General features: G+C 36.8%; 78 protein-coding genes, 1 tRNA gene, 1 pseudogene, 1 riboswitch and 2 other annotated features. Of the genes and pseudogenes, 22 read left to right on the top strand and 58 right to left on the bottom strand.

Translation table 11 applies throughout. From position 1 onward, the window contains the following. Both F823_RS11305 and F823_RS0103310 read left to right on the top strand, forming a co-directional pair. Positions 1-1,183: hypothetical protein (locus F823_RS11305; RefSeq protein ID WP_242831487.1), on the top strand; the 1,183-nt coding region annotated here is incomplete at its 5' end. Between the two features lie 217 nt (positions 1,184-1,400). After that, positions 1,401-1,985 carry a hypothetical protein gene (locus tag F823_RS0103310; RefSeq protein WP_242831486.1) on the top strand — a complete coding sequence of 195 codons (585 nt, stop codon included), beginning with the start codon at positions 1,401-1,403 and terminating at the stop codon, positions 1,983-1,985. A gap of 109 nt (positions 1,986-2,094) precedes the next feature. Here the strand turns inward: F823_RS0103310 and rpoC are convergent, their stop codons facing one another. From rpoC to F823_RS0103270, 8 genes are all read right to left on the bottom strand, one after another. Beyond that, entirely contained in the window at positions 2,095-5,667 is a 3,573-nt protein-coding gene (gene rpoC, locus F823_RS0103305; RefSeq protein WP_019595378.1) for a DNA-directed RNA polymerase subunit beta', read from the bottom strand. A 168-nt stretch (positions 5,668-5,835) separates the two neighbouring features. Further along, complete coding sequence (gene rpoB, locus F823_RS0103300) at positions 5,836-9,525, bottom strand: DNA-directed RNA polymerase subunit beta (protein WP_019595377.1); 3,690 nt, start codon at positions 9,523-9,525, stop codon at positions 5,836-5,838. Positions 9,526-9,965: 440 nt separating this feature from the next. Beyond that, on the bottom strand, positions 9,966-10,550 hold the full coding sequence (locus tag F823_RS0103295) for a TetR/AcrR family transcriptional regulator (RefSeq protein WP_002846516.1): 585 nt from the start codon (positions 10,548-10,550) through the stop codon (positions 9,966-9,968). 275 nt (positions 10,551-10,825) lie between these two features. Next, positions 10,826-11,551, bottom strand: a complete 726-nt coding sequence (gene prdB / locus F823_RS0103290; protein ID WP_002846515.1) for a D-proline reductase (dithiol) protein PrdB — start codon at positions 11,549-11,551, stop codon at positions 10,826-10,828. A gap of 83 nt (positions 11,552-11,634) precedes the next feature. Further along, positions 11,635-12,054 (bottom strand): CBO2463/CBO2479 domain-containing protein, encoded by a 420-nt coding sequence (locus tag F823_RS0103285; protein WP_002846514.1) that lies wholly within the window; start codon positions 12,052-12,054, stop codon positions 11,635-11,637. A 1-nt stretch (position 12,055) separates the two neighbouring features. After that, positions 12,056-13,828 carry a D-proline reductase (dithiol) proprotein PrdA gene (gene prdA, locus F823_RS0103280; RefSeq protein ID WP_019595376.1) on the bottom strand — a complete coding sequence of 591 codons (1,773 nt, stop codon included), beginning with the start codon at positions 13,826-13,828 and terminating at the stop codon, positions 12,056-12,058. A gap of 210 nt (positions 13,829-14,038) precedes the next feature. Next, positions 14,039-15,340, bottom strand: coding sequence for a proline reductase-associated electron transfer protein PrdC (gene prdC / locus F823_RS0103275; RefSeq protein ID WP_019595375.1), 1,302 nt, complete (start codon positions 15,338-15,340; stop codon positions 14,039-14,041). A 25-nt stretch (positions 15,341-15,365) separates the two neighbouring features. Continuing rightward, positions 15,366-16,625 carry a glycine/sarcosine/betaine reductase component B subunit gene (locus F823_RS0103270; protein WP_002846510.1) on the bottom strand — a complete coding sequence of 420 codons (1,260 nt, stop codon included), beginning with the start codon at positions 16,623-16,625 and terminating at the stop codon, positions 15,366-15,368. Between the two features lie 452 nt (positions 16,626-17,077). On the opposite strand from F823_RS0103270, the gene F823_RS0103265 reads away from it, so the two are divergent. Then, positions 17,078-18,019 carry an NAD-dependent epimerase/dehydratase family protein gene (locus tag F823_RS0103265; protein WP_002846509.1) on the top strand — a complete coding sequence of 314 codons (942 nt, stop codon included), beginning with the start codon at positions 17,078-17,080 and terminating at the stop codon, positions 18,017-18,019. A 181-nt stretch (positions 18,020-18,200) separates the two neighbouring features. Here the strand turns inward: F823_RS0103265 and F823_RS0103260 are convergent, their stop codons facing one another. After that, complete coding sequence (locus F823_RS0103260) at positions 18,201-18,818, bottom strand: DUF2628 domain-containing protein (protein ID WP_019595373.1); 618 nt, start codon at positions 18,816-18,818, stop codon at positions 18,201-18,203. Between the two features lie 527 nt (positions 18,819-19,345). Between F823_RS0103260 and F823_RS0103255 the strand changes: the two genes are divergently transcribed. Together F823_RS0103255 and F823_RS0103250 are read left to right on the top strand one after the other, a co-directional pair. Next, positions 19,346-20,260, top strand: coding sequence for a ParM/StbA family protein (locus tag F823_RS0103255; RefSeq protein WP_002843046.1), 915 nt, complete (start codon positions 19,346-19,348; stop codon positions 20,258-20,260). After that, complete coding sequence (locus F823_RS0103250) at positions 20,241-20,546, top strand: hypothetical protein (RefSeq protein ID WP_002843012.1); 306 nt, start codon at positions 20,241-20,243, stop codon at positions 20,544-20,546. The genes F823_RS0103255 and F823_RS0103250 overlap by 20 nt, the downstream gene beginning before the upstream one ends. 102 nt (positions 20,547-20,648) lie before the next feature. Here the strand turns inward: F823_RS0103250 and F823_RS0103245 are convergent, their stop codons facing one another. The 13 genes from F823_RS0103245 to pip all read right to left on the bottom strand — a co-directional run bounded on the left by F823_RS0103245 (position 20,649) and on the right by pip (position 31,790). Further along, positions 20,649-22,322, bottom strand: coding sequence for a DHHW family protein (locus F823_RS0103245; protein WP_002846507.1), 1,674 nt, complete (start codon positions 22,320-22,322; stop codon positions 20,649-20,651). A gap of 17 nt (positions 22,323-22,339) precedes the next feature. After that, complete coding sequence (locus F823_RS0103240) at positions 22,340-23,746, bottom strand: MBOAT family O-acyltransferase (protein WP_019595371.1); 1,407 nt, start codon at positions 23,744-23,746, stop codon at positions 22,340-22,342. Between the two features lie 13 nt (positions 23,747-23,759). Next, on the bottom strand, positions 23,760-24,395 hold the full coding sequence (locus F823_RS0103235) for a DUF4358 domain-containing protein (protein WP_002846504.1): 636 nt from the start codon (positions 24,393-24,395) through the stop codon (positions 23,760-23,762). Between the two features lie 11 nt (positions 24,396-24,406). Then, positions 24,407-25,141 (bottom strand): GDSL-type esterase/lipase family protein, encoded by a 735-nt coding sequence (locus F823_RS0103230; RefSeq protein WP_002842996.1) that lies wholly within the window; start codon positions 25,139-25,141, stop codon positions 24,407-24,409. A 289-nt stretch (positions 25,142-25,430) separates the two neighbouring features. Then, positions 25,431-25,796: a 50S ribosomal protein L7/L12 gene (rplL, locus tag F823_RS0103225; protein ID WP_002842856.1), complete on the bottom strand. Its 366-nt coding sequence runs from the start codon at positions 25,794-25,796 to the stop codon at positions 25,431-25,433. Between the two features lie 108 nt (positions 25,797-25,904). Next, positions 25,905-26,423, bottom strand: coding sequence for a 50S ribosomal protein L10 (gene rplJ / locus F823_RS0103220; RefSeq protein WP_002843085.1), 519 nt, complete (start codon positions 26,421-26,423; stop codon positions 25,905-25,907). A gap of 41 nt (positions 26,424-26,464) precedes the next feature. Next, positions 26,465-26,588, bottom strand: a sequence feature (ribosomal protein L10 leader region). 49 nt (positions 26,589-26,637) lie between these two features. After that, positions 26,638-27,336, bottom strand: a complete 699-nt coding sequence (gene rplA / locus F823_RS0103215) for a 50S ribosomal protein L1 (protein WP_002842947.1) — start codon at positions 27,334-27,336, stop codon at positions 26,638-26,640. Between the two features lie 128 nt (positions 27,337-27,464). After that, on the bottom strand, positions 27,465-27,890 hold the full coding sequence (rplK, locus tag F823_RS0103210) for a 50S ribosomal protein L11 (RefSeq protein WP_002843028.1): 426 nt from the start codon (positions 27,888-27,890) through the stop codon (positions 27,465-27,467). Between the two features lie 14 nt (positions 27,891-27,904). Then, positions 27,905-28,447: a transcription termination/antitermination protein NusG gene (gene nusG / locus F823_RS0103205; RefSeq protein WP_002842945.1), complete on the bottom strand. Its 543-nt coding sequence runs from the start codon at positions 28,445-28,447 to the stop codon at positions 27,905-27,907. A 27-nt stretch (positions 28,448-28,474) separates the two neighbouring features. Beyond that, entirely contained in the window at positions 28,475-28,681 is a 207-nt protein-coding gene (secE, locus tag F823_RS0103200) for a preprotein translocase subunit SecE (RefSeq protein ID WP_002842917.1), read from the bottom strand. A 20-nt stretch (positions 28,682-28,701) separates the two neighbouring features. Next, entirely contained in the window at positions 28,702-28,851 is a 150-nt protein-coding gene (gene rpmG, locus F823_RS0103195; protein ID WP_002843084.1) for a 50S ribosomal protein L33, read from the bottom strand. Between the two features lie 172 nt (positions 28,852-29,023). Continuing rightward, positions 29,024-30,814, bottom strand: coding sequence for an aminopeptidase P family N-terminal domain-containing protein (locus F823_RS0103190; protein ID WP_002846500.1), 1,791 nt, complete (start codon positions 30,812-30,814; stop codon positions 29,024-29,026). Positions 30,815-30,827: 13 nt separating this feature from the next. Beyond that, the gene (gene pip / locus F823_RS0103185) at positions 30,828-31,790 is read right to left on the bottom strand and encodes a prolyl aminopeptidase (RefSeq protein ID WP_002843077.1); all 963 of its coding nucleotides are present in this window, start codon (positions 31,788-31,790) and stop codon (positions 30,828-30,830) included. 341 nt (positions 31,791-32,131) lie between these two features. Here pip and F823_RS0103175 point away from each other — a divergent pair, with 341 nt between their 5' ends. Further along, the gene (locus tag F823_RS0103175; RefSeq protein WP_002843014.1) at positions 32,132-33,211 is read left to right on the top strand and encodes a M24 family metallopeptidase; all 1,080 of its coding nucleotides are present in this window, start codon (positions 32,132-32,134) and stop codon (positions 33,209-33,211) included. A 146-nt stretch (positions 33,212-33,357) separates the two neighbouring features. Here F823_RS0103175 and F823_RS0103170 read toward each other — a convergent pair whose 3' ends face one another. Both F823_RS0103170 and F823_RS0103165 read right to left on the bottom strand, forming a co-directional pair. After that, on the bottom strand, positions 33,358-34,758 hold the full coding sequence (locus F823_RS0103170) for a peptide MFS transporter (RefSeq protein ID WP_002846499.1): 1,401 nt from the start codon (positions 34,756-34,758) through the stop codon (positions 33,358-33,360). A gap of 144 nt (positions 34,759-34,902) precedes the next feature. Beyond that, positions 34,903-35,196, bottom strand: a complete 294-nt coding sequence (locus F823_RS0103165; protein WP_227214141.1) for a hypothetical protein — start codon at positions 35,194-35,196, stop codon at positions 34,903-34,905. A gap of 259 nt (positions 35,197-35,455) precedes the next feature. Between F823_RS0103165 and F823_RS0103160 the strand changes: the two genes are divergently transcribed. Together F823_RS0103160 and trhA are read left to right on the top strand one after the other, a co-directional pair. Further along, positions 35,456-36,445: an NADH:flavin oxidoreductase gene (locus tag F823_RS0103160; protein ID WP_019595370.1), complete on the top strand. Its 990-nt coding sequence runs from the start codon at positions 35,456-35,458 to the stop codon at positions 36,443-36,445. Positions 36,446-36,493: 48 nt separating this feature from the next. After that, positions 36,494-37,144, top strand: coding sequence for a PAQR family membrane homeostasis protein TrhA (gene trhA, locus F823_RS0103155; protein WP_002846497.1), 651 nt, complete (start codon positions 36,494-36,496; stop codon positions 37,142-37,144). Positions 37,145-37,270: 126 nt separating this feature from the next. Here trhA and F823_RS11140 read toward each other — a convergent pair whose 3' ends face one another. From F823_RS11140 to F823_RS0103065, 17 genes are all read right to left on the bottom strand, one after another. Then, on the bottom strand, positions 37,271-37,423 hold the full coding sequence (locus tag F823_RS11140) for a hypothetical protein (RefSeq protein WP_169315606.1): 153 nt from the start codon (positions 37,421-37,423) through the stop codon (positions 37,271-37,273). Positions 37,424-37,567: 144 nt separating this feature from the next. Continuing rightward, the gene (gene nadC / locus F823_RS0103145; protein WP_002846495.1) at positions 37,568-38,416 is read right to left on the bottom strand and encodes a carboxylating nicotinate-nucleotide diphosphorylase; all 849 of its coding nucleotides are present in this window, start codon (positions 38,414-38,416) and stop codon (positions 37,568-37,570) included. Then, positions 38,385-39,695 (bottom strand): L-aspartate oxidase, encoded by a 1,311-nt coding sequence (locus tag F823_RS0103140; protein WP_002846494.1) that lies wholly within the window; start codon positions 39,693-39,695, stop codon positions 38,385-38,387. Before F823_RS0103140 ends, nadC begins: the two co-directional genes overlap by 32 nt. 1 nt (position 39,696) lies before the next feature. Beyond that, entirely contained in the window at positions 39,697-40,632 is a 936-nt protein-coding gene (gene nadA / locus F823_RS0103135) for a quinolinate synthase NadA (protein ID WP_002846493.1), read from the bottom strand. A gap of 286 nt (positions 40,633-40,918) precedes the next feature. After that, complete coding sequence (locus F823_RS0103130) at positions 40,919-41,554, bottom strand: V-type ATP synthase subunit D (protein ID WP_002846492.1); 636 nt, start codon at positions 41,552-41,554, stop codon at positions 40,919-40,921. A 1-nt stretch (position 41,555) separates the two neighbouring features. After that, entirely contained in the window at positions 41,556-42,941 is a 1,386-nt protein-coding gene (locus tag F823_RS0103125) for a V-type ATP synthase subunit B (RefSeq protein ID WP_002846491.1), read from the bottom strand. Then, on the bottom strand, positions 42,934-44,709 hold the full coding sequence (locus F823_RS0103120) for a V-type ATP synthase subunit A (RefSeq protein WP_002843065.1): 1,776 nt from the start codon (positions 44,707-44,709) through the stop codon (positions 42,934-42,936). The genes F823_RS0103125 and F823_RS0103120 overlap by 8 nt, the downstream gene beginning before the upstream one ends. Positions 44,710-44,725: 16 nt before the next feature. Further along, positions 44,726-45,049: a V-type ATP synthase subunit F gene (locus F823_RS0103115; RefSeq protein WP_002843068.1), complete on the bottom strand. Its 324-nt coding sequence runs from the start codon at positions 45,047-45,049 to the stop codon at positions 44,726-44,728. Beyond that, positions 45,049-46,050, bottom strand: a complete 1,002-nt coding sequence (locus F823_RS0103110) for a V-type ATP synthase subunit C (protein WP_002846490.1) — start codon at positions 46,048-46,050, stop codon at positions 45,049-45,051. The genes F823_RS0103115 and F823_RS0103110 overlap by 1 nt, the downstream gene beginning before the upstream one ends. Before the next feature lie 10 nt (positions 46,051-46,060). Next, positions 46,061-46,606, bottom strand: coding sequence for a V-type ATP synthase subunit E (locus tag F823_RS0103105; protein ID WP_002846489.1), 546 nt, complete (start codon positions 46,604-46,606; stop codon positions 46,061-46,063). 37 nt (positions 46,607-46,643) lie between these two features. Further along, positions 46,644-47,129, bottom strand: a complete 486-nt coding sequence (locus F823_RS0103100; protein WP_019595369.1) for a V-type ATP synthase subunit K — start codon at positions 47,127-47,129, stop codon at positions 46,644-46,646. Positions 47,130-47,315: 186 nt separating this feature from the next. Next, positions 47,316-49,226 carry a V-type ATP synthase subunit I gene (locus F823_RS0103095; protein ID WP_019595368.1) on the bottom strand — a complete coding sequence of 637 codons (1,911 nt, stop codon included), beginning with the start codon at positions 49,224-49,226 and terminating at the stop codon, positions 47,316-47,318. A gap of 64 nt (positions 49,227-49,290) precedes the next feature. After that, on the bottom strand, positions 49,291-49,602 hold the full coding sequence (locus F823_RS0103090) for a hypothetical protein (protein ID WP_002846485.1): 312 nt from the start codon (positions 49,600-49,602) through the stop codon (positions 49,291-49,293). A 548-nt stretch (positions 49,603-50,150) separates the two neighbouring features. Further along, positions 50,151-51,416 carry an amidohydrolase gene (locus F823_RS0103085; protein ID WP_002846484.1) on the bottom strand — a complete coding sequence of 422 codons (1,266 nt, stop codon included), beginning with the start codon at positions 51,414-51,416 and terminating at the stop codon, positions 50,151-50,153. A gap of 131 nt (positions 51,417-51,547) precedes the next feature. Beyond that, positions 51,548-52,390 (bottom strand): MetQ/NlpA family ABC transporter substrate-binding protein, encoded by an 843-nt coding sequence (locus tag F823_RS0103075; RefSeq protein WP_002846483.1) that lies wholly within the window; start codon positions 52,388-52,390, stop codon positions 51,548-51,550. A gap of 184 nt (positions 52,391-52,574) precedes the next feature. Next, complete coding sequence (locus F823_RS0103070; protein ID WP_002843022.1) at positions 52,575-53,240, bottom strand: methionine ABC transporter permease; 666 nt, start codon at positions 53,238-53,240, stop codon at positions 52,575-52,577. Next, on the bottom strand, positions 53,227-54,291 hold the full coding sequence (locus F823_RS0103065; protein ID WP_002846482.1) for a methionine ABC transporter ATP-binding protein: 1,065 nt from the start codon (positions 54,289-54,291) through the stop codon (positions 53,227-53,229). The genes F823_RS0103070 and F823_RS0103065 overlap by 14 nt, the downstream gene beginning before the upstream one ends. 136 nt (positions 54,292-54,427) lie before the next feature. Further along, positions 54,428-54,687, bottom strand: a binding site (T-box leader). Positions 54,688-54,978: 291 nt separating this feature from the next. Continuing rightward, a riboswitch (Lysine riboswitch) is annotated at positions 54,979-55,155 on the top strand. Between the two features lie 108 nt (positions 55,156-55,263). Here F823_RS0103065 and F823_RS0103060 point away from each other — a divergent pair. The 9 genes from F823_RS0103060 to F823_RS0103020 all read left to right on the top strand — a co-directional run bounded on the left by F823_RS0103060 (position 55,264) and on the right by F823_RS0103020 (position 63,687). Continuing rightward, positions 55,264-56,469: an aspartate kinase gene (locus tag F823_RS0103060; protein ID WP_019595366.1), complete on the top strand. Its 1,206-nt coding sequence runs from the start codon at positions 55,264-55,266 to the stop codon at positions 56,467-56,469. Positions 56,470-56,559: 90 nt separating this feature from the next. Then, entirely contained in the window at positions 56,560-57,543 is a 984-nt protein-coding gene (locus tag F823_RS0103055) for an aspartate-semialdehyde dehydrogenase (RefSeq protein ID WP_002846479.1), read from the top strand. Positions 57,544-57,683: 140 nt separating this feature from the next. Beyond that, positions 57,684-57,884: a dihydrodipicolinate synthase family protein gene (locus tag F823_RS0103050; RefSeq protein WP_002846478.1), complete on the top strand. Its 201-nt coding sequence runs from the start codon at positions 57,684-57,686 to the stop codon at positions 57,882-57,884. A 22-nt stretch (positions 57,885-57,906) separates the two neighbouring features. After that, on the top strand, positions 57,907-58,626 hold the full coding sequence (dapD, locus tag F823_RS0103045) for a 2,3,4,5-tetrahydropyridine-2,6-dicarboxylate N-acetyltransferase (protein WP_002846477.1): 720 nt from the start codon (positions 57,907-57,909) through the stop codon (positions 58,624-58,626). A gap of 168 nt (positions 58,627-58,794) precedes the next feature. Next, entirely contained in the window at positions 58,795-59,952 is a 1,158-nt protein-coding gene (locus F823_RS0103040; protein ID WP_002846476.1) for a M20 metallopeptidase family protein, read from the top strand. A gap of 19 nt (positions 59,953-59,971) precedes the next feature. Beyond that, positions 59,972-61,090, top strand: a complete 1,119-nt coding sequence (alr, locus tag F823_RS0103035; RefSeq protein WP_019595365.1) for an alanine racemase — start codon at positions 59,972-59,974, stop codon at positions 61,088-61,090. A 22-nt stretch (positions 61,091-61,112) separates the two neighbouring features. Further along, complete coding sequence (gene lysA / locus F823_RS0103030) at positions 61,113-62,408, top strand: diaminopimelate decarboxylase (RefSeq protein WP_002846474.1); 1,296 nt, start codon at positions 61,113-61,115, stop codon at positions 62,406-62,408. 167 nt (positions 62,409-62,575) lie between these two features. Beyond that, positions 62,576-63,127, top strand: coding sequence for a hypothetical protein (locus F823_RS0103025; RefSeq protein ID WP_002846473.1), 552 nt, complete (start codon positions 62,576-62,578; stop codon positions 63,125-63,127). 20 nt (positions 63,128-63,147) lie between these two features. Continuing rightward, the gene (locus F823_RS0103020; RefSeq protein ID WP_002842849.1) at positions 63,148-63,687 is read left to right on the top strand and encodes a hypothetical protein; all 540 of its coding nucleotides are present in this window, start codon (positions 63,148-63,150) and stop codon (positions 63,685-63,687) included. An 85-nt stretch (positions 63,688-63,772) separates the two neighbouring features. On the opposite strand, the gene F823_RS0103015 is transcribed toward F823_RS0103020, so the two are convergent. From F823_RS0103015 to F823_RS0102995, 5 genes are all read right to left on the bottom strand, one after another. Beyond that, positions 63,773-64,717 (bottom strand): sensor histidine kinase, encoded by a 945-nt coding sequence (locus tag F823_RS0103015; RefSeq protein ID WP_002842974.1) that lies wholly within the window; start codon positions 64,715-64,717, stop codon positions 63,773-63,775. Positions 64,718-64,755: 38 nt separating this feature from the next. Next, positions 64,756-65,592 (bottom strand): ABC transporter permease, encoded by an 837-nt coding sequence (locus F823_RS0103010; RefSeq protein WP_002846472.1) that lies wholly within the window; start codon positions 65,590-65,592, stop codon positions 64,756-64,758. Next, positions 65,585-65,917 carry a hypothetical protein gene (locus F823_RS11300; RefSeq protein ID WP_021934687.1) on the bottom strand — a complete coding sequence of 111 codons (333 nt, stop codon included), beginning with the start codon at positions 65,915-65,917 and terminating at the stop codon, positions 65,585-65,587. Before F823_RS11300 ends, F823_RS0103010 begins: the two co-directional genes overlap by 8 nt. Positions 65,918-65,940: 23 nt before the next feature. Next, the gene (locus F823_RS11295; RefSeq protein ID WP_002842925.1) at positions 65,941-66,498 is read right to left on the bottom strand and encodes an ATP-binding cassette domain-containing protein; all 558 of its coding nucleotides are present in this window, start codon (positions 66,496-66,498) and stop codon (positions 65,941-65,943) included. A 132-nt stretch (positions 66,499-66,630) separates the two neighbouring features. Next, entirely contained in the window at positions 66,631-67,338 is a 708-nt protein-coding gene (locus F823_RS0102995; RefSeq protein ID WP_002842916.1) for a response regulator transcription factor, read from the bottom strand. Between the two features lie 259 nt (positions 67,339-67,597). On the opposite strand from F823_RS0102995, the gene F823_RS0102990 reads away from it, so the two are divergent. Both F823_RS0102990 and F823_RS0102985 read left to right on the top strand, forming a co-directional pair. Continuing rightward, the gene (locus F823_RS0102990; protein WP_002846471.1) at positions 67,598-67,906 is read left to right on the top strand and encodes a hypothetical protein; all 309 of its coding nucleotides are present in this window, start codon (positions 67,598-67,600) and stop codon (positions 67,904-67,906) included. Positions 67,907-68,035: 129 nt separating this feature from the next. Continuing rightward, on the top strand, positions 68,036-68,476 hold the full coding sequence (locus F823_RS0102985) for a hypothetical protein (RefSeq protein WP_242821656.1): 441 nt from the start codon (positions 68,036-68,038) through the stop codon (positions 68,474-68,476). A gap of 187 nt (positions 68,477-68,663) precedes the next feature. On the opposite strand, the gene F823_RS0102980 is transcribed toward F823_RS0102985, so the two are convergent. From F823_RS0102980 to F823_RS0102965, 4 genes are all read right to left on the bottom strand, one after another. Next, positions 68,664-69,248: an indolepyruvate oxidoreductase subunit beta gene (locus F823_RS0102980; protein WP_002842870.1), complete on the bottom strand. Its 585-nt coding sequence runs from the start codon at positions 69,246-69,248 to the stop codon at positions 68,664-68,666. Positions 69,249-69,267: 19 nt separating this feature from the next. Continuing rightward, complete coding sequence (locus tag F823_RS0102975; protein WP_002846468.1) at positions 69,268-71,055, bottom strand: thiamine pyrophosphate-dependent enzyme; 1,788 nt, start codon at positions 71,053-71,055, stop codon at positions 69,268-69,270. 351 nt (positions 71,056-71,406) lie between these two features. Beyond that, entirely contained in the window at positions 71,407-74,040 is a 2,634-nt protein-coding gene (gene adhE / locus F823_RS0102970; protein ID WP_002846467.1) for a bifunctional acetaldehyde-CoA/alcohol dehydrogenase, read from the bottom strand. A gap of 423 nt (positions 74,041-74,463) precedes the next feature. Further along, positions 74,464-75,786, bottom strand: a complete 1,323-nt coding sequence (locus tag F823_RS0102965; protein ID WP_002846465.1) for a metallophosphoesterase — start codon at positions 75,784-75,786, stop codon at positions 74,464-74,466. Positions 75,787-75,932: 146 nt separating this feature from the next. Here F823_RS0102965 and F823_RS0102960 point away from each other — a divergent pair. Continuing rightward, positions 75,933-76,006, top strand: a tRNA-Arg gene (locus F823_RS0102960). Between the two features lie 158 nt (positions 76,007-76,164). On the opposite strand, the gene sigH is transcribed toward F823_RS0102960, so the two are convergent. From sigH to F823_RS0102920, 8 genes are all read right to left on the bottom strand, one after another. Beyond that, positions 76,165-76,818 (bottom strand): RNA polymerase sporulation sigma factor SigH, encoded by a 654-nt coding sequence (gene sigH / locus F823_RS0102955; RefSeq protein WP_002846464.1) that lies wholly within the window; start codon positions 76,816-76,818, stop codon positions 76,165-76,167. 17 nt (positions 76,819-76,835) lie between these two features. Beyond that, on the bottom strand, positions 76,836-77,396 hold the full coding sequence (locus tag F823_RS0102950) for an NYN domain-containing protein (protein ID WP_002843075.1): 561 nt from the start codon (positions 77,394-77,396) through the stop codon (positions 76,836-76,838). Next, on the bottom strand, positions 77,362-78,096 hold the full coding sequence (gene rlmB, locus F823_RS0102945; RefSeq protein ID WP_002846462.1) for a 23S rRNA (guanosine(2251)-2'-O)-methyltransferase RlmB: 735 nt from the start codon (positions 78,094-78,096) through the stop codon (positions 77,362-77,364). The genes F823_RS0102950 and rlmB overlap by 35 nt, the downstream gene beginning before the upstream one ends. Before the next feature lie 12 nt (positions 78,097-78,108). Beyond that, complete coding sequence (locus F823_RS0102940; RefSeq protein WP_002842866.1) at positions 78,109-78,516, bottom strand: Mini-ribonuclease 3; 408 nt, start codon at positions 78,514-78,516, stop codon at positions 78,109-78,111. Continuing rightward, positions 78,501-79,904, bottom strand: coding sequence for a cysteine--tRNA ligase (cysS, locus tag F823_RS0102935; RefSeq protein ID WP_002842983.1), 1,404 nt, complete (start codon positions 79,902-79,904; stop codon positions 78,501-78,503). Before cysS ends, F823_RS0102940 begins: the two co-directional genes overlap by 16 nt. 19 nt (positions 79,905-79,923) lie before the next feature. Next, the gene (locus F823_RS0102930; protein ID WP_019595364.1) at positions 79,924-82,389 is read right to left on the bottom strand and encodes a cell wall-binding repeat-containing protein; all 2,466 of its coding nucleotides are present in this window, start codon (positions 82,387-82,389) and stop codon (positions 79,924-79,926) included. Between the two features lie 188 nt (positions 82,390-82,577). After that, on the bottom strand, positions 82,578-83,324 hold the full coding sequence (locus F823_RS0102925; RefSeq protein WP_002842887.1) for a TIGR03943 family putative permease subunit: 747 nt from the start codon (positions 83,322-83,324) through the stop codon (positions 82,578-82,580). Next, positions 83,317-84,966 (bottom strand): permease, encoded by a 1,650-nt coding sequence (locus F823_RS0102920; protein ID WP_002846459.1) that lies wholly within the window; start codon positions 84,964-84,966, stop codon positions 83,317-83,319. Before F823_RS0102920 ends, F823_RS0102925 begins: the two co-directional genes overlap by 8 nt. Positions 84,967-85,120: 154 nt before the next feature. On the opposite strand from F823_RS0102920, the gene F823_RS0102915 reads away from it, so the two are divergent. Together F823_RS0102915 and F823_RS11525 are read left to right on the top strand one after the other, a co-directional pair. Continuing rightward, positions 85,121-86,161 (top strand): CobW family GTP-binding protein, encoded by a 1,041-nt coding sequence (locus F823_RS0102915; RefSeq protein WP_002846458.1) that lies wholly within the window; start codon positions 85,121-85,123, stop codon positions 86,159-86,161. 207 nt (positions 86,162-86,368) lie between these two features. Continuing rightward, positions 86,369-86,481: pseudogene (locus F823_RS11525) on the top strand (IS30 family transposase); the annotation flags it as partial.

The following is an 86,481-nucleotide window of genomic DNA, read 5'->3' as shown; positions in this document are numbered from 1 at the left end:
AGATGCACTTTCATCAATAAATATACTTAATGCCAAAGCGAATACATCAATTATGCTTGTAGGCTCTAGTATGTCAGAAAGCCAGAAAAACTACATCAAGGATATAAAGAGCAGGTTTATAATAGGTGGAATGTTATCTACTCCAGTTGAAAACATTATATATGGTAGAACATCAGTAAATCCAAAGCCAAATCCTGGTCCTGTAACACCTCCAAAGCCAAATCCTGGTCCTGTAACACCTCCAAAGCCAGCAGAAAACAAGTACACATATATAATAAAGTCAGTAGACAACAATAGCAATTTGAAAACTGTTGTTGTAGACAAGTTGAATTACGAATCAGTAGAAAAAAGTATACCATCTGGCTACAGCATATTAAGTACAAGAGAAGAGGTTAATGCTTTTAGGGTTAATGGTACAAGCGTTTTGTATGTTAAGCCTAGTTCAATGAAGTACTTTGCAACACAGCAGGACTATGATAGATATATATTCAATGGATTGAAAAATGAGGGTCTTGATACGGGAAAGGTTTTAGTCGATAGTGCAGTCAATTCAAATGACGCATTTAAAGTGTTAGCAAGGTCTTTAGGTTTCGGTTTAGATCAGGAAGTAGAAAATGTTGGAAACAACAAGTACAAGACTGTTGAGATAATTATGGGAATAACTCAAAGCATGAAGACTAAAGAAGTCTATAATAAGGAAAAATATAAGTCAAATCTATCTAAGATAGATACTATGATAAATGCTTCTGGTGCTAATGAAATGAAAACAGAAAAAGAAAAGGCAATAAGGTTCGCCCAGTATTTAAAAATAAATTATTTTTATAATACTGATATAAATAACTTTAGTGTTGAAAATCAGCTTAAATCAAGAAGTCCTTATTCCATATCAGACTATGGAACTGCTGTATGTGAGGGTTATACATATACATTTAATCAAGCCATGTTAAGAATGGGGATTGTTTCACATGAAGTTCATGACAGCAACCATATGCAGGTGTTAGCTAATCTAGATAATAAATGGACATATTTAGATGTATCTGGTTATGCAAAGGAGGATGTTAAGATAGAATTGACTTATGATACCGTTCCAATTTTTACACAGAAAACTATATCTAATAATGAAATAGTAGGATCTAGACATATAATAACTCCTACTGAAAAGATAAATTATCTTTATAAGTAATATCTTATAAAAAATGGCAAGGGCTTAATGCTCTTGCTATTTTTGTTTAATGGTAAAGCTAATAATCAAACCTAATTAAAGCTTAATTTTTTCTTAATTAAATCACCAAATATATAAGTCAGTAGACAGCAATAGCAACTTAAAAACTATTGTTGTAGACAAGAATGTTAATTCAAACAAGTCATTAATGATGCTTGCAAGATCTTTAGGTTTTGCTATGGATCAAGAAGTTGAAAACATTGACGGAACTAATTTCAAAACTATAGAAATAATAATGGGAATGACACACAGTAATTTAACTAAAGAAGTTTATAATAAAGATAAATACAAATCAAACTTAAATGTAATAGATAGAATGATAGCAGAATCAGGGGCTAATGAATTAACTACACAAGAAGAAAAATCTTTGAGGTTTGCAAGGTATCTTAAAATAACATATCCATATAACGAAAATACAACGGATATGTCTAAAGAAAATATACTAAGGTCACATAGTCCATATTCATTATCAGATTATCAGACAGCAGTTTGTGAGGGATATACATACACTTTCAATCAGGCTATGCTTAGAATGGGAATAAAGGCGTTTGAAATTCATAATGATGAACATATGTTATCATTAGTTAAAACAGACGGTAATTGGCATAAAATGAATGTTGTAGGATATTTTAAAAATAAGATGCCAAAATCATATGGGGCTATATCTAAAAATAGTATCTATGGCTATATACTTAACAATGCAGAGGTTGATTCATCAGACATAATAACTCCAACAGAAAATATAGATTTCTTATATAGATAAAACTATAAATCAAAGAGAGAGATTAACACCTCTCTTTTTGATTGTGTGTAATTTTCTTTCACTTTTTAAAAATTTATAAAAAAAGACCCCACTCGGGGGTCTTTTTAGACTATACCATCATATCGTCTTCAGCTACATCAATTTCTTCAACTTCTTCAATTTCTTCAACTTCTTCAATTTCTTCAACTTCTTCAACTTCTGGTTCGTCTTTTTCTATCGCTATATTTCTATACTTCTTCATACCTGTTCCTGCTGGTATCAGCTTACCAAGGATTACATTCTCCTTTAGACCTATCAAGTGGTCTTCTTTACCCTTGATAGCAGCGTCTGTAAGGACTCTTGTAGTCTCCTGGAATGATGCTGCTGATAGGAATGAGTCTGTAGCAAGTGATGCCTTAGTAATACCTAGTAGGACTCTCTTAGCTACTGCTGGTCTAAGTCCCTTAGCTATTGCTTCTTCATTGCACTTGTTGTATGTAAGAACTTCTTCGTATCCACCTGGTAGTAGGTCTGTATCTCCTGGATCTTCAACCTTTACCTTAGATAGCATCTGTCTTACGATTACTTCTATATGTTTGTCGTTGATATCAACACCCTGCAGTCTGTAGACCCTCTGTACTTCCTTAACGATGTATTCCTGAACTCCACCGATACCATTTACCCTTACTATATCATGAGGGTTGATAGAACCCTGAGTAAGTGGCTCTCCGGCTTCAACATACATATCGTTCTTTACCTTTATTCTTGAACCATAAGGTATTGGATATACTTCAGATTCACCATCTGCAGATGTAACTATAACTTCTTTTCTCTTGCCTGATTCATCTATCTGTACTGTACCAGATATCTCTGTGATGACTGCAAGACCCTTTGGCTTACGAGCCTCGAACAATTCCTCGACTCTTGGAAGACCCTGAGTGATGTCTCCACCGGCAACTCCTCCTGTATGGAAGGTACGCATTGTAAGCTGTGTACCCGGTTCACCGATTGACTGGGCAGCTATTATACCTACTGATTCACCGATGTTTACTGGCTTACCAGTTGCAAGGTTTCTACCGTAACACTTAGCACAAACACCGTGTTCAGTCTTACAATTAAGTACTGTTCTTATCTTTACCTTTTCGATGCCTGCAGCAACTATTCTGTCTGCGTCATCTTCTAGGATCATTGTGTCTGCTGGTACTAATTCCTGACCTGTAGCAGGATCAATGATTGGGTCTATTGTGTATCTACCAACTATTCTATCTCTGATTTCCTCGATTACTTCATTTCCATCCTTGATAGCAAATATTTCAGTAGTTTCAGTAGTACCACAATCTATATCTCTAACTATAACGTCCTGGCTGACGTCAACTAGTCTTCTTGTCAAGTAACCTGAATCGGCTGTACGAAGGGCTGTATCGGCAAGACCCTTTCTGGCACCATGTGAAGATGTAAAGTATTCCATAACTGATAGACCTTCACGGAAGTTAGACTTAACCGGAATTTCCACTGTCTTACCAGATGCATTGGCCATCAGACCACGCATACCAGCCAGCTGTCTTATCTGGTTCTTAGAACCTCTGGCTCCTGAATGGGCCATTATGAATATGTTATTCATTCTGTCTAGTCCATCCATTAGGGCATCAGTAACCTTCTCAGTTGTCTCTGTCCAAGTCTCGATTACCTTTTCGTATCTTTCGTCATTAGATATTAGACCTCTTCTGTAGGCCTTTTCGTACTTGTCTACTAGGGCTTCTGCTTCCTTGATATATGTATACTTAGCCTCTGGTATATCCATGTCTGCAACGGCAACTGTTATACCACCTACTGTTGAGTACTTGTAACCCATTGACTTAACATAGTCAAGTAGCTCTGCAGTCTTAGTATTTCCGTGCTTTCTAAAGCACTTATCTATAATCTTTCCTAGTGACTTCTTGTCAGTAAGGAAGTCTACTTCTAGGCTAAATGGATCCTTTTCTCTATCTACAAATCCAAGGTCCTGAGGTATACCTTCATTGAAGATAAACCTACCTACAGTTGACTCTACTAGAGATTTTCTACCATCTTCTAGAGTAACTCTTAGCTTAACTGCTGCATGTATTTCTACCTTGTGGTTGAAGTATGCAAGTAGTAGTTCGTTGTAGTCCTTGAATACTGAACCTGTTCCCTTAGCACCTTCTTGAGCTTCTATAGTCAAGTAGTATGAACCAAGAACCATATCCTGTGAAGGAGTCGTAATAGGAGATCCATCCTTAGGTGCTAGTATGTTGTTTACTGATAGCATTAGGTATCTTGCTTCTGCCTGGGCTTCTACTGATAGCGGAACGTGAACGGCCATCTGGTCACCGTCGAAGTCGGCATTATAGGCTGTACACACTAGTGGGTGAAGCTTGATAGCCTTACCTTCAACTAGAACTGGCTCAAAGGCCTGAATTCCAAGTCTATGTAGAGTAGGGGCACGGTTAAGTAGGACTGGGTGGCTCTTGATTACTTCTTCAAGCACATCCCAAACTTCTGGTTTTACCTTTTCTACTATAGTCTTTGCAGACTTGATATTGTGGGCATATCCCTTTTCTACTAGCTTGTCCATTACGAATGGCTTGAATAACTCAAGAGCCATCTTCTTTGGAAGACCACACTGGTAGAACTTTAGTTCTGGACCAACTACGATAACAGAACGACCAGAATAGTCAACTCTCTTACCAAGTAGGTTCTGTCTGAAACGTCCCTGTTTACCCTTTAGCATATCTGATAGAGACTTAAGTGGTCTGTTACCAGGTCCTGTAACTGGTCTACCACGTCTACCATTGTCTATTAGGGCATCTACTGCTTCCTGTAGCATTCTTTTTTCATTTCTAACGATGATTTCTGGAGCACCTAGCTCAAGAAGTCTCTTTAGTCTGTTGTTTCTGTTTATAACCCTTCTGTAAAGGTCATTAAGGTCAGATGTCGCAAACCTACCACCATCTAACTGAACCATAGGTCTTAGGTCTGGTGGTATTACTGGTATAGCCTCAAGTATCATCCATTCTGGCTTGTTGCCTGACTTTTTGAAGGCTTCAACAACTTCCAATCTTCTGATTGTTCTTATTCTCTTCTGACCTGTAGCATCTACTAGGTCTTCTCTTAGTTCCTTTGACTGCTGGTCTAGGTCTATTCTCTCAAGAAGCTTCTTGACAGCCTCTGCACCTATACCTACTTCAAAGTCATAACCATACTTTTCTACTGCATTTCTGTACTCTCTCTCAGTTAGGACCTGCTTGTGGGCAAGACCTGTTTCCCCTGGATCGATTACTACATATGATGCAAAATAAAGTACCTTTTCAAGAGATCTTGGTGACATATCAAGTAGTAGTCCCATTCTTGATGGTATACCCTTGAAGTACCAGATATGAGACATAGGAGCAGCTAGCTCTATATGACCCATTCTCTCTCTTCTTACCTTGGCCTTAGTAACTTCGACACCACATCTGTCGCATACTACGCCCTTGTATCTTACCCTTCTATACTTACCACAGTGGCATTCCCAGTCCTTAGTAGGTCCAAATATTCTTTCACAGAATAGACCATCCTTCTCTGGCTTTAGTGTTCTATAGTTAATTGTTTCTGGTTTCTTGACTTCCCCTCTTGACCACTGTCTGATTCTTTCCGGTGAAGCAAGACCTATCTTTATCGACTCAAAATTGTTTAATTCAAACAAGGAGTTCTCTCCCTTCTTTCGATACTAATTTATATTCAGTGGCTCTAATATGCTCTATATCAAAACATACTCCACATTTTTCCTGTTACCCTCTAGCTAGCAAATAATATCAAAACCTCTGATGCATCCATCATTTTGGAAAGGATGCACCAAGGATTTACTTATCTACTAAAACTCTTCATCTTCAAAGTCTTCTTCAAACTCATCATCTTCCATGAAGTCTTCTTCATCTTCTGCATCAGCAGAGAATTCCTCTTCTTCATAGTCATATGAATCTTCTTCAACTTCCTCAATCACATGAGTTTCTTCTATATCTTCTGGCACTATGCTCTCTATCTTAAAATCTTCTGGTATTTCTTCATCAACAGATTCCTTGATGTCTATGATCTTGCCGTCCTGGTCAAGAGCACTCACATCTAGGCAAAGTGACTGTAATTCCTTCATCAATACTCTGAATGATTCTGGCATTCCTGGCTCAGGTATGTTTTCACCCTTTACGATAGCTTCATAAGTCTCAACTCTACCCTTAACGTCGTCTGACTTAACTGTCAAGATTTCCTGAAGGATGTGAGATGCACCGTATGCTTCTAGGGCCCAAACTTCCATTTCCCCGAATCTCTGTCCACCGAACTGAGCCTTACCACCTAGTGGCTGCTGAGTTACTAGTGAGTATGGTCCTGTACTTCTTGCATGTAGCTTGTCATCTACTAGATGGTGTAGCTTTAAGTAGTACATATAACCAACTGTGATTCTATTGTCGAATGTCTCACCTGTACGTCCATCGAATAACTGTAGCTTACCATCTCTTGGGTAGCCTGCCATTTCAAGAGCGTCCATGATATCGTACTCGTTGGCTCCATCAAATACTGATGTAGCAACATGCCAGCCTAGCTTCTTAGCAGCTAGTCCCAAGTGCATTTCTAGGACCTGACCGATGTTCATACGAGAAGGTATACCCTGTGGATTCAGTACTATGTCCATAGGAGTACCATCTGCCATGAATGGCATATCTTCTTCTGGAAGGACTCTTGAGATAACACCCTTGTTACCGTGACGTCCGGCCATCTTATCTCCGACCTTTATCTTTCTCTTCTTAGCTATGTAACATCTTACTAGTTCGTTTACTCCTGGAGATAGGTCGTCTCCATTTTCCCTAGTAAATATCCTGATGTCTACTATAATACCAGATTCACCATGTGGTACCTTTAATGAAGTATCTCTAACCTCTCTAGCCTTTTCACCGAAGATTGCTCTTAGAAGTCTTTCTTCAGCTGTCAGCTCAGTTTCTCCCTTAGGAGTAACCTTACCTACTAGGATGTCTCCTGAGTCTACCTCAGCACCTATTCTGATGATACCTCTTTCGTCTAGGTTCTTGATTGCATTTTCACCTACGTTTGGTATATCTCTAGTGATTTCTTCTGGTCCAAGCTTTGTATCTCTAGCTTCACATTCGTATTCTTCGATGTGGATAGTAGATAATCTGTCTTCCTTTACAAGTCTTTCGTTGATTAAGACGGCATCCTCGTAGTTGTAACCTTCCCATGTCATGAAGGCTATCAGACAGTTTCTACCAAGGGCAATTTCTCCTAGGTCTGTTGCAGGACCGTCAGCTATAACGTCTCCAGCCTTTACTAGTTCTCCCTTTGTTACTATAGGAGTCTGGTTTACACAAGTACCTGAGTTAGATCTCTTGAACTTAAGCAACTTGTATCTATCCTTGTCTCCGTTGTTCTTCTTTATTACTATTTCATCAGCTGATACTCTATCAACAACACCATCGTTCTTTGATACGACAACTGCTCCAGAGTCCTTAGCTGCTCTATACTCTATTCCTGTACCTATGATAGGAGCTTCTCTTCTCACTAGAGGTACCGCCTGACGCTGCATGTTTGATCCCATTAGGGCTCTGTTGGCGTCGTCGTTTTCAAGGAAAGGTATCATGGCTGTGGCAACTGATACAACCTGCTTAGGAGAGATATCCATGTAGTCTACCCTATCCTCTGATACAAGTTCAACAGCACCTAGTACAGTTCTACAGATTACCCTGTTATTTATGAATCCACCATCTTCATTAAGTGGTTCATTGGCCTGGGCTCTAACATATAGGTCTTCTTCATCTGCTGTTAGGTAGTGTATTTCGTCAGTTACAACCTTATTTACCTTGTCGTATTTTCTATATGGAGATTCTATAAATCCATATTCATTTATCTTCGCATATGTAGAAAGTGAGTTTATAAGACCGATATTTGGACCTTCTGGAGTCTCTATCGGACACATTCTACCGTAGTGTGAGTGGTGAACGTCACGCACTTCGAAGCCTGCTCTTTCTCTTGATAGACCACCTGGTCCTAGAGCTGAAAGTCTTCTCTTGTGTGTTAGTTCTGATAGTGGGTTTGTCTGGTCCATGAACTGAGAAAGCTGTGATGATCCAAAGAATTCCTTAATAGCAGCAGACACTGGTCTGATGTTTAAAAGGGCCTGTGGAGTCATAGATTCCATGTCCTGAACTGTCATCTTTTCCTTGATGACTCTTTCCATTCTAGAAAAACCTATACGAACCTGGTTCTGTAGTAGTTCACCTACACATCTGATTCTTCTGTTTCCTAGGTGGTCTATATCGTCTATATTACCAACTCTCTCCTTACCGTCTATTATATAGAATAGGCCAAATTCATATGATATAGATGCTATGATATCATCTAATAATATATGCTTTGGTGATAGGATCTTGTGGTTGGCCTTTATTACTTCCTTAAGTTCTTCATCATCTTCATACTTGTCTAGGATTTCCTTTAAAGTTGGATAATGAACCTCTGGCTTGATACCTAGTTCGTCTATATCAAAGTCAACATGGGCTCTGATATCTACAAAGTTGTTACCTATAACCTTTATTTCCTTGTCTTCAGCAACACTTACCCAAACGGCATTTATTCCTGAATTCTGGATTGCTGTTGCAGTCTCAAAGCTTATATTTTCGCCCTGCTTAACAAATACTTCACCTGTTTCTTCATTTACTACATCTCTAGCAGCTATCTTGTCCATGATCCTGTATCTTAGGGCAAGCTTCTTGTTGAACTTGTAACGTCCAACCTTGGCTAGGTCGTATCTCTTTGGATCGAAGAACAGTGAGTTTAATAGTGAAGAAGCACTCTCTACTGTCGGTGGTTCACCTGGTCTTAACTTCTTGTATATCTCTACTAGACCTTCTTCTACATTAGTAGTATTGTCCTTTTCAAGAGTAAGTCTTAGTCTCTCATCATCTCCTAATAATTCTAGGATTTCTGCATCTGAACCAATTCCTAAGGCTCTTAGAAGAACTGTAACTGGCTGCTTTCTAGTTCTGTCAACTCTTACAGATATTACACCTGTTGAGTCTGTCTCGTATTCCAACCAAGCACCCCTATTTGGTATTACTGTAGAAGATATAAGTCTGTTACCAGCCTTGTCTCTTTCCTCTGCATAGTAAACACCAGGAGATCTTACAAGCTGTGAAACTATAACTCTCTCAGCACCGTTTATTATGAATGTACCCCTGTCTGTCATTAGAGGGAAGTCACCCATAAATACTTCCTGTTCCTTGATTTCTCCTGTCTCCTTGTTGATAAGTCTTACCTTTACCTTCAAAGGAGCACAGTAAGTAGTATCTCTTTCCTTACATTCTTCAATATCGTACTTTGGCTTTTCATCTAAAGAGTAGTCAACGAACTCTAATATTAGATTACCTGTGTAATCTTCAATTGGAGACATATCGATAAATACCTCTTTTAAGCCCTCTGCCAAGAACCATTTATAAGAATCCACCTGGATTTCTATAAGGTTAGGCACGTCAGCTATTTCCTTGATCTTGGAAAAGCTCATTCTTTCTCTTTTTCCAATCGTGACTGGATGTGGTAGCACAATCTTCACCTCACTAAATTAAATTTTGATTGCATTTGTTAATTTATGAGTATACGATTAAAAATCCACCTCGCTCTTTGTAATTAAATGCAGAAATTTACCTTTGCGAGCCCACTTTATTAACCGTAATATACAAAATAAGTGTTTAATGACTTTTATGGCTTGATTTTTTTATAAAATTGTGAACCCTTTGATTTTCAACTACAAGAACTTTTTCTCAATCTTAAAAAACCGAGTTTCAACCTAAAAATCAGCCTAGTCTCTCATATTAAACAGTATTTTATTATACACGTTTTTTGTATTTTTTTCAAGCCCTTTAGAACTTTTTGTTTTTTAAAGCACATAAAAAAAGTCGCCAAATATCAATCTGACGACAGCTAACTATATATATATTTAAACTGTTAATTAGTATTTTTGATACTGCTTGTACAAAACTTCAATATATCTATGCCATATGAAGACAATGGATACATACCTTCTGATATACACCAATCATACAAGACTGCTCTTTCTTGAAGCGCATACAGCCTAACTAGCTCCATCTGAGACTTTTCATCTGTTATGTCTCCCTTAGCCTGACCTTCTTTTATAATAGTTGAAAGAACCTTATAGTATAACCTTGACTGATCAAGTAAAAACTTTTTACCGGACTTTATAACCTGAGTGGAATACACTATAGATAGTATCTCAATAGGTATATTTTCTTCAATATATCTAAATAAAAACTCTGAAAAATATATAAGTTTATCATATGAATTCATCTCTTCTGTTCCAACCTCTTCAAGGGCTATCTCATACTGTGAGTCAAACACATATGCCAAACTCCCCAACAGGTCATCTTTAGAAGAAAAGTGATGGTAAAAACTCCCCTTAGATATTCCGCAAGTTTGAATAATCCTGTCTACAGTTGTATTATCATAACCGTATTCATCAAACAATGACCATGCAACTTTTATTATTTTATCCTTTGTAGACATTTCTTTCATAAACTCACCACCTATCAAACCTAACTACTTTACCAATACCTTTAATTATACTTTTTATAAATATATAGTCAATGCTTTTATTTGATTTCCCTATAGAAAAAAACGATACCAAGTATTTGTAATGCTTATTATAAACTCTATAACTATTAAATCTACAAATACTATAAAAGGCGACACCAAACTAATGACGTCGCCCCTTACTAGTATATGGCACTTTTATTCAAAAAATGATTCACTCAATAAACATGATTTAATCAATAAACAAAAGCTATTTCTTATACGTTATGTCTGTATTCATAAGGAAGTATCTTAGTCTGGTTGAAGCTTGGACAATCTCTTACCCATTCTAAAGATTCCTTAATTATAGCTGTCTGCATTGCTGGGTTGTTTGGCTCTCCTGCATTTGATCCAATTGGTACGTGTGGAGCAGTGATTCTAGGAGCACCCTGCTGTCTTGCTATAGGAGGTAGTGCAGCTATAACGCAGCAGCTCATACCAGCTTCTTCACAGCAACGAGTAACTATTGTAGCTGAACGGTGACAAGTACCACAACCGCCTGTGCAAAGTACTATGTCAACACCCTGTTCTTTTAACTTTTTAGCTATTTCTGGTCCAGTTTCTCCACGGAATTTTTCAACGTTTCCGCCACCACCCATGAATGTATAAGTCTCATGAGAAAGTGATCCTATAAATCCTTCTTCAACTAGTTCATGAAGACGGTCTATTGGAAGCATAGCATTTACGTCCTTATTTATATCTGAGTTGTCAAATCCACCATGTGTAACCATCAATTCTGATGTTGGTGTATCGAATTCTATAGTTCTATATGAGAAATCTCCTGATGTATTGAAAGGTGTCTGAGATTTTTTATGTATACCACCAGCAGTTATAAATGCAACTTTACACTCACTAAGTGGTTTCTTTAATTCAACAAACACTGGCTTAGGTGTTACTGGAACAAATATTTCTGATTGTAATCCTTCTTTACCTGTTAATTTCATGAAATTAACCTCCTTTAAAAATTAGTTTTAACTGCTATCTAATTAACTTGCTATCAGAATAAACATACTTGTCGGTTTCTTATTTAGCTGACTTTTGTCATGCAGCTTAGATAAAATTCACAGTTCTGTCCTTCTTCAAGCTCACAATTCGTAAACATCCAACGACGTGGAACAGCTACAGAGCCCTTGCCGTTCATTATAACTATTTCCGCTGCTGTATCATTTACTTCTCTTAGCTGTCCTCCCATAATCGTAGGGTTCATACCATATTCAACATTCATATCAGAGTCATCGTACTCTATGATTCCATCCGATATTCTTATATAGCTAAAATAGAATTTAAGCTTGTCTCCTGCCTTTAATCCTTCGCTATCTAATACTATATCCTTAGGTACCTTTATAACTCCTAGTCTACCGTTAAGATTTATCTTTACTGTACCATCGCTGAATATCTCTTTGATTTTACCTCCCATTACAACGGGATTTATCTGGTAATCCATCATCTTAGTGAAGTGTTCCACTGTTTACTAGAACAGTTTCTGGTAGACCAAGGATCTTGTTATTAGCATTTATTACATCGTTATTCCATTTCTTTGGAGCTGGCTTTATTTCTACGCCTAACATCTTGTTCTTTAGCATCTGTATAGCACGTGCTGCTACTTCTACAGTTACACAAGAGCATCCAGCTATGTCGTTTTCAAATCCGCCCATATCCATGTTTTCTTCTACCATTGCAGTAGCATATTCGTTACCAACAACTAGCTGTCCCTGATATGCACAGAATGATACTCCAACTACTGGTATTCCTCTCTTACCAGCCTGGCCTATATGTTCTATAAAGTCTATATGGTTGTTTCCGAATCCTTCAGTAGTTATTATACAACCATCAACGTCCATACTTTCAAGCATAGAACCCAATCTTTCTGATACCCAAAGCTTTTCATCATTTACCTGAGGTGATCCTACAAATACAACACCTATTAAGTCTAATTCTTCATCTGCAGATAGTCCTTCTACTAACGGCTCACGGATGTAGTGACGAGTCATTTCCTTAGTTGCAGGTCCTATACAAGTAAGAGCGTGGATTGAACCGTCTCTAACCTGGTTTGGAGTAAGTATCATAGGTACGTTACCGCAGTCAACGTTGTTACGTCCTGACATAACACCACAAGGTTCAGCTGGACATATGATATTGTCGTGCATAGCACCCTGTCCCATTATTTCTTTTATAAGTACAACTCTAGGTCTACCCTTTCTTCTAACGTCTTCACAAATTTCTTCTCTTACAACTTCACCATCATAAGTCTTTAACTGTTCTCTAACCTTCTGAATTATGAAGTCCTGGCACTTATGAGCAGCTAGAGGTCCTGGTCTTGTCATACCAGTAAGTCTCTTAACTACAGCGTGGCAACGAATGATTATATCGTTTTCATCTGCACAACCTGGGTGGCCAAAATACATCTTTTCATCAAGGAAACCTTCTGAAGAACCGAATTCATGTATCTGAACGCCATCTTCGTCTACACCAGTTAGCATGAATACCACACCGTCAGCAACCTTAGTTACACCTTCTCCTAGAACGCCTTCAACCTTTGTAGCTATAGGGCAAACGTCCATTATTGTCTCAGTGTATATGTGACGATCTTCTGGCTTTATAACGTCAAGAGATAAGCTAACACAAAGTTCATCTTCTTTAATAGCCTGTTCTACTAAGCTTCCATCAACAGTGATCTTACCGTCTTTTATAGAAGTTTCTTTTCCTATTTCAGCATCTGTTATCTTAATGTGCTTTTTAACAAGCTTTCTGATAACCTTCTTCTCGCCTGTAGGCATTTCTGGAGCAACAAAATCAGACCCCATACCACCTATAGTAGTTCCGGCTGGCAAATCAAGACTTAATCCTTCAAGTTTATCAATTTTTAAATGAATCATACCATTTCCTCCTACAAAAGTTCCTTTTTTCTCTGGAATTTCAGCTTTAACTTCAGGTTCTTCAACCTTTGAAGCTTCAGCACCTTCTACCTCATTTACACCATCTAAGAATTTTGACTTGATTGGAGTTAGAGCCTCACAATCTTCTAACAAAGTCCTTCCTAGAACCTGTTCGATTGTAAGTCCATCTTCATCAAGTGTTAATAATCCTGCATCTACCATATCTTCAAATAGATTTGGATCTTCTAGATCTGCGGGTCCAACAACAGTTCCTTTGTTTCTACGACAGCAGAAAATCGCTGGATCCTTTAAATGAGCCTGTACAGTTTCCTTTGTAATTGACACTTTAACCACTCCTTTAAAATATATTTCTAAATGCTCATAGCCATAGACTATTCTGCATCCAGTTGACACAATTAACAGTTGACACAATTAAAATTTCACAAAATTTATTGGTTTTACTAACCTAAAGTAAATCCACAACTACATAGCCTTATTTATCTTCAAACTAGTCTACCTTATTTTAAACTCTAGTCTACCTTATTTTAAACTAGCCTACTTTTCCTTTATCCTTCTAATAAGCTTCATATTTACAGCCCTCAAGGCACCATCAGTACAATGGTAAACAGGAAGTTTCATTTGAGGTGCACAAGACATTACGGTGTTTGAACAGTCTGTGCAGTTGCTTATTAAGATAGCTTGTGCTCCATCCTTTTTAAGCTTCATAACCTTGGCAACTTGACCTGGACATATACCAGGATTTTCACATTTTCTGCTTCCATTTTTCATCTCTATAGCTTGTTTACAGTAATCAACTCCTACAACCTGACTTCCCATACTTTCAGCTATTTCTTCTAGTCTTTCTTTATTGGCACCACAAGCACAGACTAGTAGACCTATCTTTTCAGGGCCCTTCCAGAACTCTTCTGCTACAAGTATTCCGCCTGTAGTTTTAACTATCGGCCTGTCCAAATAAGTTCTCTTTCCTGTGTATGGTCCACCCATTATTATTTCACCATAATCCTGAGTTGAGATACCACCTGCCATATCTATTATTTCTTCAACTCTTGTTCCAATAGGTATATCTTCAAAAGTCTTTATGATCTCACCATTTATCTTTCCAGCAACAGTAAGATTCTTGTCTATAAGAGGTTTTTTAAACTCTACAGCGTCCTGAATCCTACATACAGTTTCAAGATTGATAACTATAGAATCAGCTTCAAGAGGTAACTGGTCTACCAAAAGAAGCCTTCCTAAAACTTCTCTTATAAGAGCCCTCTCTTCTCCCATCGGGTAGACATTGGCCAAAGGTTTTACAGATATTTTATCAGTATCTATAGACTTGTTTAAAAGCTCTATGGCTTCTAAGTGAGTCTCCTTGATACCTATGACACCGTTTTCAGCATTTACGATATCCATAACTGTCTTTAGGGCCTTGATAACATATCCAGGATTTTTCTCAATAAAGGCTATATTGTGACCTAGTATAGGTTCACATTCAGCAGCATTGACTATTACAAGACCATCCTTTTCAAACTTCTTACCAAGCTTGACATGAGTAGGGAACCCTGCTCCTCCTAGTCCAACCATGCCTGATTCTTTGACCAAGTCAAGAGGACTATCAGAAGTCAGCTTAACATAATCACTAGGTTGATCTTCAAATGCTTCTATCCTAATCTCCTTGTCATTTATCTCTGAAACCTTGCCAGAAACGCTAGTATGAAGATTAGAACCCAGTTTTTCCTCAGGACATTTAGCTATCAATTGTCCTCTTTTAACCTCTTCCCCCTCTTTTACAACAGGTTGACTAGGTGCCCCAACCCCTTGTGATAGGAGAAAATCATAATACTTTTGCATCTTTCTACCTCCACTCAATATATAATTACAACAATGAATGTATTGCCCCATCCTTACATTGGTTAGGTGAAATAACATATGGTACATTTTGAGAATTCATCATATTCCTCGAACCTAAAAATCCTCCTGGCTCAAATGGGAACATAGATGTATCATACATATTGCCCAGACCTGAAACTATCTTAATCAGTACAACCTTTCTCTTACCAGGTTTGTATAAATCGTAATACTCTTTTCTTTCGTACGGCATATCATCAATATCCTTAATTTTGGACCTTATATCATTTACTATCATATCTCCTATTCTGTGGGCTGCCATCAGACCTTCTGCAGTCCTTCCTTGGCCTTCTTCAAACAAGAAGTCTATGTGCAATAGATAGTCTTGGCTACTCGGTGTACCCTCCCTATCAAATGTAACCTGGTCTCTTAAAAGTCCCTCGGAAGATCCTATATTGGAAGGCTGAAAACCACTCTTATCTTCTACTCCAGTAAGCATTGTAGTTACTCCCTTTAGTAGTCTAGTTATACCTTGCCCTAGCTCCCCTCTTTCCTTGACAGCAATCGGAGAAAAGTCCAAATTAGAATTCACAAAGAAATCATATTCTCCCGGACTTACGATAGATATGTTTACATCCTTAATAAGCTTATCCTTGTATTTATTTTTTAGGTTTCTATCTATAGTAAGAGTCCCCCTAGAAATCTCAGTTTTGTCTCCAAATTCAACATTTTTGACTGGGTATTCTTTGACGGTCAATCTTTTCAAAACTTTCTCTTCATCTAAATTTCTAGTGTTATCAACAGGCTTTCCAACTTTTCTTAATTTACTTTTCAATATAGCAACCGCCTTTTTAGCATCCAAATAAGTAAGGTTGTTGTAACCTACTACACAGTTTTCATAGCCTGACTCGCCCTTATTAAAGTCTATTAGGCAATCAACATACTCGTTTGAACACACCAACCTACCTTGAAGTCCAACAAAACTCAAGGCAACTGAAGGTATATCCTTTAATCCCAATTGTTCTATCACATTCACAAAATCCACATGGTGATTACCCCATCCGTCTATAGCCACAATCGCCGCATCTGCTCTCATAGCCTGGGCTAAATCAGCTGACCTCTTGGCAGTGTATACCTTGTCATCAAAGACCTCAGAAACACCATCAACTACAATTCCACAGAACTCTAAGTCCTTGTCTTCTCTCAATGCCCTAGTCAAAGGACAGTCAAAGTGGTGTAGTGTCGTCATTTTAATACTTGGACCAAGACCCATAATATTACCTCCCATTATGAATAAAAACAAATATGCATATACATATGCCAAATAACCAAAAACCTATAAATATATTAAAGCTATAACGTCTTTTTAGTTTTATCCTAAGTACTAGACTATAGTTTGTTTATCTATCTTGAATTATACTCTTATAAAATTCTATTGTCAACAATTACACTTATCAAAAAAACTTCTATTTCTGGATTAATTAATCGTGAAAATCTATATTAAATAATTTTCCCAAAATGCCTTATTTTTTTGTTTTATATCTAGTTTAACCCAAAATAAACTTAATAAAACTATCTATGCAGGATTTTAAGGGTAGTTTAAAAATCAACTCTAATTTTTAGGGTGATTAATATGCAAAATATATAAAATTCTAATTTATAGATAGCCATTTTAAATTTTTATTTTTTTTCGTATAATATAATTAATAGTATTTAGATTAAAATGAGAGGTGGACACAAATGAAAAAAATCTTAGTTACAGGCGCAACAGGTCAAATAGGCGGAGATTTAATATCCGAATTATCTAGAATATATGGTAAGGACAAGGTCATAGGAAGTGCAAGAAGAAAAGATCCTCTAGACCTAGACTGCAATCGTTATTATTCAATGGACTGCAGAAACCTTGATGATTTCTATAGGATAGCCAAGGAGGAGAAGGTTGATACAATACTCCACCTTGCTGCAATACTGTCAGCCAAGGGCGAGGAAGATCCAAACCTACTTTGGGATATAAATGTAAACGGACTCTACAATGCCCTTGAGGTCTCAAAGGAGATTGGAGCAAGTCTTTTTGTGCCTAGCTCAATTGGTGCATTTGGTCCATCTACACCAAAAGACAAGACTCCTCAAAATACAATCCAAAGACCAACTACAGCTTATGGAGTGAGCAAGGTGACCGGAGAACTCCTATGTGACTATTACCACCAAAAATACGGATTAGATACGAGGGGAGTTAGGTTTCCAGGATTAATATCCCACAAGACACTTCCAGGTGGCGGAACTACAGACTATGCTGTACACATCTACTATGAAGCGATTAAAAATAAGCACTACACTTCTTTTATAGACAAGGGTACCTACATGGACATGATGTATATGCCAGATGCTATAGATTCAATTATCAAACTAATGGAAGCAGACCCCGACAAACTTATAGATAGAAATGCATTTAACGTTTCTTCTATGTCATTCGAGCCAGAAGATATGAAAAGATCAATACAAAAATATATACCAGAATTCACTATGGATTACGATGTAGACCCTATCAGGCAGTCTATAGCAGGTTCTTGGCCTAATTCACTTGATACTAGTCAGGCAAAACTACAATGGGGCTTTAAACCAAGATATGACCTGGACGCCATGACAAGGGATATGTTAGACAATCTTAAAAATAAAATATAGCATTTAATACAAAAATTAAAGGGAGAAAGTATAACCAGTCTATCAAGACCAGAGATACTTCCTCCCTCTTTTTTTAAAAATAAAATCATCTACAAAACCACATATAGTTTTATAGGCTTTGTTTTATTCAAGTACCACTATATCTCAATATAAGGCACTACTACATCTTTCTAAGGCACTACTACATCTTTCCTATAATATTCATAAACTCCTGATTATTCATAAGCTCTACACCAGATATTACTATAGATATAATTAAAAATACAAATACTGCAGCAACAGATGTTCCACCCTTTGCTATAATTTCAGACTTTCTCTCTTCCCCTCTTGAGCTTATAGCCTCTATATCCTTCTTTGCATGCCTAAAATACAACCAATTGGCAGTAGCTGGCACCAAAAATGTAATTATAAGGCTTATCACATGTAAAAATCCTATCTTTTTAGTGAGTAGGCTTAGCGCTGTGGAAACAACCAGTAATATACCTGACTCTATATACATCTTTCTATAGGCCATCCATAATACAGGAACAAATAGGGCAGGCCAATTCCACCCGATTTTAGACTCACTGTCTATTATATCCTCAAATCTTGTTGAGTAATACACCTCTTTTTTGGGACCAACATACAACTCCAACTCTTCAAGAAGGGACATACTATTGTTAGTAGTGTATGTTTCATTTTCAATATCTTTTATTACCTCTTTTACAGTTTCACTTCTCTCTTGACCAAGGTCATTATTTTCCGAGCTCATATTTTCTTGTGCATTTTCTTGCCTAGAGATATTTTTATTGTCTTCCATAATTTTATCCTCCCCAATATTATAAAACTGACTCAAAGTATTTTTTAATTGCTAATTCAATTCATTTAATTATATCATAGGGTATATAAATCCTCAATTAAATTAGTATATTTTAGAGTAATCTTTTTTATTATCAACTTTTTCTAAATCACTCTAAGTAACAAGTTTTTCATCAAATTATTTTTCCAAGATAGGAGGAAATATGCCTCTTACCCACCACAACTTAATAATTACTTTTTAGTTACTTTATAGTTACTTATTAGACACTATATTTTTGTGTTCTATCATTTTAGTCACTTAAAAGGTACTTTTTATTAGTAAATTAACGTTATATAAGTTCCATATTAGTTACTTTTTTATAATATGCTATTATTTATGTAGCTATTTAGGAACTAATATGGTATAATCATACATAGACAATAGAAAGAACAAAACAAATATAATCTAATATAATAAAATAAGACATATATTATTCAAACGATATTTTTGGAAGATAATTAAGAAGATAACTAAGAGGAGGAAGAAAAATGGATACACAAATAATAGGATTAGATATAGGTAGAGGCTATGTAAAGGGCTACTCATTATACAACGAAAACGAGTATTCATGCCTATTTAAGAGCGTTTATGGAGACGGAAGAAACATATCATTGGAAGACTATAAAGACAACCCGATCTATATAGAAATCGAAGGTACAGAATACTTTGTAGGAGCCTTATCTGAAAAAGAGAGTATGAAATGTATAAGAAATGCCGGTGATAGCAAGGTTTCACCTGTTGTAAAAACACTTATAAGTGCTGCCCTATCAGAAATAGCAGTATCTGACAACGTAAGTATTATGCTAGGTGTACCATACAAGATATTCAAGAAATCAACTTTGAAGGAAGTACAAAAGGAATACAAGGACACTACTATATCAGTGAAAAACAAGATAAACAACAGTGTCAAAACAATAAACATAGAGAACATCAACATATTTAGGGAAGCAGATGCAGCCCTAATATACGCCATGGACGGCAAAATAAACGACAAGAACCCAGTAGGCATGGTAAATGTAGGCTTTAGAACTACAGAGCTTAGCTACTTCGACAAGGGCTTTAAGTTCAATGACAAGCTTTCAACTACTATAGAATCAGGTAATCAGAACGCCTTGAAGCTAGTACAAAAAAGGCTTGTAGATATAGGTATCACTAAGAGTCTTCCAGAAATAGACTCAGCCGACGACTACCCAGAGTTAAAAGATCTTGCATACACACTTACTTCTGATGATACCAACGAAATAATCGAAGAAACATGGAATAACCTAGATGAAATGAACATCTATGTATCAGGTGGAACTAGCTTAAACCTTAACTTAAACGATAAATTTACAGTAGTAGATGACAGCCAGATGGCAACTGCTAAAGGCCTGTATGAGGTTGGTGTTAGACTTGAAAAATAACAGGATCAGACTAACTTCATACATTAGTCCAGACCTTGATGATTTGATAGAAGAGTTCATGGAAGAAAATAACATATCGACAAAGAGCCAGGCACTAGAGAGAATGCTCATCGAATTTAGGTATATGAGAAATGAGGTTGAGTTTCTAAGAGGTGTAGTAGGTGGCGGTGGTATGACGGGTAGCTTTGGCTATAGCAGGCCACCAGTAGGTCGTAGAGCAGCTTCAAAACCAATTGACAAGGTAAAGACTAGCATAGACGATATATACTCAAATATGCCGGATTAAACATAACAAAAAGAGGGAGTAAGCTTAAACACTATCCCTAAACATCGAAAAACACCGAGGGTGAAATCCCTCGGTGTTTTCGTATATTTAATTTCTATATTTTTACTCGTTCAAGCTAAGTATTGACGCATCTGTATTAAAAGTATTTATATTCCCTAAAATCAATACATCTGTAACCTCAGCATTATTCATTAAATCTTTGATACTACCAGTAAAGTATCTCATGTCTACCACATTTATTTCAGAGAAGTTGTTCACCAAGAAAGGCAACATAGCATTTGCATAGGAGTCCTTTATAACCAACAACTTTCTTTCCGTATCTATGTTTGTTCTTATCCTGATCTGAGTGTGGTTACCTCCAGTGAAGACCTGGTAAGGATCCTTTGTAGATAACTTAGATACATCATATAGACTGGCTACCTTCTTCTTTGTATCAAAGTACTTGACAAGTACTGGATTGTTGTCCTGTTGTAGGCTAAGGTATATTTGATCCGGTTTACCAATACCAGCTGCATTCTTATAGTAGAGGCTTCCATAGAAATCATTGCTAGCAAGTGAATTTGTAAAGGAATTTCTGTTCGCAGGCTGTAAATTCATGGCCTTACAATAGTCCTCGTAGGCTGCGTAGGCCCCTTCTACAGTCCAGTGATGATCTGTCTTAAAGTACAGCTGCTCATTGTTCTTTAGCCTGTTAAAAGTGCTTATAACATCAACTAACTTGACCTTTGAATTTAACTTTGACTTTAGAAGCTTCATATACTCAGCCTGTGAATCTTCCGGCGCAAACTTAGGTAGGTAGTTCTTGTATATCTCGACCTTATTAGGAGACAGCAAGACTGATACATTCAATTTAGAATTGTTTTGAGCAAACTTATTAATTGCATCAATCTTAGTCTGTGTAACATCATCACTCGCCATCTTGAACCCTTCCATCAAGTAACCGTCTTTACCTATATAGACACCATTTATCTTGTCCTTACCTGTTAGGAGATCAAACCTTGACTTTGCCTTTATAAATCCTGATCTTATAGGGAATTGGTCAGACACATAATCAGAGAATTTTGAACTATATTTTCCAGATACTATATCACTTATAGATAGCGCCGGTCTCTGTTCAAGCGTCCTATTTTCTGCTTCAGATTTAGGAAGATCCTTATGAAGTATGTTCATAACCAACAACAAGACCATAAGGCCCATGAATACAAGGGAAAATCCTTGATTAAATTTCTTATCAAGTTGCTTTTTCTTTTCTTGAGATACACTGAGTTTCTTCTCCCCACCATGAAGCAAGAAGTTAAAGAAGACACTTATGCCATGGATAATTACAAACATCAGGTTAGAAAAGTTAAAAGTCTTTGAAGATTTTTCTCTTTTTCTCCTTGTCTTTTTATTATCGTCCAAGCCCCTAGAAGGCGTTTTTAGCTTTCCTTTATTGCCATTTATATTGTTGGTACTATTTCTCTTAGTATCCGGTTTATATTGGCTTGTAGGAGCTTTTTTAGCATGTTCTGTTTCAGATTTAATAGCGACCTTGGTCTTCTTAGTCAGTTTATCATTTTTCTTAGAGACTGCCTTTCTAGGACCAACTTGCTTAGTCGGTCTAGGTCTCTTGGCATCTATTTTTTTACTCTTAGTTTTGGACTTTGTTTTTTTGGATGCATACTTCTTGGGTCCTCTTTTTTTGGTGCCCCTACCAAGGGTATCTTCAGCATCCAAATCCATCAATATTCTAAGGCTTTCAGGCATTTTCGGTTCTTCATAACGTACTTTTTTCATATCCTACTCACCTCCATTTAAAATTTAAAATATAGGAATGGACTGAAGCTGTCTCCAACAAGAGATGCTACAGATAGGTAAAGAACTACAATATAGAATACTGACATTCCTATATATCCCCTCTTACCAAACCTAGACTTTATATTATTTATAACTTTCATTACAAAAGGTGTAGAACCTATAATCGCTGGTAACATCAACTTCCAAGAAGTCTTTATGATGTGTAGGGCCTCTTTATCAACGAGACCTGTAGATCCAAATATAAACATATTTGAATAGAATTTAAATATCTCAGAAAGGCTAGTAAAGTCAAATAGTACCCATCCCATAACAACTATCAGCAAGCAGTATAGGCTTTGTATCTTCTTATTTGTTTTGGCTAGTCTCCTTCCCAAGCTAAGCTTTTCAAAATATATAAGTAAGCCGTAGAAAAGCCCCCAAAGGACAAAGTTCCAATTAGCTCCATGCCATAGACCTGTAACCATCCAAACTACAAATATATTCCTCATATTTATAAGCTTTGAACACCTATTTCCTCCAAGTGGAAAATATATATAGGTCTTAAACCAGTTTCCTAATGATATGTGCCATCTCCTCCAAAACTCTGTTGCAGACTTGGCCACATAAGGATAGTTAAAGTTTTCGGCCCATTCAAATCCCATCATATATCCAAGGCCTATAGCCATATCTGAGTAGCCACTAAAGTCAAAGTATATCTGTAGGGTATAGGCTATTATACCCAACCAAGCGGTCATAGCAGACATTTCAAGACCTGGAATACCCTTGACACTAGCCCATATAAGAGCCATGTTATTGGCTATGAGTACCTTTTTACCAAGACCTATAATAAACTTTTCTACTCCCCTACCAAAGTGGTCAATATCATTTGTCCTAGATTTTAACTGACCTTCCATCTCTGAGTACTGAACTATAGGTCCTGCACCAGCCTGAGGGAATATAGATATGTACAGGGCAAAATCTGCGAGAGATTTTTGAGGCCTTGTCCTAGCTGTATACACATCAACTATATATGATATTATCTTGAATGTATAAAATGATATACCAAAAGGAAGCGGTAAATCTATTATCTTAAGGTTTAGTCTAGTAATAAAATTAACGTTATCGATTAAAAATCCATAATATTTAAAGAATCCTAGAATTGCTATGTTAAATACTATTAGACAAACCATGTAGAATTTGGCTTCTTCTCTACTCGTCCTAATCCTGTGTATATGCCTAACCCCAAACCAAGTCACCAAAATAGACAGCAACAAAAGTAAAAGATAGGCAGGCTCTCCCCAACTATAAAAAATCAAACTCAGTACTAATAAGCTCTTATTTTTTAACTTCTTCGGAGTCAAAGCATAGACAATCATAGCTAGAGGGAAGAAATAAACTAAAAATGTTAAACTAGTAAAACTCAATTATCATCCCCCCTTACTTATAAGAATTTTTAATAGCTTCATCAATTGCTTTTTGGTTCTTAGAAGAAATAAAGTATATGTAATCACCCTTTTTCTTCAATTGACTGTTGCTGATTATCGTATATTGGTCAGGCGCATAGTTTTTAAAAGAATTAGATTGGGCATCAATTCTAGCCTGAATCTTGGCCATAACAGGATCTGTCATGCCTTTTTTGCATTTTACTATCAAAATCTCTGTAGCCTCCATATTGGATTTAGGAGCCAGCAAAGTATAAGCTTCAACCTCAAGCTTATTTATACCATAAAGCTTTCTAAGAGTAGCATCATTTCCCATGACCATATTATCCATACTGACCCGGTTCTCAATCTGACTAGATAGCTCCTTAAAGTCTATATCCCTTACTTTTACAAACTGATATGCAAGTATAAATACTATAAGGACAATTCCCCAAAGTATGGCATACTTTTTCCTATACATGGAACTCATCTTCATAGGCTTTCTATTTACAAACCTGTCCTTTATGGATTCCTTGGGCCTATTACCACCCTTTACAGTGTCTTCTATTTCTTCACTTGTAATTATTCTGAGCCTAGCTGTCTGTTCATAATTGGAGGCATTAGGCTGTTTTTTATCCCTTTTATCACTCATATTCTACCCTCCTATATATTCTCGCTCAAGAATTGAAGCCAATTTAGGTAGAATCCATACTTAAAATGTATTCCATCCTGCTCAAATTGTTCTTCATCGTTTACAAGGCCATCAGAAGATAAGAATGTAGCACCTGTCTCATTTGCTGCAGCCTTTGCAGCCTTAGTGAATTCACTGATATTCTCGTTGCTTATTCGATAATCCTTGGCCTTAGATATCCTATCAAGAACTGGTAGAGGAGCCTGAATATATATTTTAACACCCTTATCAACCGCCTTGATATCCTTGATCAACTTGATGTAGTTTTTCCTAAAAACATCCGGAGAATAAGCAGTGATGTCATTAGCTCCATACAATATGACTATGCTCTTTGGCTTTAAGCTCTTGACTTCATTTATATGCTTGCGAGCCTGTAATACGTGCTCACCCTTCATGGCTAGAACACTGGCTGCATCTAGAATATTAGCTTCCCTAAGGTACTCAGTTATAGAATCGCCCAAAAATACCACATCATCAAACCTGCTCCTAGCACTCTTGATATCGAACTTTCCTAGCTGTGTATCCTTATTAACCTTATTTATTTCCCTCTCAACATCATTGATGTTTTGTTTTTCTAGCTTTGTCAAAAAGTTTTTGGTCCAACTAATACTTTCAGAATCCGTTTTTAGTGAGCCAGCCGCAAATACTTGACTCGCCATCACAGATGTAATTAAAATACCAGTGATAGTTAAAATTCGTTTCTTCATAAGTTATATTACCACCCATCCAAATATTATGCCGCTTAAAAAATTGTAAAAGCTGGCATTCTACGTTTATTATATCATGTAAGCAGACTTTAGGTAACTACTATTAACAAAGTATTCTTAATTAACAGCTTATTGTCCACAAAAAATAAACAAAGTCCACACCCTGCCTTGTGCGTGGTTAATTATACAACAAAAAAAGAGCCCCCCGATCCTAACGATACAGACGACCCCTTATTATCAAATTAAATGCTATTGTTTAATCTTAATTAATATCTAAATAAAGTCTTAATTATTTAACTTCTACAGTTGCACCAGCAGCTTCAAGCTTTTCCTTGATCTGTTCTGCTTCTTCCTTAGATACGCCTTCCTTAACAGCCTTTGGAGCGTTGTCAACAACTTCCTTAGCTTCCTTTAGTCCAAGACCAGTTATAGCTCTAACTTCCTTGATTACTCCAACCTTTGAAGAACCAGCTGATGCTAGTATTACATCAAACTCAGTCTTTTCTTCACCAGCAGCTCCACCAGCAGCTCCACCAGCAACCATTACTGGAGCAGATGCAGATACACCGAATTTTTCTTCTGCAGCCTTAACTAATTCATTTAATTCTAAAACTTTCATGTTTTCTATAGCTTCTAATATCTGTTCTATTGTCATTTTATTGCACCTCCGTGTGTTATTTTTAAATTCTTTTTAATATTGACCGACCGAAAATGGTCATAAACTATATCCTAGGCTATGCAGCCTCTTGGACCTCTTTTTTGACTATGCTTCTACTGCTTCGTCCTGCTTCTTTGCAACAGCATCCAATAAGTAAACAAAGTTTGACATTGGAGCCTTTAAGCTGCCAAGAAGTTTTGCGATAAGTTCTTCTCTTGATGGTATTGCTGCAAGAGCAACTATCTTAGCTTCATCGTAGAATTCACCTTCTACAACACCCATCTTTAGAGAGATCTTATCAGGGTTCTTATCCATGAATCCCTTTAATATTCTAGCAGGAGCAACTGGATCTTCATATCCGAATGCTATAGCGTTTGGACCTACTAATTCAGTATCATTGAAGTTAGCATATGCTTCACCTTCTATAGTCTTAGCAGCTCTTCTTACAAGTGTATTCTTGTATACCTTGTAATCTACACCAGCTTCTCTCATCTGACTTCTTAATTCTGTAACCTGTTCAACTGTTAGTCCCTTGTAATCTACAACGATAACAGAAGCAGCCTTTTCTAGCTTTTCAGCAATCTCAGCTACAACAGCTGATTTCATTTCAATAGCCTTACTCATTTCTTAGTGCACCTCCTTCACAAAAATAAAGTTTAGCACTCACCGTAAAAATAAAAGTCCTCCCTATCATAGACAAGGAGGACGCAAGTATCACGTATATCGCAACCTCGGTGGGAAATTAAGTCGTACAACACCCACTGTCTACGGCAAATCTATTCTTTTTCAACATTGACAATAATATCATATTTGTCAACCTGTGTCAACAGTTTTTTAATTATTCAGTAACTCTAACTGGGTTTACTCTTACTCCAGGACCCATTGAAGAAGCAACTGTTACGCTTCTTAGGTACTGTCCCTTTGCAGCAGATGGCTTAGCCTTTATTATAGCTTCCATTAATACCTTGAAGTTATTGAATAATTTTTCCTGACCAAATGATGCCTTACCAACTGGAACGTGGATGATATTAGTCTTATCAAGTCTATATTCAACCTTACCAGCCTTGATTTCATCAATAGCCTTAGCTACATCAAATGTAACTGTACCAGACTTAGGGTTTGGCATTAATCCCTTAGGACCAAGTACTCTACCTAGTCTACCTACTACACCCATCATATCTGGAGTAGCAACTACTATATCAAAGTCAAACCAGTTTTCTCCCTGGATCTTCTGAACTAGTTCTTCAGCACCTACAAAATCAGCTCCTGCAGCTTCTGCTTCCTTAGCCTTTTCACCCTTAGCGAAAACTAATACTTTCTTTGTCTTACCTGTACCGTGTGGTAACACGATAGCACCTCTAACCTGCTGATCAGCATGTCTAGAGTCAACACCCAACTTGATGTGGGCTTCTACTGTTTCATCGAACTTTGCACTTGCAGTATCAACTACTAGTCCAAGAGCTTCTGATCCATCATAGTAAACACTTCTGTCTACTTTAGCGATCGCCTGAGCGTATCTCTTACCTCTTTTTGCCATTTTAAATTCCTCCTTGTGGTAATTACGGTTTTTAACCTCCCACTATTAGGCACTGCCTATATAGCGAATAAATAAAATATGCTACTATCGCCAATTATGACGATAATCAGCACTCACTTTAGACTTAATTAGTCTATAACTTCAACACCCATACTTCTAGCTGTTCCAGCGATCATTCTCATTGCTGATTCAACTGAAGCTGCGTTTAGGTCCTTTAACTTTAACTCAGCGATTTCTCTAACCTGAGCTGAAGTTATCTTACCAACCTTCTTCTTGTTTGGTTCTCCTGACCCTGACTGTAGGTTGATTGCCTTCTTGATAAGAACAGCTGCTGGTGGAGTCTTAGTTATGAAACTGAAAGATCTATCCTGATATACACTGATTACTACCGGTATAATCATTCCTGCCTGATCTGCTGTCTTAGCATTGAATTCCTTTGTGAACGCCATAATGTTAACACCGTGCTGTCCTAGTGCTGGTCCAACTGGTGGAGCTGGAGTAGCCTTTCCTGCAGGTATCTGTAATTTAATCTGTCCAATAATTTTCTTAGCCATTTTATTGCACCTCCTTATACTTTTTCTATATTTTCAAGCCCTAGAGTTACTAGTGCCTTTCTACCAAATGCATTTACATAGACTTTTACTTCTCTTTTTTCAATGTTTACATCGTCAACTTCTCCAACATTATCGACAAAGGCGCCACTGATAACCTTAACTGTATCTCCAGGAGCTAAATCTATCTCGCCACTAATAATCTTAGAAGCTGGTAGCTCTATTCCCATCGCCTTTACCTCATCAACTGTCAAAGGTACTGGCTTTGATCCTGGGCCAACAAATCCTGTTACACCCTTTGTATTTCTGACAATGTACCATGATTCGTCTGTCATTTCCATCTTTACTATTACGTAACTTGGAAATACTTTTCTCTGTGTTAGTTTTTCCTTACCTGTCTTAGTAGTTGTAACTACTTCCTCAGTAGGCACTATCACCTGTTCGATAATGTCTTCCATACCTCTGTTTTTTACAGTATTTTCAATTGTCGTTTTGACCTTGTTTTCATGTCCTGAGTATGTATGTACGACATACCATTTTAAATCTCTTTCTTCTGACATCAAAATCATCCTTTCAAAGTTGCCAAACTACTTAACTATCAAGCTAAGTACTTTTGATAAACCTGTATCCACTAGCCATACAAAGACTGTTGATACAACTACAACCCCTAGTACGACACCTGTCTTACTAGCAAGTTCTTTTTTTGTCGGCCAAGTAACCTTCTTTAATTCTTGTCCAGTTCCTTTTACAAATCCGACCTTTTCTTGTGATAATTCTACGTTTTCTTTAGCCATTTACTCACATCCTTATCTTATTATTTAGTTTCCTTATGAGTAGTGTGCTTCTTACAGAACTTACAGTATTTCTGCATTTCTATTCTGTCAGGATTGTTCTTCTTGTTCTTAGTAGTATTGTAATTTCTCTGACCACACTCTGTACATGCTAATGTTACTTTAACTCTCATCGTTACACCTCCAAATTTGATTTTTATATGATGATATAGCTTCCTGAAAAAATCAAGTAACTATTACCTTCCGCAATTAATTTTATATATTTTTCCAACTCAAACTAACGACTATAACAAAGCCGTCTTACATAGAATACTATATAGACGGCTAAATGTCAATTACTTTTGCTTATATTTCTCTTGTTGCTTCTTTTAACCAAGCTCTTTCTTCATCTGTTAGATGTGGTCCTATGATTTCATACACGTTTTTGTGGTACTTGTTCAATTCTTCCTTGTCTGAATCAGTTAACATATCTACATTTATTGCATCAAAGTCAAATGGACAATATGTGATAGCTTCAAACTCCATAAACTGGCCATACTCTGTCTTTGGTCCATACTTAACTAGCAATTCATTTTCCAGTCTGATACCATGTGAGCCTGCTATATATATACCTGGCTCATTTGTAATTACCATACCCGCTTCAAATGGGTGTATTTCATGCTTTCTCACCTGCCACCTAAATCCTGTTGGTGGTTCGTGGATATTGCCTAGGTATCCAACTCCGTGACCTGTACCGTGGTTGAAGTTTCTTCCTGCGTCCCAGAATGGTTGTCTAGCTAATATATCTAGGTTTAATCCTGTACAACCATACATAAATTTAGCCTTGCCTAATCTTAGGTTGGACTGAAGTACTGTAGTATAGTCGTCTTTCATTTCCTGAGATATTTCTCCTAGAGCTGTCGTCCTAGTGATATCAGTTGACCCCTGCATATAGTTAGCACCTGTATCTGTCAAGAACAAAGTTCCCTCTGCAAGATTTACATTAGTTTCTTCTGTAGCAGCGTAGTGAACTATGGCTCCATGCTCTCCAAAACCTGCTATAGGTTCAAAGCTTGGGCAGATAAAGTCACCTTGGTCTACTCTAAGTGATTCTAACTTGTCTGACGCTGACATTTCTGTTTCTTCACTTATCTTGCCATTTTTAACCAACTCTTTCATCCAGTAGATAAACTTTGTATGAGCTATACCGTCTTTTATGTGGGCCTTTATTATATTGTCTATTTCAACATCATTTTTTATAGCCTTCATGAGTATTGTAGGGTTCATAGCCTCTACTACCTTCACAGACTCTGGTATATTCTTATACATAGCATAGTTCAACCTATCTGGGTCAACTAGAACACTTGTCTTTAAAGATTTTACATCTTCATAGATATCATTGTATGGCTTTATAACTACATTGTCCTTTACTAATATAGCCTTTATCTCATCGCTTATCTTGTCCTCATTTATGTATAATACAACCTTGTCATTGTAAACTATTGAATAACAAAGAATAAGTGGGAAGTACTCAACATCCCTACCCCTTATATTTAGCAGCCAGCCTGTATCATCAAGTGTTGTTATGATATGGGCTTCTGCACCAAATTTTTTCATCTGTGCCCTTACTCTTTCTATCTTGCTAGCAGCAGATTCACCACTGTATTTTTCATCAAGATAGAATATTGGTTCCTCAGATAGGGGAGGTCTATCTTCCCATACTTCATCAACTAGGTCAAGATCGTAAACTATGCTACCATTTTTAGCCTTTACTATAGATTCTAGTTCTACACCGTCACCAAATGGAACAGACCTACCGTCAAAGCCTAAGACCCCACCTTCTTTTAATTCACTCTCTACAAACTCATTTATTGTAGGAACATTTGGCTCACCCATCTTGTATAGGTCTACACCTGAACCCTTTAACTGGTTGCCAGCCTGTAGGAAATATCTACCATCTGTCCATAGACCAGCCTTATCTTCCTTTACAAGAGCTGTACCTGCAGAACCGGTAAATCCTGTCAAAAATGCTCTTTCCTTGAAATGTTCCCCTACATACTCACTATTATGATAGTCAGCAGTAGGAACCATATATAAATCTATCTTATTGTCTTTCATTAAGTCTCTTAATTTTGCAACTCTATCAGATACCTTCATAAGTTAAACCCCCTTATTTAAATAATTCTTTAAACCTATCTGTAGCCCTAACCAAACTATCTACAATTTCAGGTTCTCCTGAAGAATGACCTGTAATAGTAGCATCAAGCGTACAATTATTTAGCTTCTTACTAAGTAAGTATGCACCTATAAACCTACAATCCATATCATATCTACCATGGGCTATATGAGTAGGTATATCCTTGATAATATCCGCTTCATCTAGGATATAGTTCATATTGTCTCTGAACATATTGTTCATCCAGAAGTGGCACTCAATAGTTGCCATAGATATTGCATAGTCTTCATCACCAAAGTCCTCAACTAAATCATCATTTGGATGAAGTGTAACTATACTACCTTCCCACATAGACCAAGCCCTAGCAGCCTCAACCCTAGTAGCCCTGTCTTCGCTAGTCAACCTCTTGTAGTAGGCAGTTATAAGGTCTCCTCTTTCCTCTTCTGGTATAACCTTAATAAAGTTCTCCCACTTGTCTGGGAATATATTTGATGCTCCACCCTCTTGGTAGATCCAATCTATATCTTCCTGTCTTCCTAGGAAGATTCCTCTTAGGACTAGACCCATAGTCTTGTCTGGATGCTGTAGGGCATAGCTAAGGGCTAGAGTTGATCCCCAGCTACCACCGAATACCAACCACTTGTCTATTCCTAATTTTTCTCTTATCTTTTCCATATCACAAATAATGCTATCTGTATCATTGTTTGTAAGGTTAGCATGAGGAGTACTCTTTCCACTACCCCTCTGGTCAAATAATATTATCCTATAAAACTCTGGATCAAAGAACTGCCTGCATGATGGTGCTGTACCGCAGCCAGGACCCCCATGAAGAAATACCACTGGATGACCATTCGGGTTACCAGATTCTTCGTAATAAATTGTGTGTACATCGTCTACCTTTATGAAGTCTGTAAAATTGGCCTCTATTGAAGGATATAGTGTTCTTAGTTCTTTCATGATTCCACCTCTATTGTTTTATTTGCGAGAAAATCTCCCAATAATAATTAAGAAACCTTTTCTCACCTAAGACAAATTATAACATATTTGAACTAACTTTTCTAGCTAGTAGGACTATAATGAATATTCAAATAATGTTACAGGACAATTTTCACAAAAATATTATAGTAAATAATAGATTACTTTCACACTTTTCAAATTATATCGACATTTTTTATTTAATTTTTGAATATAAGTGTTATAATATACATATCGGTGGGCTGGATAAGGATTTCAGGCGAGTTTTTGTGGCTTGGACCCTACTTACCTACCTACTATAAATAGATATTAGGAGGCTTTATATGAAAGAAAACAGAGTAAGTCAAGTATTGAAAAAGATGAAGGAAAATAACATTCCTCAGTTCCTAGTGAGTGATCCACTTTCTATATTTTATTTAACTGGTTATTTCCTAAATCCAGGAGAAAGATTATTCTCACTATACCTTAGCGAAAAAGGTGACCACAAGTTATTTGTAAACGCCCTATTCCCTATTGAAGAAGACCTAGGCGTTGAAAAAATAATCTTTACAGACACAGACAACTCAATAGAAGTAGTTGCCAACCACATAGACAAGTCAGCTACAGTAGGTGTAGACAAGAACTGGCCAGCTAGATTCGTTCTAGGTCTAATGGATTACTGTGATGGCAAATTTGTAAATGCCTCATATATAGTAGATACCCTAAGAATGTACAAGGACGAAGAAGAAAAGGACCTAATGAGAAAGGTTTCTTTGATGAACGACGAAGCTTGTGAAGAAATAATAAAGAGAATAACTGGCGACAAGACTGAAAAGCAGATCGCTAGCGAGTTAATAAAATTATACGAAGAAATGGGCGCTGAAGGCCTATCATTTGACCCAATCATCGGTATGGCAGCTAATGGAGCTAACCCACATGGAGAACCTGGTGACAGATATGCACAGCCAGGAGATGCTATCATAATTGACATCGGTTGTAAGAAGGATATGTACTGCTCAGACATGACTAGGACAGTATTCTGGAAGGAAGTAAGTGAAAAGGGCAAAGAAGTATTTGAAATAGTACTTGAAGCCAACAGGAGAGGTATAGCAGCATCAAAGCCAGGTGCTAGATTCTGCGACATAGATGCAGCTTGTAGAGACTACATAACAGAAATGGGCTACGGCGAATACTTCACTCATAGAACTGGTCACCATATAGGACTAGAGGACCACGACTACGGAGATGTATCTTCTGTAAATACAGCAGTTGCTGAGCCAGGAATGATATTCTCTATAGAGCCAGGAATCTACCTACCAGGAGAATTCGGTGTAAGAATAGAAGACCTAGTTCTTATAACAGAAGATGGTTGCGAAGTACTAAACAAGTTCGACAAGGAACTTACAGTAATCGGCAACGACTAATACTAAAACTTAAAACTAATCTTGAGACTAGGGATTTTATCTCTAGTCTTTTTTTTAAATATAGGTAAAATCGACAACAATATAAAAAAACACTAGCTTGTGTACACAAGCTAGTGTTTGTAATTATTATCTTCAAAATGATATTCTTATTCTTCGTCTTCCTTCATCAACTTAGTTAAAGGCTTTGTTAATAAGAATAGTATTATTGCTGTAACAAATGATACTATAGCAAATGTATTGAATATAGTCATTATACCAAGCTTTTCAACGAATGTCTGAATGTATCCGTTTAACTTAGCAGCTGCGAATGAAGCAAATAGCCATACACCTAGTAATAATGATAGGTACTTCTTTGGAGCATGCTTACTGATGAATGAGTTTCCAAGTGGAGAGAAACAAATTTCAGATAGAGTAAGTAATGCACCAAATAAGAATATCCATAATACAGATGCCTTAACAGACTCAGGAGAACTTACACCTCTTACAACTTCCATTGCTATAAGTGCAAGGTAAGCAGCACCTAGGAATACGAATGCTATTGTTACCTTCTGGAACATTGAAAGGTCACCCTGAGGTCTCTTAGCAAGACTTGCCCATAACTTAGAAGCAGCCAAACTTAGGAATATACATAATAGACCATTCCATGTAGTTGTAACGTGCTGTGGAGCTATTTCTACACCAGCTATATGCATATCAACGAACTTAGTCATGTATATAGTAAGTGCTAGTTCCTGCTGATAGTAGAACAACCAGAATATGATTGATACAAATGATATGAATAAGATTGCTACAACCTTGTTCTTTTCTATCTTTGTAAGAGGTTTAACAGCCTCTTTTTCTATATCCTTAGCTGATTCATTTTCCTTTTCACCTATAAGGTTACCGTGGATATCTGTCTCATACTTAAATGGCTTTATACCCTGACCCTGAAGAGTCTTGTAACCTAGTGTGAAGAATACTCCACCTGCAAATACTAATATAGCACAAACAAGGAATACTGGTCTAAATCCTAGAACATCACCAACCTTGAAAGTATTTAAATATAAGTATCCTGTTATAAGAGAACCAAAGAAAGCTCCTATATTAACGAATGAATACTGAATTGAGAATGCTGCGTCAAGCTTTTCCGGATCATCGAATAATCTACCTATAAGACCTGCAAGGTTGCCCTTGAATAGACCAGTACCGATTGAAACAACGGCTATCATAAGATTTATACCTGTTACAGTATACGCTTTCCATCCTATTAAATAACCTAATCCCATCAATAAACATCCAACAGAAACTGCATATCTAGCACCTAAGAACCTGTCACATATCCATCCACCTACAACTGGTGAGATGTATGTCCAAGCTGTAAAGTTAGCAGCTATGATAGAACCTTCTGCTGCACCTATTCCTAAACCACCCTTATTAACAGCGGTAACTAAGAATAAGATAAGTAATGGCTTACTTCCATAGAAAGCGAATCTTTCAAATGTGTAAGTAAGACAAGACACCCAGAACCCCATAGGGTACTTTGTTGTTGTTGCGTTAGTTTCACCCATGAACCTAAACCTCCTAATATTAAATTAATCCCCCATGTCAATAAAATGACACAGGTCTTTACGTGGGTACAACCCTACAATCTAAGTTTATATTCATATTAAGTTTTAGTCAAGGTATTTATACTAAAAATTATAAATTATCTGTTATTTTTTCTTTCTAACATTTCTTTTTTTAGTATTTTTCGACTTTTTATTTGAATTGTTTAGCTTACTATTACTTGCTTTCTTATTTTCTGATTTTATCTTGCCTTTATTTTTTTGCAAGCTTATTATGCGAAAATGCGAAAACAAAGCTACAATTGTAAATACAATAGCCATACCTAGTGTAAGTTTAAAAGCGCTACTATCAAGTCTATTTCCACTAATTTTATAGGCATATGCCATACCTAAAACAGAACTTCCCGCAAAAATAAGCATATTTTTCCTAAAATCTGCCAACCTCTTTATCTCATCTTTCATAATGTATAGTCGGATAGGTCCGACTCCTCCTTTCAATGCAATGAAATTATATATTTCTTATTATATTGTAAGTTTACAATAGGCCTATGTCAATAAAACTGAGTGTATTTATAAATTAAACCAGTATATTTTTCGGAAAATTTAAATTTTTTATAAATATATGCTAGTGTAACTTTCATTTAAGACCCTATAAGCTTATAATGAATATAGGAACTTATAAATTATAGAGGAGGAAATCATGAAATATCTCGATAAAAGCATAAAAATAAATAAACTAGACATAAAAAACAGACTGGTATTCCCTCCTATGGCAACTTCTAAGTCTATAGATGGGTGGGTAAACGATGATCTAGTTAGCTACTATGATGAAAAATCAAAAAGCGGTAAAATAGGCCTTATAATAACTGAGCATGCCTATGTATCTATGGATGGTAAGGCCAGTGAAAACCAGGTATCTATATCTCGTGATGAGGATGTTGAGGGTCTATCTAGGATTGTAGATGTAATCCACAAAAACGGTTCTAGGGTATTTGCCCAAATCAACCATGCTGGTAATGCAGCAAAGACCGAGATTACAGGTTGCGATGTTGTATCAGCTTCGGCCCTTGAAATGGATGTAAGAGGTACAAAAAGACAAGCCTCTATTGAGATGACAAAAGAAGACATAGATAAACTTATACAGAGCTTTGTAGACTCTGGAATCAGGGCAAAATCAGCAGGCTACGACGGTGTAGAAATACACTCAGCCCATTTCTACTTGCTCAACCAATTCTACTCACCCTTATCAAATAAGAGAAGTGATGAATATGGAGGAAGCCTAGAAAATAGGATCAGAATCCATCTTGAAATAATAAAAGCAATGAGACAGGCCCTTGGTCAAGACTATCCTCTTGCCCTTAGACTGGGTGCTTGTGACTATACGGATGGAGGAAACAATATAGAAGATGCTATCAGAGCCTCTAAAGCATTTGAAGAAGCCGGCATAGACCTACTGGATATATCTGGTGGTTATTATATCTTCAACAACCCTTATTCTACAGAAGAAGGCTATTTCAAGGATGTAACATATGCAATCAAGTCCAATGTCTCTATTCCTGTTATACTGACAGGAGGAATACATTCAGTAGACACTGCAGACTATCTGATAGAAAATAAGTACGCAGATATGATTGGTGTTGGCCGTCCAATATTTAAGGACTCTAGCTGGCCGGAAACCAACATGAAATAAGTCAATCAACCAATAGCTAGCTTATATTTTCCATTGGGAGGTAATTAAATGAACATAGCAAAACTAAGAGATCCAATCAGTTCCATAACGCATCTAATAGGAGGTGTACTTTCCATATTAGCCCTGCTGTCACTAATTTTAAAGCAGGTAATCGTAGGAAACATCCATGTCAGCCTCTTTGTATCTACAATTATATTTGGAACATCAATGATTCTACTATACTTCACTAGTGGTATCTACCATGCAATCAGCGCTAGAAAAGAGAAGGCCGTCCTAATCATGAAAAAGGTCGACCACTCTATGATCTATATCCTAATAGCCGGGTCATACTCTCCTTTCTGCCTGTATGTACTACCAAAAAGAACTGGCATACCGGTATTTATAATCCTGTGGGTCATAGCAGTCTTAGGTATTACCATGAAGATACTATGGATAAATATGCCTAGGAAACTATCCTCTGCCATGTACATAGCCATGGGATGGGTAGCAATATTTGTTATAAAAGACCTATATATCAACCTAGCGCCAGGAGCCTTCTTCCTACTTGTTTTGGGCGGTATATTGTACACTATAGGTGGCCTTATCTATGCAATAAAAAGACCAAACCTAAAAGTATGGAACTTTCACGATATATTCCATATATTTATCATGCTTGGTTCCCTGGCACACTTTTTATTGGTCTTCCTATTCTTGATATAGTTAACTTTAAGAGTATTACTATTTAAAAATCAAATACAGATAAGCTTTTGCTTATTCATAAAAAGCATCTCCTTTTTTGTTTTTATTAACATTAAATCATGGAGATGTTTTTTTGTACAAAACTCTTTACTCCAAGTCTATCTTTATCTTGTCGGATAACTCATGTATTTTAGGTCTTTGTTTTATAGCCATTAGATATCCATTTTGTTCTAAGCTACCTAACTTATTATCTTTTAACATACCCTTAATCGTCGTATCAATTCTCGATATCTTTGCCAAAGTTTTCAAAAAAACCCCTATTTTTTGATTTATATTATTTTATATAAATCAAAAATAGGGGTTTTATTCTTTTATATTATGATTTTTTAAATATAAATCCTAAAAATAGGATTATTCTTTTTTATATCGTAATTTTATATAAACTTATAGTATCCTCATATTCTTAAGGCTCATGTCCAAGGCCTTGACAGAATGGGTCAAGGCTCCACAAGATATTATATCTATACCAAGCCCCCTGTAGGAACTTATGTTATCCAGTCCAATATTGCCCGATACCTCTATCATGGCTGAGTCACCTATCATGCTTACAGCCTCTTTGATAGTTCCTATATCCATATTGTCTAGCATAATAATATCGCAGCCAGACTCTAGGGCCTCTCTTACCATGTCTAGGTCTTCAACCTCTACCTCTATCTTACTTGTAAAAGAAATTGATCTTCTTGACCTTTTCACGGCTTCCTTGATAGATCCTGCTACCCCTATGTGGTTGTCTTTTAGCATGACCATATCAGAGAGATTGTACCTGTGGTTTACCCCACCACCTATAGTTACCGAATACTTGTCAAATATCCTAAGGCCTGGAGCAGTCTTCCTAGTGTCGGCAAGGCCTATCCTATCATCATCTAGGATATCTACCATCTTCCTAGTCATAGTTGCAATCCCTGACATCCTCTGAATAAAATTTAGGGCAGTCCTCTCTGCAAACAACATGGCCTGGGCCTTGGAATAGATTCTTGCAATTTTTTGCCCCTTTACAATCCTATCGCCTTCTTTAGTATAGAGCTCAAACCTTGCATCAGGATCCAATATCTTAAAGGTATGGCAGAATATATCAATACCACAAATTACACCATCCTCCTTGGCTATTAGGTCTGCCCTAGCATCTTGATACTCGTCAATTATACCCTCAACACTTATATCCTTGTAGGTCAAGTCCTCCATAAGAGCTTCTTGGACCCTACTAAGCATTTTCATTTTTAAGCCAGTATTCATAAAAATCCTTATTCCTTTCCCTTATCCTATCTATAAGTAACCTATGGTGGTCTTCAAGTATTTCATCTATGTCCCTTGTCTCATGGTTTTCCTTGATTTCAGTTATAAAATCATCAATCGATATATTTATATTCTCGCTACACCTCATTCCGCAGTAGCAGGCTTCTAGTAGGGAGTTGGATGCCAGCCTATTTCTTCCATGAAGTCCAGTACAAGCAGCCTCTCCTATGGCATATAGGGCCTTCATACTAGTTTGTCCGTCTATCTGAGCCGTTATTCCACCCATATGGTAGTGCTGGCCTGGGCAAATAGGTATCATATCATTTCTGATATCTATGCCCTTTTCCATACAAGCATTGAATACTGTAGGAAAGTTTTCATCTACCCTGTCCCTATTATGAATATTCTCCAAGGATAAATACACGTAGTCTGACCTATCAGCTTCCATCTTGGACCTGATAGCCTTAGAGACAATATCCCTAGGCTTGAGCTCATCTATAAATCTTTTGCCATTTTTATCAAGAAGTATTCCTCCTTCTCCTCTGAGCGCCTCTGTAATAAGGCTGTGTCTTCCCTTTTCTTGGTCATACAAAACCGTTGGATGAATCTGGACATATTCTATATTGGACACCTCTACACCATGTTTTATGGCTATAGAAAGCCCCTCACCAGATATTGATTTGAAGTTAGTAGATGAGTCAAATATCCCTCCTATACCACCAGTAGCTATAACTATTGCCCTTGAATATATATTCTGGTATCTGCCCTTAGCATATACCTTTATACCTATAGCCCTATCTCCTTCCACTATAAGGTCATAGAATGTAGTATCCTCACACACATCTATATTTGGTGATGACATTACTCTTTGAGCCATAGTCTCGCAGATTGATCTACCTGTAAAATCTCCCACATGATAGACCCTAGCTAGTCTGTGGCCGCCTTCCTTGTGCAGACTATATTGGTCTTGTTCATCCTTTTCAAATGGGACCCCATAACCTATTAGGGACTTTACAACTTCTAATGAATTGTCCAATATATCCCTTACAACCTCTGGATCATTTTCATAGTGACCTGCTCTTAGGGTGTCTTCAATATAGTCATCTATATCTTCATTTACCCTCTTAGCTGATATTCCCCCTTGTGCAAGGTAGGAATTTGCCTCTGACATATCCTTTTTAGATATTAGACACACTTCAAAACTAGGATCTAGATTTAGGGCACAAGATAGACCTGCTGCCCCAGCTCCAACAACAACGACATCATAAAAACCTTTCATTTTAACTCATCTCCATCATCTTTATTAAAGGTGCTTTAGCATCTTTTATTAATCTTTCGTCGAGTATTACTTCTCCAGTCTCATCTCTCAATGTTAGATAAAGACTCTCTAAGTCTATTTTCTTCATATCTCTACAATCATTCATAGAGCTAGGTATTATAAATTCACTTTCTGGAGATACCTTCTTCATTTGGTGAAGAATTCCAGATTCTGTACAGACTATATATCCTTTTTTCTTAGTGGCTGCCACATACTCCAGTAGAGCCTTTGTAGAACCTACAATATCAGCCTCTTCAACTACAGATTCCCTGCATTCAGGATGCGCTAGGACATCATATCCATATTTTTCTTTTAAGTCCTTCACTTCTTTTATATCTACATGATGGTGGTACTTGCAGTATCCTTCATGGAGTATAAAATTCTTACCCTTCACCTGATTTTTAATATAGTTACCCAAGTTCATATCCGGCATAAAGTATATATTTTCGTTTGGCAAATTCGATACTATCTTCATAGCATTTGATGAGGTAACGCATACATCAGCTAGTCTTTTTACATCTGCATTGGTATTTATATAGGATACTATGGCTAGGTCTTCGTATTTTTCCTTTAAACCTGCTATTTGGTCATAATCTACCATATCTGCCATTGGACAACCTGCACTAGGAGCTGGTATCAAGACCTTCTTATCTGGGTTGAGTATCTTTGCACTCTCTCCCATAAAGCTGACACCGCAAAAACAGATTATCTTATTAGTAGACTCCTGTGCCATCTTTGCAAGCTGAAATGAATCTCCAACTACATCAGCTATTTCCTGTACCTCCCCTCTTGTATAGTAATGGGCAAGAATAAGAACATCTTTTTCTTTTTTTAGCCTCTCAATCTCTGTGACCAAGGCTTTACTATCCCCTAGTATATTTACTCCTGATTCGGTCATAAATGCCTCCCTTTTAATCTACAGTTCAACTTTATAAGAAACTGCACATCTTTTATAAAAATTATTTTTTGTATATTTATGTGAATATACTTATGTATATACACATAATAACTATATATTACTACACATCTAACAAAAATCCAACCTTTTTTAAATAATTTGTTGTAAAAGCTCCCAAGAAATAGACACTAGATGGATCAATCATCATAGTGCCTATTTTTATGTCAAATATAAACTTGTAAATAAAATGAACTGGCTAAATCAGCCAGTCCATTTTGATATATTATTATTGTTTTATCATATCCTTTACCTTCATCAGTCTAGTTATAGAACTTCTGTCGTTTTCTTCTAGTTTCATCCTGATATAGGTAATTGTCTCTTTTAACTGAGGTATTGTCATATATTCAAGAGCATTTACTCTTCTTCTAGTGCTCTCGATTTCGTCGGCCATTAGCTGACACGCCTTCTCTATCTCTGCAAGTTTTAACAGGTCTGGAAGTATGTCATACAGTTTCTTGACAGCTTCATCAAGTTCTGATGACGTTCCACCGAAACCATATGGGTATATGGCTGATGTGTCCTCTTGGTCACTCCTAGAAAAAGTCATCACCGGAACGTTTACGCTCATCAAGTTTTTAGTCTGTATATCCAGCTGTATACTTTCTTTTGATATAGCCAAGGCCTCGTCTAACATCTGTGATGAGTTCATAGATCTAGCCAATAGAAAATCCTCAAATGAGTCTGTAAGCTTAGCTTCAACAGATTCTCTAAGTCTCTTATTTTCCTTGATCATGGCTATAAACTGTCTCATAAGTTCGTCTTGCTTATCTTTAAGCAGTTTGTGACCCCTTTTAGATGTAGCTAGTCTTGCCTTCAACCTCGAAAGCTCCATTCTAGTTGGATTTACGTTTAATTTTGCCATATTAATCCACCTGGCTTTCCTCAGGTAAATACTTCTCGATATACTTGTCCTTTATTCTCTTTAATTCTGTTCTTGGAAGAATCTTTAGTAGGCCCCAACCTATATTCAAGGTTTCTTCTATTGTTCGGTTAGTTGTGTAACCCTGTGATACGTATATATTTTCAAATGCATCTGCAAACCTTGCAAAGGCCTTATCTGATTCTGATAGGGCAGATTCACCAAGTATTACCTGTAATTCCTTGGCTTCCTTACCTGCTGCATAGGCTGCGAACAACTGGTTCATAGTATCTGCATGGTCTTCTCTAGTCTTGCCATCTCCTATACCCTTGTCCTTTAGTCTTGATAGAGACGGTAGAACATCTATCGGTGGCATCATATTTTTCTTATATAGGGCCCTTGATAGGATGATCTGTCCTTCTGTTATATAGCCTGTAAGGTCAGGAATTGGATGTGTCTTATCATCTTCTGGCATTGTCAGGATAGGTACTTGAGTGATTGAACCTGGCCTGCCCTTTATCTTACCAGCTCTTTCATATAGTGTTGAAAGGTCTGTATATAGGTATCCCGGATAACCTCTTCTACCTGGAACCTCACGTCTAGCTGCTGATATTTCTCTTAGGGCCTCACAGTAGTTTGTAAGGTCTGTCAATATTACTAGGACGTGCATACCCTTTTCAAAGGCTAGGTACTCTGCACAAGTAAGGGCCATTCTTGGTGTAGATATACGCTCGATAGCCGGGTCATTGGCTAGGTTCATAAATAGAACTGACCTGTCTATCGCTCCAGTCTTCTTGAAGTCATCTATAAAGTACTGGGCCTCTTCGAATGTAATACCTATAGCACCGAATACAACGGCGAACTTGTCATCAGTTCCAAGAACCTTGGCCTGTCTAGCTATCTGGGCAGCTAGGTTGGCATGTGGTAGACCTGAACCTGAGAATATCGGTAGCTTCTGGCCTCTAACAAGGGTATTTAGCCCATCTATGGCAGATACTCCTGTCTGGATAAACTCAGATGGATAATCTCTTGCCACCGGGTTGATTGCTATACCGTTTATATCTAGCTTGTCTTCTGGTATTAGGTCTGGTCCGCCATCCTTTGGTTTACCCATACCGTCAAATACCCTACCTATCATATCTTCTGATACACTTAGGGTAAGGGGCTTGGCAAGGAACCTTACCTTAGAGTCCTTTAGGTTGATACCTGATGACCCTTCGAATAACTGAACCATGGCCTTGTCGCCATTTACTTCAAGGACTCTACCCCTACGGATTTCTCCGTTTTGCATCTCTATTTCAACTAGCTCTTCGTATTTAATTCCTTCAACACCATCTACCATTAGTAGGGGACCAACAATTTCTCTTATAGTTTTATATTCCTTAATCATCTAGTCCACCTCCCCTATTTATTAGTTCATTTATAACATCTGTTATTTCATCAGATATAAGATCTAGCTTATCTATATGAGCTTCTTCAGTATACTTGGCTCTAGCTATTTTCTCCCTAACTGGTAGGTCTAGTAGCTCACTTAGGTATACCTTGTTATCTAGGGCTCTTAAAGACTCTCTGTAGAACTTCAATACTAGGTCCAGCATCTTGTCCTGCTTTTCTAGGGATGTAAATGAATCGACATCCTGGAAGGCATTCTGCTGTAGGTAGTCTTCTCTAATTGACTTGGCTACTTCCAACTTTAGCTGGTCTGCCTCAGATAGGGTATCCTTACCTACTAGTCTTACGATTTCCATTAGGGATGTTTCTTCCTGTAGTAGGGCCATTGCCTGGGCCCTATTAACTGGGAATCTTTCTGATACATTTTCACCCATCCACTCATCAACATCTGGTTGGTATAGCGAGTATGAATCTATCCAAGATATGGCTGGGAAGTGTCTCCTATAGGCTAGGTTGGCATTTAATCCCCAGAACACCTTTACTATTCTAAGTGTAGCCTGTGATACTGGCTCAGATATATCTCCACCTGGAGGTGACACGGCACCTATTATTGTAAGGGCTCCCTCTCTATTATCGCTACCCTTACATATTACCTTACCTGCTCTTTCATAGAACTCTGCAGCTCTAGAACCTAGATAGGCTGGATAACCTTCATCACCAGGCATTTCTTCTAGACGACCTGACATCTCTCTTAGGGCCTCTGCCCATCTTGATGTAGAGTCGGCCATTACCGCTACTGAATATCCCATGTCTCTAAAATATTCAGCTATTGTAATACCTGTATATATACTTGCCTCTCTGGCTGCAACTGGCATATTTGACGTATTAGCTATAAGAACTGTTCTCTTCATTAGAGATTCGCCTGTATGAGGGTCAATCAGTTCTGGGAATTCATTTAGAACGTCTGTCATCTCGTTACCACGTTCTCCACAACCAACGTATACAACTATCTGAGCATCTGCCCACTTGGCGAACTGGTGCTGAACTACTGTCTTACCTGAACCGAATGGCCCCGGTACACAAGCAGTACCACCCTTAGTTACTGGGAAGAAGGTATCAACTACTCTCTGACCTGTTATTAGAGGAACCCTAGGAGCTATCTTTTCCTTGATCCTTCTAGACTTTCTTACCGGCCACTTTTGCATCATCTGAACTGACTTTATATCACCCTTGTCATTCTTTATAGTAGCTATATCTTCTATGATAGTAAAGTCTCCCTCTTCTACGATTGACTCTACAAGACCCTCTACCTGGTAAGGAACCATTACTAGGTGCTTGACTACCGGTGTTTCCTGAACATAACCAAGTACGTCACCTTCAGATACCCTGTCGCCTACCTTGGCCTGTGGGTGGAATGTCCATTTTATATCTCTATCAAGTGATGGAACTTCTACACCCTTAGTCAAAAAGTCTCCTGCAACAGCCCTGAACTTCTCTAGCGGTCTTTGTATACCATCAAACATATTCTCTATTAGACCAGGTCCTAGCTCAACGCTTAGGGGTTCTCCTGTTGTCTCTACTGGTTCTCCAGGTCCTATACCTGAAGTTTCCTCATATACCTGTATTGAAGCTTTATCATCACGCATTTCGATGATTTCACCGATTAGTTTAGAATTCGATACCTTTACAACGTCGTAAATGTTTGAATCCTCCATTCCTTCGGCTACAACTAGTGGACCAGATACTTTTACTATTTTACCTGCCATATGTCGCCTCTCCTCCTTATTTATCCGAGTTGGCAAAGATATTGCTACCTACTGCCTTTTCAACATTTTTATTTATTTCGCTCATTCCTATACCTAGGCTACCCTGGTTAGAAGGTATTAGTATTATAGCTGGAACTAGCTTTTTCTTATATCTCTGTATTGTTTCTTCTATATCCTTGGCTATCTGCTCTGTTACGAATATAAGACCGTATGAGTCATCGGCCATGGAATCTATTGCCTCTCTTGCCTGCCTAGCATCTAGCACAGGGTATACATCTATACCTATGGACTTGAATGCTAGGATGGAGTCCTTGTCTCCAACCGCTCCAATCTTATACATTATATATCACCCAGCCTCTCTCTTAGCTTGGCTGATGAGATCTTATTTAGCTTGCCTACTAATATAAGTCTTATCATTGAAATCTCTTTTTCCTTTGCCACAAGATAAGCAAATATAGGCTCTGGACCAAATGGTATAAATCTTGAATCTGAATTTAGCCTACTCAGATACACATCCTTCATTGAATCTACAACTGTCAGGCTACAACCACTCGCCTTGTAGTCATCTATGCACTCAACCAAGCTTCTTCCGATTTTTTCAGACTTAAGAGTAATAGCCAACCTATCAAATTCTTCTCTTGAAAGAGATATGAGTTTATTTACTGATATACCTCCTCCATCTACTAGAATTTCATTTAGGAAGTTTGTAGACTTGCCCATCTTGACTGCCCTTAGCATGGAAGATATATTATAAAAATCTATACTTGCGCCTACGTAGTCATTAAATAGGTCTATATCCAAAGATTTTGCTATGATAGATAGATGGTTATAATAAGCCCTATCCATGACTATATCTATCATCTGTGGATCAAGTGTATCTGTGTACTTTGCCTCTGCCTCTCTTAGGGCATTTGTAAATTCACTCTTAGTATCTGTAAAATGACCACTCTCAAACTGCAACTTTATCTTGTCTGGCCTGTTATCACTAGAATAGATAAAAAGATCATCCATATCCTTACCAGATACCTTGGCCTTGACCATCGTCTTTAGGTTGTGGTAGTCGTATTTAAGTGATAGTATCTCAAGTATTCTCTTGTCGCCACCCAACATTTCACTACCTGCCTTAAAGGCTCTTGTAGTCTCATTTTTAAGGAGCAACTCATAATCCCCCACACCACTTACGCCGTCAGCACTCTTGGCATAGTCAGTATCCATAAGTATCTTGAAGGCTTCGTCTGCATCCTTAGCGTCTATCATCTTGTCCAGTCTTGCCCTGTCGAGTAGTTTCTTTTCATAAACCCTCGCCATTACTACACCCTGGGCGTAATCTAATCTATCCATAAACTACCCCCTATTCAAAAAGTACCCTTGCTATTTTTCCCTGTACCTCGTCTTTTATGTAATCCATCTGAGTACTAAAAGTAAAGTTCTTTTCTATACCATCCTCTAGTTCAATAAATCCTGTTTCACAGAACCTATCCTCAATAATCTGAACCTGTGGGAAGGTTTCCTTTACCCTTGCAAATTTATCCTTCATAACAACTAGCTTGCTCTTATCTGAAAAACTAGCATTATTCTTTATATACTCAAGATACTTATCATCATCTATATTCTTTAAATCCTCAATAGCTGATTCAAAGACCTTGGCTATTGTCTCTTGCTTTGCCTTTAGTTCATTATCCCTTGCCTTTAATTTGGCATTTGACCTCAGTCTTTCTTTTAGGGTATCTGCTTCAGCCTTACCCTTTTCGACCAACTGATCATACTTGGCTTCAGCCTGGCTCTTAGATGTATCCTCTATCTTCTTTGCCTTTTCCCTAGCAAGTCTTAAGATATCATCTCTTGATCCTATAGCCTCTTCCAATATTTTATCGGTAAGCTTTTTTAGCTCTGCCATCTCATCACTTCCTTCTCTTTATAATATGCTCTTATTCCTAACCGAAAAACTTTGTGAAGTTGAAGAATAATAGAAGTGATATAACGAATGCTAATAGTGCATATGTTTCAACCATTACTGAGTAGATGATACCCTTTGTAGTCTGTGATTCGTTCTTTGCAAGGATTCCAACACCACTGGCTGCAACCTTACCCTGAGAAACCGCTGAACCCCAACCAACAAAACCTATCGGCATACCTACTAGGGCTAGGTACATACCCTGACCTAGACTCATGTCACCTGACAATTTTAATAATATTAATAGTCCTATAACGAAACCGTATAGACCCTGTGTACCTGGTAGAAGCTGTAAGATAAGTGTCTTACCAAACTTCTGTGGTTCTTCTGGAACTAGACCAGACGCTGCCTGACCAACTATTGATAAACCTTTTGCAGATCCAATTGCTGCTAGCAAGGCTGCTACAACACCTACTGCACCGAATACTACTCCACCGTTTTCTACTATCCAAGTTGCGAAATTCATAAATAAACCTCCTTGAGTCACTCTCTTTAATTATTATGCTTTATAAGCTAGTTTATTATTTCTGGTCCTGTATATTATACAGGTTGGACCATGACCTGTAGCCAAAATTCTTATTTGAAATCTCTATCAAAAATCATTCTTTACTTTCTTTATAATCTCTTTTTAAATCCTATCTTTTACTTTTAATTAATCCTCAAACTGCCTATCTAGGTTGATGTACTTGGCTTCTTTTCTAAAGAACCTAAAAGCACGACCACCGCCCTCGTAGAACTTACCGAAGAATTCTACGTATATTAGTCTAAGTGCATGTACATATGCTCCTAAACAAGATAGGAACAAGTTGAAAGCATGGAATAAAACTAAGATTATAATGGCTGCGACATAACCTAAAATTGTCTTGCCCCAAACCATTCCTGCTATCATATTTACCGCAAAAGCTATATAACCACCTGACATACCAAGAGCCATCAGACGAGAATATGATACAAAGTCGCCTATGTAACTAGATATACCATATACATTGTATAAGCCTGCTGCTATCTTAGGTCCTATACCCTTAGCACCTCTGGCACCACCAACTAGTAACATAACTATACCTATTATCATAGCGTACATACCTACCTGAGTTGCTACTGGTCCAACGACACCAAACTTTCCTATCAAAAAGACTATTATGCCACTAAGGGCAACGTACCATGCTATAACATCAAAAATCATATCCACTATTAGACCATCCCTAATCTGCATGTAGGCCTTGATAGCTAGACCATAGTAAAGGTGGATACCACCCATTATAATTGATATTACAAGTATAGTCATAAACTGCTGACTTAGGTCAAATAGTCTCCACATACCCGGTATTGCCGCCCCGAAATAAGATCCGTATAAGAAGCCCCATATCAAGGTAGATATACCTATAAGTTGGAAGAACTTGACATTCTTTCTCATGCTTGGTGTAAAGTTGCATAGCTTAAGTCCTAAAGTAGTAAGAACCAATAATACTGCCCCATATGCAAAGTCAGCCGACATCATACCAAAGAACAAGGCATATATCGGTGCATATAGAGGAGTTGGGTCTATTTCGTTGTACTTAGGTAGGGCATATGTAGAAGTTACTGATTCAAAGGCCCTCACCAATCTGTTGTTCTTGAGCATTATAGGCACTGAATCACTGTCCCTATCAACTTCTTCAAACTCTATAGTGTAGTCACCCTCACAAACATCAGATACAAGTTTTTCCAACCTAGCTATCTCAAAGTCTGGGCAATATCCCGTGATTGCGAATACATTGGAAGTATTCATAAAATCCTTCTCAGCCAAAGACCTAAGTCTCAAGTTCTGTAGGTATTCATACCTAAGCTTGAAGTCTTCTAATGCTTGCCCCTTACTTGAAAGCTTGCCCACCATCTCTATTTCTTTAATCTTCAAATCCTCAATTTCATCATTTAGTCTAGCTATATTATCAGCAGGTAGACCCTTTTCATTCAACTTCATCCTGTTGAAGTTGGAATATCTCATCAGCTCAAATAATTGGTCTAAATCTTCCTTAGCTGAAATAATAAAGTAGTAGTACTCTTCCTTATTTACACCCAACTTCTCAAAATAGGTATTTTCAAGTTTGGATAGACCTTCTTCAAAGGAATCTACTAACTTACCTGATACAGCCCCAACCATAGTATCAAAGTTTTTAAGTTTTTCCATATCATCAAAACCTACATCTAATTTAGATACTGGTTCCAATTCAGCTATCAACTCTTTTTTCTTTGCTATTTGGCTGTTAATAATGCCTAGATTATCGCCTATACCTCTGATTTCAGAGTATACGTGCTCGTAATCCTTAGACTCGACCTTGTCTTCTAGTTCTTCAAAGGTAAGATTTGGAAGGCCCTTCATCAAGGCCTTTAATCCCTTATCTGTCTTGGCGTACTTGGATACTAAGTCAATAACATAGTTAGATTTTGAAATCTCTTCATCATACATAGCAACCATTTCATCTACCTTGGGTCTTTTAAATGACCCAAGACTCTGGTCACTAAAATCCTCTTCCTCGCAGACATCTTCAAACTGAATATTTCTAAACACCTGCAAGTTTCTCAATAAAGTTTCCCGATGAGAGTTTAATGCTAAAAGGTGAAATTTTTTCATTTTTACAATAGCCATATTATTTCACTATCCTCTCTATCAGTATTTTCTTGGCTTCATCAAACCTATCCTGAGGAATCTCAATTATAGACCTGCATCTCTTGTCACTTTCTAGAGCTATGGAGTCCAACTCTCCCTTCATCTCTTCTTGTGCCTGAGCCTTTAGCCTATCACATTCAATCCTAGCCTTGATCGTAAGTTCCTCTAGGATTTTTTTAGATCTTTTGTCAGCAAGGATAGCCATTTCCTTGGCATCCTCTTTAGCTTTCTTTATCATCTGGTCGGCTTCCTTTTCAGCTTCGACCACTTTTAATAAAGCCTCTTTCGCCATCTTAGTTCCTCCTTTCAAACAAATTTCTTAATTTTCAGATATTAGTTGTTAATTATTTTACACCATTTACTTATTAAATTCAAGTACCTTAAATTTATACTTAAATTTCATTTTTATACCAAAATATACAAAATGTTTAAAATAAGTTAATAATAAAAATAGTTTATTATTAACTTACCCACAAAAATTAATTTGACTTATTTTTCTGAATTTTTCTGTACTGATACAAATCACTCTTATTAAGCCCAAATCATCATATATTCTTATTTTGAAAAACCAAATTGTATTTTAGTTGTTTTTTATGGTCATAAAATCAAAATATGTATTATTTAAACAAAAAGTTTTTTTTATTTTTTTATTTTTATAAAAAAGACTGGTTTTTCTAATAAAAAAAAGCCCTCTTAAACTTAATTAACAGGGACTTTTTATAATATGTTTTTTCTTTATTAAGTATAGTCTTTATCTATAGTTATTTTTTTGTCATTGAAAATGAATGTAATCATTCACTATATATTTTTTCTAATGACTCTTTTTGTTATATTTGAAAACTAAATCAATGTTTTAGTTACCAAATCTACATAAGATTGTGTCTCTATATACAGACATCTCTCATCTATATCAAATAAATTGTGGTGGTGTGGATATGAGTTTTTACTTGAAGATTTCGATCCCACCTTTATAAAAGTGCCCGGTACAACAGCTAGATAGTCAGCAAAATCCTCAGCTCCAAGAGACTTTTCAAGGTCTCTTATCACATTATCCTCACCAACAATTTGGTTTGCTATTTCTTGATAATATAGGGTTTTGTCCTTTTGATTTATAAGAGGTGCTGCAGCATCATAGTTTTCAAACTCTATAGAACAACCATGTATCTTTGCTGTAAGTTCTGCTATAGTTTCAACCTTCTCTAGGATGAATTCTCTGGTTTCCTGACTAAAAGCCCTGACAGTTCCTTCTATTACACCCTCGCTAGCTACTACATTGTACCTTGTTCCAGACCATATCTTTCCTATAGATATCAAGCCCTCATCAAGAGGACCTATCTGTCTTGATACTATATTTTGGAGTTCTAGAACTATGTTAGATGTAGCAACTACAGCATCCCTGCCCAAATGAGGCGTAGATGCGTGGGCACCTTGGCCTAGAACCCTTATCTTAAAAATATCACAAGATGCACTTTGGGGACCCTCTGTAACTCCTAATTTACCTACTTCTATATTAGATGCTAAATGGGTTCCAAATACAAAGTCAACATCATCTAGGTGACCTGCTTTTACAAACTGTCTAGCTCCAGCCCCTATCTCTTCAGCCTGCTGAAAGGCCAATTTTACTATCCCACCAAATTCTCCCCTTCTCCTATTAAGTATCTTGGCTGCACCAAGTAGGCTAGCAGCATGGGCATCGTGACCACAAGCATGGCATAGTCCCTTATTAATGGAAGAATATTCTATGTTCTTATCATCGTTTAACTCTAGGGCATCAATATCCCCTCTCAAAAGTATAGTCCTTACTCCTTTTACTCGTTGGTCTGTCAAAAGAGGAGACCCAGAAATTTCTCTTCTATCTCTTGATTCCAAGTCCTTCTCCCCCCTTATAATGGCTAGGGTTCCTGTTTGTCCTACACCTATATAGTCAATACCTTCCTTTTCCAACTCAGACCTTATATAGGCACAGGTATTATATTCTTTTAGGCTAGGTTCTGGATTTTTATGGAAATACCTCCTGTGCCTTACGACCTCATCATATATTTCAACTACATCCTCATCTAGGCTTATCTTTATACCATTTATCTCTTTTTCAATTCTCTTAGTCATAATCATTTCCTCCCTCTATTTCATCTATATTATTTGTATTTTTGTCTATTGCAACTGGATGACCACCATAGTATGGAGAGCATCCAGTCGTAGCCAATAACTTGGCTATCGACCTCTTTTAAAAAACTCGACTACTTATTTTCCCAAGCTGGAAATGATGACCCCTTTGAAGTTTCTTCTATAACTTTCTTTACGTCATCAGCCTGGTAGGCAGCTACTATCTTTTTGAATATTTCCTTGTCCTTGTCAGCCTTTCTTGCCACTATAATATTTATATATGGCTTAGAATTTTCGTTTACTGGTTCTAAGAACTTAGCATCCTTGTTTGGAATAAATCCCGCATCTACAGCCATTCCTGAGTTGATTACAGATAGGTCAACATCCTTCAAAGACCTAGCTGTCTGGGATGCATCAACAGGTGTAATCTTTAGCTTTTTAGGATTTTCTTTTATGTCATTTACAGTTGCTAGGTTGCCTGCCTTTTCATCTAACTTGATAAGACCTGCTGTCTGTAATAAGACTAGGGAACGTCCCTGGTTAGTTACGTCATTTGGTATTACTATACTTCCACCCTCCTTGATATCAGTCGGTTTTTGAAGTTTTTCTGAATATATTCCAAGCGGTGCTATAACTGTGTCCGCTATAGGCTCTAGGTCGCTTCCCTTTTCCTTGTTGTAATTTTCTAGGAATATCCTGTGCTGGAATGAATTTAAGTCTATATCCCCATTTACAAGGGCATCATTTGGTTGGTTGTAGTCAGTGAACTTTACTAAGTCAAGCTTGATTCCATCCTCTTTTTCAAGCTTCTTGGCTACATAGTCCCATACATCTGTATCGCTGCCTACAAGACCTATCTTTACTGTTTTCTTATCTGCTGAATCCGCCTTTTTTGACCCACATCCTACTGATGTAAGTGCTATTGCTCCAACTACTAATGTCAATGCTAGTCCTTTGATTATCTTGTTTGTTTTCATAATTTTACCTCTTTCTTATTATAATTTATAGTTTTTAATTTTATTGACGACTTATTTTTTTAACGATTTAGCCTTTCTTGATTACTTAGTTTTATTAACAACTTAGTCTTTATTAATTGCTTAGTCTTTATTAACGACTTAGCCTTTCTTGATTACCTAGTCTTTATTAATTACTTAGTCTCTATTAATGAATAATTCTTTTTATAATTACATTCCCTATGTATTGTATTACAAATACTATGACCAATATTATCATGGTAGACACTAGGGTCACATCGTTTTGGAACCTATTGAATCCTTGGGATACGGCCAAATTTCCCAGACCACCTGAGCCAACAGCTCCAGCCATAGCTGTCAGACCCACAAGGGATATAAGTGTAAGTTGAGACACCCTCACTAGACCTGCAAGGCCCTCTCTTAGGTAGACACCAAATATTATTTGCAGTGGTGAATCTCCCATGGACCTAGCCGCCTCTATTATACCCTTGTCCACTTCAACTAGAGAATTCTCAACCTGCCTTGAAAAGAATGGAACAGTTCCACATACAAGGGGTACTATAGCTGCTGTAGGCCCTATAGTGGTTCCCACTAAAAACCTAGTAAATGATGCCACAAGGGCTATGATTATGACAAATGGTATAGACCTTGTTATATTGACTAGCTTGTCTAGGACTGAGTATATTTTTTTGTTTTCAAGTATTCCTCCTTTCCCAGTGACTACAAGAGCAACACCTATTGCCAATCCCAAGATGCCCGCTATAAGAGCTGTGACCAGGGTCATATAAAGGGTCGCCCTCGTCTCGATTAGAAATTGTTCCTTTATAGCCAGTGAATTTTTAAAGTAGCTCATGTTTTACCTCCCTAAGATTTATTTCATCAACTATAGCTCCCCTGTCTGCTAGGTGGACTATAGCCTTGTCCAAGTTTATTTTTTCTCCTTCCAATATAAGCCCCAAGTTACCAATAGGTTGACCACCTATCACCTCTATATTGCCCCAGATTATATTGGATACTACAGAATAGTTTTTGAGTAACTCTGCCACAACCGGCTCCTGAGATACCTGACCAATATATACCAGCTTGACCAACCTCTTTGTAGGGCCTAGATTTTCGGTTACTGGTAACTTTTCAACCTCTGTTAGAAACTCGTCTGTATGGTTGACCGTCTGAATAAAATTCTTGGTCACCTGACTGTTAGGTCTAGCAAATATATCAAATATATTCCCCTCTTCTACAACCCTACCTAATTCCATGACAGCCACTCTGTTACATATGGATTTTACAACCTGCATCTCGTGGGTTATAAGGACTATTGTAATTCCTAGGTCCTTGTTGACCTTCTTCAGTAGTTTGAGGATCTGTCCAGTAGTCTGAGGGTCTAAGGCTGATGTTGCTTCATCACACAAGAGTATATCAGGATCGTTGGCAAGGGCCCTAGCTATTGCCACCCTCTGCTTTTGTCCACCCGATAATTGAGATGGATAGGAATCTGCCTTGTCTCCTATATCCACTAAGTTGAGTAGGTCTTGGGCCTTTTTCTTTCTTTGGACCTTGGATAGACTACTGTTTTTTAGGGGATAGGTTACATTTTCCAGAACAGTCCTTGAATTCATCAGGTTGAAATGCTGAAATATCATTCCTATCTTTTCCCTCTTTTTTCTAAGTTCCTTGCCATTCAAGTCCAGTATATTTTGTCCTCCTACTATGACCTTGCCAGATGTTGGCCTCTGAAGAAGATTTATAGTCCTTACAAGAGTAGACTTACCAGCCCCACTAAATCCAACTATACCAAATATATCTCCCTTTTCTATTTTGAGGTCTACCCCATCAACAGCCACAACCTTTTTATTATCCTGTTCAAACTCCACCCTTACATCTTCTAAACTTATCACTATACTCATCCTCCAATCTAATACTGACTACAAGTGGACTATAAAGATTTCCACCTTAGTCTTGTTAATTTTCAAAACTCAACTTGTCAATTTAAATTTAACTCTTAAAATTACCAATAAAAAAAGTCCCTTCCAACTATTAGTTGAAAAGGACGTCATGAACGCGTTACCACCTTTTTTCGAGATACCTTCACAAGTACCTCCTCATCAGGTACACCAAGTAAATCGAAAATATCTTCAAGTACTATCATACCCTAGCGCTATAACAGGCGCACCCGTCTGAGCCTAAATATCGACCCAGAGTCTCAGAGACCATGTTCACTAGCTTAATCTTCCTCTGCTCTCACCAAATGCAGATTCTCTGTAAAAAACGCTACTAGCTACTCTTCTCTTCAAAGACTTTATTTTTTGAAATTTATTATGTTTATGATTATATAGGCTACTAGACATATTGTCAACACTTTTTTGAAAATTTATTTTTGGTTTACTTTTTCTATTTTCTGTTCATATTCTAAATGCCTTGTTTTTACACGCTTTAAAAAGTAAATCACAATGAAAATTGATATTTTATTACATGCGTATTTTCTTTTTTCATGTTTTACATCCGGAAGTTTGCTGTCTGATAAATCATTTTTTTCAAAAAAATACCCTTTACAAATCCTAACAATAGGTCTATAATAAAACTCAACTTAATAATAAAAGGATAGAGGCGCAATCAACATCAGTAATAACAGACCATGTAGGCAAACTGTCTGTTGTAAAAGGGGCGATTGCCGAAATTAGGGTCACACTGCCTTGTGATTTTAGTTGGAACATTGGTTAATAGCCCTTGTTCTGTCATTATCTAGATGATAATGGAGAGCTAACCGCAAAATTACTAGTAATAATGATTCAATCTATATGATTGCCGCTTTTTATGCTATGTCAAGACAAATGCAGGTTTCCTCATTTGTCTTTTTTTATATGAAATTGGAGGATGTTATGGAAAATTTATCAGTTCTAAAATTTGGAGGTACTTCAGTAGGTACCATCCAAAAAATCAAGGGAATATCAGACTACTTGAGCTCAAGGGTCAAAAACGGTGAAAAACTAATAGTGGTTGTATCCGCCATGGGTAAGACTACAGACCACCTTCTTGAACAGGTAGGACAGATAACCAATAATCCTGATACAAGAGAACTAGACACCCTACTTGCTGTAGGTGAACAAAATACAATATCCCTAATGGCCATCACCCTTAACGATATCGGTACAAGGGCTAAGTCCTTGACAGGTATGCAGGCTGGAATCAAAACCTTTGGACAACACACTAAAAGCAAGATAAAAAACGTAGACACAGATTTTTTAGAGGACCAGCTAAGACAATTCGATATCCTTGTAGTTGCAGGTTTTCAAGGATTTAATGACAACAAGGAGATAACTACCCTAGGCCGTGGTGGTTCAGATACAAGCGCTGTAGCCCTAGCTGCTGCGATGGCTTGCCCTTGTGAAATATACACAGACGTAACTTCAGTATTTGGTACAGACCCTAGACTATACCCAGATGCAAAACCCCTATCTCAGGTCTCTTATGAAGAGATGCTAGAATTATCGGCACTTGGGGCTGGAGTATTGGAGACTAGGTGTGTTGAAATAGCTAAAAACTACAATGTACCCCTATATTTAGGAAAAACTTTATCAGAAACGAGAGGAACATGGATTATGGCAAATACAGATTTATTAGAAAAAAAGGTAGTAACAGGTGTAGCCCTGGACAATGATATATTACACGTAACACTTGTAGATAAGTATAAAAAGGCGAGTTTTGTACAGGACCTATTCGACCAGTTGGACCTATCAAGTGTAAATATAGATATGATCAGCCAAGTCTTGGTAGATGAAGGTATCAATATATCCTTCACTTGTAAAAATACAGACCAAAATTTCTTAGACAAGGCTCTTCAAGCTCTTAAAGAAAAATATCCTTCTATGGCTACTTCAATCCGTACAGACTGTGCCAAAGTATCTATAGTCGGTTCTGGTATGAGAGATGTCAGCGGTGTAGCAGCTAGGGCCTTTAGACTACTTGGTAAGAACTCTATCAACTTCTACCAAGTAACAACATCAGAAATATCTATATCATACGCAGTAGACAAGGAAAATGCAACTAAGACAGTTGGTCTATTGTGTCAGGAATTTGAAATATAATCAAGTTAAGATAAAAGTAGAGCTAAATTAAAAATAAGGAATATAAGATGAACAAACAATTAAATTATAAAAACAAAGGAGAAAAATTAAATGGCAAATTTTGCAATAGTTGGAGCAACAGGAGTAGTAGGAACAAAGATGATAGAACGCCTAGCAGAGTCAAATCTTGAGGTGGACAATATATATATGATGGCATCTGCAAAATCAGCAGGCAAAAAACTAAATTTTAGGGGCAGAGAGATTACAGTTGAAGAACTAAACGACAGCTCATTTGACAAGGATATAGACTACGCCCTATTCTCAGCTGGTGGTGATACATCCCTTAGATATGCACCTATAGCCGAAGCCCATGGAGTGATTGTAATAGACAATTCTAGTGCATGGAGGATGGATCCTGAAATAGACCTGGTAGTCCCAGAGTGCAATAGACCTAGTCTAAAGAGAAGGATAATAGCCAATCCAAACTGCTCTACAATCCAGTCAGTGGTACCACTTAAACCCCTAAATGATGCCTATGGTATCAAAAGGATAGCCTATACTACTTATCAGGCAGTATCAGGATCTGGTCTTGGAGGCATAAAAGACTTGGAAAACGGACAAAAGGGTATCGCACCAGAGAAGTACCCTCACCCAATATACAACAATGTTCTTCCTCATATAGACGTATTTCTAGACAACGGCTATACAAAAGAAGAGATGAAGATGATCCTAGAGACAAAGAAAATCCTTGAATTAGGAGATGATGTATCTATAACAGCGACTTGTGCAAGGGTTCCGGTATTTAACTCTCACTCTGTAGAGATAAATGTCAGCCTAAAAAAAGATGCCTCTATAGAAGATATCAGAGACCTTCTAAGAAAGGCACCAGGACTTGTACTAATGGATGACCCTCAAAACAACGTATATCCAATGGCTATAGATGCTACAGGCCATGACGAAGTATATGTAGGAAGAATCAGAAGGGACATATCACAAGAAAACAGCTACCATATATGGTGTGTAGCAGACAATATTAGAAAGGGAGCTGCTAGTAATGCAGTCCAGATAGCAGAATTATTAGAGGCCTCTAAATAAGCGGTCGCTCTAAAAATACTTGGAGAATATATGGAGCTAACTGGCTATATATTCCTCTAAGAAAAAATATATGACACTTAAAACATAAGAATAATAAATATGAAAATAAGGTAGATGGCTAATGGCCAGGAGGTAGTAAAATGACAAAATTATTCACAGGAGTAGCCACGGCACTTGCAACACCTATGACCCCTAATGGAGGTATAGATTATGATTCATACAGGAGGTTGGTAAACTTTCAAATAGATACAGGTATAAATGCCCTTATAGTGGCAGGTACAACTGGAGAGGGTTCTACCCTTTCAAAAGAACCCGGGCTATACAATTTTGACAACCTATAAAGACTATTAATAAGGAGATAATATGACAAAGGAATTTTTAACATCAGAAGAAATAATAAACTACATAGCAAGTTCAAAGAAAACAACACCTGTAAAGGTATACATAAAGGGAGACCTAGCTGGTGTATCTTATCCAGATACAATCAAGGTCTTTGGAGATGGCAAGGTTGCTACCCTATTTACAGACCTTGATAGCTTTGACAAGTTCTTAGAAGGCAATAAGGACAAGATAGAAGACTATATCCTTGAAAATGATAGGAGAAACAGTGCAATCCCCCTAATAGATATGACAAATATCAATGCTAGAATAGAGCCAGGTGCCTTTATCAGAGAGCATGCTGTCATCAAGGACAAGTCAGTTGTTATGATGGGTGCCATTATAAATATAGGTGCCGTAGTCGGTGAGGGAACTATGATAGATATGGGTGCTGTCCTTGGAGGCAGGGCTACAACAGGAAAGAATGTACACGTGGGTGCAGGTGCAGTACTTGCTGGAGTTATAGAGCCAGCCAATGCCAACCCAGTAGTAGTAGAAGACAATGTCCTAATAGGGGCCAATGCAGTCATACTTGAAGGGGTCAGAATCGGCCAAGGGTCTGTAGTTGCAGCTGGTGCTATAGTCACTGAAGACGTCCCAGCAGGAAGCGTGGTAGCTGGTGTTCCAGCCAAGATTATCAAGAAGACCAACCAGGTTGAGGGACAAAAGATAAGCATAATAGATGCCCTTAGGTCCCTAGATTAATAAAAACTCAGGCCTAGATTCATCAATAGGGTCAATATAGAATTAGAAAAATATATCTAGAGAATGGTTATAAATAATATATATACAGAATACAAAATATATAATAGAGAATAAATAAAAGAATAAAAAATAAATAATGAATAAAAAAGAAAAGAGAATATAGAGTATATGAGATTCACAAAAGTGGAAGATATAATCAGGTGGAGACGTCATATCCACCAAAATCCTGAACTATCAAAAGAAGAGTTCAAGACAACAGAATACATAAGGGAAGAACTAAGGTCCATGGGGCTTGATTATGAAGAGGTCGATGGTATGCCTACTGCTACTATAGCCTACATAGGGACAGGTATGGACAGCGCAAAGACCATCCTACTTAGGGCCGATATAGATGCCCTTCCAATAAAAGAGGAAAACGACATAGATTTTAAATCTTGCAATCCGGGAGTTATGCACGCTTGTGGCCACGATGCCCATGCTGCTATGCTACTAGGGGCAACACGTGAAATTCTAGGCCTTAGGTCAGATGGTAAATTAAAGAACAACGTCCTAGTAGTATTCCAGCCTTCAGAAGAGTCTACAGGTGGAGCAAATGTACTTATAGACTCCTACCCCTTTGAAAAATACAGTATAGATGCAAGTTTTGCCCTACATATAAATCCAGACTTTGAAGAGGGAGTAATAGCGACTCGACCAGGCCCTATAATGGCATCTTGCAACGAATTCACAGTCAAGATAGTCGGAAAGTCAGCTCATGTAGGCATCAGGGAAAATGGAATAAATGCCATAAACGCAGCAATCCAAGTCTACCAGCAGTTTCAGACAATACCTACCTATGACCTAGATTCAAAACACACCAACATAATCCACATTGGCAAAATGAATGTAGGAGAAGTTATGAACTCAGTTCCAACAAATGGCTATATGGAGGGTACCATCCGTACCTATGATATGGATGACCTTGAAATATCAAAAAAGAGAATGCAGGAAATATGCCAGGGGGTTGAGCTATCGACAAGAGCTAGTATAAACCTACATTTTGAAGATGGCTACCCTGCCCTACTAAACGATAAGGACCTAATCGACTTTGTAGCAAGTACAATTGAAAAGTCCGGGGCAAGGTCCTATATCATGCCAGATCCCTACCTATTAGGAGAAGACTTCTCATTTTTCAAAAATGTATCCCCTATATCCTACTCTTTTGTAGGTATAAGAAACGAAGATCTTGGCTATACTTCTGGTCTTCATACACCTTGGCTTCAGATGAGAGAAGAGGCCCTAGTATACGGTGTAGACTACCTAGTAGAGATAGCAAAGACCTACTAGCCATAGAGGAGGTTACAATATGCAAAAAATCTACAATAAACCTGAGTCTAACCCTAGACTCACAATAGACCTAGATGCCCTACACAAAAACGCCCGCCACCTAATAGGTATGACAGGAGGTGGGCTTATAGCCGTAGTAAAAAATGACGCCTACCATTTCGGACTTGAAAGAGCAGTAGAAACCTTCTACCAGGCGGGGGTCAGGTTTTTTGCTACAACTAGTCTTAGAGACTCTATACGTATAAGAGAGCTCTATGATGACGTAGATATATTTATGCTTAATCCATGTAGAGACTTTGATAGCCTAAGAGACTACTCGATCACAGCTACCCTTGTTAGTCTAGATTTTCTAAGGGAAAATAAGGGCTCTATGCATGATATATCCTACCACCTAGAATGGGCTGGTCAAATGAGGAGGTCAGGTTGTAGGTCAAAAAAAGAAGTATTAGAAACAATAAGACTAGCCAAAGAATCAAACATAAAATTAGACGGTATATGGACCCACTTTTCTTGGGCAGATGAATTCGACCAAGAAAACTCCTACGAAAAAGAAAAATCAGACTGGTTAGATATACTGGAGTCTGCCCAGAAAATCCATAAATTTAAGGTTGTTCAGGCCCAAAACTCAGCCTCACTCCAAAGGGATGGCTTGTTGGATAATCACAGCCATGCAAGGGTTGGTATCAGCCTATACGGTTGTCCACCCTACAAGAGAGCTGACCTTACAAACAACCACCATGCACTGACACTTTCAGGTTCCATAATATCAATCAAGGACCTTGAAATAGGAGAATCAATCGGCTACTGTTCATCCTTCAAGGCAGACAAAAAATCAAGGGTGGGTGTCATCAATATAGGTTATGGAGATGGCCTTCTTAGAAAAAGGGTTATGGGTCATGACGTTCTTATAAATGGCAGAAGATACCCCCTAGTATCTATGATGATGAGCCACACTATTGTATTGCTAAACGAAGATGATAATAGTGTAAAAGTTGGTGATCAGGCTATTTTTTACGGTCAAGATATACCTGTATACGAGTATACTTTCAAGGGAGTCGGAGCAAATTCCGAACAGATATCACCTCTTAACTTCCAGACTCTTGATCTAATCTACCTACCAGTAAAAAATAGACTTTGAACAGGCTTTAGAAAGGAATAATATGCAACTACACGGAAATTCAAAAATAAATCAGAATGGTCAACTTGAGATTGCCGGCATCACCAGTATGGACCTAGTAGACCAATATTCTAGCCCCCTATTTGTATACGATGAAGACCTAGTCACAAACCAATGCAGAAGGTTTCATAGTGTGCTTGAAGGCTCTGGCCTAGACTACCATATATCCTATGCCAGCAAGGCCTTTATCTGCAAGTACCTTGTAGGGATTATGGCTGAAGAAAATATGGGCTTGGACGTTGTGTCGGCTGGAGAATTATACAATGCCCTGAGTGCAGGTTTTGACCCTCAGAAAATTCACCTACACGGAAACAACAAGACGGACTTTGAGATTGAATATGCCTTGAAGGAAGACATAGGTTGCTTTGTCATAGATAGCTTTGACGAAGTAAAAAGGCTAAACCAAATTGCAGGTCAAATGTCTAAAAAGCCTAGGTGCCTACTAAGGGTTACACCTGGTGTAGAGGCCCATACCCATGAGTATATATCTACTGGAAGTACCGATTCCAAGTTTGGTCTTAATATAGACAATGGACAGGCATTTAAAGGAGTTGCAGACATACTCCAAGCAGAAAACCTAGACCTTATAGGTATCCATTTTCATATAGGGTCTCAGATATTTGGAACGGAAGGAACTAGAATGGCTGTAGACAAGGTATTTGGGTGGTTCGCTAAACTAAAAAAAGACCTAGACTACACACCTTCTGTCTTGAATATTGGTGGAGGATTTGGCATTAGGTACACAGATGAAGACCTGTCATATCCTATAGAAACAGCCCTTGATGAAATCATCAGCTACCTAAAGGATTCATCTAAATCCAACAATCTTCCAATACCTCAATTATGGCTAGAACCAGGTAGGTCAATAGTCGGAGAGGCCTGCACTACCCTATATAGGATTGGAACTATCAAGGAAATACCTGATGTAAGGACCTATGTATCAGTAGACGGTGGTATGAGTGACCATATAAGAACTGCCCTTTATCAGGCAAAATATGAAGTTGCTCTAGCCAACAAGATGACTGCACCTATATTCGGACTATATACACTGGCAGGAAAGTGCTGTGAGTCAGGAGATATCATAGCATACGATGTAAAACTCCCAATGCCTGAAATTGGAGATATAGCTGCTGTGAGCTGTACAGGAGCCTACCACTATTCAATGGCGTCAAACTACAATCAAATGCCAAGACCAGCAGTAGTATTCGTAAAAAACGGCACTTCCAAGCTAGCTATCAAAAGAGAGTCAATGGAAGACCTGATTAAAAACCAATTATAAATATACTTGAAAAAATATTAATTTTTTATTAAAAATATTTACATCATATACTTTTAAATATATAATATACTCAAGTAGCACTACTTGAGTATATTATATATTATTTTGAACTGAAACATATTTTACTTAATATAAAATATGTTTCATCAATAGAAAGTGGAGGTAATATGAAACTATTTACAAAAAAGACTATTTCTTATTTACTAATTATATCAATGATACTTACTCCGTTTACAACCGCGCACGCTAATGAAGATATCAGTCAAAATGATATGATTGTTGAGCAAAATAATACTCCAGATGTAGAAGTATATGATACTGGAATAAAAATTAATGGAACTTTTTATACTAAGGATGAGTTTTCAATATTATTAAAATCATCTAGGGAAATTCCTATACGACAAAAAAGAACTGCTCTTACAATTCCCGCCGCAGCTGGTGCTTATTTTATTCCTGGTGTCGGTCAGGTATTGATCACAACCACAGGAATCGTTATCTTGGCAGGGGCAACCATTGCCACTGGTACTTGGGTATCAAATAGAATTATTAGCTATTTCAAAGAACACACTAAAAACAAACGAAAGAGTACACATGATAAACATACAAAACCTCGTCCAGGAAGATCCAATGAAAAGAAAAAGATCCTAAAAAGGGTTGGAAACCAAAAAATCAAAAGAAACCTCAGCAACCTAGAAAAAGAAAGAAACACTAATTTATAAATACTTTATGGAGGTAATTTATGAACACACAATTTAAAAAAAATTGTTTGATGGAAATATATACCGAATGTGACGAATCATTTTTGGTTGGATTTTATTTATCTAGTTTTGACGAATATTCTTTATTTCATTTACTGGATGAACAAGGTAAAATAGATGGCATATATTTGATAAAAAATAAATTTATAAAAAATACTAACTACGAAACAGAATATTTAGAAAAAATAAATTTATATGCTGAATTTTGGAAAATCAACTCTGATAAGAACATCTTTAATATTGGATTAAAACAAAAAAATATTTCAAATATTGGAGATATCTTGAAATATATAAAAGAAAATAAGATTATATCAAGTTTTAAAATAAACAAGAAAAAATATATAATAACGGGATATATAAAATCTATCAATAAAACAAATATTGAAGTGCAAGAAATAGATCTAGAAACAGCTAAAGAATTTGAAACAACTTCTTATTTTCTAAAAGATAATATTTTGTTAATAGAAATAGATAGCGTAAATAATAGATTATTAGATTATGCCCATCTAAAAAATCATTAGTCTGAGTACATAAAATTTTTTCTGTAAATTTGCCGGTTAAACCTATTAATTTTGCCCCCCTATGTTTAGGGGGGGGGAACACCGGTTAATTATCATCATTTTTCACACATAAACTAGACCCTAAAAAATCGATAGTTACTGTAAACATTCCATCTTTTACATCAACCCTGATATAACCGTCCATTTTTTCAATTAATTCTTTAGTTATAGCTAAACCCAATCCCGTAGACCCACTATGTCTTGATGCATCAACCTTATAAAATCTATCAAATACTCTTTCTACATCTATCTTTTGAGATTCATCAATTCCATTTGCTATTTTGAGTCTTGTATATCTCTTTTCAGTATCTTTGCACTCAATATCTGACAAACTAATCTCAAGTCTTTCATTACCATGTAGAAGTGAATTTCTAAATAAGTTATCCAATATCCTAATTGTAATCTGCCTGTCCCCATATATAAAAATGTTTTCCTCAAGACCATGCAAATCAACATCTATATTTTTTTCTTCCAGTTCCTCATAAATGTGGGTAAGATTTCTAAATACCAACCTACTCATGTCTATTTTTTCGTATACCAATTCAAGTTTTTTCTCCTGTAACTTTGCATATAGATATAATTCATCAAAGATATACTTCATAGCCTCTGTACGCTCTCTTATCAGAGAAATATACTCCTCTTGTTCCCCATTCATATCTGTATCTTCTAACAATTGAACATACCCATCTATGCCTGCTAGAGGCGTTCTTATGTCATGTGATAAATTTATAACAGCCTCTCTTACTATGGTATTTTTATTTCTAACTTCATAGCTATCTTTCCTATATTTTTCCAAAACACAATTAATGGAATTTATCAGTCTACTTATCTCCTTACCTGGACCTATGCTCGTTATTTTTAGATTAGAATCCTCTCTTTCTAAAAACGCAAGCTGACGACAGATATAGTCTATCTGTCGTCTAAATGCTATCAGGTAAAATATTGAAACCATACTTATTATTAAAATTATAATCAACAAAAACAGTATCATATACTTCCCCCCAAAAATTTACATTCATTACTATCGTATTACCTTACATCACGTTTTGAAAATACCCTAGTTGTGATAAAACTCCATACAAGTATCCATACAATTGCCAAGATTGTTACAAATAAAAGATGATCATATACCTTGTTATCACCTACTAACCAAGATTCTAGAGAATAAAGACCTATATTAAATCCTTTTACTCCTACAAACTTAGTTATTGCATAATTTATACCCGTATATATTGATCTACTCATTCCTAGTGACAACAATACCGTAACCAATAAACCTACATATGCTGAATTGACCAACATAGTAATGGCCACTGCAAATATACTAAATGCCGTCAACAAAAGATACTGTACCACGAAGTTATATATCAAGGTTGATACATCACCCAACCTCAACCAATCGCCTAATATTATCTTACCTATAGCAAAATCAAATACATAGTACATGGTTAAAAATGCCAATGTTATCATTCCTGTACTTATAAATTTGGCAAGAGCAATATGCTCTCTTGATGAAACTGCACCTGCTATATTCTTCCTAAATCCCTTTTTATTGTCAGCACTCGAAAACATGATTATTGGAACGACTGCCAGTAATACAGTACCTCCCCCTAAACCATTTTCTGTTATATGTCTATTCAAATCCATCCCCTTTTCTAAATAGGTTTCTGAACCATTATCAAGGGCAATCGCAAAACCAGTATCTTCGGGAGATGTAGCCGTTCCTATTGAGGCACCTGCCCCTTGGTTAATAGTCATCTGTTGCATAAGACAGGCAAATAATGCATATATAATTACTGCAACTGCAAGCTTTAACCACATTCCTTTTACAAATCTATACCTGTCCATCTTCACTAAATTAAACATTTGCACTACCTCCTACCATGTCCAAATAAAACGATTCTAAGTCTTTAGACTCCATCGCAAGTCTGCGCACAGCAACACCATTTTTTGCTAGTTCTATTGATATGTTGTCTGCCTTATCAAAATCATCGTATATATGGACCAGTTCATTGCTAATCACCTTATATTTTTTAATACATAAAGAATCTAAAACTGGTATTGTTTTAGCTGTATCAGAAACATCTAGTATCATCACTTCCTCACTTTTAGACTCCAACTCTTCCTTTGTCATCTCTGCTACTAATTTTCCACCTGATATAAAACCATAACTTGTAGCAATCCTAGACAATTCTTCCAAAAGGTGACTAGAAATTATAAATGTGATATTTTTTCTCTGTTTAATTTCAATATAAGCTCTCTTATTTCAACTATACCCTGTGGGTCCAAACCATTGATTGGTTCATCCAACAATACTAGATCTGGATTTCCAACCATAGCCAAGGCTATACCCAATCTCTGTCTCATACCTAGTGAAAATCCCTTTGTCTTCTTCTTTCCTACATTTTCCAATCCAACTAAATGAAGCAACTCATTTTCATGCCCCTTACGAGTAACTCCCTGTGCTATAGCCTTTAGATGCAAGTTATCCCATGCACTTAAATTTGGAAATATGCCCGGCTCTTCAATCAATGCACCTATATTGGTATTTAAGTGCATGGCCTCCTTTCTCCTTTTTCCATAAAAGAGAATTTCCCCACTAGAGGGTTCAGCAAGATTTGCTAACATTCTCAATATAGTGGTTTTACCTGCACCATTTTTACCAATTAAGCCATATATGTCTCCTTTTTTTATTGAGAGATTTATATTTTCAGCAGCCTTTTGTTTTCCGTATACTTTTTCTAAATTTGTCGTCTGAAGTATATAATCCATAAAATTCCCTTTCTTAACTACTTTATATTATTTGTTATAATAATATAATACTCTCGTAATTTTAAAATATATCAAGCAAAGTTTAAAGAAAGTTTAAAGTTTATAAAACCACTTACTCATACACTCTAGATTTTACTTGGATAGTCTAAATCCAATTCCCCATATTGTGTCAATATAAGGTTCATCTGAAAATTCTCCTATTTTTTTCCTTATATTACTAATGTGCACACTTATAGTCCTATCATCTCCTGTATATATTTCACCCCATATTATCTCATAAATATCCTGTTTTGAGAAAATCCTTTTTTGATTTTTCAAAAATAATTCTAATATTTTAAATTCATACTTTGTCAAAATTAACTCTTTACCACATACAAATACATCAAAAGTTTCCGGAAATAATTCTAAATCTCTATATCTTAAAACATTTTCCATATTTTCAGCCTTATTATCTAACTTGGACACCTGAGAAATTCTAGCCTGTACCCCAATTCTCGCAAGCAGTTCTTTATTATCAAAAGGCTTTGTAATATAATCATTGGCTCCAGCATCAAGCAGTTTCACCTTGTCAACAATGTCACTTATAGCTGACACTACAATTACTGGTACATCCAAAATATCCTTTATCTGGGGCAACAACTCATATCCATCTATTCCCGGTAAAAATAGGTCCATTATTATGATATCTATTTCCTCTTTTCTTGATTGGCAATTGAGTAGACCTTCACTTCCTGAATAAGCTTGAATTACACCAAATCCATTCTTCTCAAGCACTCTTTTTTCAATATCGTTTATACTCACATCGTCTTCTATAATTAAAACGTTTAATTTATTATTCATAAAAACTATCACCACCTCTAATTATATTCTATACCATAAAAAACTAAATTTAACTAAAAATAATAAAAAATACATTCTAAATTGCAATATCAATTCATATGATTATAAAAACAGGAATTTAAAATTCATGTATTTTTGTATTGACATTTTATTCCAATCATTATATCATTAAGCTAAATATAGACATATTTATTGTCTTAATAATATATTACTAATTATTTTTTCTCGTGTATTTGCATTGTAGAAAGGGGACGTGTTTATGAAACTTAAAAAGGGTTTATGTCTTGTTTTGTCGATGTCAATTTTGATGACTTTTACTATTCGCTCTCATGCTCAGGACAAAGAATTTATAAACATTAATATAACCACTGAAGAAGAACTGTTTAATGATAATGATATCAAATTATCTAGAAGTAGCAGCAGTCCCTCAGTTAAGGATGACAATTTGGACGAATTAACACGAAAAAGAGATTTTTTGATAAGAGAAAATTATAATGTTTATAGAAACAAAATAAAGTCAGGAGCAATCGGGTATAACAAATATTTTAAAGAAATGCTAGATTCATAATACGGCATTAGTAACTTTTTCACTAAAAAATTTGTTGATTCTAGTAATAAGGATATCTTAAAAAAAGAAATCTTATTCATAAATTTCATGAATAATAATGATTGTACATTTATAAACGTACAAGGTTTTTTGCCTAGTTACTACAGTTCTTTTGAGAGCCTTGTTTATAGAAATAATAACGACCAAAAAGATCTTGTTAAACAGACTAAGCAGATGACAGAAGAAGAGTTAAAAAAATTATTTGAATTTTATCTAGAAAATATAGAAGATTATTTGAATAGCACAAAATCTAGCGTAGAATCTGTGTATCAAACTGTTTACCCTATAGGTATAGATAATCTTAGTGATGACTTTGAGAAAGACATAAGAAATAAGTACAAAGAAAAATCTCTTGAATATGCTGGAGAAGATTCAAGAATAAAGGCTTTTTTTGAACTGATTAATAAAGATGATACAGACAAGTTAAATTTTTATATAGATTCTAAATTACAATATCAAATATCACATTTTCCTCCGATAGCTTTGAATTTTAAGCTGTATAATAATATATTCTGCAAAGTAACAAAGTGAAATACATTCTTACAGTAGAAATAACACTACAAAAGTGTGAATCTGATACTGTTAGGAAATGCTTATAAAAAACAACGAAGCTGGTGTATCTTTTCACTCACCAGCTAACGTTGTTTGAATCCCCATTAATCTTATTTAACAAAGATCCCAAAATTTTCTATAAATATATATTCTTTAATCTAAGCTACTATTTAGCCATCTCTCTACCGGCTGCAAATGCCTTTTTATTTAGTTCAACAAACTTTTCAGGAACACTAGACACTATAGCCTCTATCCATTTATCTTCTGGTATATCCTCTACAAACATTGAGCAAACACCTAGTAAAACTATGTTTGCAGCTGATTTATTTCCTAATTCAACTGCCTTAGCTGTACAGTCTTCAAATATGACCCTACCGGCATATTTATTTAATTCTTCTTCTATATCGGTAGCATATTCTTCTACACCCTGCTGGACAAGAGTTGGAGCCATCTCATACCTGTTTACTATAGCTACTGATGTGTCTTTCTTTAGCTCTTTTCTAAATCTTCTACCCTCTAGGGCTTCAAAACCTATCAGTATATCCACATCTCCTGGTCTCACGTTAGGAGAAAATACTTTTTCACCTATTCTTATACTTCCCCATACCTTACCACCTCTTTGTGATAGGCCTACAACGTCATTAGTCTTTACGTCAAGTCCTGCTAGATGGGCTGCCTGAGCTATTATCTTGGTAGTCATTACAAGACCCTGACCACCTACACCTGCTAAAATTATATTTGTATTTGCCATTTTACTTCCCTCCATAATACTACTTAGATTCTTTTCTCTTTATTGCACCAACTGGGCAAACTTGAGCACATATACCACAACCTACACACTGGTTTGGATCTATTGATGATTTTAGTTTTTCTATACCATCATACTTCTTCATTCTTAGAGGAGGACAGTTAGTTTTGATACAAGTCTTACATCCTATACATATTGTTGGATCTACTTCAAATGGAGTTTCTTTTACCTTGTATCTCAAGGCACACGGTCTACTTGTTAAGATTACTGATACACCCTTTCTCTTAGTAGCTCCAACGATTGCTTCTTTTGCTTCTTTGTAGTTGAACTGGTCTATCACCTGGATATCATCAAAGCCCATATTTCTAAGAGTCGCCTCTATAGATATATCCTGGCCTGTCTGGTCCATATGAAATGACTCACCTGTTGGCTGACCACCAGTCATGGCTGTTGTAGCATTATCTAGGACTATCATAGTGATGTTTTCGTCGCCCTTTAGCTGGTACTGTAGGTTGGCAAAGCCTGGTATTCCTGAATGGAAGAATGTACCATCGCCTATTACACCTACTACTGGCTTGTCTACATCACCTTGCTTGTCCATAGCATATCTTAGACCCTTTATGATACCAAGAGATGCACCCATACTGATATTTACCTTTAGGACTTCCCATGGGTACAATAATCCCATTGTATAGCAGCCTATATCTCCTACAACTGTCACCTTAGACTTTTTCAGTATATCGAATACTGGTCTATGAGGACATCCTGCACAGAATAATGGACCTCTAGCTGTAGTGTCGTCCTTGGCTGGATCTAGTAGTTTCCTTTCCTTTAGGACACCTATCTTTACTAGGCCTTCTTCTATTACTTCTGAGTGTAGTTCATTAGTAAAGCTGAAATACTCCTTACCTACACAGTCTATACCATTTAACTTTAACTCATTTTCAATAAATGGCATCATTTCTTCTATTACTATTACTTTTGAATACTTTTTAGCAAGATTTTTGATCTTGTCTATTGGAAGTGGATATACCATACCTAGCTTCAGTACATCCACGTCTGGACAGACTTCCTTGAAGTTGTAGTAACATATACCTGATGTTATAACTAGGCTATCACTCCCATATTCTTCTAGCTTGTTTATACTTAAATCGTTGGCAGCTTCCTGTAACTTTTCGATTCTTTCTTTCATTGTGTACTGGTGCTTAAAGGTATGAGGAGGCAACATACAAGAAAGTGATGGCTTGCCACTGAACTTCGGTCCCATCTTTTCTTCTCTTTGACCTATCTCTACTAGGGACCTAGCATGACATATCCTACTTGTTATTCTCATCATTACTGGCATCTGGTATTCTTCACTGATATCAAGGCCTGCCTTTACATAGTCCTTGGCATCCTGTGAGTCAGCTGGGTCGAATATAGCCATATTGGCAAACTTACCTAGTATTCTATTGTCCTGTTCATTCTGTGAACTTGACATACCTGGGTCATCACCTGATACTAGCATAAATCCTGCATCTATAGGCGACTGAGTAAAACTCATCAATGGGTCCATACATATATTGACACCAACGTGCTTCATAGTTACAAGTGTCCTAAGCCCACCATAACAAGAACCTATACCTACTTCAAGCGCAACCTTCTCATTCATTGAAAACTCTGAATATATATCATCGCTGTACTCGCTTTTCATAGATTCGATTACATCAACGGTTGGTGATCCTGGGTATGCTGTTGCAACCATACCACCTGCTTCATAAAAACCTCTAGCAATAGCCTGATTACCACTTAATATTTCTTTTTTGCTCATTTGTCCTTCTCCTTTACCTTTTTCGATTTATAAACTCTGTTTTTTAAGTAAAACTTTAATTTCATAATAGGAAATCGTTATATTGCTAATATACCCAAAATACAGGTATCTAATTTTTTTATTTGTAGAAATTTTCAAATTGTTTAATTAAACTCTAAACCAATAAATATCCACATTTAATATTGAAAACTCCAATTTCATCTTTGAAACTTAATATAATTGTTTATTTTGCTATTTAAATTAAACTTTTTGTCATCCTCTTAAAATAAAAATACCACGAGAAAATAATTTTCTCATGGTATTTATAGTATATGATATTATAAATTGTAAAAATCTAATCTCTACAGATTACTATTTTCCATAGTAGGCATTTAAGTACATCTCCTTTAGTTCTTCAACTAATGGATATCTTGGGTTGGCACCTGTACATTGGTCATCAAATGCCTGTAAAGTCATGTCATCTAAACTATCCAAGAAGGCTTTTTCATCTATGCCGGCTTCCTTGATGCTAGCTGGAACTCCAGTTTCCTTTCTCAAGTCTTCTATAGCCTTTATAAGGTTGTTTACTGTTTCCATGTCATCATTTCCAGACTTAACACCGCAGAATCTAGCAAATTCAGCATATCTTTCAACGCAGTCAGGATACTTGTACTGAGGGAAAGTTCCCATCTTTACTGGGGCCTCTGAACAGTTGTATTTTATAACATGAGTTATTAACATAGCATTGGCCACACCGTGCTGAACATGGTGGAAGGCTCCTAACTTATGAGCCATTGAGTGACACACTCCCAAGAAAGCATTAGCAAATGCCATACCTGCCATAGTTGATGCTATAGCCATCTTTTCTCTTGCCTTTTCATTAGTAGTTCCTTCTCTGTAGGCCTGAGGAAGGTATTCGAATATAGATTTACCAGCCTTAAGAGCAAGTCCATCTGCTGGCTCTGACCTCATAACTGATACGTATGCTTCTAGAGCATGTGTCAAGGCATCTATACCTGATGAAGCAGTCAACCTAGGTGGCATATCCATCATCATATCAGCATCTACAATAGCCATATTTGGAAGTAGCTCATAGTCTGCTAGAGGATACTTTATACCAGCATCCTGGTCAGTTATTACGGCAAATGGAGTAACTTCTGAACCAGTACCTGCTGATGTTGCTATTGCACAGAAGTAGGCTTTTTCACCCATCTTAGGGAATGTATATACCCTCTTTCTTATATCCATAAATGTCATTGCCATATCCTTGAAATCAGCCTCAGGATGTTCATACATAACCCACATAATCTTACCAGCATCCATAGCTGAACCACCACCTACAGCTATTATAAGGTCCGGTTCAAAGCTCTTCATGGCCTCTGCACCACGTCTTGCACAAGCTAAAGTTGGATCAGGCTCAACATCAAAGAATGTAGTATGTACAATGCCCATAGCATCTAGCTGGTCTGTTATATTCTTTGTGTAACCATTCTTATATAGGAAAGAGTCAGTCACTATAAATGCCTTTTTCTTGTTCATAACATCCTTAAATTCCTGCATAGCAACAGGTAAACATCCCTTTTTGAAATATACCTTTTCAGGTGTCCTAAACCAAAGCATATTCTCTCTCCTCTCAGCTACAGTTTTTGTATTTAATAAGTGCTTTACACCAACATTTTCAGATACTGAATTTCCACCCCAGGAACCACATCCAAGTGTAAATGATGGTGCTAGCTTAAAGTTGTAAAGGTCACCTATACCACCCTGAGATGATGGAGTATTGACTACTATCCTACAAGTCTTCATAGACTTGATAAACTTGTCTAGTTTTTCCTTACACTTTATAGTGTCTATATATAGTGATGATGTGTGTCCAAGACCACCTTGTTCTACTAGGTGCTCTGCCTTTTGAACAGCATCATCAAAATTTTCATACTTGTACATAGCTAAAATAGGTGAAAGTTTTTCATGGGCAAATGGCTCCACAAAATCTGTTTGCTCAACCTCCGCTATGACTATTCTGGCAGTTTTTGGTATATCAACACCTGCCAACTTACCTAGATTTCTAGGTGATTGACCTACGATTTTACTATTCAATCCACCAGCTTCATTCAAAATTATTTTTCTAAACTTATCTACTTCATCGCCCTTTAGAAGATAGGCTCCCCTGTATACAAATTCATCCCTTATCAAATCATAGTCCTTGGCTGGCACTAATACTGACTGCTCTGATGCACATATCATACCATTGTCAAAAGACTTAGATAGGATTATTGAACTTACTGCTGTCTTATAGTCAGCGCTCTCGTCGATTATAGCTGGAACATTACCAGCCCCTACACCAACAGCTGGCTTGCCTGATGAATAAGCTGAATGCACCATACCAGGACCTCCAGTTGCCAATATTAAATCCGCTTCCTTCATCAATTCTGCTGTAAGTTCTATAGATGGTTCATCAACCCATGCTATTATTCCCTCTGGAGCCCCCGCCTTTACAGCTGCCTCCAATACAGTCTTAGCAGCAGCTATAGTCGATTTTTTTGCCCTTGGATGTGGGGATATTATTATACCATTTCTAGTCTTTAAAGATATCAATGTCTTAAATATTGCAGTTGAAGTAGGATTAGTAGTAGGTATAACCGCTGCTATAACACCAACTGGTTCATATATTTTCTTGATTCCAAAAGCATCATCTTGTTCTACCAGACCACAAGTTTTTGTATTTTTATAGGCATTGTAAGTATATTCAGCAGCATAGTTGTTCTTGATGACCTTGTCCTCAAGAATACCCATTCCAGTCTCTTTGTTTGCCATTATAGCTAGGTCTATCCTTTTGTGGTTGGCTGCAAGAGCCGCTTCCCTAAATATATGGTCTACTTTCTCCTGGCTGAAGCTGGCAAATATATTCTGAGCCTCTCTTACCTCTTTTAGTTTTCTCTCAAAAGTACTTAGGTCTTTTACAATATAATCCTTATCTTCTTGTATTGCTTGGTTTTGCTTTGACATCTCTCTACCTCCAAAATCATAATAATATGGGCCCGTTTTTAAATAAATAGTATTAAATAAGTTTATTATCGTTTATTTATTAACATTATTGTACTCCCACTCTGTTTATTTGTCAACATATTAACTGATAAATTTTATGAATTTTTTATGTTTTTTTGTCAAATTAATAGGGTTTTTTATGATAATTACCTATTAAACCTATTATTTATAGATTTTCAAGCTTTCCTAACTATAAATAATGTTTAATTATAAACAATATATCCTTTATTTTATAACCTTATCTTTATTTTATTGTTAATTTATTATCCTAAAATATCGAGATAACGATCTCCCCTTTAATTATATAAATTTAGCGTAGAAGAGCCAAATAAGCATCAGCTATACATCTACGCTAAAAACTACTCTATTATATTGTAAATATATCTAAGACCTTATATCAAATTTATTGTGGTCTTTAGGATCTTCTGAATATATACTCTCCAAATAAGATGCCAAAAAAGTCTTATCACAATACTTTTGCCAAAATCTATAGCCATCACTCTTGATATTGAGTTCTGGATGCTCTAACATCCTTCCTGAAAAATATGCTATACTAGTATCGACCATAAAATTCATCATCTTGTATTTTTCTTCTTCATCTATTTCAATATTCTTTATAACCCTATCCGTCTGATTCTTTGTCGCCCTCACTATAAATTCCCTTGAATAATTCTTAAAGTTCAAGAGGTTTTTGTCTGGCTTTGAATACAACTGTGCCCACTTTTCTATATCTAGCCTCATGGTCTCGTAGGATATATCTCCCCTGAGTCCTATACTGATTACAGAATATTGGTTTGGATATAGGCTAAGACAAGATACGGCAGCATCATATACATTCTTGTACTCTGCAAGGTGTTGAGAATGCATATGACCACTTAGGTTTAGCCTTACATTGTACTTGTTGTAGAGGTCTACTAGCTTGGAACTGTTATCTATCTTGTAGCCTGATACAAACATCTTGTTGTGGGCAAGGATATTTTGGTGGCTGACCCCTATCACCCTTTCATTTCTCTTGTGAGCGCTTATCAAAGCGTTTTCTATCCACCTATATGTAGAATTGCAGATGTACTTTTTATTCTTGCCTGTGTTTGTATCTAGCATCAATAAGCTAACCCCTGGGCTAAGCCTGTATAGGTAGCTCAGTGAATGCTTGTCCCTTGATATGACTCTAGATGAATCTCCATATCCAAAATCCCTATATATATTTACAAATTCATCTATTGATACGTTGTCTACTTCTTGGTCTTGGTCTCCAAAAAAACTACAAGAAATTTCATTGTCTATGTCGTGGTTGCCCGGTATTACAACAACCGGTATCTTGTTGGACCTAAGAACCATCAACTTATCCCTTAGATCTATATGGCTTAGTCTTTCGCCATTAAAGGTTAAATCACCGCTAAATACAACCAGGTCTGGCTTGGTATTTATGCACTCCTGTACAAAGCAGTCAAATATCTCCCTTACATACCTAACTGACTTGGCATCGAAGTACTCTACCTTATCCTCGAACGATTTTTTGTAATCTGTAAGCCTAGCAGATAAATAATGGAGGTCACTTATATGGTATATCTTTATCTCCTTGCTAACCCCGTCTCTAATCTCTTGTCTGACCTGGTCTGCTATTGAATTATCAACCTTTTCCTTATTCCTTGATAGATATAAAAAACCTGCTATAAAGGCTATTAACATACCTACAAATATATACATATCGATACCTCCCTTACTATCTTTTATATATTTTTATTATACACCCTAAACTAGATTTATAGACTATCTTTTCAATATCAAGCAAATTTTCCAAGAACTATTGTCCATTTTAGAAGTTTGTGGTAGAATATTTAGTGTAAATGTATGTCTTTGTAGCTCAGCAGGATAGAGCGTTCGCCTCCTAAGCGAAAGGTCGCTGGTTCGACTCCAGTCAGGGACACTTTTAGTACTGGTCATTTGACCAGTACTTTTTTATTTCCATAAAAAATAAAGAGGTGGACTAGCTTGTAATATATCACCCTCTTACTGCTAGGTCCAGTGAGGAAAATAGATATAACTTGGGTCAACCTCTTTTATACACTCTATAAATCATACGAGCTAGAGAACTACTTCAGAATACTCGCTCAGATTTTTTTCTAATTTTTTCTTTACCCTCTGGATAGCATTGTCTACAGATTTTGCATCCTTGCTTAGGGATATCGCTATATCACTATAGGACTGGCCTGATAGGTATCTGATAAAGACCTCTTCTTCAAACTTGCTCAAGGTCTTTTTCATCCTATTTTCCATATCCTTATAGGCTTCCTTGTCTATAACCAAGCCCTCTGGATCATTGTCTAGACTTGTAGTTACCATATCATATAGGGTTCTTTCTGATTCCTCTTCAAACATGGGTCTATTAAGAGATATGTATGTGTTTAGAGGTATATGCTTTTGCCTAGTAGCTGTCTTTATAGCCGTTATTATCTGTCTTGTAACACAGATATCTGCAAAATGCCTAAATGAACAAGTCTTATCTTCATCATAGTCCCTAATAGCCTTATATAATCCTATTAGTCCCTCTTGAATAATATCTTCTTTATCAGCCCCAACCAAGAAATAGGTCTTAGCCTTGGCCTTTACCATTATAGAGTATTTTTCTATTAATTTATTGATAGCGTATTTATCACCCTGTTTTGCCATATCTACAAGTTCATAATCTAGGTCTTGTTCATGGCATTTAGGGTGTTGGTCTTCTATCTCTTCCTGCATACAAAAATCCCCCTATTTTATTTTTTTCTCCTAATTTCTTCCAACCTAGAAAATACATCAGGAGATATCTTATTCTCCAACCTATTCATGTTGTTGTACTTCTTTATCCTAGAGTGATTGTCACGTCTTAGTTCTTCCTTGGCTGAAGAAAGGTCTCCTATCAGCTCTCTTGCAGGTATCCTAGAACATCCCTTGCCCAGGATTATCTGCTGCTCGGCATAGTCACTTGTTGCTACATATACCTCATCATACTTTGAAAGACCTGATATAAACTTCTCTATATAGGTATCCGCTGTCTGATTTTCCTTTGTAAATACAACCGTAACATCATGGTGGTGCTCTATTTTTTCATCCACGCCCTTTACATTATAGGCGTCAAATACCACATGGGCCTCATATCCCTTTATCTTGGAATACTCCATCACATAAGCTACCAACTTATTTCTTGCAGACTCCAAGTCATCTTCACCTAGCTTTTTAAGTACAGACCAAGCATTTATTACATTATAGCCATCTACTATCAAAATTTTTCTCGCTACATACTTATTTTTTTGCATTTCTCTGTCTATATACCTCATATAATAGTATACCACCTGCAACTGAAGCATTTAGGGATGTAACATTACCTGACATAGGCATAGATACAGTAAAATCACAGTTCTCCTTTGTCAGCCTAGATATTCCCTCTCCTTCACTTCCAACTACTAAGGCAAGTGGTCCTGTAAGGTTGGTCTGGTAAAATGCATCTCCACCCATATCTACGGCAGCTATCCATAGACCTTCCTCTTTTAGTTGTTTGATAGTATTTACTATATTTGTTACTTTACATACTGGTACATATTCAACAGCTCCTGCTGATGCCTTGGCAACTATAGGAGTTATATGTACACTCCTCCTCTTAGGTATGATAATACCATGAGCACCAACCGCATCTGCTGTCCTGATGATAGACCCTAAGTTGTGGGGGTCTGTAATACCATCAAGTATTATAAAAAATGGGTCTTCTTCTTTTTCCCTAGCCTTCTTTAGTATATCTGACAACTCATAATATACATAATCGCTAGTAAGGGCTATTACCCCTTGGTGGGCATGGCTCTCTGACATATCATCTAGCTTGTGTCTGTCAACCTGTTGGATAATTATGTTGTTATCCTTTGCCATACCTATTATCTTCTTTATTGAACCCTCCTTAGATCCCTTATTGACCATTATCTTTTCTATTGGCCTATTGTTCTTTAGGGCCTCTATTACGGGGTTTCTTCCTTCTATTAGAGCCAAAATATCACCGCCTTATCTGTTTTCTATTATATCTATCGACTCTTCTACCAAATAGTCTAGTCTGTCTATGTCACCTTTTAAATACACATATCCTATAACTGCTTCGAATCCGGTAGCATGCCTATAGTCTATAACGCTGGCATTTTTGGCAGCTGTGTTTTTCTTATGGTTTCTTCCTCTTTTAAATATTGTCGTCTCTTCCTCTGTCAGAATATCTTCTAGACCCTTTATAGCCTTTGACTGGGCATGGGCACTCACATATTTTATTGCAGACTTGTGAAGGTCATTTATCTTTAAGAATATATTTCTCTTTATCAAGTACTCTCTTATATACGATTCATATACTGTGTCGCCTAAATATGCCAAAGTGAGTGGCGATATCCTCGCCAACTCACTCTCTTTTATTATTTTCTCTTCCATTTTACACCCTGTCTTGTATCTTCTATTACTATGCCCATTTCTAATAGTTCTTCTCTGATCTTGTCAGCTAAGGCAAAGTCTTTGTTCTTTTTAGCCTCTGCTCTTTTTGCTATCATTTCTTCTACAGTCCTTGCCAAGTCGTCATTTTCTTCTACTGACTTGTTTGCTATATTAAGAACTCCTGTAAGTTCATTAAATAGGTCTATATTTAGTCCTATAAATTCCTTAGAAGATGTATCCTTGATATTTGTATTCATAAACTTGGCAAGTTCAAATATAGCTGAAATTGCATCAGATGTGTTCAAGTCGTCATCCATAGCCTCTATAAACTTGGTCTTGTATGAGTTTAATTCATCAACTAGACCTGTCTCTTCTGGACTCATCTTTGTATCCTCTAGCTTAGACATCATAAACTCTGCATTGTCTCTAGCATTCGTAAGTCTTTCAAGACCTGCCTTGGCCTGGTCTAGGATAGTGTCTGAGAAGTTGACTGGGTTTCTATAATGAGTAGATAATAGGAAGAATCTCACTAGTCCTAGGTCATACTTTTCAGCAATTTCCCTTACTGTAAAGAAGTTTCCTAGGGACTTAGACATCTTTTCTCCATCTACATTTATATAACCATTGTGCATCCAATAGTTGGCAAATACATGTCCATTTCTACATTCACTCTGGGCTATTTCATTTTCGTGGTGAGGGAACTGTAAGTCCTGACCACCAGCATGGATATCTATTGTGTTGCCAAGGTACCTACTAGACATTACTGAACACTCTATATGCCAGCCTGGTCTACCTTCACCCCAAGGAGATTTCCAACCTGGTTCTCCGTCTTTTTTAGCCTTCCATAATACGAAATCTAGTGGATCTTCCTTCTTGTCGTCTACGTCTATTCTAGCACCTAACTCAAGTTCTTCTATATTCTGGTGGGATAGCTTGCCGTATTCCTTGAACTCCCTAGTCCTAAATAGGACATCTCCATTAGACTCGTATGCATATCCCTTGTCTACTAGGTCTTGAATAAAGCTTATAATTTCCTTTATATTGTCTGTTACCTGAGGATGAACTGTAGCCCTCTTTATGCCTAGGCCATCACAGTCTATAAAGTACTCCTTGATGTACTTTTCAGCCACTTCTTCAGGAGATATGCCTTCTTCATGACTTCTCTTGATGATCTTGTCATCTACATCAGTAAAGTTCTGAACATATGTTACTTCATAACCCCTGTACTCAAAATATCTTCTTAGTGTATCAAAAACAGTGAAAGGTCTTGCGTTTCCAAGATGTATAAAGTTATAAACTGTAGGTCCGCACACATACATCTTTACCTTTCCCTCTTCAAGAGGTATAAATTCCTCTTTTTTTCTTGTCATAGTATTATATACTTTCATTAGAGCACCTCCAAATTATTTACTTTGTATCTAAAATCATATTTATTAACTCTAGGCTTGCTACTTCATTATTTCCTATACCAACCTGGTATACTTTTCCTATCTTCATAGCTGATATGGCATCTCTTTGCTGCTTTTTAAGCTTAGAATGTGCTAGTACGATTGGAGATTTTGTCTTTGCAGCATAGGCTCCAACTGCCAAACCATCTATTAAAGAATCCTCTCTCGGTATGCCATCTTTGGCAACAAAGGCAAATTCTGAATTCCTATTCTTGTAGAAATAGTCTATTATACTTGCATTTGTATTATTTCTATTGTTACCGCTAAGTCTCAATGGATTCTTACTAGACTTTTCTAGTCCTTCACTTAAAGATCCACTTCCCCCTATTATATAGGTCTTTTCAATCTGGCCTATTTCAGTAGGTATATTAGCCTTCATATTATTGCCTACCAATATAATAGGTATATTTTTCTCTCCTGATATTGGTGAAAAGCTGATTGCATCGGCTAATCCCCTTCTTCCATTTACTAGGGCTACTGAATTGACACTTGTGTCTTTAGATTTTGATAACCTAGCGACTTCTTTTGCTATATTTTCACTGGTTTCATACCTATTTCTACCTGCTATTCTCTCAACCTTCATGCCTCTTTTTGAAAGGTATTCACTTATTTTCATAGATACAGAAGAGTCTCCACCTACTACTATGATGTTTTTGGCAGCCAATCTATTGATTTCATTTTCTATATCCGGATTTAACTTGTCCTTGTCTGTTATCAGTATAGGTGCAGACTTTAAACTTGCAAGAGATGTAGCTGTAAGGGCATCTGGCATAGACTTGCTATTTACAAGTACTACATTTTCCGAATTGGTCCAGCCTTTTTTTGATATCTCAACTGCTGTCTTGTACCTATTGCTTCCAGCTATTATATTTTCTCCACTCACCTTATTTTTGGATGTTATGGCCTTTATTACTGGATTAGTTGATTCAAGCCCCCCTATTTTCTTCATATCTACTAGGGAATCATTTATAAGCACAAATGACTCACCTGGGTTGGAACTTGACTTATACATCTTGTATCCGACTACGTCTTTTTCTATGTTTATTGTAGACTTTTGACCAGCCTGTGTATTGTCTATCCTAATACCTATAGCACCCTTGCCATTCAATCTATGGTTGTTGATATCTACTGTTGTATAGCCTGAGTGGTCTACCCTACCTGACTTGAGTAGTAATTTTTTACTGTAGTCATAACTATTAGATACATATGGTATATAGTATATTTCATAGTTTGCCCCCTGAGAGTCTGTTGCAAACATAACCCCCTGTAGGACCTCGCCTGCCTCAAAATTAAAGGCATTTGCTACTGTTAGGGCCTTGTCATCCCTAAGATTTGAGGACATAGAATACTCATGCTGGTATATCTTCTGACCCTGGTCCTTTTTTACATTGGATATTGCGTAGTTGTCTGAATATGACAATATATTCTTATCTTCATAAGAGATCCACATATAGCCACCTTCACTATTGTAGTTGCCCCAGCTGTTCTTTACTAGCCAAGCCCCATTTGAATTTGGCCTTGCAAGTCCTGTAAACTTGTCCCTCGGATAGTCATTGTCCCAACCTACAATAGTTATAGCATGGGTCTGACCCTTCTTGTCATCACAGTAAAAGGCATTCTTATCTAGACTCATATACCTCTTATCATCATAGTAACCACTCATAACAGCACCATACTTTAAGATTGCATTCTTGACAGACACCTCATCAGTGGCTACGTTTACTACATCGGTTACACGGTAGTCAAGCATCTTGGCACTATCATAGTTATATGGCTTTTTTGCACCTTGTTCAGTAGTCATCCTACCATTGTAGGGAATATCAGCCTCTAGCTTAGGTCCCATCCAAGATGTAAAGTATCCAACAGAAGTCTCATTTGTAGAACCTTCCGTATCGCCTATATTCCAATTGTATAGTCCACCCTTGCCCCACCATCTCATATGTTCTTCAGAAAGGTCATAGTCACCTAGGCCTGATTTTTTAAGATATGACTCAAGGGTCGCATTTCCGGCAAAGGTCCAGCATATACCTAGACTCTGCTGGTCTCTTACAGGGGTCATGTAACCTAGTGACCTTGGATCATACTTGCTAGATGCAGAAGTATATGTTCCAAAACCGCTCTGCTTTACAAAAGACCTCAGTCTAGTACCCCTAAAATCAAATGTAGTAATATCCATGGTATGGCCATCTTGGGTCTTAACTGGCTTTGGTATATTCACACTCTCCCCATTTACATTGTCTCCACCATTATCATCGCTACCATATATGATATCTACATCATTAAGACTGCTTGTTTCTGGACCATCATAGGCTCTAACTCCAGAGTGTCCTATTGGTCCTGCTAGCATTATACCTGTCAAAAAACAAAGTACAGCCTTCTTAAACTTATTGTCTTTTCTTAATTTCTTATTTCTATTATAAACCATTTATTAAATATCCTTTCACTCTGTACACATATGCAATCTTTCTCATACGCCACAAGCTCTAGACAAACTTCCTTAGTTTAAACCTCTTAAAACAAGGTCGAATTCCTAGCCAAATCATACTTAGCTTCATCAAAAATGCATACACTTGTACTACTACATCTTACCACGAAATCCCAATATATTCAACTTTACTGGATATATACATACTGGTCTGTAGGCTGTCTTGTAGGCTCAAAATCAACATCGCTTATCTGGGCCAACTCCTCATAATTATAGGTAAAAGTCTTCTTTGAACTTATCTTTCCAGTTACCCAATACCACTCGTTGTCCTTTAGTTTTTCATAGCCCTTGCCAGTATAAATAAAGCCACATGGCTGCATATCTGCCATACAACATACCATACCCATCCTGCCTAGGACGACGAATTTTCCCTTTTGGCTAGGATCCTTGAATACCCTTACCAATATTTTAAATTTAACATCCTTATAATTATCCCACATAAGACTAGAGTCATAGTACCACTTTAGGTACTTTGAGTCATCTATCTCTATATAATCCTTTCCAGGCTCCTTTTTATAGACTGTTTTTTCAAAAGTCTTTATATCATAGTCTGGTTTTGGCTGGTTGCTGACAAGGCTAGTCCCCTGAGATCTAACAACAAAGGCATCATTATTTATATAAAAAGTCACCATAAGAGGTATCATAAGGACAAAATACTTGGCTAACTGGTTCATATGCCTTGGCCTAAATAGGCTAGGTATAGAAAATACAGCTATCAATACTAAGACAAGCGCTGTAATTCCCAATATAAGGTTGAACTTTGGATGGACTAGGTCATTTATCCTGCCAGTTGCCAAACTTATACCTATGATAAGAGCCATAAATACCTCTATCAAAATCTGTACTAATACTTCATAATTTATCTTATTATACAAGTTTTAAGCCACCTCCCATCAGTGAAAATACCACAAATGAAATATATACAAGGACTGCTATCAACTTGAATACAAATCCCTTCTTAAAAGTACCCAACATTACGGACAAGTTGGTTACGTCCAACATAGGTCCCATTACCATAAAGGCAAGCAGAGAATTTAAGGGCATAATATTGTAAAATGACCTAGCTATAAAGGCATTTGAAGTAGAGCATATAGATATAAAGAATGCAGCTACAATCATAACCAATACAGATATGGAATTGACCTTATTTACCTGAAGGAATAACCCCTTTGGAACCATTACCTGTAATACTGAAGATATAAAGGCCCCTATAACCAAATAAAATCCCATCTTAAACAACTCATTCTTGGTATGGATAGATATGGCCTCTAGGTATCTCATCCTTCCCTTTAAATTCAGCCTTGCCAAAGACGCCTGACTGATAGAGTACTTATTTATATAATCCTTTATAATCTTATTACCCCATCCGTAAGACAAATCACCCTCAGTATTTATAAAATGGCCTTCAATATTAGATTGTCTAGATTTTCTCTTGTATAAAGTCTCCAAAACCATAAGGGAAAGTCCAGCAAATAAGGCTATCAATAGGCCAAATACCACCCTGTAGACCACCATCATAGGTTGGTTAGGAAAGGCGTATACTGTAGACATTATGACTACTGGATTTACTGCCGGTGAAGCCAACAAAAATGTTATGGCAACTGGAACTGAATATCCCTTTTTTACAATTGATGTCGCAATAGGAACCATTGCACAGTCACAAACAGGGAAAAATACACCTGCAAACAAGGCCGCCAACATAGATTTTGGACTAGTCTTGGCAAATATCCTATTGAATTTACCAGCAGGCACAAAAACCTGTATCAGACTAGATATTATGGCACCAATCAACAAAAATGGAAGAATCTGCACTAACAAACTAACAAAAATACCCATTATCCTCTGAAATGACTCCTTGTAGAAGTTTGGAAATACATACTTAAGACCTATAATCACCATATTAAATACCAAGAACATCATAGCAAATTTGACTATCTCAAGGTCTGATCTCGTCATCTTATCATTTATGATATCTGCCTCTTCCTCAACAAAGAGCTCATCGTCAGTAAATACATCACATGACTTGTTTATAGACTTTATAACACGAAACTTTTGGTCTAAGTCATCTTCATATACAGGTTGGTTGATAACAACTATATCACTGTTTTCTATCTTGTCCACTATAACAGACTCCATATTGGATATATAAGAATCAAAGGTCTTGTAGTCAACAAGGCTGATTAGGTTCTTGATATAGAATCCATCATCAAACTTCATCTCTAGAATATCTGCAATTTCCCACATACCATTGTATTCTACAACTATGTAGTCAGGCTTGTATTCTCCTATCTCCTTGTTTATCCTATCCTGGTTAAAATCATCTTTTTTGAATATGTCAACAGTCCTTATATCTAGACCCTCAACTTCAAAATCTGAATAAGACTCCATACCATATTCGCAATTTATTATTAGTATCCTGTCATAGTATCCTAGGACTTCATTTTTTATTAACTTTTTTATAAAAGTGGTCTTGCCTGACTCAAAAAAACCAGCCACAAGATCAATACATTTTGCCATTACAAGCTCCTTTTCTAATTTTTTTCATAGTCTTACAACCTATAATACCCTATTTTTTTAAACTTTTCATTAACTTTACTATAAATTAAGCTTTAAGTTATATGATAGACAAGAATTATAGATAAGTATTATCATTGGATATTAGGAGGTCATAATGGATAAGACAAAAATAGATATCATATCTGGTTTTTTAGGTTGTGGCAAGACAACATTTATAAAAAAAATCATAGAAGAAGCCAGTGATTTCTCCAACACAGTAATAATAGAAAACGAATTTGGGGAAGTAAATATAGATGGTAACCTTTTGAGAAGACACGGAGTAAACGTCAAGGAAATAACTGCCGGTTGCATCTGTTGCTCTGTATCAGGAGATTTCGATAAATCAATCAGGGAAATAAAGGACAAGTTCCAGCCGGAAAGAATAATAATAGAACCATCTGGCATAGGCAAACTATCTGATATAAGCTCAATATGTATGTCATATCCAGACCTATTTGAAATAAACAAGATGATAACTATACTGGATATAACCAAGTACTTTATGTACCTTAACAACTTTGGCGAGTTCTACTCTGACCAAATAGAACATTCAAATACAATCCTATTCTCTAGGCTCAATATGAAGGATAAAATGGGAATAGACCTGTCTGCTATCAAGGACAGTATAAAGGAATTGAACCACCACGTACATATAATAGATAAAGAATGGAATGAGTTCTCTAGCCTAGACCTACTTGAGTCAAAACTAGATGGACCTAAGGACCACAAGACTTCTGGATGCCATGGACATATCCTAGATGCATTCTCAGATTCATCATGCGGTTGTGGACATAACCATGAAGACCACGACCACCACCATGGAACTTGCTCTCATTCACACGACCATGATTCTTGTGGTCATGACCATACACACAAGCACTCTTCTGATGAGTTCTCAAATATATCAATAAAAGTCACTGAGGCCATGACAGAGGAAAAACTAGAAAATCTTCTAAAAACCCTAGACAAGGACCCTAGCCTAGGTCAAATCATAAGAGCCAAAGGTCAGGTCAGCTCATTTGACCACAACTTAGAATTTGACTATGTGCCTGGTGAGATAAATATATCAAAATCACCTGACAAAAACAAACCTATACTAGTAATAATAGGAAAAAACCTTAATATAGAAAAAATAGAGGACTTGTTTTGTAAATAAATAAGTCTCCTCCCTGTAAACCCCTATACAAAACAAAAAGCCAAGATGTTCACTCAAAGCATCCTGGCTTTTTTATTTTGAAATATTATGTAAAAATATATTTTGGTTGATTGTATAATCAATTTGTACAACTAAATAAAAAATGATTCATTGCGAATCCTGTGTTAAAATATAAGTCACAACACAAATACATACAGGAGGTCCAGAATGAATCGACTTAATTTTAACACAAAAAAGAGAAACTTTAAACACCTAAGTGAGTATGAAAGAGGAGAAATTTATGCCATGATCAAATTAGGTTGCTCAATATCTTCTATTGC

The sequence above is a fragment of the Peptostreptococcus anaerobius VPI 4330 = DSM 2949 genome (assembly GCF_000381525.1).
In the GTDB taxonomy this organism is placed as follows: Bacteria; Bacillota; Clostridia; order Peptostreptococcales; family Peptostreptococcaceae; genus Peptostreptococcus; species Peptostreptococcus anaerobius.
Note: the sequence above shows the minus strand (reverse complement) of the source record. Positions and strands in the feature narration are given on the sequence as shown.

Coding starts and splice junctions, on each gene's coding strand:
- F823_RS0103310 (WP_242831486.1), top strand. CDS start 1,401: ATGGATCAAGAAGTTGAAAACATTGACGGAACTAATTTCAAAACTATA.
- rpoB (WP_019595377.1), bottom strand. CDS start 9,525: ATGAGCTTTTCCAAGATCAAGGAAATAGCTGACGTGCCTAACCTTATA.
- F823_RS0103295 (WP_002846516.1), bottom strand. CDS start 10,550: ATGAAAGAAATGTCTACAAAGGATAAAATAATAAAAGTTGCATGGTCA.
- prdB (WP_002846515.1), bottom strand. CDS start 11,551: ATGAAATTAACAGGTAAAGAAGGATTACAATCAGAAATATTTGTTCCA.
- F823_RS0103285 (WP_002846514.1), bottom strand. CDS start 12,054: ATGATGGATTACCAGATAAATCCCGTTGTAATGGGAGGTAAAATCAAA.
- prdC (WP_019595375.1), bottom strand. CDS start 15,340: ATGCAAAAGTATTATGATTTTCTCCTATCACAAGGGGTTGGGGCACCT.
- F823_RS0103270 (WP_002846510.1), bottom strand. CDS start 16,625: ATGGGAGGTAATATTATGGGTCTTGGTCCAAGTATTAAAATGACGACA.
- F823_RS0103265 (WP_002846509.1), top strand. CDS start 17,078: ATGAAAAAAATCTTAGTTACAGGCGCAACAGGTCAAATAGGCGGAGAT.
- F823_RS0103260 (WP_019595373.1), bottom strand. CDS start 18,818: ATGGAAGACAATAAAAATATCTCTAGGCAAGAAAATGCACAAGAAAAT.
- F823_RS0103255 (WP_002843046.1), top strand. CDS start 19,346: ATGGATACACAAATAATAGGATTAGATATAGGTAGAGGCTATGTAAAG.
- F823_RS0103245 (WP_002846507.1), bottom strand. CDS start 22,322: ATGAAAAAAGTACGTTATGAAGAACCGAAAATGCCTGAAAGCCTTAGA.
- F823_RS0103235 (WP_002846504.1), bottom strand. CDS start 24,395: ATGAGTGATAAAAGGGATAAAAAACAGCCTAATGCCTCCAATTATGAA.
- F823_RS0103230 (WP_002842996.1), bottom strand. CDS start 25,141: ATGAAGAAACGAATTTTAACTATCACTGGTATTTTAATTACATCTGTG.
- rplL (WP_002842856.1), bottom strand. CDS start 25,796: ATGACAATAGAACAGATATTAGAAGCTATAGAAAACATGAAAGTTTTA.
- rplJ (WP_002843085.1), bottom strand. CDS start 26,423: ATGAGTAAGGCTATTGAAATGAAATCAGCTGTTGTAGCTGAGATTGCT.
- rplA (WP_002842947.1), bottom strand. CDS start 27,336: ATGGCAAAAAGAGGTAAGAGATACGCTCAGGCGATCGCTAAAGTAGAC.
- rplK (WP_002843028.1), bottom strand. CDS start 27,890: ATGGCTAAGAAAATTATTGGACAGATTAAATTACAGATACCTGCAGGA.
- nusG (WP_002842945.1), bottom strand. CDS start 28,447: ATGTCAGAAGAAAGAGATTTAAAATGGTATGTCGTACATACATACTCA.
- secE (WP_002842917.1), bottom strand. CDS start 28,681: ATGGCTAAAGAAAACGTAGAATTATCACAAGAAAAGGTCGGATTTGTA.
- rpmG (WP_002843084.1), bottom strand. CDS start 28,851: ATGAGAGTTAAAGTAACATTAGCATGTACAGAGTGTGGTCAGAGAAAT.
- F823_RS0103190 (WP_002846500.1), bottom strand. CDS start 30,814: ATGAAGGTATCTGATAGAGTTGCAAAATTAAGAGACTTAATGAAAGAC.
- pip (WP_002843077.1), bottom strand. CDS start 31,790: ATGAAAGAACTAAGAACACTATATCCTTCAATAGAGGCCAATTTTACA.
- F823_RS0103175 (WP_002843014.1), top strand. CDS start 32,132: ATGAAAGAAAACAGAGTAAGTCAAGTATTGAAAAAGATGAAGGAAAAT.
- F823_RS0103170 (WP_002846499.1), bottom strand. CDS start 34,758: ATGGGTGAAACTAACGCAACAACAACAAAGTACCCTATGGGGTTCTGG.
- F823_RS0103160 (WP_019595370.1), top strand. CDS start 35,456: ATGAAATATCTCGATAAAAGCATAAAAATAAATAAACTAGACATAAAA.
- trhA (WP_002846497.1), top strand. CDS start 36,494: ATGAACATAGCAAAACTAAGAGATCCAATCAGTTCCATAACGCATCTA.
- nadC (WP_002846495.1), bottom strand. CDS start 38,416: ATGAATACTGGCTTAAAAATGAAAATGCTTAGTAGGGTCCAAGAAGCT.
- F823_RS0103140 (WP_002846494.1), bottom strand. CDS start 39,695: ATGAAAGGTTTTTATGATGTCGTTGTTGTTGGAGCTGGGGCAGCAGGT.
- nadA (WP_002846493.1), bottom strand. CDS start 40,632: ATGACCGAATCAGGAGTAAATATACTAGGGGATAGTAAAGCCTTGGTC.
- F823_RS0103130 (WP_002846492.1), bottom strand. CDS start 41,554: ATGGCAAAATTAAACGTAAATCCAACTAGAATGGAGCTTTCGAGGTTG.
- F823_RS0103125 (WP_002846491.1), bottom strand. CDS start 42,941: ATGATTAAGGAATATAAAACTATAAGAGAAATTGTTGGTCCCCTACTA.
- F823_RS0103120 (WP_002843065.1), bottom strand. CDS start 44,709: ATGGCAGGTAAAATAGTAAAAGTATCTGGTCCACTAGTTGTAGCCGAA.
- F823_RS0103115 (WP_002843068.1), bottom strand. CDS start 45,049: ATGTATAAGATTGGAGCGGTTGGAGACAAGGACTCCATCCTAGCATTC.
- F823_RS0103110 (WP_002846490.1), bottom strand. CDS start 46,050: ATGGATAGATTAGATTACGCCCAGGGTGTAGTAATGGCGAGGGTTTAT.
- F823_RS0103105 (WP_002846489.1), bottom strand. CDS start 46,606: ATGGCAGAGCTAAAAAAGCTTACCGATAAAATATTGGAAGAGGCTATA.
- F823_RS0103100 (WP_019595369.1), bottom strand. CDS start 47,129: ATGAATTTCGCAACTTGGATAGTAGAAAACGGTGGAGTAGTATTCGGT.
- F823_RS0103090 (WP_002846485.1), bottom strand. CDS start 49,602: ATGGCGAAAGAGGCTTTATTAAAAGTGGTCGAAGCTGAAAAGGAAGCC.
- F823_RS0103085 (WP_002846484.1), bottom strand. CDS start 51,416: ATGACTAAGAGAATTGAAAAAGAGATAAATGGTATAAAGATAAGCCTA.
- F823_RS0103075 (WP_002846483.1), bottom strand. CDS start 52,390: ATGAAAACAAACAAGATAATCAAAGGACTAGCATTGACATTAGTAGTT.
- F823_RS0103070 (WP_002843022.1), bottom strand. CDS start 53,240: ATGAGCTACTTTAAAAATTCACTGGCTATAAAGGAACAATTTCTAATC.
- F823_RS0103065 (WP_002846482.1), bottom strand. CDS start 54,291: ATGAGTATAGTGATAAGTTTAGAAGATGTAAGGGTGGAGTTTGAACAG.
- F823_RS0103060 (WP_019595366.1), top strand. CDS start 55,264: ATGGAAAATTTATCAGTTCTAAAATTTGGAGGTACTTCAGTAGGTACC.
- F823_RS0103055 (WP_002846479.1), top strand. CDS start 56,560: ATGGCAAATTTTGCAATAGTTGGAGCAACAGGAGTAGTAGGAACAAAG.
- F823_RS0103050 (WP_002846478.1), top strand. CDS start 57,684: ATGACAAAATTATTCACAGGAGTAGCCACGGCACTTGCAACACCTATG.
- dapD (WP_002846477.1), top strand. CDS start 57,907: ATGACAAAGGAATTTTTAACATCAGAAGAAATAATAAACTACATAGCA.
- F823_RS0103040 (WP_002846476.1), top strand. CDS start 58,795: ATGAGATTCACAAAAGTGGAAGATATAATCAGGTGGAGACGTCATATC.
- alr (WP_019595365.1), top strand. CDS start 59,972: ATGCAAAAAATCTACAATAAACCTGAGTCTAACCCTAGACTCACAATA.
- lysA (WP_002846474.1), top strand. CDS start 61,113: ATGCAACTACACGGAAATTCAAAAATAAATCAGAATGGTCAACTTGAG.
- F823_RS0103025 (WP_002846473.1), top strand. CDS start 62,576: ATGAAACTATTTACAAAAAAGACTATTTCTTATTTACTAATTATATCA.
- F823_RS0103020 (WP_002842849.1), top strand. CDS start 63,148: ATGAACACACAATTTAAAAAAAATTGTTTGATGGAAATATATACCGAA.
- F823_RS0103015 (WP_002842974.1), bottom strand. CDS start 64,717: ATGATACTGTTTTTGTTGATTATAATTTTAATAATAAGTATGGTTTCA.
- F823_RS0103010 (WP_002846472.1), bottom strand. CDS start 65,592: ATGTTTAATTTAGTGAAGATGGACAGGTATAGATTTGTAAAAGGAATG.
- F823_RS11295 (WP_002842925.1), bottom strand. CDS start 66,498: ATGGATTATATACTTCAGACGACAAATTTAGAAAAAGTATACGGAAAA.
- F823_RS0102995 (WP_002842916.1), bottom strand. CDS start 67,338: ATGAATAATAAATTAAACGTTTTAATTATAGAAGACGATGTGAGTATA.
- F823_RS0102990 (WP_002846471.1), top strand. CDS start 67,598: ATGAAACTTAAAAAGGGTTTATGTCTTGTTTTGTCGATGTCAATTTTG.
- F823_RS0102980 (WP_002842870.1), bottom strand. CDS start 69,248: ATGGCAAATACAAATATAATTTTAGCAGGTGTAGGTGGTCAGGGTCTT.
- F823_RS0102975 (WP_002846468.1), bottom strand. CDS start 71,055: ATGAGCAAAAAAGAAATATTAAGTGGTAATCAGGCTATTGCTAGAGGT.
- adhE (WP_002846467.1), bottom strand. CDS start 74,040: ATGTCAAAGCAAAACCAAGCAATACAAGAAGATAAGGATTATATTGTA.
- F823_RS0102965 (WP_002846465.1), bottom strand. CDS start 75,786: ATGTATATATTTGTAGGTATGTTAATAGCCTTTATAGCAGGTTTTTTA.
- sigH (WP_002846464.1), bottom strand. CDS start 76,818: ATGCAGGAAGAGATAGAAGACCAACACCCTAAATGCCATGAACAAGAC.
- F823_RS0102950 (WP_002843075.1), bottom strand. CDS start 77,396: ATGAGGTATATAGACAGAGAAATGCAAAAAAATAAGTATGTAGCGAGA.
- F823_RS0102940 (WP_002842866.1), bottom strand. CDS start 78,516: ATGGAAGAGAAAATAATAAAAGAGAGTGAGTTGGCGAGGATATCGCCA.
- cysS (WP_002842983.1), bottom strand. CDS start 79,904: ATGAAAGTATATAATACTATGACAAGAAAAAAAGAGGAATTTATACCT.
- F823_RS0102930 (WP_019595364.1), bottom strand. CDS start 82,389: ATGGTTTATAATAGAAATAAGAAATTAAGAAAAGACAATAAGTTTAAG.
- F823_RS0102920 (WP_002846459.1), bottom strand. CDS start 84,966: ATGGCAAAATGTATTGATCTTGTGGCTGGTTTTTTTGAGTCAGGCAAG.
- F823_RS0102915 (WP_002846458.1), top strand. CDS start 85,121: ATGGATAAGACAAAAATAGATATCATATCTGGTTTTTTAGGTTGTGGC.